General features: G+C 61.4%; 106 protein-coding genes, 2 pseudogenes and 1 riboswitch. Of the genes and pseudogenes, 62 read left to right on the forward strand and 46 right to left on the reverse strand.

Features of this window, described 5'->3' with window-relative positions; genetic code table 11:
- The first annotated feature begins 39 nt into the window (after nt 1–39).
- The 9 genes from QN219_RS21290 to QN219_RS21330 all read left to right on the forward strand — a co-directional run bounded on the left by QN219_RS21290 (nt 40) and on the right by QN219_RS21330 (nt 9477).
- Nucleotides 40–915 carry a dioxygenase gene (locus QN219_RS21290; RefSeq protein ID WP_284001939.1) on the forward strand — a complete coding sequence of 292 codons (876 nt, stop codon included), beginning with the start codon at nt 40–42 and terminating at the stop codon, nt 913–915.
- Complete coding sequence (locus QN219_RS21295; protein WP_284001940.1) at nt 912–1973, forward strand: maleylacetate reductase; 1062 nt, start codon at nt 912–914, stop codon at nt 1971–1973. Before QN219_RS21290 ends, QN219_RS21295 begins: the two co-directional genes overlap by 4 nt.
- A gap of 52 nt (nt 1974–2025) precedes the next feature.
- A complete protein-coding gene (locus QN219_RS21300) occupies nt 2026–3306 on the forward strand; it encodes an ABC transporter substrate-binding protein (protein WP_284001941.1) in 1281 nt (426 codons plus the stop codon).
- 138 nt (nt 3307–3444) lie between these two features.
- A complete protein-coding gene (locus QN219_RS21305; RefSeq protein WP_284001942.1) occupies nt 3445–4164 on the forward strand; it encodes an ABC transporter ATP-binding protein in 720 nt (239 codons plus the stop codon).
- The gene (locus QN219_RS21310) at nt 4164–4883 is read left to right on the forward strand and encodes an ABC transporter ATP-binding protein (RefSeq protein WP_284001943.1); all 720 of its coding nucleotides are present in this window, start codon (nt 4164–4166) and stop codon (nt 4881–4883) included. The genes QN219_RS21305 and QN219_RS21310 overlap by 1 nt, the downstream gene beginning before the upstream one ends.
- Complete coding sequence (locus QN219_RS21315; protein ID WP_284001944.1) at nt 4870–5733, forward strand: branched-chain amino acid ABC transporter permease; 864 nt, start codon at nt 4870–4872, stop codon at nt 5731–5733. Before QN219_RS21310 ends, QN219_RS21315 begins: the two co-directional genes overlap by 14 nt.
- 9 nt (nt 5734–5742) lie before the next feature.
- Nucleotides 5743–6828: a branched-chain amino acid ABC transporter permease gene (locus QN219_RS21320; RefSeq protein WP_284001946.1), complete on the forward strand. Its 1086-nt coding sequence runs from the start codon at nt 5743–5745 to the stop codon at nt 6826–6828.
- On the forward strand, nt 6821–8575 hold the full coding sequence (locus tag QN219_RS21325) for an FAD-dependent monooxygenase (protein ID WP_284001947.1): 1755 nt from the start codon (nt 6821–6823) through the stop codon (nt 8573–8575). The genes QN219_RS21320 and QN219_RS21325 overlap by 8 nt, the downstream gene beginning before the upstream one ends.
- 8 nt (nt 8576–8583) lie before the next feature.
- On the forward strand, nt 8584–9477 hold the full coding sequence (locus tag QN219_RS21330; RefSeq protein WP_284001948.1) for an intradiol ring-cleavage dioxygenase: 894 nt from the start codon (nt 8584–8586) through the stop codon (nt 9475–9477).
- A 48-nt stretch (nt 9478–9525) separates the two neighbouring features.
- Here QN219_RS21330 and QN219_RS21335 read toward each other — a convergent pair whose 3' ends face one another.
- The 8 genes from QN219_RS21335 to QN219_RS21370 form a co-directional block, all read right to left on the reverse strand.
- The gene (locus QN219_RS21335; protein ID WP_284001950.1) at nt 9526–10599 is read right to left on the reverse strand and encodes a sn-glycerol-3-phosphate ABC transporter ATP-binding protein UgpC; all 1074 of its coding nucleotides are present in this window, start codon (nt 10597–10599) and stop codon (nt 9526–9528) included.
- A 4-nt stretch (nt 10600–10603) separates the two neighbouring features.
- Nucleotides 10604–12532, reverse strand: coding sequence for a glycoside hydrolase family 127 protein (locus QN219_RS21340; protein WP_284001952.1), 1929 nt, complete (start codon nt 12530–12532; stop codon nt 10604–10606).
- Between the two features lie 22 nt (nt 12533–12554).
- Nucleotides 12555–13418, reverse strand: coding sequence for a carbohydrate ABC transporter permease (locus QN219_RS21345; protein ID WP_284002067.1), 864 nt, complete (start codon nt 13416–13418; stop codon nt 12555–12557).
- Nucleotides 13419–13441: 23 nt separating this feature from the next.
- Nucleotides 13442–14359: a sugar ABC transporter permease gene (locus QN219_RS21350; protein WP_284001953.1), complete on the reverse strand. Its 918-nt coding sequence runs from the start codon at nt 14357–14359 to the stop codon at nt 13442–13444.
- A 61-nt stretch (nt 14360–14420) separates the two neighbouring features.
- Entirely contained in the window at nt 14421–15659 is a 1239-nt protein-coding gene (locus QN219_RS21355) for a sugar ABC transporter substrate-binding protein (RefSeq protein WP_284001955.1), read from the reverse strand.
- A 39-nt stretch (nt 15660–15698) separates the two neighbouring features.
- Nucleotides 15699–16676, reverse strand: coding sequence for a LacI family DNA-binding transcriptional regulator (locus tag QN219_RS21360; RefSeq protein WP_309486609.1), 978 nt, complete (start codon nt 16674–16676; stop codon nt 15699–15701).
- A gap of 107 nt (nt 16677–16783) precedes the next feature.
- Nucleotides 16784–17470, reverse strand: coding sequence for a DUF6064 family protein (locus tag QN219_RS21365; protein WP_284001956.1), 687 nt, complete (start codon nt 17468–17470; stop codon nt 16784–16786).
- 50 nt (nt 17471–17520) lie between these two features.
- Complete coding sequence (locus QN219_RS21370) at nt 17521–18438, reverse strand: aldo/keto reductase (protein WP_284001958.1); 918 nt, start codon at nt 18436–18438, stop codon at nt 17521–17523.
- A 663-nt stretch (nt 18439–19101) separates the two neighbouring features.
- Here QN219_RS21370 and QN219_RS34030 point away from each other — a divergent pair.
- From QN219_RS34030 to QN219_RS21405, 7 genes are all read left to right on the forward strand, one after another.
- Nucleotides 19102–19665: a DUF930 domain-containing protein gene (locus QN219_RS34030; RefSeq protein WP_309486606.1), complete on the forward strand. Its 564-nt coding sequence runs from the start codon at nt 19102–19104 to the stop codon at nt 19663–19665.
- A gap of 278 nt (nt 19666–19943) precedes the next feature.
- The gene (locus QN219_RS21380; RefSeq protein WP_284001962.1) at nt 19944–21203 is read left to right on the forward strand and encodes an ABC transporter substrate-binding protein; all 1260 of its coding nucleotides are present in this window, start codon (nt 19944–19946) and stop codon (nt 21201–21203) included.
- 99 nt (nt 21204–21302) lie between these two features.
- Nucleotides 21303–22229 (forward strand): sugar ABC transporter permease, encoded by a 927-nt coding sequence (locus QN219_RS21385; RefSeq protein WP_284001963.1) that lies wholly within the window; start codon nt 21303–21305, stop codon nt 22227–22229.
- Between the two features lie 5 nt (nt 22230–22234).
- A complete protein-coding gene (locus QN219_RS21390; protein ID WP_284001965.1) occupies nt 22235–23101 on the forward strand; it encodes a carbohydrate ABC transporter permease in 867 nt (288 codons plus the stop codon).
- Between the two features lie 3 nt (nt 23102–23104).
- A complete protein-coding gene (locus QN219_RS21395) occupies nt 23105–24166 on the forward strand; it encodes a sn-glycerol-3-phosphate ABC transporter ATP-binding protein UgpC (protein ID WP_284001966.1) in 1062 nt (353 codons plus the stop codon).
- On the forward strand, nt 24159–24923 hold the full coding sequence (locus QN219_RS21400; protein WP_284002071.1) for an SUMF1/EgtB/PvdO family nonheme iron enzyme: 765 nt from the start codon (nt 24159–24161) through the stop codon (nt 24921–24923). The genes QN219_RS21395 and QN219_RS21400 overlap by 8 nt, the downstream gene beginning before the upstream one ends.
- The gene (locus QN219_RS21405) at nt 24902–25909 is read left to right on the forward strand and encodes a ScyD/ScyE family protein (protein WP_284001967.1); all 1008 of its coding nucleotides are present in this window, start codon (nt 24902–24904) and stop codon (nt 25907–25909) included. The genes QN219_RS21400 and QN219_RS21405 overlap by 22 nt, the downstream gene beginning before the upstream one ends.
- A gap of 13 nt (nt 25910–25922) precedes the next feature.
- Here the strand turns inward: QN219_RS21405 and QN219_RS21410 are convergent, their stop codons facing one another.
- From QN219_RS21410 to QN219_RS21435, 6 genes are all read right to left on the reverse strand, one after another.
- Nucleotides 25923–26705 (reverse strand): ATP-binding cassette domain-containing protein, encoded by a 783-nt coding sequence (locus QN219_RS21410; protein WP_284001968.1) that lies wholly within the window; start codon nt 26703–26705, stop codon nt 25923–25925.
- Nucleotides 26698–28950: an ABC transporter permease gene (locus tag QN219_RS21415; protein ID WP_284001969.1), complete on the reverse strand. Its 2253-nt coding sequence runs from the start codon at nt 28948–28950 to the stop codon at nt 26698–26700. The genes QN219_RS21410 and QN219_RS21415 overlap by 8 nt, the downstream gene beginning before the upstream one ends.
- 81 nt (nt 28951–29031) lie before the next feature.
- The gene (locus QN219_RS21420) at nt 29032–30114 is read right to left on the reverse strand and encodes a substrate-binding domain-containing protein (RefSeq protein ID WP_269275282.1); all 1083 of its coding nucleotides are present in this window, start codon (nt 30112–30114) and stop codon (nt 29032–29034) included.
- Nucleotides 30115–30357: 243 nt separating this feature from the next.
- Nucleotides 30358–31374, reverse strand: a complete 1017-nt coding sequence (locus QN219_RS21425) for an amidohydrolase family protein (RefSeq protein ID WP_284001970.1) — start codon at nt 31372–31374, stop codon at nt 30358–30360.
- A gap of 42 nt (nt 31375–31416) precedes the next feature.
- Nucleotides 31417–32205, reverse strand: coding sequence for a class II aldolase/adducin family protein (locus QN219_RS21430; protein ID WP_284001971.1), 789 nt, complete (start codon nt 32203–32205; stop codon nt 31417–31419).
- A complete protein-coding gene (locus QN219_RS21435; protein ID WP_284001972.1) occupies nt 32198–33187 on the reverse strand; it encodes a PhnD/SsuA/transferrin family substrate-binding protein in 990 nt (329 codons plus the stop codon). The genes QN219_RS21430 and QN219_RS21435 overlap by 8 nt, the downstream gene beginning before the upstream one ends.
- A 255-nt stretch (nt 33188–33442) precedes the next feature.
- On the opposite strand from QN219_RS21435, the gene QN219_RS21440 reads away from it, so the two are divergent.
- Nucleotides 33443–35056: an FAD-dependent monooxygenase gene (locus QN219_RS21440; protein ID WP_284001973.1), complete on the forward strand. Its 1614-nt coding sequence runs from the start codon at nt 33443–33445 to the stop codon at nt 35054–35056.
- A gap of 64 nt (nt 35057–35120) precedes the next feature.
- Here QN219_RS21440 and QN219_RS21445 read toward each other — a convergent pair whose 3' ends face one another.
- From QN219_RS21445 to QN219_RS21465, 5 genes are all read right to left on the reverse strand, one after another.
- Complete coding sequence (locus tag QN219_RS21445; protein ID WP_284001974.1) at nt 35121–36629, reverse strand: ethanolamine ammonia-lyase reactivating factor EutA; 1509 nt, start codon at nt 36627–36629, stop codon at nt 35121–35123.
- Nucleotides 36630–36640: 11 nt separating this feature from the next.
- Complete coding sequence (locus QN219_RS21450; RefSeq protein WP_284001975.1) at nt 36641–37879, reverse strand: cupin domain-containing protein; 1239 nt, start codon at nt 37877–37879, stop codon at nt 36641–36643.
- 216 nt (nt 37880–38095) lie between these two features.
- Nucleotides 38096–38845 carry an IclR family transcriptional regulator gene (locus QN219_RS21455; RefSeq protein ID WP_284001976.1) on the reverse strand — a complete coding sequence of 250 codons (750 nt, stop codon included), beginning with the start codon at nt 38843–38845 and terminating at the stop codon, nt 38096–38098.
- Nucleotides 38846–39109: 264 nt separating this feature from the next.
- On the reverse strand, nt 39110–39883 hold the full coding sequence (locus QN219_RS21460) for a class II aldolase/adducin family protein (RefSeq protein WP_284001977.1): 774 nt from the start codon (nt 39881–39883) through the stop codon (nt 39110–39112).
- A gap of 101 nt (nt 39884–39984) precedes the next feature.
- Nucleotides 39985–40302, reverse strand: coding sequence for a non-heme iron oxygenase ferredoxin subunit (locus QN219_RS21465; protein WP_284001978.1), 318 nt, complete (start codon nt 40300–40302; stop codon nt 39985–39987).
- Nucleotides 40303–40524: 222 nt separating this feature from the next.
- Between QN219_RS21465 and QN219_RS21470 the strand changes: the two genes are divergently transcribed.
- The 7 genes from QN219_RS21470 (at nt 40525) to QN219_RS21500 (ending at nt 46905) form a co-directional block, all read left to right on the forward strand.
- Nucleotides 40525–41811, forward strand: a complete 1287-nt coding sequence (locus tag QN219_RS21470; protein WP_284001979.1) for a Rieske 2Fe-2S domain-containing protein — start codon at nt 40525–40527, stop codon at nt 41809–41811.
- Nucleotides 41812–41896: 85 nt separating this feature from the next.
- Entirely contained in the window at nt 41897–42418 is a 522-nt protein-coding gene (locus tag QN219_RS21475) for a hypothetical protein (RefSeq protein WP_284001981.1), read from the forward strand.
- Nucleotides 42419–42501: 83 nt separating this feature from the next.
- Nucleotides 42502–43341 carry an IclR family transcriptional regulator gene (locus QN219_RS21480; RefSeq protein WP_284001982.1) on the forward strand — a complete coding sequence of 280 codons (840 nt, stop codon included), beginning with the start codon at nt 42502–42504 and terminating at the stop codon, nt 43339–43341.
- A 2-nt stretch (nt 43342–43343) separates the two neighbouring features.
- On the forward strand, nt 43344–44348 hold the full coding sequence (locus QN219_RS21485) for an FAD-binding oxidoreductase (RefSeq protein ID WP_284001983.1): 1005 nt from the start codon (nt 43344–43346) through the stop codon (nt 44346–44348).
- Between the two features lie 37 nt (nt 44349–44385).
- Entirely contained in the window at nt 44386–45336 is a 951-nt protein-coding gene (locus tag QN219_RS21490; RefSeq protein ID WP_284001984.1) for a LysR family transcriptional regulator, read from the forward strand.
- A gap of 239 nt (nt 45337–45575) precedes the next feature.
- Nucleotides 45576–46511, forward strand: coding sequence for an ABC transporter substrate-binding protein (locus tag QN219_RS21495; RefSeq protein ID WP_284001986.1), 936 nt, complete (start codon nt 45576–45578; stop codon nt 46509–46511).
- Between the two features lie 190 nt (nt 46512–46701).
- The gene (locus QN219_RS21500) at nt 46702–46905 is read left to right on the forward strand and encodes a hypothetical protein (RefSeq protein ID WP_269275310.1); all 204 of its coding nucleotides are present in this window, start codon (nt 46702–46704) and stop codon (nt 46903–46905) included.
- Between the two features lie 167 nt (nt 46906–47072).
- Here QN219_RS21500 and QN219_RS21505 read toward each other — a convergent pair whose 3' ends face one another.
- Entirely contained in the window at nt 47073–47669 is a 597-nt protein-coding gene (locus QN219_RS21505; RefSeq protein ID WP_284001987.1) for a HupE/UreJ family protein, read from the reverse strand.
- 166 nt (nt 47670–47835) lie between these two features.
- Between QN219_RS21505 and QN219_RS21510 the strand changes: the two genes are divergently transcribed.
- On the forward strand, nt 47836–48771 hold the full coding sequence (locus QN219_RS21510; RefSeq protein WP_284001989.1) for a LysR family transcriptional regulator: 936 nt from the start codon (nt 47836–47838) through the stop codon (nt 48769–48771).
- Between the two features lie 28 nt (nt 48772–48799).
- Here QN219_RS21510 and QN219_RS21515 read toward each other — a convergent pair whose 3' ends face one another.
- From QN219_RS21515 to QN219_RS21525, 3 genes are all read right to left on the reverse strand, one after another.
- A complete protein-coding gene (locus QN219_RS21515) occupies nt 48800–49666 on the reverse strand; it encodes an alpha/beta hydrolase (protein ID WP_284001991.1) in 867 nt (288 codons plus the stop codon).
- Nucleotides 49667–49857: 191 nt separating this feature from the next.
- A complete protein-coding gene (locus tag QN219_RS21520; RefSeq protein WP_284001993.1) occupies nt 49858–50535 on the reverse strand; it encodes an RraA family protein in 678 nt (225 codons plus the stop codon).
- A gap of 27 nt (nt 50536–50562) precedes the next feature.
- Complete coding sequence (locus QN219_RS21525; protein WP_284001995.1) at nt 50563–51672, reverse strand: alcohol dehydrogenase catalytic domain-containing protein; 1110 nt, start codon at nt 51670–51672, stop codon at nt 50563–50565.
- A gap of 83 nt (nt 51673–51755) precedes the next feature.
- On the opposite strand from QN219_RS21525, the gene QN219_RS21530 reads away from it, so the two are divergent.
- Nucleotides 51756–52127: a hypothetical protein gene (locus QN219_RS21530; protein WP_284001997.1), complete on the forward strand. Its 372-nt coding sequence runs from the start codon at nt 51756–51758 to the stop codon at nt 52125–52127.
- A gap of 63 nt (nt 52128–52190) precedes the next feature.
- Here the strand turns inward: QN219_RS21530 and QN219_RS21535 are convergent, their stop codons facing one another.
- The 4 genes from QN219_RS21535 to QN219_RS21550 form a co-directional block, all read right to left on the reverse strand.
- On the reverse strand, nt 52191–53231 hold the full coding sequence (locus QN219_RS21535; RefSeq protein ID WP_284001999.1) for an amidohydrolase family protein: 1041 nt from the start codon (nt 53229–53231) through the stop codon (nt 52191–52193).
- Nucleotides 53232–53286: 55 nt separating this feature from the next.
- Nucleotides 53287–54159: a phosphate ABC transporter substrate-binding protein gene (locus QN219_RS21540; protein ID WP_284002000.1), complete on the reverse strand. Its 873-nt coding sequence runs from the start codon at nt 54157–54159 to the stop codon at nt 53287–53289.
- A 219-nt stretch (nt 54160–54378) separates the two neighbouring features.
- Nucleotides 54379–54918, reverse strand: a complete 540-nt coding sequence (locus tag QN219_RS21545; RefSeq protein WP_284002001.1) for a chromate transporter — start codon at nt 54916–54918, stop codon at nt 54379–54381.
- Nucleotides 54911–55498: a chromate transporter gene (locus QN219_RS21550; RefSeq protein WP_284002002.1), complete on the reverse strand. Its 588-nt coding sequence runs from the start codon at nt 55496–55498 to the stop codon at nt 54911–54913. Before QN219_RS21550 ends, QN219_RS21545 begins: the two co-directional genes overlap by 8 nt.
- A gap of 598 nt (nt 55499–56096) precedes the next feature.
- Here QN219_RS21550 and QN219_RS21555 point away from each other — a divergent pair.
- From QN219_RS21555 to QN219_RS21620, 15 genes are all read left to right on the forward strand, one after another.
- A complete protein-coding gene (locus QN219_RS21555) occupies nt 56097–57608 on the forward strand; it encodes a tripartite tricarboxylate transporter permease (RefSeq protein ID WP_284002004.1) in 1512 nt (503 codons plus the stop codon).
- On the forward strand, nt 57605–58132 hold the full coding sequence (locus QN219_RS21560; protein WP_284002006.1) for a tripartite tricarboxylate transporter TctB family protein: 528 nt from the start codon (nt 57605–57607) through the stop codon (nt 58130–58132). The genes QN219_RS21555 and QN219_RS21560 overlap by 4 nt, the downstream gene beginning before the upstream one ends.
- Before the next feature lie 211 nt (nt 58133–58343).
- Nucleotides 58344–59342 carry a tripartite tricarboxylate transporter substrate binding protein gene (locus QN219_RS21565; protein WP_284002008.1) on the forward strand — a complete coding sequence of 333 codons (999 nt, stop codon included), beginning with the start codon at nt 58344–58346 and terminating at the stop codon, nt 59340–59342.
- 154 nt (nt 59343–59496) lie between these two features.
- The gene (locus tag QN219_RS21570) at nt 59497–60504 is read left to right on the forward strand and encodes a tripartite tricarboxylate transporter substrate binding protein (protein WP_284002009.1); all 1008 of its coding nucleotides are present in this window, start codon (nt 59497–59499) and stop codon (nt 60502–60504) included.
- 261 nt (nt 60505–60765) lie between these two features.
- On the forward strand, nt 60766–60879 hold the full coding sequence (locus tag QN219_RS34200) for a hypothetical protein (protein ID WP_405052185.1): 114 nt from the start codon (nt 60766–60768) through the stop codon (nt 60877–60879).
- Complete coding sequence (locus QN219_RS21575) at nt 60830–61585, forward strand: NAD(P)-dependent oxidoreductase (RefSeq protein ID WP_405052186.1); 756 nt, start codon at nt 60830–60832, stop codon at nt 61583–61585. Before QN219_RS34200 ends, QN219_RS21575 begins: the two co-directional genes overlap by 50 nt.
- Nucleotides 61586–61724: 139 nt before the next feature.
- On the forward strand, nt 61725–62951 hold the full coding sequence (locus QN219_RS21580) for a hypothetical protein (protein WP_284002011.1): 1227 nt from the start codon (nt 61725–61727) through the stop codon (nt 62949–62951).
- 167 nt (nt 62952–63118) lie between these two features.
- Nucleotides 63119–64624 carry an ethanolamine ammonia-lyase reactivating factor EutA gene (locus QN219_RS21585; protein ID WP_284002012.1) on the forward strand — a complete coding sequence of 502 codons (1506 nt, stop codon included), beginning with the start codon at nt 63119–63121 and terminating at the stop codon, nt 64622–64624.
- Nucleotides 64625–64661: 37 nt separating this feature from the next.
- Nucleotides 64662–65624, forward strand: a complete 963-nt coding sequence (locus QN219_RS21590; protein ID WP_284002013.1) for a LysR family transcriptional regulator — start codon at nt 64662–64664, stop codon at nt 65622–65624.
- 28 nt (nt 65625–65652) lie between these two features.
- A complete protein-coding gene (gene gpmI / locus QN219_RS21595; protein ID WP_284002014.1) occupies nt 65653–67179 on the forward strand; it encodes a 2,3-bisphosphoglycerate-independent phosphoglycerate mutase in 1527 nt (508 codons plus the stop codon).
- A 152-nt stretch (nt 67180–67331) separates the two neighbouring features.
- Nucleotides 67332–68081, forward strand: a complete 750-nt coding sequence (locus QN219_RS21600) for a GntR family transcriptional regulator (RefSeq protein WP_284002015.1) — start codon at nt 67332–67334, stop codon at nt 68079–68081.
- A gap of 68 nt (nt 68082–68149) precedes the next feature.
- On the forward strand, nt 68150–69676 hold the full coding sequence (locus QN219_RS21605) for a putative N-acetylmannosamine-6-phosphate 2-epimerase (RefSeq protein ID WP_284002016.1): 1527 nt from the start codon (nt 68150–68152) through the stop codon (nt 69674–69676).
- Between the two features lie 50 nt (nt 69677–69726).
- Nucleotides 69727–71058: an extracellular solute-binding protein gene (locus tag QN219_RS21610; RefSeq protein ID WP_284002018.1), complete on the forward strand. Its 1332-nt coding sequence runs from the start codon at nt 69727–69729 to the stop codon at nt 71056–71058.
- A gap of 55 nt (nt 71059–71113) precedes the next feature.
- A complete protein-coding gene (locus QN219_RS21615) occupies nt 71114–71980 on the forward strand; it encodes a sugar ABC transporter permease (protein ID WP_284002019.1) in 867 nt (288 codons plus the stop codon).
- A gap of 3 nt (nt 71981–71983) precedes the next feature.
- Entirely contained in the window at nt 71984–72805 is an 822-nt protein-coding gene (locus tag QN219_RS21620; RefSeq protein ID WP_284002020.1) for a carbohydrate ABC transporter permease, read from the forward strand.
- A 30-nt stretch (nt 72806–72835) separates the two neighbouring features.
- On the opposite strand, the gene QN219_RS21625 is transcribed toward QN219_RS21620, so the two are convergent.
- A complete protein-coding gene (locus QN219_RS21625) occupies nt 72836–73255 on the reverse strand; it encodes a heme-binding protein (protein ID WP_284002022.1) in 420 nt (139 codons plus the stop codon).
- 250 nt (nt 73256–73505) lie between these two features.
- Between QN219_RS21625 and QN219_RS21630 the strand changes: the two genes are divergently transcribed.
- Entirely contained in the window at nt 73506–74021 is a 516-nt protein-coding gene (locus QN219_RS21630; protein WP_284002023.1) for an acyl-CoA thioesterase, read from the forward strand.
- Between the two features lie 357 nt (nt 74022–74378).
- Here QN219_RS21630 and QN219_RS21635 read toward each other — a convergent pair whose 3' ends face one another.
- Entirely contained in the window at nt 74379–74816 is a 438-nt protein-coding gene (locus QN219_RS21635; protein ID WP_284002025.1) for a hypothetical protein, read from the reverse strand.
- Nucleotides 74817–75065: 249 nt separating this feature from the next.
- Entirely contained in the window at nt 75066–75779 is a 714-nt protein-coding gene (bdcA, locus tag QN219_RS21640; protein WP_284002027.1) for an SDR family oxidoreductase, read from the reverse strand.
- 72 nt (nt 75780–75851) lie between these two features.
- Here bdcA and QN219_RS21645 point away from each other — a divergent pair, with 72 nt between their 5' ends.
- From QN219_RS21645 to QN219_RS21655, 3 genes are all read left to right on the forward strand, one after another.
- The gene (locus QN219_RS21645; protein WP_284002029.1) at nt 75852–76448 is read left to right on the forward strand and encodes a TetR/AcrR family transcriptional regulator; all 597 of its coding nucleotides are present in this window, start codon (nt 75852–75854) and stop codon (nt 76446–76448) included.
- 114 nt (nt 76449–76562) lie between these two features.
- Nucleotides 76563–76665: riboswitch (TPP riboswitch) on the forward strand.
- 110 nt (nt 76666–76775) lie between these two features.
- Nucleotides 76776–77570, forward strand: coding sequence for a bifunctional hydroxymethylpyrimidine kinase/phosphomethylpyrimidine kinase (gene thiD / locus QN219_RS21650; RefSeq protein WP_284002030.1), 795 nt, complete (start codon nt 76776–76778; stop codon nt 77568–77570).
- Nucleotides 77571–77783: 213 nt separating this feature from the next.
- The gene (locus tag QN219_RS21655; protein WP_284002074.1) at nt 77784–78038 is read left to right on the forward strand and encodes a hypothetical protein; all 255 of its coding nucleotides are present in this window, start codon (nt 77784–77786) and stop codon (nt 78036–78038) included.
- On the opposite strand, the gene QN219_RS21660 is transcribed toward QN219_RS21655, so the two are convergent.
- The 12 genes from QN219_RS21660 to QN219_RS21715 form a co-directional block, all read right to left on the reverse strand.
- Nucleotides 78035–80401: a polysaccharide biosynthesis tyrosine autokinase gene (locus QN219_RS21660; protein ID WP_284002031.1), complete on the reverse strand. Its 2367-nt coding sequence runs from the start codon at nt 80399–80401 to the stop codon at nt 78035–78037. The genes QN219_RS21655 and QN219_RS21660 overlap by 4 nt on opposite strands.
- A gap of 158 nt (nt 80402–80559) precedes the next feature.
- Nucleotides 80560–81465 (reverse strand): UTP--glucose-1-phosphate uridylyltransferase, encoded by a 906-nt coding sequence (locus QN219_RS21665; RefSeq protein WP_283978169.1) that lies wholly within the window; start codon nt 81463–81465, stop codon nt 80560–80562.
- A gap of 4 nt (nt 81466–81469) precedes the next feature.
- On the reverse strand, nt 81470–82483 hold the full coding sequence (locus QN219_RS21670) for a glycosyltransferase family 2 protein (RefSeq protein WP_284002032.1): 1014 nt from the start codon (nt 82481–82483) through the stop codon (nt 81470–81472).
- Nucleotides 82480–83421, reverse strand: coding sequence for a glycosyltransferase family 2 protein (locus QN219_RS21675; protein WP_284002033.1), 942 nt, complete (start codon nt 83419–83421; stop codon nt 82480–82482). The genes QN219_RS21670 and QN219_RS21675 overlap by 4 nt, the downstream gene beginning before the upstream one ends.
- A complete protein-coding gene (locus QN219_RS21680; RefSeq protein WP_284002035.1) occupies nt 83421–84413 on the reverse strand; it encodes a glycosyltransferase family 2 protein in 993 nt (330 codons plus the stop codon). The genes QN219_RS21675 and QN219_RS21680 overlap by 1 nt, the downstream gene beginning before the upstream one ends.
- Nucleotides 84410–85618 carry a glycosyl transferase family 1 gene (locus QN219_RS21685; RefSeq protein ID WP_284002037.1) on the reverse strand — a complete coding sequence of 403 codons (1209 nt, stop codon included), beginning with the start codon at nt 85616–85618 and terminating at the stop codon, nt 84410–84412. Before QN219_RS21685 ends, QN219_RS21680 begins: the two co-directional genes overlap by 4 nt.
- A gap of 105 nt (nt 85619–85723) precedes the next feature.
- Entirely contained in the window at nt 85724–86518 is a 795-nt protein-coding gene (locus tag QN219_RS21690; RefSeq protein ID WP_284002038.1) for a glycoside hydrolase family 16 protein, read from the reverse strand.
- 6 nt (nt 86519–86524) lie between these two features.
- The gene (locus QN219_RS33885) at nt 86525–86860 is read right to left on the reverse strand and encodes a hypothetical protein (protein WP_289624218.1); all 336 of its coding nucleotides are present in this window, start codon (nt 86858–86860) and stop codon (nt 86525–86527) included.
- Between the two features lie 688 nt (nt 86861–87548).
- Nucleotides 87549–87806 (reverse strand): hypothetical protein, encoded by a 258-nt coding sequence (locus tag QN219_RS21700; RefSeq protein WP_284002040.1) that lies wholly within the window; start codon nt 87804–87806, stop codon nt 87549–87551.
- The gene (locus QN219_RS21705) at nt 87803–88288 is read right to left on the reverse strand and encodes a thermonuclease family protein (protein WP_284002072.1); all 486 of its coding nucleotides are present in this window, start codon (nt 88286–88288) and stop codon (nt 87803–87805) included. The genes QN219_RS21700 and QN219_RS21705 overlap by 4 nt, the downstream gene beginning before the upstream one ends.
- Before the next feature lie 751 nt (nt 88289–89039).
- Nucleotides 89040–90089 (reverse strand): glycosyltransferase family 2 protein, encoded by a 1050-nt coding sequence (locus QN219_RS21710; RefSeq protein ID WP_284002042.1) that lies wholly within the window; start codon nt 90087–90089, stop codon nt 89040–89042.
- A gap of 190 nt (nt 90090–90279) precedes the next feature.
- Entirely contained in the window at nt 90280–90570 is a 291-nt protein-coding gene (locus QN219_RS21715; RefSeq protein ID WP_284002044.1) for an exopolysaccharide production repressor protein, read from the reverse strand.
- 785 nt (nt 90571–91355) lie between these two features.
- Between QN219_RS21715 and QN219_RS21720 the strand changes: the two genes are divergently transcribed.
- The 4 genes and pseudogenes from QN219_RS21720 (at nt 91356) to QN219_RS21735 (ending at nt 95659) form a co-directional block, all read left to right on the forward strand.
- Complete coding sequence (locus QN219_RS21720) at nt 91356–92036, forward strand: sugar transferase (protein ID WP_284002045.1); 681 nt, start codon at nt 91356–91358, stop codon at nt 92034–92036.
- A 56-nt stretch (nt 92037–92092) separates the two neighbouring features.
- The gene (locus tag QN219_RS21725) at nt 92093–93364 is read left to right on the forward strand and encodes a polysaccharide biosynthesis/export family protein (protein WP_284002046.1); all 1272 of its coding nucleotides are present in this window, start codon (nt 92093–92095) and stop codon (nt 93362–93364) included.
- A 7-nt stretch (nt 93365–93371) separates the two neighbouring features.
- The gene (locus QN219_RS21730; protein WP_284002047.1) at nt 93372–94652 is read left to right on the forward strand and encodes an O-antigen ligase; all 1281 of its coding nucleotides are present in this window, start codon (nt 93372–93374) and stop codon (nt 94650–94652) included.
- Between the two features lie 22 nt (nt 94653–94674).
- Nucleotides 94675–95659: pseudogene (locus tag QN219_RS21735) on the forward strand (acyltransferase family protein).
- A gap of 213 nt (nt 95660–95872) precedes the next feature.
- Here QN219_RS21735 and galE read toward each other — a convergent pair.
- Nucleotides 95873–96859: a UDP-glucose 4-epimerase GalE gene (gene galE / locus QN219_RS21740; protein WP_284002048.1), complete on the reverse strand. Its 987-nt coding sequence runs from the start codon at nt 96857–96859 to the stop codon at nt 95873–95875.
- A 496-nt stretch (nt 96860–97355) separates the two neighbouring features.
- Here galE and QN219_RS21745 point away from each other — a divergent pair, with 496 nt between their 5' ends.
- The gene (locus tag QN219_RS21745) at nt 97356–99170 is read left to right on the forward strand and encodes an ABC transporter ATP-binding protein (RefSeq protein ID WP_284002049.1); all 1815 of its coding nucleotides are present in this window, start codon (nt 97356–97358) and stop codon (nt 99168–99170) included.
- A 226-nt stretch (nt 99171–99396) separates the two neighbouring features.
- On the opposite strand, the gene QN219_RS21750 is transcribed toward QN219_RS21745, so the two are convergent.
- Nucleotides 99397–99774, reverse strand: a complete 378-nt coding sequence (locus tag QN219_RS21750) for an Atu4866 domain-containing protein (RefSeq protein WP_284002051.1) — start codon at nt 99772–99774, stop codon at nt 99397–99399.
- 127 nt (nt 99775–99901) lie between these two features.
- Nucleotides 99902–100861: an aldo/keto reductase gene (locus tag QN219_RS21755; RefSeq protein ID WP_309486607.1), complete on the reverse strand. Its 960-nt coding sequence runs from the start codon at nt 100859–100861 to the stop codon at nt 99902–99904.
- 89 nt (nt 100862–100950) lie between these two features.
- Here QN219_RS21755 and QN219_RS21760 point away from each other — a divergent pair.
- The 4 genes and pseudogenes from QN219_RS21760 (at nt 100951) to queE (ending at nt 103954) form a co-directional block, all read left to right on the forward strand.
- A pseudogene (locus QN219_RS21760) lies at nt 100951–101840 on the forward strand (LysR family transcriptional regulator).
- A gap of 313 nt (nt 101841–102153) precedes the next feature.
- Nucleotides 102154–102864: a 7-cyano-7-deazaguanine synthase QueC gene (gene queC, locus QN219_RS21765; RefSeq protein WP_284002052.1), complete on the forward strand. Its 711-nt coding sequence runs from the start codon at nt 102154–102156 to the stop codon at nt 102862–102864.
- On the forward strand, nt 102864–103220 hold the full coding sequence (gene queD, locus QN219_RS21770; protein WP_284002073.1) for a 6-carboxytetrahydropterin synthase QueD: 357 nt from the start codon (nt 102864–102866) through the stop codon (nt 103218–103220). The genes queC and queD overlap by 1 nt, the downstream gene beginning before the upstream one ends.
- Nucleotides 103217–103954: a 7-carboxy-7-deazaguanine synthase QueE gene (queE, locus tag QN219_RS21775; protein WP_284002054.1), complete on the forward strand. Its 738-nt coding sequence runs from the start codon at nt 103217–103219 to the stop codon at nt 103952–103954. Before queD ends, queE begins: the two co-directional genes overlap by 4 nt.
- A gap of 111 nt (nt 103955–104065) precedes the next feature.
- Here the strand turns inward: queE and QN219_RS21780 are convergent, their stop codons facing one another.
- Nucleotides 104066–105880, reverse strand: a complete 1815-nt coding sequence (locus QN219_RS21780; RefSeq protein WP_284002056.1) for an ABC transporter ATP-binding protein/permease — start codon at nt 105878–105880, stop codon at nt 104066–104068.
- Between the two features lie 625 nt (nt 105881–106505).
- Between QN219_RS21780 and QN219_RS21785 the strand changes: the two genes are divergently transcribed.
- The 8 genes from QN219_RS21785 to QN219_RS21820 all read left to right on the forward strand — a co-directional run.
- Nucleotides 106506–106757 carry a helix-turn-helix transcriptional regulator gene (locus QN219_RS21785; protein WP_284002058.1) on the forward strand — a complete coding sequence of 84 codons (252 nt, stop codon included), beginning with the start codon at nt 106506–106508 and terminating at the stop codon, nt 106755–106757.
- Nucleotides 106758–107062: 305 nt separating this feature from the next.
- Nucleotides 107063–108388: an ABC transporter substrate-binding protein gene (locus QN219_RS21790; RefSeq protein ID WP_284002060.1), complete on the forward strand. Its 1326-nt coding sequence runs from the start codon at nt 107063–107065 to the stop codon at nt 108386–108388.
- Nucleotides 108389–108579: 191 nt separating this feature from the next.
- Nucleotides 108580–109548, forward strand: coding sequence for a carbohydrate ABC transporter permease (locus QN219_RS21795; RefSeq protein WP_284002061.1), 969 nt, complete (start codon nt 108580–108582; stop codon nt 109546–109548).
- Entirely contained in the window at nt 109545–110498 is a 954-nt protein-coding gene (locus tag QN219_RS21800) for a carbohydrate ABC transporter permease (protein ID WP_269275511.1), read from the forward strand. Before QN219_RS21795 ends, QN219_RS21800 begins: the two co-directional genes overlap by 4 nt.
- A complete protein-coding gene (locus QN219_RS21805; protein WP_284002062.1) occupies nt 110495–110707 on the forward strand; it encodes a hypothetical protein in 213 nt (70 codons plus the stop codon). Before QN219_RS21800 ends, QN219_RS21805 begins: the two co-directional genes overlap by 4 nt.
- 3 nt (nt 110708–110710) lie before the next feature.
- Nucleotides 110711–111808 (forward strand): ABC transporter ATP-binding protein, encoded by a 1098-nt coding sequence (locus QN219_RS21810; protein WP_284002063.1) that lies wholly within the window; start codon nt 110711–110713, stop codon nt 111806–111808.
- Entirely contained in the window at nt 111801–112808 is a 1008-nt protein-coding gene (locus QN219_RS21815; RefSeq protein ID WP_284002064.1) for an ABC transporter ATP-binding protein, read from the forward strand. Before QN219_RS21810 ends, QN219_RS21815 begins: the two co-directional genes overlap by 8 nt.
- Nucleotides 112809–112857: 49 nt before the next feature.
- A partial coding sequence (locus QN219_RS21820) for a dihydroxyacetone kinase subunit DhaK (protein WP_284002065.1) occupies nt 112858–113992 on the forward strand: 1135 nt, incomplete at its 3' end.

A 113992-nucleotide genomic window follows, 5' to 3' on the forward strand; every position in this document is an offset into this window, starting at 1 on the left:
TAGCTTCTTCATCAACAGTCGATGTCTTTGGAGGAGAGTATGTCGTCGGGGCCACTGGCGTTGAATTTCAGCGAGGCAAACTCGTCCGAGATTTTCGCGCAACGACTTCCGCAATCAAACGACAAGCGGTTGCCGCAGGCTCTGGCGGCGGTTGTCATGCACCTTCATCAAGTCATCAGGGAATTGCGCCCGACCCCGGCGGACTGGCGTAACGTCATCGCCTTTCTGACGGACGTCGGCCATGCCTCGGACGAACGCCGCCAGGAATGGGTGCTGCTTTCCGATCTGTTCGGTGCCTCGGCGCTTGTCGAGGAAATCAATTCGCGTCGCCCGAAGGGCGCGACGCCGAATACGGTTCGCGGCCCGTTCTTTCGCGCCGATGCGCCCGAACTGCCGTCGGGCAGCGACATATCGCTGGATGGCATCGGCGAAAGGCTCGAGGTTTTTGCCTGCGTGCGGGACCTCGACGGCCATCCGATCGCCGCCGCGGAAGTCATCACCTGGCAGGCCAATGCCGAAGGCTTCTACGAGAACCAGCAGCCCGATCTTCAACCGGAATTCAATCTGCGCGGCATCTTCAGGGCGGACGAGGAAGGCGGTTTTTGCTACCGGACCGTCAAGCCTTCCGGCTATCGCGTTCCCGATGACGGTCCAGTCGGCAAGCTCTTGCGGCAGGCGGGTTATCCGCTATGCCGCCCGGCCCACCTTCACTTCATCGTCAGGGCGCCCGGCTTCGAGACGATCACCACGCATGTCTACGACGCGAGCGATCCCCATCTCGGCGAGGATGCAATCTTCGGGGTCAAGGAGGCGCTTGTTCGCGAGTTCAAGCGGCTGGACGGAAAAGGGGCGCCGGTCTGGCGGCTCGATTTCACCTTCGTGATGGCGCGCGCACGGCAAGGAGCGGATGCATGAACCGCAATTTCGTCTATAGCGGCAGCCCAGCTCATATCGTCTTCGGCGAGGGCAAAAGCGCTCTGGCCGGGGAATGGGTGGAAAAAATCGGCTGCAAGAAAGCGCTCGTGCTCTCTACGCCCCAGCAGCAGACCGATGCCGAAGTGCTGGCGGAACGCCTCGGGCCGCTCGCTGCCGGCGTTTTTGCTGGCGCCGTCATGCACACGCCGGCCGATGTGACCGAGAAGGCGATGGAGATCGTTGCACGAACCGGCGCCGATTGCGTCGTTTCGCTCGGCGGCGGCTCGACTACCGGTCTCGGCAAGGCGATCGCCTATCGAACCGACCTGCTGCAGATCGTCATTCCGACGACTTACGCTGGCTCGGAGGTGACGCCGATCCTTGGGCAGACCGAGGGCGGGCGGAAGACGACCGTGCGTCATCCGATCATCCTGCCGGAGGTCGTGATCTATGACCCAGCGCTGACATTGGGACTGCCGGTCGGCATGAGCATCAACAGCGGCTTGAACGCCATGGCGCATGCGGTCGAGGCGCTTTACGCGCAGGACCGGAATCCGATCTCGACGCTGATGGCGGTCGAGGGGCTTCGCGCCCTCGAGACGAGCCTGCCGAAGATACCCGAGGCTCCGAGCGATATCGAGGTGCGCGCCGACGCCCTTTATGGTGCCTGGCTCTGCGGCACAGTGCTCGGCACGGTCGGCATGGCGCTGCACCACAAGATCTGCCACACGCTTGGCGGCGCCTTCGATACGCCTCATGCCGAAACGCATGCAATCATGCTGCCGCATACGGCCGGCTACAACGCCGCGGCAGTCCCGGAACTGCTGGCTCCGGTCGCCGAAATTTTCGGTGGATCGGTCGGCGGCGGCCTTTGGGATTTCGCCAAGAAAATCGGCGCTCCATTGGCGCTGAAGGACCTCGGCTTGAACGAGCCCGATCTCGACCGTGCGGCGGAGATCGCCACGGAAAATCCCTATGGGAACCCACGGCCGGTCGACCGGCGATCCATTCGTGGCCTGCTGCAGGATGCTTGGGAGGGCAAGCGGCCGGCACGCTGAAAACGCTCGCTGAAACACTCTCTGGGAGGAGAGGGAAATGGGAGGAGGAAGTATGTTTACCAGGCGTGATTTCTTGAAAACCACGGCGGCGACGGGCGCGTTTGCCGTCACGTCCGGACTCTCCATGCCGGCGATCGCGCAGAACGCGCCGGTCAAGCTCGGCTATGTCAGCCCGCAGACCGGACCGCTCGCTGCCTTCGGTGAAGCCGACAAATTCGTCATCGACAGCTTTCTGGCAACGACCGAGGCGATGGGCCTCAATTACGAGGTTGTCGTGAAAGACAGCCAATCGAACCCGAACCGCGCGGCGGAAGTCGCCAAGGAACTGATCGTGACCGACGAGGTCAATCTCGTGCTGGTCGCGTCCACGCCGGAAACGACCAATCCGGTCGCGACGACCTGCGAGGCCGAGGAAATGCCTTGCATTTCAACGGTTGCTCCCTGGCAGCCTTGGTTCATTGGCCAGCAAGGCAATCCGGGCGACCCGAGCTCCTGGAAGCCCTTCGATTATGCCTATCACTTCTTCTGGGGTCTGGAAGACGTCATTGCCGTCTTCACCAATATGTGGGCGCAAATCGAGACCAACAAGCAAGTGGCGGGCCTCTTTCCCAATGATGGCGACGGCAATGCCTGGGGCGACAAGACGGTCGGCTTCCCGCCGGTCCTTGAAAAGATGGGTTATGCGCTCACCGATCCCGGCCGCCATCAGAACATGACGGACGATTTCTCGGCGCAGATCAACGCCTTCAAGTCCGGCCAGTGCGAGATTGTCACAGGCGTCGTCATCCCGCCGGATTTCACGACGTTCTGGAACCAGGCCAAGCAACAGGGCTTCGCGCCGAAGATCGCCTCTATCGGCAAGGCGCTTCTGTTTCCGCAAACGGTGGAGGCGCTCGGCGATGCCGGTCACAATCTCTCGTCGGAAATCTGGTGGACGCCGAGCCACCCGTTCAAGTCATCTCTGACCGGCGAGAGTTCTGCCGAGATTGCCGGAAAATTCACCAAGGCCACGAACCGGCCCTGGACGCAGCCGATCGGGTTCGCGCATGCGCTGTTCGAACTGGCGGTCGACGTCATGAGGCGGGCGGCCGACCCGACCGACGGCGGCGCCGTCGCCGAAGCAATTGCCGCCACAAGACTTGATACCCTCGTCGGGCCCATCGCCTGGGATGGAAAGGACCTGCCTCCTTTCGCTGCAAAGAATGTCGCGAAGACACCGCTCGTCGGCGGCCAATGGCGGCTCAAGGACGGCGGCGGCTACGACCTCGTGATCACCGACAACAAGACGGCGCCGGCCATTCCGGTCGGCGGCAAGATGGAGCCGATCGCCTGAGCTACAGGCGGCTACCCTCTTGGATGGCCATCGGCCGACGAGGGCGTGACACGCCGTATCTGTACCGCGTCAAACAACTATTGGATGCGCGGCACAGGATGAACTGCGGGGCCTTTGGTCGTTTTCGGAGTGAAGTGAATGGCAATTCTAAGACTTGAAGAGGTATCGAAGAAGTTCGGTGCTCTGACGGTCGCCGAGCAGATCTGCTTTGCCGTCGGCGAGGGCGAAGCGCTCGGCATCATCGGGCCGAACGGCGCGGGGAAGTCGACGCTCTTCAACCTCATCAATGGCAATATTGCCCCCGATAGCGGAACGATCCACTTTTGCGGTGCGGACGTCACCCGCGTGCCGCCGATGGCGCGTTGCCTTTCGGGAATGGGGCGGACATTCCAGATACCGCAACCGTTCGAGCGATTGACCGTCTTCGAAAATCTGCTCGTCGCCGGTGCCTTCGGCACGCGACGACAGGAATCGGAAGTCTCCGATCGCTGTGCGGAAATCCTCGTCGATACCGGTCTGATCGATAAGGCGAATGTGCTGGCCGGCGGCCTGACGCTCCTGCAGCGCAAGCGGCTGGAACTCGCCCGCGCGCTCGCCACCGAACCGAAGCTCCTCCTTTTGGACGAGATTGCCGGCGGCCTCACCGAAGGCGAGTGCCGCTCGCTTGTCGCCACCATCCGCGCCATTCATGCCAAGGGCGTCGCCGTGATCTGGATCGAACACGTTCTGCATGCGCTGAACTCGGTCGTCGAGCGCCTGCTGGTGCTGCATTTCGGCAAGGTGATCGGCATCGGCAAGCCGGACGAAATCATGGCCTCGCGCGAAGTGCGCGAAATCTATCTGGGGATCGAGATCTGATGGCGCTGATCGAAACAAAAGGGCTGACCGCCTTCTACCGCGATTTCCAGGCGCTTTTCGGTGTCGATATCGCCGTGGACGCGGGTGAGACGATTGCGATCATTGGCGCGAACGGCGCCGGCAAGACCACATTGATGCGTTCCATTTCCGGCGTTCTCGCTAATGAGCCGGGAGCGATCCTCCATAACAACGAGCCGATCGGCGCCCTTCCGGCGCCCGACGTCCTTGCCCGCGGCATCGCCATGGTGCCCGAGGGGCGCAAGCTCTTTCCGTCTCTGACGGTCGAGGAAAATCTGCTTGTCGGCGGTTACGGCCGCAAGGCTCAGGGGCAATGGACGCTGGAGAGCCTCTACGCGCTCTTTCCCGTTCTCAAGGAGCGTCGGCAGAGCCCGGCAACGGCGCTCTCCGGTGGCCAGCAGCAGATGGTGGCGATCGGCCGGGCGCTGATGTCGAATCCGAGCGTGCTGCTTTGCGACGAGATCAGCCTTGGTCTCGCGCCGGCGGTCGTCCGGACCATCTATGCCGCTTTTCCGCGCATTCGAGCGAGCGGCGCCTCCATCGTCATCGTCGAACAAGATATCGGCCAGGCACTGAAGGTTTCCGACCGCATCTATTGCATGATGGAGGGACGCATCACCCTCTCCGGCCACTCGTCGGAGCTTGGTCACGAAGAGATCCACAAGGCCTATTTCGGAGCGGAGCGCCATGAACTGGCTTGATACCATCGTGCAGGGCGTGTTGCTCGGCGGGCTCTATGCGCTTTTTGCAGCCGGCTTGAGCCTTGTCTTCGGCATAATGCGGCTTGTGAACCTCGCCCATGGCGACCTGATCGTGCTCGCCGCTTTCGTCATCCTCGCGCTTGTCACTACGCTCGGCGTCAGCCCCTTCGTCGGGGCACTCATGGCTGCTCCGCTGATGTTTGCCGCCGGTTGGGCGCTGCAATATTTCCTGCTCAATCGCACGCTTGGCAAGGATATCCTGCCGCCGCTGCTCGTGACCTTCGGTCTGTCGATTGTGATCCAGAACGGACTGCTGGAAGGATTTTCCGCCGATAGCCGCCGGGTCTCCGCAGGCAGCCTTGAATCGGCATCGATTGCGCTTGGCCCCGTCAATGCCGGCATCATGCCGCTGATGACCTTTCTTTCCGCCGTCGCCGTCATCGTCTGCCTCAACCAGCTCATCTACCGTACTGCCGTCGGCCGCGCCTTTCGCGCCACTTCGGACGATCCTGTAACTGCAGGCCTGATGGGCATCCGCCCGCAACGGATATTCGCATTGGCCACCGGCCTGGCGATGGTCGTGGTGACGATTGCCGCACTCTATCTCGGCACTCGGGCCAATTTCGAACCGACCTCGGGACCGGCGAGGCTGATCTACGCTTTCGAGGCGATCATCATCGGCGGGCTCGGCTCACTCTGGGGCACGCTTGCCGGCGGCGTCATCCTGGGGATCGCGCAGACGGTCGGTGCCGCGATCAACCCCGAATGGCAGATCCTCACCGGGCACCTCGCCTTTCTGCTGGTCCTCCTTTTCAAACCGCGCGGTCTTTTCCCGCGCGCCGTGGATTGAGGTGCATCAATGTCGCTCGTCGTTCCATCCTGGCAGGTCGAAACCCGAAACAAGACATCAGTCCCCTTCGGCCTCGCCGCGCTCGCTGCGTTTCTCCTCGCATTTGCGATCCCATTCCTCGTCTCGCGCGGCGTCGTCCAGGATCTGTTCTTCATACTGACGATGCTGGTGCTCGCGCAGAACTGGAATTTGCTTGCAGGTTACGCCGGGTTGATTTCGGTCGGCCAGCAGGCCTTCGTCGGCTTCGGCGCCTATGCGATGTTCGCCTGCGTGATCCTGCTCGGCGTCGACCCAATCGCTGCGGTGCTGATCGCGGGCGTGCTTTCGATGCTGCTGGCGATACCGACCGCGTTCTTCACGTTCCGACTCCAGGGGCCGTATTTCGCGATCGGAACCTGGGTGATCGCCGAAGTCGTCCGTCTGCTGCTGGCGCAGTGGAAGGCACTCGGCGGGGGAACGGGTACGTCTCTTCCGCGCGACGCGACCCGCGACATGATCGGCGTCGGCGTGATGCGCGACGTCTTCGGCATGAAGGCCTCTGAGGCCGGCGATGCGCTCACCTATTGGCTGGCACTGATCCTGCTGGTGTTGACCGTCGGCTTCGTCTACAGGCTGCTGCGCAGCAAGCAGGGTCTCGGCCTGGCGGCGGTGCGCGACAACGAGCAGGCGGCGCGCGCCGTCGGCGTCAATGCGCGGCGAATGAAGGCGCTCGTCTACCTCGCCGCCTCGTTCATCACCGGCGTTGCCGGCGCGCTGATCTACGTGCAGAAGGCACGCATCTCGCCGGACGCGGCCTTCTCGGTGATCGACTGGACGGCCTACGTGATCTTCATCGTCGTGATCGGCGGCATCGGCACGGTCGAGGGGCCGATCGTCGGCGTCATCCTTTTCTTTTTCCTGCAGAATCTCCTTGCCGGGTACGGCTCCTGGTATCTCCTGATGCTGGGCCTGATCGGCATTCTCGTCATGCTTTTCGCGCCGCGCGGTCTCTGGGGCCTCGTCTCGGACCGCACCGGCATCCAGCTTTTTCCGGTTCGCCGCCTCTTGAGGGGCGGATCACTCAATCAAGTGCATAAGGGAGGGCCTCATGGCTGACATCACTACGGACGTACTCATCATCGGCACCGGGCCTGCGGGATCGGCGACCGCCGCGCTGCTTTCGACCTACGGCGTCCAAAACATGGTGATCAACCGCTATCGCTGGCTTGCCAACACGCCGCGTGCGCACATCACCAACCAGCGCACGATGGAGGTCCTGCGTGATCTCGGCCGTGACGTCGAGAACGAGGCCTACATGTTCGCCGCCGAGCAGGACCTGATGGGCGAGAACGTGTTCTGCACGTCGCTTGCCGGCGAAGAGATCGGTCGCATGAAGAGCTGGGGCAAACACCCGCTGAGCCGGGCCGAGCACCAGCTGTCCTCGCCAAGCCACATGAACGACCTGCCGCAGACCTTCATGGAGCCGCTCTTGTTCAAGACCGCGTGCTCACGCGGCACGCAGGCGCGGATGTCGACGGAATATATAAGCCACGTGCCGGATGCCGAAGGCGTCACGACCACGTGCGTCGACCGGTTGACCGGCAAAGAGTTCACGGTCCGCTCGAAATATCTGATCGGCGCCGACGGGGGCAATTCGAAGGTAGCGGAGCATGCTGGCCTCACATTCGAGGGCAAGATGGGCGTCGCCGGGTCGATGAATATCCTGTTCGAAGCCGATCTCTCGCGCTATGTCGCGCATCGTCCGTCGGTGCTTTATTGGGTGCTTCAGCCGGGCGCCGACGTCGGTGGCATCGGCATGGGCCTCGTGCGCATGGTGCGGCCCTGGCACGAATGGCTGATCGTCTGGGGCTACGACATCAACGAGCCGGCACCGCAGGTAGACGAGGCGCACGCCAAGAAGGTGGTGCGCGATCTTGTCGGCGCGCCGGATCTGGAGCCACGGATCAAGCAGGTCTCCACTTGGACCGTCAACAACATGTATGCGACGACCATGTTCAACGGCCGCGTGTTCTGCATGGGCGACGCGACGCACCGCCACCCGCCCTCGAACGGCCTCGGCTCCAATACGTCTATTCAGGATGCATTCAATCTCGCCTGGAAGCTTGCCTTCGTGCTCAAGGGCAAGGCCGGCTCGAAGCTGCTCGACAGCTACGGCACAGAGCGGGCACCGATCGCCAAGCAGATCGTCACGCGGGCCAACAAGTCGATCGAGGAGTTCGGCCCGATCTTCAAGGCACTCGGCCTGCTCGATTCGATCGACCCGGTGAAGATGCAGGAGAACATGGATGCGCGCTGCAACAACACGCCGTCCGCGGAAGAACAGCGCGCGGCGATCCGCAAGTCCATTGCCGACAAGGTCTATGAATTCGATGCCCACGGTGTCGAGATGAACCAGCGTTATCGCTCCGGTGCGATCGTGACCGACGGACAGGCAGAGCCGGCCTTCACGAAGGATGCGGAACTGCACTTTCAGCCGACGACATGGCCCGGTGCGCGGTTGCCGCATGCCTGGGTATTCTCCGGCGATGGGACCAAGGTCTCGACTCTGGACCTGACCGGCCACGGCAAATTCACGGTACTGACCGGCATCGGTGGCGAAGGCTGGGTCGAGGCCGCCCATGCGGTCGGCAGCGAGCTCGGCATCGAGATTGCTGCCCACGTGATTGGCCCGCGCCAGCATTGGCAGGATTTCACCGGCGACTGGGCGAACGCGCGCGAGGTGCGTGACAGCGGCATCGTGATGGTGCGCCCGGATCATCACGTCTGCTGGCGAAGCAACGTGATCGCCGCCGACCCGGTGGCTGAACTCTATCGCGTCATGACGACGATTCTGGGCAAGTGAGGACCACTATGGAAGCGCATGAAAGAGGCTTTTTCACCGAAGAGACCTCCATCGAAGTCGTGACCGGCCGCAACAAGAACGCCAAGGATGCGCGGCTGAAGCAAGTGATGGAGGTCGTCATCCGCAAGCTGCACGAGGCCGTGAAAGAAATCGAGCCGACGCAGGAGGAGTGGCTGCAAGCGATCCTGTTCCTGACCAGAACGGGACAGATGTGCAACGAGTGGCGGCAGGAGTTCATCCTGCTGTCGGACACGCTCGGGGTTTCGATGCTGGTGGATGCCATCAACAACCGCAAACCTTCCGGCGCCTCCGAAAGCACCGTGCTCGGCCCCTTCCACGTCAAAGGGGCGCCGGAACTGGAGATGGGCGCGAATATCTGCCTCGACCACAAGGGAGAGGACCTGTTCATCCAGGGCCGGATTCTCGACACGAGCGGCAAGCCGATCGCCGGTGCGGTGCTCGATGTCTGGCAGGCCAACGACGAAGGCTTTTACGACGTCCAGCAACAGGGTATTCAGCCGGACTTCAATTTGCGCGGCGTGTTCCGCACCGGGCCCGACGGACGTTACTGGTTCCGGGCGGTGAAGCCGAAATACTATCCGATCCCGAACGACGGGCCGGTGGGCCAGATGCTCGACCACCTCGGCCGCCATCCCAACCGTCCTGCGCATCTGCACTACATCATCAAGGCCGATGGCTTCGAGACGCTGATCACACACATCTTCGATCCGGACGACCCCTTCATCAATTCGGATGCGGTCTTCGGCGTGAAGGAGAGCCTGCTTGCCGAATTCAAACGGACGCACGACCCGGTGCGCGCACAGGAATATGGCTTCGAAGAGGACTTCTGGGCGGTGGAGCACGATTTCGTACTGGCGCGCGCCGGCGAAGCGCGCAGTTGAAGCAGAGGGTGGCAAGCCTTGCGGAACGGCTTGCCGCCTCACTCTGCGTCAGGTCAAGCGCCGTCCGTCCGCAGCGAAAAGCCGCCGCTTATTGTCGTCGATCGAAAGCATTATCGTGCTGCCGGCATTGACCGCCGGCCCCGAGCGATACTCGGCAATGAGCGGCTGGCCGTCGGCAAGCTGGCAATAGAGGTACTGGGTGCCGCCGAGATATTCGGCAAAATCGACCTTTGCAGGAATGGATCCGGCTCCCCCGTCGGTGACGAAAAGATGTTCCGGCCTTGCTCCGAAGGAAACCTTGTCTCCGATCTGCAAGTCCTCCCCTGCAATCGGCACGGACATATCGCTCCCCGCAACGCGAACGCGTCCATTGCCTAGCCATGTGCCACCGAGCAGGTTCATGCGTGGCGAGCCGATGAAGCCTGCAACGAAGATGTTCGCCGGGTTCTCATAGACCTCGCGCGGCGTTCCCTCCTGTTCAACGCGCCCGTCCCGCAGCACGACGATCCTGTCGGCAAGCGTCATCGCCTCGGTCTGGTCATGGGTCACGTAGATCATCGTATTGCCGAGCTCGCGATGGAGTCTCGCGATCTCGATGCGCATCGATACCCGCAGTTCCGCATCGAGGTTGGAAAGCGGCTCGTCGAAAAGAAAGACGTCGGGCTTGCGCACGATCGCCCGGCCGATGGCGACACGCTGGCGCTGGCCGCCGGAAAGCTGCCCCGGGCGACGGTCGAGCAGATGGTCGATCTTCAGGATCGCGGAGGCGGCTTTCACGCGCGCCTCTATCTCCGCCGTTTCGGTGCGCGCCATCTTAAGGCCGAAGGCGAGATTCTCGCGCACGCTCATATGCGGATAGAGGGCATAGGATTGAAAGACCATTGCAATGCCGCGGTCGGATGGATCGAGATCGGTGACGTTGCGGCCCTTGATCTCGATCTCGCCGTCGGTGACCTCCTCGAGGCCCGCAATCATGCGCAGCAACGTCGACTTTCCGCAGCCGGATGGGCCGACAAAAACGACGAACGAGCCTTCCGCAATCCTGAGGTCGATGCCATGGATGACCTCCAGGCTGCCGAAGCTCTTGCGAATGTCCGTCAATACAACTCCGGTTTCATGCATGCCGTCACCGCCCGACTTCACCGGCGCGGACCCAGACGAGCATCTCGCCGGGCGTGCGGTTGTCCCATAGATGATAGGGAACGAAACGCGCGGTCGTCTTGCTCACCTTCGGCGGTGTCGTGCGATAGAGCGTTGGCCCCCAGCCATCCGCGTCATCGCGGGTGACGGGAATGTCGAGCGCGACTGCCCCTTGCAGCTCAGCGAGTTCTGCAGTCTTCGCCTTCGAAACATCGGAACCAAGCACGATCCCGTTCAGGCCCGCGCCGTTGTCGGTTGCCTCTGCGCAATAGACAAGCGGCCCGCGCATGAGCGCGACGCGGCCGGTATCCTGCCGTACCTGCGGATTTGCCCAGAGCGCGCGCGGCGTCAGCGGAATATCGAGTTCGACACGGTCGCCGCTCCGCCATTCACGCTCGATCCGCGCGTAGCCGTCGATTGTCACCTCCGAAAGATCGATCGCCTCGCCGTTCAGTTTCAACGCTGTGCCTTCCGCCCATTCGGGAATGCGCAGCGACAGGGAGAACCGGACCGGATCCTGCGTCGTGACGTCGAAGCGGATGGCCCCCTCCCAGGGATAACGGGTCTTCTGCGCCAGCTCGACCTTCTTTCCGCCGATTTCGAAACGGCCCTTGCTCTCGCCGTAAAGGTGGACGGCGATTTCGTCGTCCGCGACGGCGTACATGTAGGAGCCGATGGAGGCGAGCAGGCGCGAGATGTTCGGCGGGCAGCAGGGGCAATGATGCCAGACCCAACGATGATGCTTACCGGCGCTTTCAAGCGGGTTCTCGTAGAAGAATGTCTTCCCATCGAGCGAAAGGCCGGCCATGGCGCCGTTGTAAAGCGCTTGCTCCATGATGTCCGCATAGCGCCGGTTCGGACCGCGCCCGAGCATGCGGCTTGCCCAGAAGACGAGACCGACAGAGGCGCAGGTCTCCGCATAGGCGCTCTCGTTCGGCAGGTCATAATAGTCCGTAAAGCCTTCGTTCGATGCCGCCGGTCCGATGCCGCCGGTCACATACATCTGCTTGGTCGTCAGGTCGTCCCAAAGGATTTCGAGTGCCGAGGTGAGAGTGTCGTCGTTGTACTCGGTCGCGATGTCCGCCATACCGGAGTAGAGATACATGGCGCGAACGGCATGGCCGACGACCTTCGTCTGCTCTCGCACCGGCAGATGCGCCTGATTGTATTCGTAGGTCTTCTGGATGAACTGCTTTGGATCGCGGCCGTCGCGGATCGCTTCCTCAGTGAAGAAATGAGGCTCTCTGCCGCGCTCGTCGATGAAGAACTTGGCGAGATCGAGATATTTCTTCTCGCCGGTGACGCGGGCAAGCTTTACCAGCGCCAGCTCGATTTCTTCATGGCCGCAGTAGCCCGGCAACTGCCCCTCGCCATGACCGAAGACTTTGATCATATAGTCGGCAAAGCGGCACATGACATCGAGCAGCTTGCGCTTTCCCGTCGCCTGGTAATAGGCGACGGCGCCCTCGATCAGGTGGCCGGCACAGTAGAGCTCGTGATGATCGCGAAGATTGGTCCAGCGCCGGCCGGGCTGTACCCGCTGGAACCAGGCGTTCAGGTAGCCGTCTTTGTCCTGCAACTTTTCATACACGTCGACGATCGCATCGACCCGCGCCTCGAGCCTGGGGTTGGGTTTGCGGTAGAGCGAATAGGCGATGGTCTCGATCGATTTTCCGAGATCGCTGTCCCAGAACATCTGCGTCGAGCCTGACCAGGCCTGCAACGGAATGACGATGCCGGGGCTCGGCTGGTCGACGTCGATCGCCCTGAGCATGCCGGCGTCGACGCAGCGGCCGAGCAGGACTTCGGCGGTGGATTCGCAGATCGCGTCCTGCCGGTCGCCGAAAAGCCCGTGCACTTCGACACTCGGAACGGGAAGGGGGCGGAACTGACGATCGTGTCGGGGTTTGTTCATGACTTCATCCGTTTCTTGGAGTTCATTTCACCGCGCCGGCCATCAGCCCGCGCATGTAGTAGCGTTGCAGAAGCAGGAAGACGACGAGGCAGGGCAAGGTCATGACGGCGACACCGGCCTGAACCGCGCCCCAGTTGACCGCGCCGAGGCGGCCGGCACGCACTGCCATCATCAGGACGGGGAGCGTGTATTTCTCGTTGCTGGACAAAAGCACGAGCGCCGCCAGGAATTCGTTCCACGCATTGAGGAAAGCGAAGATCGCGACGGTCGCGATGCCGGGCAACACCAGCGGCATCAGCACCCGGAAGAGCAACTTCAGGTCGCGGGCGCCGTCGATGCGGGCCGCCTCCTCGATCTCCTTCGGCACCGCATCGAAGGCGTTGCGCATCATGAAGACGGAAAAGGGAAGCTGCAGCGTCACATAGACGAGCGTCAGTCCGAACAGCGAATTGTTGAGCCCGAGCCTGGCGAGAATGATGAAGAGCGGCGTGAGGATCGACTGGAACGGGATCATCAGCGTAGCGATGATCAGCACGAACAGCACGTTTTTCAGCGGGAAGCGGTAGCGCGAGAAGCCGTAACCCGCGAGCACGCTGACGGCAACGGTCAGGGCGACGGTTGCGAGCGACACGAGCAAGGAGTTGAACGTGTGCTGCCAGACACCGGCGCCGAAGGTGTCGAGCGAGCGGTAGGAATCAAGACTGATGCCGTTCACCGGCCATGGCGGCAACGGTGGCAGACGGGCCTCGGTGCCGTGTCGGAACGACGCGAGCAGGGTTATGGCGAAAGGCGCCAGGAAGAAGAGCGCGATCGCCAAGCCTGTTGCGTGATAGGCCGATTCTGCCCGGAATGCCTTGCGTTCCCGGCGCCGGCGGGAGAGGCTCATGGAGGCGTTCATCTTGGAAAGGATCAAGGGCGATCCTCCCCGACGCGAAGCAGCCGTAGTTGCATGACGCTGATAACCACCAGGATGGCGAGGAGCGCGATCGAGAGGGCCGCGCCATAGCCGAGATTGAAGGACACGAAGGACTGGTTGAAGATGTAGTAAACGACGGAGATCATGCGGTTCTGGGGCCCGCCGCTCGTCATGATGTAGAACTGGTCGAAGGCAAGGATCGAGCCTGTCACCGAAATGATCAGCGCAAGCGCGATCGTACGGCGCATCAGCGGCAAGGTCAGGTATCGGAACCGCTGCCACGGGCCAGCGCCGTCGATGCGGGCGGCCTCGGTCAGTTCGGACGGAATTGCCTGCAATCCAGTGAGCAGGATGATCATGGTGAAACCGGCGATCTTCCAGACGACCATGACGATGATCGTGAAGAAGGCACTATCGAAAGTCGCAAGCAGATTGGGGCTCTTCTCGACCAGCCCGAGCGCCCTCAGGGCAGGGCCGATGAAGCCGCTGTCCACATTCGCGAGCCAAACCCAGAGCAGCGACGCCGACGCGAGCCCAACGACGACGGGCAGGAAGATGATGGTCCGGTAGGCGCCGACGAAGCGTCGGTGCTTCTCGACGAAGATCGCCAATGGGAAGGCGACGGCGAAGATCGCGATCGTCACGATCACCGTGTAATAGGTGGTGAAGCGTAGCGCCGATGCGAAGCGCGCGTCGTTCGCCATGCGGAAATAGTTGTTGAAGCCGATCCAGCGGGGCGAACCGAGCAGCGGCCAGTTGTGCAGGCTCATCCACCCGGTGAACAGCACCGGCATGACGAAGAAGACGATGACGAGGGCCATCGCCGGGGCGATGTAAAGAAGGCCGCGCCACTGCGAGTGGCGCCGTCTTCTGCGCACGGGCAATGCTTTTCCTGGGCCAGAGCCGGCCATTGAAATTCTCCGCCTGTTCGGAAAGAGGGGCCGGAGGATTGCCCTCCGGCCGGTCTTGAGATCACTGGCCGGTGTCGATGATCGACTGCATTTCCGACTGGGCGTTCGAGAATGCCCCGTCGACATCATCGCCATAGATTGCCGCATTGGTGAACGTCGCCCACGGGCCGTTGGCGCTGTTGATCAGGTCGTTGAATTGCAGCGTGTAGGGTGTCTTGGCGACTTCGATCGCCTTGATGCCCACCTGCATGCGCGGGTCGAGGCCCTCAAGCACCTTGTCGGCGATATCGCCGCGGGTCGGCAGGCTGCCGTATTTCGCCATCACCTTCTGGCCGTCCATCGAATAAGTGTATTCGAGGAATTCCTTGACCGCGTCGATCTTCTTTGTGCCCTTGGTGATGACGAAGTTGTCGCCGCCGGCAAAGGACGAGGTTCCGCCGTTGACGCCGGGGATCAGCGTCACGCCGAAGTTGATGTCGGGATTTTCGGTGACCAGCGTGCCGATGGCAAAGGCGCCGAGGCTTTGCTGGCCGATCTTGCCGTTCGTAAAGGTCAGGAAGTTTACGCCGTTGTCGCTGGCCGCGCTCGCCGGCACGAGGTCCTTCTTGACCATCGAACGATAGATATCGACCGCCTTGCGCATTTCCGGCGTGTCGAGCGTCGCCGTCTTGCCATCGCTGGAAAGAATGTCGGCGCCCGAACCCCAGACGAGCGGGGTGAACGTGAAGATCATGCAGCCGCCGCAGCCGCCGCCGGAGAAGTAGAAGCCGTAGATATCGTCACCGAGCGCGCGGATCTTCTCGGCATTGGCTTCGATCTCCTCCCAACTGGTCGGCGCCTTTTCCGGATCGAGGCCGGCCTTCTTGTAGAGGTCCTTGTTCCAGGCAAAGATCGACGTCTCGACCGAAAGCGGCAGGCCGTAGATGCGGTCCTGGTAGGTACCGAGCTTGACGTGCGACGGCGAGAGCGAATTGAAGTAGGGCAGGCCCTTGGCCCAATCGGTCAGATCCTCGAGCTGGCCGGCGGCTGCAAAGGCTGGTGTGTAGATGAGGTCGAGCGAAAGCGCGTCCGGGGCCTGCCCGCCCGCGATCGCCGTCGCATATTTCTGCACCAGCTCGGAGAACGGTACTTCGGTCATGGCGACCTGGTTCTCGTGGCTGGCATTGTAGGCCTCGACGACCTTCTTGAAGGATTCGCCGATGCCTGAGCGAACCCACATTTCGATCTTTTCGGCGGCCGACGCACCGGACGCCAAGCACAAGGTAACGATGCTCGTTGCTGCCAACAGACGCTTGATCATGGCACTCCTCCCGTTGTGGCGCCTCCTCGCGCCGTTTCGTTATTCCGTGGGGCTCATGCCCCCGCATGATTGCCGGACAACCAGCCGGCAGGGCAATTTCCTCACGCCCGGCTCGACGGGTCTTCCTTCGGCGAGCGCAAGCACAGTGAGGCCGGCTTCCCGGCCGAGCTCCTTCAATCCCATGTCGATCGACGTCAGCGGCGGCCGCGTTTGTGCCGCCAGGATCTCCCAGTTGTCGAAACCGACCACCGACACATCTTCCGGGACCCGAACGCCGCGCTCGCGCAAGGCATCGACCACGCCGCGGGCGATCTGGTCGTTGCCGCAAAAGACGGCGTCAGGCTTTTCGCCGGGCCGATCCCAGATCGACCCGACCGCCTCGTGGCCCCAGCTTTCCGCCCAGATGCCGTATAGGACCGGCTCGGCATCGCCGGCCACTTCGCGGTAGGCGCTGGCGCGCTCCCGGACCGAGAAGAAATCCTCAGGTCCCGTGATATGCGCGATCCGATGGCGCCCGAGCTTCGCCAGCCACTCAACCGCTAGACGCGCTCCTTGGCCATCGTCCGACCGCAGCGTCACGCTGTTCGGTGTCCCCTCGGTGAAGGCATAGACGACGGGCACCGGCAGGCTCGACAGATCGACCGGCAAACGCCGGTCCAGGCGTTTGCCGGAGGCGATGATGCCATCGACCTGCTTGTCCAGCATGGCATCGACATGGATCTGCCCGAGCGCCGGATCGTCTTCGATGGCGCACAGAAATACCGACACGCCGTGATCGACCAGCGCTTCGGAAATTCCTGCCATGACCGGCAGGGTGAAACGTCCGTAGGTATCGTTCGTCAGAAGGCCGATGGTGAAGCTGCGCTTGCTGAGCAGCCCGCGCGCAAGAGCATTCGGCCGGAAGCCGATTTCCCCGGCGATGCGCTTCACCCTCTCGCGCGTCTCGGCACCCATGCGTCCGGTGTTGTTCAACGCCTTCGAGGCCGTTGAAATGCTGACGCCTGCCGCCGCAGCCACGTCATGAATGGTCACGCGTCTGTTGGCCGGACTATCCAGTGAACCCTCCCATGCTTGAGGAGAGAAAACCTTTTCTCACGCTGCATGTCAACAGAAAAAAGGTTTTCTCATTGTTCTTCGCTGGAGTGGGTGCGGGATCGCCGGCTGGTCAGCAGCAGGACCGCGACAAAGAAGATCGAAGCTATAGGGACGACCGCCCCAAGGTCTTCCATTCCCGTCAGAATAAGGCCGCTGAACGCACACCACAGGAGCGGTATCGGCAGAAGCAGCCAGAGGTGCCTTCCGCGCATCGCCAGCAGCACGCCAAGTGTGGTTATGGCGGTCGGATCCGGCATCATGCCGAAGGCTTCGGCGGCTGCCAGCGAACGCGCCGCGAGCAGCCCGAGGAAGGGGTGAAGCAAGAGCCCGAAGAGGGCAAGAGCCATCCCGCCGTAGCGGCGCCATCGGCTCACGGCCAGGATGTCATGGCTCGCGCGCCAGCTAAGCAGCAGCAAAAGCGCGGTCTGAAGAAAGAACGCCATCGCGGCGTAGGTCGCGCCCCAGGTTATCGGTGCAAAGCGAAGCCAAAGGAACTGCCAAGCGGAGAAAGCCCAGGCCACGGCAAATGCCGGAAGCAGGACGACCTTCGCGAAGCGAACCTGCTTGCTCGCAAGTACCATGATCGCCAGCATGCCGGCCACGAAGACGAGTTGAAGCGGCCAGAAATCCTGATTGTAGCGCTCGACGAGGCGAAAATAGACGCGCGGCGAGAACATCAGGAAATCGGCAGGCGTGTAGGTCCACCAATCCGACATCCGCGGACCTCACCGCGCGTCCGTTCGGTGGCATTGGAGGAGGCCGGCGTTCACAACGCCTCCACGTAGTCGACCATGCGACGCCGCATCGCCTCGTCAGGCAGGATACCGCCGCCCGCTTCAAGATTCTCGCGCATATGGTCGACGCGCGTCGTCGCCGGTATGGCGCAGGTCACCGCCGGATGCGAGACGATGAACTTCAGCAGGAACTGCGCCCAATTCCGCGCGCCAGTCTCGGCAATCCATTCGGGCAACGGTTCGTCGTCGACTTGCCGGATCAGGCTGCCCTGGCGGAATGGGCGGTTGACGATGACCGCGATGCCTTTCTCCTGCGCCAGCGGTAGGATGCGCTCCTCCGCCTCCCGGTCGAGGATGTTGTAGGTAAGCTGAACGAAATCGATCGGCTCGCTCGACATGACGCGCTCGATTTCCCGATGCCTTCGCCCTTCCGAAGTGGTTATGCCGACGTAGCGCAACTGCGCTTTCGCCTTCATGTCGAACAGCATCGGCAGGTGCTCTTCCCACGAAACGAGATTGTGGACCTGCATGAGATCGAACCTCTTTACGCCCCAATAGGCTCGGGAGGCTTCGATCTGCTCCGCCCCGCTTGCCGGGTCTGAAATCCAGACCTTCTCGGCTGAAAACAGGCGATCGGGGTATTTTAGCTTCTGCAAGCCGTAGCCGATGGTCGGCTGCGAGGAGCCGTACATGGGAGAGGAATCGATCATGCGCCCGCCGCCCTCGAAGAAGGCCGCCATCACGGCCGCGCACTCGTCCTGAAGCACCGGATCGTCGCCGACATTGAAGGTGATCCAGGTACCGAGTCCGATCACCGGTATTTCCTCGCCGCTCGAGGGGATCGCCCTGCGGGTGACGCCAGCGAATTGGGCACGGGCCGGTCGCCCTATCAGCGGCAGGGACGCGCTCAATGCAAATCCCTGAAGGACGCATCGTCGTGTGGACCTCATCGAGGCACCTCCTTTCCGCGCTCGGCAAGGGGACAAAAGCACTAAGGTTATACTCGCCAGATCCGGCAAGATCATGGACCGCTGCGGCGGCGGCCAGAAACCACGAAGTCGTGAAGAGAGCGGCAACGGCTGGAAACACGGAAGGCGCTTCGGGACTTTCCGCTTGTTCAGAGCAATTCAAGTCCTTATTTGACGTTGACCGTCATCGGCTGGAGCGTCATGGGGCAGAAACTGCTTCGTCATGCGATCTGGCTTCCGCCCGTGCAGCCCGCTGTCTTTTGAGCAATGCAACAGTTCGTCAAGGCGCCGAAGAGAGAGATCGGATGGGGCATGCCGACGTCGGTTGCCCTGCATCTGGCGCTTGCGTTCTTGTTGCTTTTTCGGTTGCCCGAGGCACCGGCGGAGCCCGAGAAAGAGCAGAGCGTCAATGTAGAGCTTGTTTCGCCACCGCGCCCGAAAGCGCAAGAAAAGCCGCCCGCCCCGGCCAAATCAGGCGCCAAACCATCAGCCTCACGGCCGCAGGCGTTCGAATCCGCTTCAGCGCGCGCTGATGTAAACGAAGCACGGCAACCGCCGCCGAAACAGGGCGAGACGCAAGACGCTCCGAAAGCCGTCGAACAGCCGAAGCCGGGGCCATCCAAACCAGAGACTGCCGCGCGCGAAATGCCCGAAGACAAACCGGCGCCGCCGGTGTTGGAAACGCCGCAGCCGGACTCGGCAACCGGGCAAAGCGAGATTGAAGCAGCCGCCCTTGAAAGCGTGCCGGTTCCCGCGCAAAGGCCGCTACAGGAAAAAGGCGAGAAGCAAGAGGCCGCGGATCCGGCGGGCGCCAAGACCGACCAGAAATCCGGCGAACTCGTTTCGGCGAAGGAACTCTTCTCGCCAAACGCGCTTTCAAACCCGCGCGTCAAGCAGGCACTCGGGAAGCTCCCCGTCAAGAAACGCATAGTGCAGATCTGCAGCATCGAGGCGCTGGAGCAGGTGCGCAGCCAAAGACCGGGCGCGTTTCCGGACATGCTCGTTCCCTATGGTCCGACAGGTGGGATTATTTCGCCTTCGGCGCTGACCGCCCGGGGCGGCGCCTACCGCAGCAAGGCGAACTGGTACAACGTCGACTTCAAATGCGAGGTCGACGCCGATGCGACGGCGGTGGTTTCCTTCAGCTTCGCAATCGGCGGCGCGGTGCCGAAAAGCGAATGGGACGCGCGCCAGTTGCCGCTGAATTGAAGTGGCGCGAAGAGACCCTGCCGCCTGAACTCCGAAACAAGCCCGTTCGCTGGTGAACGCCAGGAGATCATCTAAGCTATCCCTAATGAAGCGCTTATGAGGAAAGCGCGCAGTATGATAGGATTGATCTTTGGGAGTAATTCCGGCTCGGGGAGACGCCGGATCAGTTTCAGTTGCCATAACCCGCGTCGAGTCAGCGTCTCCGCCATGCCGGATAGGGTGAGGTCCTCCTGTGAAAAAGCGGCCTCTGAATAACAACTCGGAATGGGAGGTGTATGATGGTTCGTAAACTGTTTCTCACCTTGGCTGCCGCGGCGTCCGCGCTCGCGATCAGCGGCGCCGCATGGGCCGATATCACGATCCTTGTGCCGTCGGGCAGTGAAGGCGACGGCCTCAGAGCTGCGGCCGCGGATTACGCGAAGATGAAGGGCACGAAGGTCGAGACCGTCCAGGCGCCCTATGCCAACGTCTTTGAGCAAGGTGCTAATGCCGGCGCCACCAAGTCCGGCATCTTCGACATCGTCCTGATGGACGATCCATGGATTCCGTTCTTTGCCGAAAACGGGCATCTGGAGGACTTGACGCCCTTCTTCAAGAACGCCGGAATGGAAGGACCCGACAACGATTTCCTGTCGAAGTCGCTGGCGATCTGCCGCAACCCGTACAATTCCGGGCCTTATGTCTGCCTGCCCTATGTGGGAAATGCGCAGATGTTCTTCTATGATGCCGCCAAGTACAAGGAAGCCGGCGTCGATGCCCCGAAAACCTGGGACGACGTACTGAAGGCGAGCAAGACGCTGACGGAAGGCGGGGGCGGCCGCTATTTCGGCTATGTCTTCCGCGGCGGTCAGGGCAATCCCGTCGTTGCCGATTTCATGCCGATCTTCTGGTCCTATGGGGCCGATCTTTTCAATGCCGATCGCACCAAGGTCACGATCGACACGCCGGAAGGTGCTGCCGCCATGAAGATGTTCATGGCGCTGCGCGATGTCTCGCCGAAAGGAGTGGAGAGCTACAACGCGAACGAGGTCGGCACGGCACTCGCCGCGGGCACGTCCGCTTCATCCATCAACTGGCCAAACTGGGTCGCGACCTTCGAGGATCCGAGCCAGTCGAAAATGGTCGGCAAGATTTCCTATGGGCCCATTCCGGCTGGAACAAAGCCGGGCAGCTCGGAAATTGGCCACTGGACCATGGGCATCATGTCGGCGTCGAAGAACAAGCAGGAGGCCTTCGACTTCATGCTCTGGGCGACGTCGCCTGAGCAGATCAAGATTTCCGCCGAGCGCGGCAATCCCCCCGTCCGGGCCTCGGTCTTCACCGATCCGGAACTGACCAAACAGGAGAAATTCCGGCATTATCCGGTGCTGATGGAGGCGATCCAGGCTTCGACCCCGCGTCCGCGCCATCCGAAATGGCCGGAGATAGAAAATGCCTTCGGCATAGAGCTTTCCAAGGCCGTTGCCGGCACGATCACGCCGGAGGAGGCGCTGAAGAACGCGCAGGCGGCGGTCGAGCAGATCACCGGCCTCAAATAACCGGCAATCCTGTGTGGACGGGGCGTTTAAGCCCCGTTCTCATCAGGGGATGACGACCGCCTTGATCAAGAGGTGAGACGAGGTCTGCGAGAGAGACCGATGTTGAAATCCGCAAACGACGGCACGTTGACTGCGCAGTCTCCGCCGGGGGGGCCCCTGGAGCGGTGGGCGGAGCGCCATCTGCGCTACCTGATGCTCGCGCCGACCGTCCTGATATTGCTGGCGCTGACGATCTTTCCGAGCCTCTACATGTTCTACGCAGCGGTTCACAAGATCAGCCCGAACCCTGATCTGCCGTGGGAGTTCGTCGGTCCGGGCAATTTTGCGCGCCTTCTGTCAGACGCACAGTTTCACGTCGCGCTCCGCAACACGGTCGTCTTTACCGTCGTGGCGGTGGCGGTCGAGTTTCTCCTCGGTCTCGGCCTGGCCTTGCTCCTCGACAAATTCATTCGCCGGCTGACGTTTCTGAAAACGGTGCTGATGATCCCGATGATGCTGCCGCCGATCGCGGTCGCCATCACCTGGAAACTGATCTACGAGCCTCAATTCGGCGTGCTAAATGAAATCATGTACCGCCTCGGTCTTCCCTTGCAGGCGTGGGCGGGCGACGTGAACCTCGCGATGTTTTCGATCATCGTTGCGGACGTCTGGCAGTGGACACCCTTCATATTCCTGCTGATGCTGGCGGGCCTCGCAAGTCTGCCGGTGGAACCTTACGAGGCGGCAGCACTCGACGGTGCCTCGTCCTGGCGGCAATTCTGGGATCTGACGCTGCCATTCCTGAAGCCGGTGATCGCCATTGCGCTGCTGCTGCGGGTCATGGATGCGCTGCGTCTCTTCGATCTGGTTTTCATCCTGACCGGCGGCGGCCCGGCCGATCGCACCAAGGTCTTGAGTCTTTACATTTATCAGGTCGCTTACCGTTTCGCCGACCCTGGCTATGCGGCGGCGATATCGCTGTTCGTCCTGTTCGTGACGATCATTCTCAGCACCTGGTTCATGAAACGCATGCGGCTGGCGGATTGACGACGATGACCCCCAGAACCCTCCATAGACGCAGCCGCACCAGGGAAGTGCTCACCCGCCTGGCGGCCTACCTGGCGATCCTCGTTGCACTGATCCTCACGCTTTTTCCGATCTACTGGATCGCGGCCAATTCGTTCAAGTTCGATATCGACATTTTCGCCGTGCCACCGGAATGGCTGCCGCGGAACCCGACATTGAAACACTATGACGAAGCGTTCATCCAGCGTCCTTTCCTCCGCTACGCACTGAACAGCTTCCTCGTCGCAGTCGGGACGACGACCGTTTCCGTGGTTTTCGGCACCATGGCGGGCTATGCCCTCGCGCGCTTCAACTATCCGTGGCAGTGGCGCAAGCAGATTTCGTTCTGGATCCTGTCGACACGCATGATGCCGCCGATCGTCAGCATCATTCCGCTGTATCTGTTCTTCAACTATTTCGACATGCTGAACACGAAGTCGGCGCTCGTCATCGCCTACACCGCCTTCAACCTGCCGTTCGCGACCTGGATGATGAAGAGCTATTTCCAGGACCTTCCGGTCGAACTGGAGGAAGCCGCGGTCGTCGACGGGGACACGCGCTGGGGCGCCTTCCTGCATGTAGCCTTGCCGCTCGCCCGGCCGGGGCTCGCCGCAACGGCCATCTTCTGTCTGATCATCTCGTGGAACGAGTTCCTGCTGTCCCTCATCATCACGCTGACCGAGCAGTCGCAGACGCTGCCGATCGGCATTGCCGGGCGGGTGACGCAGTACAACACCTATTGGGGCGAGATCAGCGCTGCCGGCTTTATGGCCTGTGTTCCGATCGTCATCTTCGCTTTCATCGTCCAGAAGCATCTTGTCCGGGGGCTCTCCCTTGGGGCTGTCAAGGGTTGAGCCATGGCGTCGGTTACGTTCAAAAACGTCTCGAAGAAGTTCGGCGAATTCGTCGCCATCACGGATTTCAACCTCGAGATCAAGGACCAGGAATTCCTCGTCCTGCTCGGACCCTCCGGCTGCGGCAAGACGACGACCATGCGCATGGTCGCGGGGCTCGAGGAAGCGACGTCGGGCGACATCTACATCGACGCGGACCGCATCAATGGCGTACTGCCCAAATATCGCGACGTGGCGATGGTCTTTCAGTCCTATGCGCTCTATCCGCACCTGACCGTCGAGCAGAATATCGGCTATCCGCTGAAAATCCGCAAAGTGCCGTCGGCCGAAAGCAAACGGCGGATTGTCGAGGTGGCGCGTCGCGTGGAGCTCGACAGCCTGTTGGGCCGTCTGCCGAGAGAGCTTTCCGGCGGACAACGTCAGCGCGTGGCGCTTGCGCGCGCGATCGTGCGCACGCCGCGCGTCTTCCTGATGGACGAGCCGCTTTCCAACCTCGATGCCAAGCTCCGCACCCAGATGCGCGCGGAACTGAAGCATCTTCAGCATGAACTCAAAGTCACGACGATCTACGTCACCCACGACCAGATCGAGGCGATGACGCTCGCCGACCGCGTCGCGGTGATGAACAAGGGCGTGATCGAGCAACTCGGAACGCCGCGGGAAATCTATAATGATCCGCGCACGCTCTTCGTTGCCGGCTTCATCGGTTCGCCATCGATGAACCTCATTCCCGGCGAGGTGAGGGATGGCGTGTTTGCGAGTGCCGGTCTTAGGGTCGGCGGGCTCAGCCGGGTGAGCCTTGCCCGCGCCGTTCTCGGCGTGCGTCCGGAAGACGTCCATGCAGCTCGCGTCGACGATCCCGACGTCAATCTGGTTGCGCCGATCTATTCGGTCGAACTCACCGGCGACAGTACACTCGTCAGCCTGCGGCTCGCTGCTCGACTTATGACGCTTAGGGCCGACAAGAATTTCAGCGGTCAGATCGACCAGCGGATCGGCGTCAAGGTTGCGACGGATCGCGTATTTCTGTTCGACGGGGAGACACAATCCCGTGTCGATGTCTAACCTTTGCGCCGCGACCATCATCATTGCCATGACGTCCCCCGCGGCTGCGGCCGATAGAGGGCCGATTAATGGCAATCCGTTGATGGAGATCCCCGCCGGCCCGTTTGTCTTCGGTCGCGACGACGGTCCCGAAAACGAGCGCCCACGCCGGGTGATCGCGGGAATGGCATTCTCCATTAACCGCACCGAGATCACGAACCGGCAATACCGCCGCTTCGTCGAGGCGACCGGGCATCGCGCGGCCTTCTATGCAAATCACCCGATTCTCGGCCTGGACGACAGGCCGGTGGTCGGCGTCAGTTGGGAAGACGCCGTGGCCTTTTGCCGTCACTACGGCCTCTCGCTGCCGTCGGAGCAGCAATACGAAAGGGCTGCGCGGGGAAAGAAGGGTCCGCCATTTCCCTGGAACGCGCGCGCCGGCAAGGCGGTGCCGGCCAATTTTGGCACGGATAGCTGCTGTTCCGGCGATGCACGCGACGGCTATCCTATGACCGCTCCGGCGGACGCTTTTGCCGACGGTGCGAGCGGGGAGGGCGTCCTCAATCTCGTCGGCAATGTCTGGGAATGGACCAGCGATGTCTATGCACCCTATGAGGGCGGGACGGAGGCGGTGAACTTCGGGCCGTATCGCGTGCTTCGCGGCGGCGCCTGGAATAGCGATCCAGCCCATCTTACCACGACCTATCGCCTCGCCTATGATCCGGAATTCCGTTTTGCAGCCAATGGCGGCTTCCGATGCGTTCGCTCCAAGCCCTGATCATCGCCACCGGTCTTCTGTTCCTGGCAGCCGGCGCCGCTGCCGAACCGATAGCCGCGCGGGGCTATAGACTGGAAACTGTCAGCAAACCAGGTGCTGCTTTCTCTGGCCTATCCCGCGACGGTGAGGCGCTGCTCGCGACCGATCTCGCCAGCGGCCGGCTCTACCGGCGTGAGCCAGGTGGTGAACTTGTCGCCTTCGGTCCGGCCCTTCCGCACGGCCTCGATGTGATCGGCGACCACACCGGCCCCTATCGCGTCGTGCACGTCGGGAATGCTTTGATCGTGGCTCAAGGGTGGACGCCGGTCGATGCCGGCGAAGGGCCGCTTGACCATGCTCTCGTGGCGATCGGCGAGGGCGGCGAGCTTCGCGTAATCAGCAGCGATTTCTGGAATCCGTTCGACTTCGCCGTTACCAATGGAACGTACTACGTCATCGACTCGGCACGAAACAGTGTCGAACGCATGCAGGCGGACGGTCGGAAACAAACGATCATGACCTTTCGCCGCATGAAGCAGGCAACGACGGCATTGCGGCAGCTTTCTCCGACGGAGTTTACCGAAGAGAATGGGTACGAAGTCGATGCGGTGCCGACCGGCATCGCCCTTCGCGACGGGCGCATCCATGTCGCGCTGTTCGGCGGATTTCCTTTCCTCGACGGCGCGGGAAAGATCGTTTCAGCTCCAGAGACGGGCGGCGCTGCGCAGCCGCAGGTCGATGTCGGGGGCCTGAACGCGCCAGTGGCAATCGCCTTCGACGCGGATGGCGGGATGCTTGTCCTCGAGCATGGTCGTTACGGCCAGAAGGAAGGTTTTCTGAAGGGGAGCGGCCGATTGCTCAAACTCGATAAGACGACGGGCGCCCGGCAGACCATTCTCGCTGGGCTGACACGACCGGTCTCCGTCCTCGTCTGGGACGAGCGGCGGCTCGTCGTTTCCGAACTCGCCGGGAATCTCCATTTCCTGACTCGGGAACCGACGCCATGACGTTGACGAGCATTCATCCTAGTCTTGCCTGATCGGCCGTAAGCGCCTGCTCGCGCGTTCCCGAAACGATGATCTCCAGCACCTCGTGCTCATCGGTGTTCTCGATGTAGCGGTCGCCGACATATTCGCCGCGCTTCAGCACCATGACGCGGTCACCGACGGCGAAAATGTCGACGAGGCGGTGGGAGATGATGATCTGGGCGACGCCCTGTCTCTTCAGTTCCAGCATGGTCTCGAGCAGCCGCTCGGTCGCCATCACCGAGAGGTTGGCCGTCGGCTCGTCGAGGATCACCACGCGCGGCTCGAACGAGATCGCCCGGGCGATCGCCACCGATTGCTGGCGGCCGCCCGATAGGCTCTCGACCTTCTGGTAGACCGAATTCACATCCACCTTGAGGCGCTTCAACACGCTGTCGGCTTCGGCATACATCCGCCGTCGATCGACGAAGAAGCCCCGACGCGGCCAACGGCCTAGAAAGATGTTCTGGCCGACATCCATGTTTCCGCAAAGGGCGAAGTCCTGGTAGATCATCTCGATGCCCGCCGCGCGGCTTTCGTGCGGGCTCTTGAAGTGGACCGGCTTTCCGGCCACGAAGATCTCGCCGGCGTCGCGCTGGTAGGCGCCGGTCAGAATCTTCATCAGGGTGGATTTACCGGCCGAGTTGTCGCCGACGAGGCCGAGGATCTCGCCCGGGTAGAGCACGAGGTCGACGCTTCTGAGCGCCTGCACCGCTCCGAAGGCCTTTTCGATACCGCGCATCTCCACGATCGGAGCATTTCGGGGGCTGTCAGGCATGGCCGGTCTCCGGGGCTCGCTGGCGCGCAAGACGCTCGCGCAGGCGGCCGAACAGGTTGGCCTGGCGAACCCAGATGTCGACCAACACCGCAACGATGAGGATGCCGCCAATGAAGACGTTGATCCAATGCTGCGGCATGCTGAAACCCTGGACATTGAGCTGCAGCAGTGCCCGGACGAGCGTGATCACGGCCGCGCCGGCGAGCGCGCCGATCATCGTGCCGTAGCCGCCGAAGATCGAACCGCCGCCGATGATGACTGCAGCGATCGCATCGAGTTCACGGAACTGGCCGGCCACCGGGTTGAAGCTGCGGAAATAGGCGACGTTGATGATCCCGGCCATGGTCGCGCAGAGGGCGGCCAACAGCAGCGAAAGAAACCGCACGCGATTGGTGTTGATCCCGGCATAGGCGGCGGCCCGGATGTTCCCACCGGTGGCGTAGACCTGCTGACCGAACGGCGTGTAGGCAAGGACGACACCGGCGACGAGCGCCACCAGGAGCATCCAGATCGTCTGCACGCTTACGACCAGGGCGACTGCGCGCAGAAGCCCGTCCGGCAGCATGATCTGCATGTGCAGGAGGATGTCATTCACCTTGCGGCCGATGAGGTTGTAGCCCTCAGGCCAACCGGTCAACTGCTGGCCGGCGACGAACCAGGCAGCGAGGCCGCGGGCGATGTAGAACATGCCGAGCGTCGCGATGAAGGCCGGCAGCTTGAAGCCGACGGTCACGACGGCATTGACGAGGCCGGCGGCCATCCCCGCCAGCAGGCCCATCGTCACGGCGGTGACCGGGTCGGCGCCCAGCACCTTCAGGAAATAGGCCGCGGTGCTCCCGGCAAGGGCGAGCACGGCGCCGACGGAGAGATCGATATCGCCGGCGGCGATGACATAGGTGAGACCGACGGTGATCAGCGCCAGCTCGGTATAGTTGAGCATGATCGCGAAGGTGTTGGAGAGGTTCCACCAATAATCGGGCCTGAGCGCAAAGCCGGTCAGCCACAGGACGGCAGTCAGGATGATCGCGAGCGCATCCCGGCGGCCGAGAAACCGACCGAGCGCGGTGGTTGACGGCGTCACGTCCGTCGCGATCGCCCCCTTTGTCTGCACGCCCTCGAGCGCCACACCCTCCATCTCGTAGGCGGGCGGCGGTGGCTGGCCGCGTAGCCACGCCCAGAACCGCGCCGCAAGCTGGCGGCGAATGAGGTGCGGCTCGATAAGCACCGCAATGACGAGGAGCAGCCCGAGAAACACCAGCACGGCACCTGCGGGCAGGGTGTATCGGGCGTTGACGGCGATGCTCTCGCCGTCGATCACGATGGTGCGCGTGATCGGCCAGCCTTCACGCAGCACCTTGTCGATCAGCACGACGACGGCGGTGCCGAGACAGGAACCGATGACACGGCCGCGGCCGCCAAGGATCGACGCCCCACCGATGATGACGGATGCGATGACGGTAAGCTCCCAGGTGACGCCGTAGAGAGGGGTTACGCCCTTGTCCTGAGCCGCGGACAGGAGCGCCGCAAGGGTCGCCGAGAGCGATGAGATCAGATAGGCCCGGATGCGCACCCAGTTCGTCGGGATACCAGCATAAATCGCCGCCTGCTCGTTGCCTCCAGTGGCGAAAGTCTCGTAGCCCCAGCGGGTTTTGGCGAGCACCAAGGCGCCGACCGTGGCGACGATGGCGAAGATGACGATCTGGTTGTTGAAGCCGAAGACGTTGCTCCCGCCGAGGTGGAAGAAGAGCGGGTAATCCCTTGCTTTGCCGGAATAATAGATCGCCTGGCCGTGCGTCAGCGCCAGCACAAAACCGCGCCCGATGAAGAGGATCGTTAACGTGGCGATGAACGCCGGCACCTTCAGGACGGTGACGAGCATGCCGTTGACGAGCCCTATCAACGTACCCAGAAGCACGCAGACGATCACCGACGTCGCGATGTCGAGATTGAGAAAACTCGGCGCGAACAGCCGGGCGAAGATCACGGCGATCAGGCCGTAGGTAGAACCGACCGAAAGGTCGAGGTCCTTGTTGGCGATGACGAAAGTCATGCCGACGGCGATGATCCCGACGCGGGAGGTGTCGCGCAAAAGTGCGTGAAGAGCACCCGTCGATCCGAAGAAGGCCGGATTGACGAGCGCCCCGCCGAGAAAGAGCAGGGCGAGGAAGATCAGGAGGCCGGCTTCCCAGCCGCCGACAAGCTGCGGTGGTGCACGGCCGAGCGATGCCGTCGTGGTGAGCGTCATGGAGTTCCTGCGATTCTTGCTGTCATCACGATGCGGGAGAGCTTGCGCCCTCCTGCATCTGCTCAGATGCATGCGCCGGCATCAGTTCTCGAAACGCTTGCCGACCTTGGCGACCGTTTCCTTGGTTACGAGCTGGGCACGCGTATCAAGATTGGCGGCCGAAATGCCACGGTCGATCTGCAAGTAAAGCTGCATCACCGGCCAGAAGCCCTGCAGGAACGGCTGCTGCCCGAGCGAGCCGGTGAGGTTGCCGGCAGCAATGCCTTCCTGCTGGGCCGGGCCGAGGTCGAAGCCATAGGCGCAGAACTTGTTCGTCCACCCCATCTGTTCGACGGCCTTGACCAGCGGCGGCGTGAAGACGTTGTTGGCGGTAAAGGCGCCGACGACGTCACCGCGGGACTCGAACAGCGACACGAGCGCATTGACCGGGTCGTTCGGGTTCGTGTCGATGCCGACGTTTTCCGGACCGGCGTCGACCTTGAAGGCGTCGAGCTTGCCGGCATCCTTCAGCGTCTTGACGATTGCGTTGAAGGCGGCAGTAACACGGTTGTTAACCTCGATGTTGCCCATCGCGGTCGATGACGGCAGCAGGATCGAACCTGACGTAGCGCCGCTATCGAGCACGCATTTGGCGAGCGCCTCACCGCCAATCGCAGCGGCCGAAGCGTCCTGCCCGGTATGGCTGATGCTGCTACGGTTTAGGATCGTGCCGTCGAAGGAATTGGTCGTGGCGACCGGAATGCCAGCGGCCTCGGCGGCCTTGACGATATCGTTGTATGCCCCGGCCTGCGGCGTCGTCATGATGATGCCGTCGATCGTCGGGTCCTGCACGATCTGGTTCAGGATTTCGATCTCGCGGGCGGGATCGTCCACCGGCGATTCCGAACCGAGCAGCAGGATGGTCGCGCCAATCATGTTGCCGGCGACCTTGGCTCCGACATAGACCGGATCGAAGAAGCCGTTGCCGGCGGTGTGGGTCACGATGGCGAAGGTGAGATGGCCATCGGCCGAATGGAAGTTCTTCGTTTCCGGAGCTTCCTTGGCGGCTTCATCGAAGCTGTAGCCGCCGACTGCCTTTTCGACGCTGCCGGACTGGGCAAAGGTGTTCTGGGCGCAAAGCGATAGCGCCGCGACCGATGCCGCGCACAATAAAACTCGCCTCATGTTGGTCCTCCCTTGCAATCACGGGAGGAAGCCGTTCGGGCGCGCGTGACTGAGAGGGTCCGAAAAGCTTCCTCCCATTTGCCAAGATGCCAATATTCTGCGCATTCCGGTCGAAGTAAATGGTGAACTCACCAAATTGTCGTATTTATTAGCCCGGTAGATCGGTATCGGGTGATAATCTCCCTGGCACTGTCGACGCCGGCGGGGCGCACCCCATCGCCGGCGTCGACTGCCCCTCGAACCTCAATGTGCTGAAAGCCCGAAGAGCGCCTCAGCATTGCGGAAGCAGATCTTTTCGAGGTCCGCCTTGGGCAGGTCGAGCGTGTTCAGGATTTTCAGCGTGTCGCGGATATAGCCCGGTCCTTTTTCCGGATCGAACGGCGAGTCGGACGCAAAGAGGATGCGGTCGCTGCCGTAAAATTCCAGGCCGCAGAGCGTCGCGGCGCGCGAACCGAAAACGGCGGTGTCGGCATAGAAATCCTTGAAATAGTCGAGCGGACGCTTCTTCAGCCGCTTGAGCACGAGAGAAAGATCCTCGTCCGAGGTCCGCTTGCCGAGCTGGTCCCAGCCGGGGCCGACACGTCCTTCGAAATAGGGAACCATCGCTCCCATGTGGTGGGCCAGCACCTTGAGGCCTGGAAGCCGGTCCATGAAGCCGGAGAAGACGAGCCGTGCCATGGCGGCGCTGGTCTCGTAGGGCCAGCCGAAGGTCCACCAGATCTCGTATTTCGATTTGTCCTCCGTCGCATAGTCCGGCATGGACGAGTTCCGTGACGGGTGGAGCAGTACCGGCTTGCCATGGCGGGCAGCGGCTTCGAAGATCGGGAAGAAACGCTCCTCGTCGAGCGGCGCGCCGTTGACGTTGGTGTGGATCTGCAGGCCGTTCGCGCCGAGTTCGGTGAAAGCCCGCTTGGCTTCCCTGACGGCTGCCTCCGGAGCGTTCATCGGCAGCGCGGCAACGAAGCCGGCGAAACGGTCCGGGTGCTTCTGGACGAGCTCGGCCAAGCCATCATTGCCGAGTTCGGCAAACTCCGTCGACAGCTCCGGGCCACCCATGGCTTCGAGCGGCGGCATGCCGAGCGAAAGGATCTGCGTATAGTCCTTGAACTCGTCCATGACACGGAAGCGGGCTTCGAGGTCATGTATGCAGGGAATGCCCTGCATCCGGCGGCCGATATCCTTGCCGGCCCCATCGAGCTGCTGAATCCTTTGCCAGAGCGCTTTCGGGAAAAAGTGATTGAACGCATCGATATAGTGCATCGTGTTCCTCTTGCTGCGATTTTGCTTGCTCGCGCCGAATGGTCAGCCGCGCTTCAGGCGCCGGACGAGATAGGCGAAAGTGGCTTTGAACATTTCATCGCGGAACATGTGCCGGCGCTTAGCCTTGACGTCCTCAGGCTTGCCGAGCGCCTTGGCGCCGCCCGCTGCCTCGACCCAAAGTTGCATCATGCAGGCGGTTTCGAGCGAAAGCGCCAGATAGATTGCCTGCTCGATGCTTGCCGCAGCGGTGACGATGCCGTGGTTCTGCAGCAGCATGGCGCCATGGCCGCCTAGCGTCGCGGCCACCGCGCGGCCGCGTTCCGCCGTGGTGATGAGTTCGGTCGTTTCGGAAAAGACCGGCAGCCCTTCGGAGAAGATCGATCCGGCGTGGCCGATCGCCTGCAGCGGTTTACCAAGAGCGGAGAAGCTGACCGCGTACGGCGCATGTGTGTGCACCACGGCGTTGACGTCGGGCCGCGCCTTCAGCACCTCGGAGTGGATATAGACCTCGTTGTGGCGGCCGAGATCGCCGGCGACCTTCTCGCCATCGAGGGCGACGGTGATGAGGTTGTCGGGCGTGATTTCCTCAAGGCCGATCTTCGAGGCCTTCATGTAGAAACGATCGGGCGCATCCGGAACGCGCACGGAAATATGGCCGCGCGTCCAGTCGCCCTGTCCGGCCTGTTCGAAGATTTTGCCGGCCTCGACCATTCTCTGTTTCACGTCCTCATGCATCGTCTTCTGCTCCCATGGCTCATTGCGCAGGAAAGGATTGCCGCCGGCGAGGAGGGTTCCGCCGCTTCGGTCTTGCAGGTCGCAGGCGCTACACACGGTGCTTGTCCCCCCGCTTGCGGCCTTGCGACACGTCGAGGAAAAGCTCGGAAAGCGGAACGTTGCGGTCGATCAGGCCTTGTTCGTGGGCGTAGCCGACGACCGTTTCGAGCGTCCTGCGGTTCTGGCCGTCGAGGCCGTAGGCCCACGGGTCGTCGCCGAGAATTTCCTGCTGTTCCTCCCAGGCCTCGCGGTACCAGGCGAGCGGCACGATGCGCGGATTCTCCATGCGCTGCATCGCGATGCGCTTTGCCTCGTTGAAGGCCTGAAAGAGATTGATCGGCACCCAGGGATGGCGCTCGACGATCTCCGGGCGGATGCCGAGAACATGCATGATGGGGAAAATGCCGGTTCGCTTGTAATAGGCGATCTCCTCGCGCTTGTAGTCGGGAAAGAGCCGGCCGACGCGTGGATCACGCCGGATGATGGGCTCGATCAGGTCGGGATGGAAAAGGGCGTCGATCTCGCCGTCGAGCAGCATCTGCTCGACCGACTTGTCGTCGGGAAGGCGATGAAGCCGGAGCCCTTCCGGGGGCGTGAAATCGATATCCTCGTCCAGTTCGGCATACCAATCGATCGACTTCTGCGGCACGCCGTACTCGCTTTGGAGAAGCCCACGCAGCCAGAGCGTCGCGGTGACGAGATAGCTCTTCACGCCGACCTTGCGGCCGATCAGATCCTTCGGTTCGCGGATTCCGCTCGCGGTGTTGGTGAAGATGAAGCCGTGGCGAAAGCGGCGGTGCAGAAAGACCGGGATGGCCGCGAAGGGCAGCCCCCGCGTTTTCGCGGCGATGTAGGATGACAGCGAGACTTCGGCGACGTCGAACTCGCCGTTTCTCAGAAAGCGCCAGTGACGAGTCGTGGAGTCCATCTCGGTCAGGATCGTGAGTTCGATCCCGTCCGGTCGCACGTCTCCCTCCTTCAGCGCCCGGACGATCTCGTAATCGCCGCAGGCGAGCGTCAGCTCAATCTTTTTCGTCACCCGTTCCTCCCACCTCACGCGAGCTGCCCTGCGGCATCACCAAATGCACCATGCGGCAAACATCACTGTAATGTCCAGCAGAAGCCAACATTTTCTCGTAATGTGAGATTTGGTAATTTTCAGTTTGACGGATGAAACAATCTGACAGTACAAGTTTGTCATCCCTGCACGTCGGTGCTCTCTGCGTCGCAACTGTGAGCGATGTCGGTTTTCCGGGACTGGTTGTGTCGCTAACAAACTTGATGGAATCTTATCATGCGCGAAACGGACGTCCTTATTGTCGGAGCCGGACCTGTCGGGCTGACGCTTGCGATCGATCTCGGCCAAAGGGGCGTGCGTTGCACATTGATCGAGAAGAAGGCGGCACCGGAGTTTCTGCCGAAGATGGAGCGCTGCAACGCGCGAACGATGGAAATATTCCGGCGCATGGGGCTTGCCGAGCGGATCAGGGCGGCCGGCCTCGATGCGTCGGTTCCGATGGACGTCTATGTCGTGCTGGCGATGAACGAACCACCGCTGTTGCGGCTCCCTTACCCATCCGTCGCCGAGTCGCTTGCGGAGATCGCGCTGAGTACCGATGCCTCGCAACCGCTCGAAGCCTATCAGCTCATTTCGCAATATACCTTGGAACCGCTGCTGAAATCCGTCGCCGAAAGCCTGCCGAGCGTCACCGTGCGCTACGGTTGCGAGTTCCTGTCGCTGGAGCAGGACGAAGGTGGCGCGACGGCCCGGACGGCGGATGCGAAGGGTGCGATCGAACACATCCGCGCCAAGTATCTGGTTGGCTGCGACGGCGGCGCGAGCCCCGTACGCAAGCAGCTCGGCATCAAACTGCGCGGCGAGGGGAACCTTCTGCATCTGCGCCAGGCGCTCTACTACAGCGAGACGCTTTATGACCGCATTCCGATCGGGGAAGGCCCCGGGCGCGGGCGGCACTATCATGTCGCCGACGGGCAGGCGACGTTCCTTATTATGCAGGATTCGACCAAACACTGGACGCTCCATGCCGTCGTCGAACGTGACGAGGACATGGCCGAGCAGTTCGAAAAGGCCGTCGGCACGCCGATCGACTATACGATGCTCTATATCGGCCAATGGAAGCAGAACCTGCTTCTGGCGGATCACTACGGCGCCGGACGGGTCTTCCTCGCGGGAGACGCGGCGCACCTCGTGATCCCGACGGGTGGCCTTGGCATGAACACCGGTGTCGGTGACGCCGTCGATCTCGGCTGGAAACTTGCGGCGGTGCTGCAGGACTGGGGCGGACCCAACCTCCTGCGCTCCTACGAGGTCGAGCGGCGACAGGTCGGCGATCGGAACGTCGGCGCGTCGCGCTATGCGTCTCTCGGGCGACGCAAGTGGCGCTCTGAGTACCGGCCGGACATCCGTGACGCAACGCCGGCCGGCCAGACGACACGCGACAATCTCGCGCGTGTGGCAGACGTCGAGCAGCGCAAGACCAACGAGATGATCGGCGCCGAGCTCGGTTATCGCTACGTGGGCTCTCCTGTCATCACCGACGAACCGGGAGGACCGGAGCATCTCTTTCGCGAGTACCATCCGACCACCTGGCCCGGTGCCCGGCTGCCGCATCTCTGGCTCGACAACGGCGAGCCGGTGCAGGACCGCATCGGCCAAGGCTATACGCTGCTGCGGCTCGGTGGCACCGGCGCCGACGACGGCGCTCTCGGCAAGGCTTTTCGCGCTCGCGACGTGCCGTTCGCGACACTCGATATCGCCGAACAGAGGGCGCGCGATATCTACGGCTACAATCTCATCCTCGTGCGTCCCGATATGCATGTGGTATGGCGTGGGAACCAGGCGCCGGAAGATGCGGCCGCACTCGCGGCCATGGTGACAGGCCACTGAACGGCAAATGCCGCGACGCCTCCGAGGCTTCGCGGCAGGCGTAAACAGCAGTCGATTGCTGCGCTCAATCGTGGTCGAAAGCTTCATGGCCGAGACCGAAGCTCGGGAAGACCAGCGACTTGATCACCACCGGCACGGCGCCGGACGCCTCGAGCATAACGCCGATGTCGATGAAATCGAACTCGTCGAGTTTGATGCCGTCGATGGAGACGAGTTTCGCGATTCCGGCTTCCTGCTTGCAGTGCATCCCGACGAGACCGCCGATGTCGCCGTCGCCGACAAGGATCAGCGGATGACCGTTGCGGAGAATCGGTGCTAGCCCTTCGACGATGCCGCGACAGAAACCGTCGAGGCGTCGGTAGCTTGCCGATCCCTCCCATTCGTAGCAGACGGCCACCGCGCTCTCGCCGTCTGTGAGATCGAGCCGTGCCAAGGCCTCCCGCACAGCTTCGGCAATGGCGTCCGCGTCGATCTCCTCGCCGAAGAAGAGCGCCGGCTTGATGACCGGCACGTTGCGCACCGGCAGCATGTCGAGCGGGTCGACGAAGATCGTGCTGCCGCTCACTTGCACCGTATATTGCGACGCGCCGACGACGGTTGCGCGGATACCCTGTTGGGGGCGCTCAAGCCGAGGAGACCAGTTCGCCAGGCGCTGTCGAAGTTCCACGGCAAGAAGCGGGCCGAGATCGCTGAAATCCTGTTCCGCATCCGCGTAGAGAAATTCGGAAACACCGCCCGAGATCATCACGACGTCGGGCGTTGGACCGGCCGGCAACGGAGGCAACCGGTGCAGATCGGCGGTTTCCCGCCGCATCTCGCCGCCCTGCATGGCCTCGAACAGCACATCGATCATTGAGGCGGCGATGCTTTGAGCATCCTCAGCCGTCAACAACGCGCCGAGTTCGACCGCGACCGCTGCGCGACGCGCAAAATAATAACCTGCCTCCTCGATCCGGGTGATGCGCCGGGTGGCATCGAAGGCGATCACGCGTGCGCCGATATCGATGGCGCTGATATTGCGGATTGCGCCGTCCTCGCATAGGGCGAGCTTGGACGTGCCACCGCCGATATCTACGTTCAGCACCCGTTCGCCTTTGCCGGAGCATGCGACCGCGCCCGAGCCGAAGGCGGCAAGCGTCGTTTCCAGCCCGTCTCCGGCGCTGACAACAACGAACTTTCCGGTCTGCGCAGAAAAAATCTCGCCGATCGCCCGCGCATTGCGGCGGCGGACTGCGACGCCGGTCAGAATGAGCGCGCCAGTGTCGATCGCCCCCGGCTTGAGGCCGGCTGCCGCATATTGCTCGGCTATGAACACTCCTAGCGCCTCGGCATCAATCTCGTTGTCGCCCGCGTAAGGCGTCAGCAAGACCTCGGACTGATGCAGCAGCGTGCGCTCGACCACCATGTAGCGGGTGTCGAGCCGCTCGAGCACGATGCGCGAGAAGGCGAGGTGAGATGTCGACGAACCGATGTCGATACCGACGCTGGTCAGCCGGATCTCATCCTCGAGTTCCATGCTGCGGCCGACATTGGAAAAGAATATCCGGCCGCCCTGTTGTTCTTCCTCCAACATCGCTCCGCCAATCAGACGACCGTCGACATCTTTTTGGTCGTATCAGTCGGCTTCTCGTACCACTCGGGCTTCATGCGGATCTCCACGCCGTTCCGCTTGAGATGCGCCTCGTATTCGTTGCGGATAAAGGGGTCTTCCATCCAATAGGGGATGGCCGTGCCGCCTTCATTGACGTCGATCGCCGTGTAATCCGTATGCTTTTCGCCAGGCGCGCCCGGATCGCGGCCGGGATTGTGCGGGCCGAACCAGGCCATCAGGCGGAATGGTTCCTTGGAGACGCTGAAGTGCTGGTGATACCAGCGGGCGCCGCCGGGCGCCGCCGTCACCATGCCGAACGGACCGTAGTCGAGGCGACGCACCTTGTCGGCGTGGCCGTCCTTCCAGGGGTTGACGCCGTATTGCTCGGGCCAGGTGTAGGTATAGCCTTCGCCCTTCAGGCAGATCAGGATCGCCGCCGAGGTGTGGGCATGCGCCTTGGAATAGCGGCCGTTCTCGTGCTGGCCGATCCAGTAATAGAAGGTGTTGTTAGTCATGAAGGGCTCGACGCGGCGATAGCCGGGCGAACGCCGGTTGTCGAGCGGCAGTTCGCAGTTGACGGCGTCCGGCAGGAAGTTCGTGCGCCGCATGGCGAGACCGCGCACCGGATCGGGCTCGATCTCTTCGCGATATTTGTAGAAGTCGTCGGCGCCCGAAAAACGATCGCGGAAGACGTAAGGGTTGTTGAATACGGCGTCGGCGTTCTGGATCTGGTTGAGCACGTTTGGCGCCGTGGTGCCGCCGAGCAGTAGCGCAGGACTGTTGGTCGCATTGACGATGCGGTGCCATGCATTCATCGGGATGGAGAACATGGAGCCCTCCTGCCACTCAAAGACGTGCTTGCGGCCTTCGCCCTCGAGCCAGACCTCGGTGGAGCCGCGCCCCTCGACCACGATGTAGATCTCCTCATACATGTGCTTCTCGGCGTTGAGTGCGCCGGCGGCGGGGACCTCGACGAGGTGGCAGCCCCATTTGGTTTCGGTGCCGTAGAGCTGGATATAGGTGCCGTTGCCGCCGGTCCGCTTCCATGGTTTCAACGGCAGATTCTTCACGCTCGAAACACCGAGCTCGCGAAAGACCGGAATGCCTTCCTCTTCCATGAACTGATCATAGGGCGTCGGCTGTTTCTTGAACTCGCCGAAACCAGCCTTCTTGGTGCCGGCGGGCTCATGCCAATGCGTACCGGTGCCGCCGCCAAGTGGGTCCTGATGCATTCCTGTCTCCTCTCGGTTGTCGCAGTCGGGCAGGGCGAGCCGCGCTCGCGCCGGGGGAGCGTGTCTGCTCCGGATTGCCCGTTTCAGCCAGACGCTAACAGACGGAGGGAATGACGGTAGTGCGTTTTCGGAAAGGCCTCCTTTCCGATCCGATCGAAAGTCTGCGTCGCAGTAGGCGAGTAGGCGAGCTAGCGGGGCCGCGAACTGCGTCGCTTCTCAGCTGCGGGCGACGGTCTTGGAGATGATGCCGGCACAGAACACGACGCGCTCGGCGACATTCTCGATCATTTTCGAATTGGTGCGGGAATCCCTGAGTGTCAGGCTCAGGCTGCCGAGAATTTCAGAGCGGCTGTCGAAGACGGGGGCCGCCACGCCGGTCACGCCGGGCGTCACATCGCCTGTCGTGCTCACCCAGCCCCGCTGCCTGTGCTCCCTCAGCGCAGCCTTGACTTCCTTCAGCGTCGTCCCGAGGCCGGCGGCCGCGAACTGTTCAGGTACCAGGCCGTAGAACTTGCGCAACTGATGATCGGGCAGATAGGCGAGGATGCCGAGCGATGCGGCTCCGTGAAGGAGCGAGCGTCTGCGTCCGCGCTCGTAGTTGCTGTGGATCGTATCCGTGCCGCTTTCCTGGTGGACGCACAGCACGTCGAACCGGTATCGGCGGCAGAGGAGGGCGATGCCACGGAACTGGCTGGCGAGCTCTTCCATCACCGGGCGCGCCGCCCGGATGAGCACGTCGCCCGTCCGGATCTTGTAGTCCAGTTCGACGATCCGCGGACCGAGCATGTAGCCGACAGAGGGCAGCGACGTGAGAAGACCCGCATCCGTCAGCGTCTTCAGATAACGATAGAGTGTCGAGCGAGTGTAGCCGAGCCGTTCATGCATCTCCTCGAACGTGACGGCAACGGCGTCCTCGCCGCTGTCGAAAAGATCGAGAATGCCGAGCATCTTTTCGTGGCTGTTCAAGCGGCGGTCCCCCGCAGGTCAGCAGGAAAGAAGCCGAAAAGAAGGGAAAGACGCGAAGTCAGACCGATCACGGATGGCGACATCGATACTCGTACTCGAAGCTCAGGAGCCGGCGAGGCGGCCCGTTTTGCGCGGCGGAGCGGCGTTCACCGGTCCGCCAATGTGGGATTCGCGCACATCTTGTGCCAGCCACATGCTTCCTTCAAGCAGCAAATTTCAGAGGCCGGTCGCCCGACCTCATCGTCGTTTCTCAGCAGAGCTTGGTCACGCGTTCCACGCTTCGGGGAAGATGCCGTCCCGGATGGCGCCGCGGGCGTAGTAATTCCAGAGCTTGCGGATGTGATGCCCGCGCCTGAAGCCATGGGAGAAGGACTCGATTTCGGCTTCTGTCAGCGGCTTCAGCTTGCCGATCGCGGCGGCACGATAGGCGGCCTCGGCGTTCTCGACGAGGTGCAGCGAATCGATGAAGACGCCGCGCACCGTTTCGGCGGTAACGATCTGCCCATGTGCGCGAATTTGCATGGCGTGGTGCGGTCCGAGCGTTGCAACGATACCCCGACCCTTTTCGGCATCGTCCACGTGGGCGGGATCCGGATGGACCGGAATACCGCTCTTCCAGCGGACCGCGTGGTTCTTGAAGGGCAGCAGCGGTACGTCCTCGACCAGCGTGAAGACGTTCGTCACGTCGTGATGGAAGTGTGCGATCGAATTAACGTCCATCCTTGCGCGAAAAATCTCACAATGAAGGAATACCTCAGAAGGAGGTTTGACGCCTTCGGGGCCGGACACGACCTTGCCGTCGAGGTCGCAGACCAGGAGATCGTCGGGAGACACTTCCGCACGACTCTTCTCCTGCGGCTGGATCAGGAAGGTGACGCCTCCCGGCAGCCGGGCACTGACATGGCCGCTATACTCCAGTATTTTCAAGCTGTTGAGCAGCCGCGTGCTCATTGCCACATCAAGGCGCAAGGACGCTTCGGACGGTGCGTCCGCCGTCTCCGCGGCCGCCGCACTGTCGCTTTTCTTATGAACCTGCATGAGTTCCTCCGTGAGATAGAATAAATCTCACATTATACGACTTCTTTGCTTTCGCAAGCGCGCCGGAGCGTCGGTCATCGGCCGCACACGAAGGAGTGGCGTTAAACCTCTATCGTGACGTTCTCGTCCTCGATCACCACCTTGTAGGTCTTGATCGGGATCATGCAGGGCGGTGTGACCACTTCGCCCGTGCGTACGTCGAACGCGCCGTTGTGGAAGTCACACTCGATCGTGTGGCCGTCGAGATAGCCCTCGGAAAGCGAACCTGGGCCGTGCGTGCACAGGTCGTCGGTAACGTAAAACACGCCGTTGACGTTGAAGACGGCGAGGGTGAGGTCGCCTTCCTCAACGCGTATCGCGCTGTCCCAGTCGACGTCGCTCGTGGAACACAGCCTAATTCTGGTGCTTGCCTCGGCCATTCCTGGCTCCTCCTTCGTTGCGTTGCAGGCCCGCTTGACGGGACGGTCATCAGATTGTACGTTGCTTAAAAAGAAACAGCGTTCCGTATATAGGAACACCAAGAAAATACCTGATCGATCGAGAACGTCAACCCGAAATTCGGGAATGCCCGCGAGACGGTCGGAAGAAGGCGACGCAATTCGGCGCACCGCTCAACCGGTCCGCAACATGGAGGAAGTGAAATGCTCAGGAAGGAACAGAACGATCTTCTAACGCAGACAGGCCCCGGCACGCCGATGGGCGACATGTTTCGCTGTTATTGGATCCCGGCGCTGCTTGCGGAGGAGTTGCCCGACAACGATTGCGCGCCCGTCCGTGTGAAGCTTCTGAGCGAGCGCCTGCTCGCCTTCCGTGACAGCGAAGGCCGCTACGGGCTGATCGACGAATTCTGCGCCCATCGCGGCGTCTCGCTCTGGTTCGGGCGCAACGAGCAGGGCGGTCTGCGCTGCCCCTATCACGGCTGGAAATACGACCACACCGGCCAGTGCACCGAAGTGCCTTCGGAACTGAAGGAAAGCGGCTACTGCGGCAAGATCAAGCTGAAATCCTATCCGCTGATCAAGATCGGTGACATCCTCTGGACCTACATGGGGCCGGCGGAAAAGCAACCGCCGCATCCCGAATGGGAGTTCGCGCTCGTTCCTTCAGAACAAACCTTCACATCGAAGCGCTGGCAGGAGTGCAACTGGCTGCAGGCGATGGAGGGTGGCATCGATTCCAGCCACGTCTCCTGGTTGCACAGCGGCAATCTCAACAGCGACCCGCTGTTCAAGGGCGCACGCGGCAACAAATACAACATGTCGGATGCGAGGCCCTTCTTCGAGGTGACCGACAGCGAGGGTGGTCTGTTCATCGGCGCCCGACGGAATGCCGAAGAAGGCCATTACTATTGGCGCGTCACACCCTGGGTCATGCCCTCCTTCACAATGGTTCCGCCACGCGGCGACCATCCCGTTCATGGTCACTTCTGGATTCCGATCGACGACGAGAACTGCTGGGCCTGGAGCTTCGACTATCACCCCGTTCGCGCGCTGGCGAAAGAGGAACGTCAGGCGATGATCGACGGCAAGGGCATCCATGTCGCCTATGTGCCTGGAACCTACCGGCCGCTTGCCAACAAGGACAATGATTACCTCATGGACCGCGAGGCCCAGCGCAAGGGCATCACCTATTCTGGCGTCGAAGGCATCGCGATGCAGGACGCCTCGCTGCAGGAAAGCATGGGGCCGATCGTCGATCGCAGCAAGGAAAACCTGGTTTCGACCGACAACGGCATCATCATGGCACGACACCGCCTGCTGAAGGCCGCTCGCGCATTGCGTGACAAAGGCGTCGTTCCTCCGGGCGTCGATCCGGTTCATCACCGCGTCCGTTCGGCTGCGATCGTGCTGCCGGTCGATAAATCCTATGTCGATGTTGCTGACGAGGCGTTGACCGTGATCGAGGGCAAGGCGCCGACCAGCGTTTGAGGTGGGGGCCGGGACACGGATCCCGGCGGCTCAGTCGTCGGGATCCGTGGTTTGCCCACAGCTGGTTTTAATGAGGAGAAATGTCATGCAGCTCGGACTGAGCGAAAGTGCGCGCTTCGCCACCGCGGAGGAAGCACGTTTCCGTATCGCATACCCGAATTCGAGGCCACGCAAGTCCCGTGTCATCGCTTTGGATGAACCGAGTCTGGCGATGCTGCGCACGCTTGCCGACATGCCCTGGAGCGGCGCGCATTTCCTGCGTTACGTCAACGCAAAAGGAGCAACTGATTCCCTGCACATGCTGCCGGTCGACGCGTTCTTGGAGGACCTTGAAGGGAAGAGGTTCAGCCTCGCCGACGAGCTCGCCGATGCCGACATCATCGTCATGGTGACGACAGCCGGTACCGCGGCTGAAGCCGCAGAAGTGATCGGCAATGCCTGTTTCGTCCGCAACAAGCTGGCGACCGGACTTGTGCGCAACGCCGAGGGTATCTCCGCCGAGGATCTGGCACGCACGCTGACGACCATGCGTCCGTTCGCGGCGATGCTGGTGGTCTCCAACGGCGACGAATATGTCGGCGAAATGCTGAGCGCGCTCAGGGTTTGAGATCGGCAGGGTGGTGATGTGAGACCATGGCAACTGTGTTATGGACGAGCCGTAACTCTCGCGATGAAACGGACAATCACGCCATGAACGCACCCACCAAACCACCCGCGCGCGGAGGAAAAGGCCCCGCCGGCAAGCGCAACCGCCTCTCGTCAGTAACGACGGCGATCCGTCTCCTAAAGGCTTTTTCCGAGGACGAGGCCGAGATCGGCGTCAGCGCCCTGGCGCAAAGGCTGAAGGTCGCAAAGAGCACGGTCCATCGTTTGGCGGTGACGCTCGTAACCGAAGGGTTGCTCGAGCAGAACCCGCAAACCGAACGCTATCGGCTTGGCGTCGGCCTTTTCGCCCTCGGTACGCTTGTCCGCCGGCGCATGGATCTCTCCAACGAGGCGAGACCCTATCTGTTCGATCTGCGCAAGCTGACGGGCGAAACGATCATTCTGGGCATCCCCTCCGACGGCGAGGTGATGCACGTCTATGACCTTGAGAGCCCGCAGGCCCTGGCGATGAAATCCGATCTCGGCGCGCGCAAGCCCGCCCATTGCAGTGCCGTCGGGCGCGCGATCTTCGCCTTCGCCCCGGAACCGGCCATCGAGCGGATGCTTGCCGGGCCGCTGCAGCGCCGAACGGCGAAGACGATTACCGATCCGGCACGCCTGAGGGAGATGCTGGCCGAGGTTCGGGAACGCGGCTACGCCATCGAGGACGAGGAAAGCGAACCCGGAATCCGCGGCATTGCCGCTCCGGTGCGCGATTCGACTGGCGCTGTCGTCGGCGCGGTCGGTATCGCTGGCCCATTGCAGCGGCTGTCTCTCGAGGCGCTTGAAGGCTTTTCGCCGGCGCTTCTCGAAGCGGTCGCGGCCATTTCATCCCGCCTCGGTTACACGGCGGCCTTTCGAGAGAGATACGACTTAGGGAGTTGAACATGCCGGCAATTGCACTCAAGGGAAGCGACGTCGAATGGAATTGTGCCGATGGCGACACGATCATGCGCTCGGCGCTGCGCGCCGGGCTCGGCTTTCCCTATGAATGCAATGTCGGTGCCTGCGGCAATTGCCGTTTCGATCTTCTCGAGGGTGAGATCGAGGAACTGCGCTCCGATGCGCCGGGTCTCAGCGACCGCGATCGGGAGCGCGGCCGGCGCCTCGGTTGCCAGGCCCGGCCGCTGACGGACTGCGTCGTAAAGCTCCGGCTGATGGCGCAATATGAAAGCCGCTTCCCGCCGGTTCGGCAGGAGGCGGAACTGACCGAAGTGCGCGACATCACGCACGACATCCGCGAGTTTCGTTTCCGGCTGGATAAGCCGGCCCGCTTTCTCCCCGGCCAATATGCCTTGCTGGACCTTCCGGGGGTCGAAGGCAGCCGTGCCTATTCCATGGCCAATACGGAGAACGAGGCGGGCGAGTGGCACTTCCAGATCCGCCGCGTTCCGAACGGCGCGGCGACGGGCAAGCTGTTCGACGGTGTCGCCATCGGCGACCGCATCGGCATCGATGGTCCCTACGGCATGGCCTATCTGCGGACCGAGTCGGACCGCGACATCGTCTGTCTTGCCGGCGGTTCTGGCCTTTCGCCGATGATCTCGGTTACCCGCGCCGCGGCTGTGTCGCCGCTCCTTGCCGGGCGTCGGGTCGACTTCGTTTATGGAGGGCGAACGGCGCGCGATATCTGCGGCAGGGACATGCTGGCCGAACTTCCCGGCTTCGGCTCGAATATCCACTATCATCCGGTCGTCTCGGGCGCGGACGACGATGACTGGGACGGTCATCGCGGCTTCGTGCACGAGCTTGCGGCAAAGCTTTTCTCCGATCGCCTTCCCGAATGCGAGGTCTATTTTGCCGGTCCTCCGCTGATGGGGCAGGCGATCCAGAAGATGCTGATTGACCTCGGCGTGCCGCCCGCCCAGGTTCATTTCGACCAGTTCTATTGACCGGTGAAAGGCTCGCATCAGAATGCTTGGACATGCAATGAAGCTCCGCCAGCTTGCCTACTTCGTCAAAGTCGTCGAGGTGGGCAACATCACCCGGGCAGCCGAGCAGCTCAATCTCGCACAGACCGCGCTTGGTATCCAGATACGCAATCTCGAGAACGCTCTGCAGATCCAGTTGCTCGATCGCCACTCGCGCGGCGTCAGCGCAACGCCCGCCGGCATGCTGCTTTACGAGCGCGCCATCGAAATTCTGCAACGGCTCGAGGAGACGCGCCGGGACCTGATCGCACTTGGCGGTGAGCGGCTGCGCATCAGATTCGGCGCGACGCCGAGCATTCTGAAGTTGATCGGGACTGAACTGCTCGTTGCCGCCAATGCGCAGCTGCCCGGCATCGCGCTCCATGTCGTGGAGGAGCTGAGCTTCGTGCTTGCCGACGCGCTTGAGCGCGGCGAACTCGATTATGTGCTTGCTTACGACATCGAGGAGAACGCGGGTATCCGGCGCGTCGCGCTGATGGAGGAGGATCTCCTCCATGTGTCGGCGCCGAACGGCGGGGAGCAGGGCAGCGATATTTCCTTCCGGCAGGCAGTCGCCGGCGATCTCGCCCTGGTCTCGAACCGCGACATCATCTGGCGGCGGGTGCATGAGACAGCGTCGCGTCTCTCCGTCGACGTCAAGATCACCTATCAGGTCCAATCCAACGAGGCGATCAAGGCGCTCGTTCTGCACGGCGTGGCGCAAAGCATCATGCCTTACGGGATCGTCGCGGAGGAGATCAAGACGGGCCAGATCATCGGGCGGCGCGTGGACCGGCCCGCTGTCAAGCGGACGCTGTTTCTCGCTCATCCTGCGCATCGAGGGGTTGCTGACGAAAAGCCTTTCCTCGCGTTCATCGACAAGATGGTCGACCGCCTGGTCGCCGAGGTCGGGCTTTACGCGCACCCGATCGATCGGCTGGTTCCCGCCGAGCAAGCGTATTCTCTTTGAGCAAGCCAATAGGTTTTATCTTGGACATTTGACGGCGCGCATTCGATGATCGGCGCAAATTGGATGTGAAAAGGGCGGGAAACGGTGGAGGAGCCGTCCGGGATTTTCGCTTGTAAATCGCGGGCTTGCGCTCGGCCAACCCAAGCTTTCCTGTCCCCGGTATTGCTAGGGAGACTATTCTGACTTCGTCGCTTCGTTTGTCGTTCGGTTGCTGGAACTACGACCGGACACGTCCCCTCATGGACAGAACGGTCGCGCCCGATGGGATCGATCTCGTCTATCTCAACATGCCCGTGGAAGAGACTTTCTTTCGCATGCTGCGGCATCGGGAATTCGACATCGCCGAGATGTCGCTTTCGTCCTACGTCATGTCCTGCTTTGCCGAGACACGTCCTTTCGTGGCGATTCCAGTCTTTCCGTCCCGCTATTTCAGACATTCGTCGATCTACGTGAATGCCGCGGCCGGCATTCGGGAGCCGAAGGACCTGATCGGCAAACGCGTCGGGACGCCCGAGTATCAGATGACGGCCCCCGTCTGGATACGCGGCATCCTTTCCGACGAGTACGGCGTCAAGGTCGACGACGTCACCTACTATGCCGGCGGCGAGGAACAGCCGAACCGGCCGGAAAAGCTGCCGCTCGATCTGCCGAGCCACATCCGCGTCAACCGCATCGGCCCGACGCAGACGCTATCGGCCAGGCTGCGCGACGGCGAGATCGACGCGCTCTACACGGCTCGAAAACCTTCTTCCTACGAGGAATCGGCCGGCCGTGTCCGACGTCTGTTCGAGAACTTCGTCGAGATCGAGCGGAGCTATTTCAAGCGGACCGGCATCTTTCCGATCATGCACACGATCGTCATTCGGCGGGAGGTCTACGAGGCGCATCGCTGGATCGCACAATCGCTCTACAAGGCCTTTGCCGAAGCGCAGTCGCGCGTCTACCGCGAACTCGAAGAGACGGCGGCATTGAAGGTCATGTTGCCTTGGTTGAACGCCCACGTCGAGGAAGCGCGTCGACTGATGGGCGACGATTACTGGAGCTACGGTTTCAAGCAGAATCGGGAGACACTCGAAACATTCCTCCGCTACTCCTACGAGCAGGGACTGTCGAAGAGGAAGCTTTGCGCGGAGGAAATCTTCGCGCCGGAGACGATGGAGAGCTTCGTCATCTAGGAGCGAACCGACGCCTGTTTGGCAGAGCGGATCATATTGGATTAATTCAACCCGCATAAGCTGTTAGCAGAGGTTCTGAGAGGCACGCCCTGCCATGCGATCGCTGCATGGCAGGGCTGTTTGCGTTGGTCTTTTTGTTGTTGCGTTGCGGTATTATATGCAACCGGTATGCAACGGAGAGATGATTGAAATGACAACGCTCGCAGCACGCCGGCCCGCTAACGCAGAATGGGTTCGCAGCATGTTCGGCGGGTTCATGGAGGGCATGAGCCTGGTCAGTGCCGCGCACGAGTGCGCAATGGCGACCAGAGAGCGACGCCGCCCGTCAGCCGCTGCCCTGCAGACGCTCGGCATCGACGAAGTCGCCTTCGGCCGCACTCTCAGGCGCCGCTAACGCGATCAGCAGCGAAGCGCACAGCCCCGCACAGTGGCCCGCTCGGTGGGAAGTGATCTCCTGCGACAGCCGCATTGTTTCTAAGACAGCATGAACGGGCCGCTCGCTGGAGCCGCCCGTTTTTTGTTTCTTGCGTGGATAGCTTCGCTGCCTCGCAGGAGCCGTGCTTACAGAACGCCGGTCATGATGCCCAGGCCGGCGAGTGCCATGGCACCTCCGCCGAGTTGCGTCGCGACATGGGACTTGGCGCCAAAACGTCCAAGGGCAAGGCCCAATCCGATGCCGACGAGATGCAGCAATGCCGTTGCAGCCATGAAGCCGAATGCATACTGAACGCCCGATGCATCCATCGGCATCTCGGCGCCGTGGGCGTAGCCGTGGAAGACGGCGAAGAGGCTGACGACACCCATTGCCGCGGCAGTCGACGGGCTCCAGCGAAGCGCGACTGCCAGACCGAGCACGATCACCGATGCCGCGATGCCGGTCTCGACAAACGGCACGGCAATGCCCTCAGTCCCCAGAGTACCGCCCGCGGCCATCATCAGCACGAAGCTCGCCGGAACGAGCCAGAGGGCGCGTCCACCGAGAGTGGAGGCGAATGTGCCGACGGCGACCATGGCGAGGAGATGGTCCAGGCCGCCGACCGGGTGCATGAAGCCGTGCGCCAGGCCGCCTGCCGGGCCGACGCCGGTATGGGCATGCGCGATGGCCGGGAGGGTTGCAGCGGCCAATGCCAGCAGACCACTTTTGATTGCTGCTCTCATCTTTCAGTTCCCTTGATGTTGCGAACGATTCTGCAGATGCCAACCGCTCGGTACCTGTGCGGATCTCATTGGGGGGCGAACCTGCTATGTTGAAAATCAACCATCTCACCACGAAAGTAAATTTTAATCTCTTTACGTGCGCATTAAGTTTTTTTATGCTTCGCGAATGAAAAATATCACGTTTCGGCAGTTGAAGTCGATACGCGCGATCGAGGCACACGGTAAGGTCGTCGGCGCCGCGAAAGCACTCGGATTAACCGCGCCGGCCGTTACCTTGCAGTTGAAGCAGATCGAGGCTGAAGCCGGCGTCCAGCTCTTCGAGCGCATGGCCCACGGAATGTTTCCGACGGAAGCCGGACACGCGGTCCTGGCTGCCGCGCGCGATATCGAGGAGCGCCTTTCACTGCTGGAAACCGAGCTCAACGCCTTCAAGGGCGTGAAGCGCGGGCACATTGCCGTTGGCGCGGTTTCGACGGTCAAGTACTTCGCAAAACCGATGGTCGCGGCCTTTTCGAGTGCATATCCCGACATCGACCTCGAACTTTTTGTCGACCGCCGCGCCGAAACGGTGGAGCGTTTGAAGAACAGAACGATCGACATCGCGCTGCTTGGGCGCCCGCCGCGAGAATTCTCGGTGCGCGCGGCGATATTCGGAGAGCATTCGCTGGTCGTCGTCAGCGCGCCCAATCATCCGCTTGCCGGGCGGCAGGGCATTTCCAAGGCGGAAATCGCGCGCGAGCATTTTTTCCTTCGCAGCCCCGACTCCGGGACGCGCATCTTCTTCGACCGTTTCATGAGCGAGATTCCGGGAAGGGTCGATGGCCCTAATACGGAAATGGAATCGATCGAGGACATCAAGCGCGCGGTGATGGCAGATACCAGCGTCGCCTTTCTCGCCGCCCACAGCGTCGCCGCGGAGGTCCAGGCGGGCGAACTGACGATCCTCGATGTCGTCGGCCTGCCGATCCGCCGGCAATGGTTTGCCGTCAGCCGGACAGATCGCGCGATGACCCCGGTCATTGCCGCCTTCGAGGACTTCCTCGCGACCCAGGGGAAGGAATTCCTGCCAGACCTCGTGGCCGCAGAGGATGCGGCCCCCTGATTCTCGGGAGCCGCTTTGTCACTTCTTGTCAGCCGTTACGCGACGCTTCCGCCTGGCGGAGGAAGTCGATCACACGCGCGTTGGTGGCGGCGGATGTTTGCTCCGAGACGGGAACGTCCCAATACTGCGATCCGGGGATGCATTCCTGGAGGTATCGCGCGGCCGATGTCGCGTGGGAGGCGTCGGCCCCCGGAATGATCAGCGTCGGGATGTTCAGGCGCAACAGGTCCTCCGGTTCGGCGCCGGGCGAGGTATCCCTGTCGAGCAACGTTCTCGGCATGCCCGCGAGGATCGCCTTGTAGTGATCGACGTTCTGCCGGACATAGCGCTCCGCGAACTCCGGATCGTGCCTGAGAACCGAGATCCACGGGCCGCCGCGGGGATCGGCACCAAAAGCCTTGTTGCTCTCTTTCGCCAGTGCGACGACCGCCTCCAGGCCATTCTGATGGACGAAAGCCAGATGCTCGGCGAAGCGCTGGTGGCCCGCGATGCGGTAGCGCGCGCCGCCGACCGGCCAGAAAAGCACCATGCCGAGGACGGATTCGGGCAGCTCGGCCGCAAAGGCGGCGACGACGCTGCAGCCCATGCAGCCGCCCATCAGATAGGCCTTGTCGATGCCGAGATGGTCGAGAAGACCCTTGCCCTGCCTGATGTAATCCGACCAGGTGACCCGCTCGACGCGGCCGCCGGACTTGCCAGTCTCGCGCCGGTCGAAGGTGATGCAGGTAAAGTGCTCAGGCAATTGTTCCAGGAACCGGATCTCGGCATAGATGCCCTGCGTCCGCCATTTCTCGATGGTCGCATCGAAGCCGCCGGGCGAGTACATGAGCAGCGGCGGTCCCGAACCAAGTACCTCGTAGCGTGTCGCGATGCCGTCGATCGTTGTTAGTGCCATATTCAATCCTCCTCGAAACGGCGCATCATTCTTTACAAAGCCGCTTGGCATATGCGCGCCTCCGGAACGTGTCGCGCCCGGCAGGGCGCACCTGGTCACTGATTTGGATCGGATCGACCCAAATCAGTGATCGTTTCTGACAGGTCAGAGCGAGATGCGACGGGAAAACCGCTCACAGCTATCCCCCCGCTCTAGACCCCGCCGCAGCCGAGTTTCTTCAGGCTTTCGTCCACCCAGAGCTTCGGGTCGAGCTTGCCGACGAGCGTGTTGGCAAGCGTCTTCGCCTCTGCCTCGTTCTTGGCCTTCGCCGTGGCGTAGACGTCCTCGACCTGGTCGAACGGTACGCAGACGAGGCCGTCTTCATCGCCGAGCATGAGATCGCCCGGCTCGATGATCATTCCGCCAAGGGAAATTGGAACGTTGATCTCGCCTGGTCCGTCCTTGTAAGGGCCACGATGGGTGATGCCGGCGGCGAAGACCGGGAAGGTATTGGCCTTGATCCAGCCGTAGTCCCTGACGGCACCATTGAGCACGACGCCGGTGACGCCGATCGCCCTTGCATGAGAGAGCATGAGCTCGCCGACGAGGGCGTTGGTTAGATCCCCGCCAGCGTCGACCACGATGACGTCGCCGGGGCCGGCCATCAGCAGCGCCTTGTGGATCATCAGATTGTCGCCAGGCCGCGTCTTCACCGTGAAGGCCGCGCCGGCGAGCACGCCGGAAGCGTGAAGCGGCCTGAGGGCTGCCCCGCCAGCCGTCATGCGGGACATGACGTCGCTGACGTTCGCGACCGGCAGGTCACGAAATTTTTCGATCATCGCCGTGCCGACGCGCTGCCGCCGGTCGAGGACCCTGAATCCAAGTGTCATCTGCCTGTTCCTCTTGATCGCTACGGCTCACATCCACGGCATCAATGATGCGTGGATGACATCCGGTACGCCCTGGCCACCGACCGACTTGATCGCCAGGTCTGCGTCCTTGAGGCCGAAGCGGTGCGTGGTGATCTTTTCGAGCGGGAAGCGGTTCGATGCGATCTGTTCAAGCGCCAGCTCGCAGGCGAGATAGCTGTGACCGCGCGCACTCTTGATGGTGATCGCCTTCGTCGTCACCTTCTCGAGCGGGAAGTTCGGGAACTCCTTCATCTCGCCCTGAACGAGTATCGTCCCGGCCTTTCGCTTCAGCGCCTCGACGCCGAGCAGGATCGGAATCGTGCCGGCGCCAGCCGTGCAGTCGAGAGAGATGTCGACACCCCTGCCGCCGGTAATCTCCATGATGCGTGCAAGCGGATCCTCCTGCTGCACGTCGATGACGTAGTCGGCGCCAAGGGTCTTCGCGACCTCGAGGCGGGCCGCGTCCTTCGAGGTTCCGGTGACAATGATCAGCGATGCGCCCGCCTGCTTGCAGACGACCGTCTGCGACAGGCCCTGCTGGCCCGGCCCCTGGATAAGTACTGTGGAGTTATAGCCGACGCCGGCATCGAAGAGCGACCATTCAACCCCATTCGCCATTGGCGTGACAAGGCCCGCGAGTTCCGGCGTTACGCCCTTGGGCACCCGGTGGACGACGGCGTTCCAGGGGAGATAGACATATTGCGCGAAACCGCCCCAAAGGTGCGGCGCGCGTTCGGCCGAGGTGTAGCCGTAACGAATGCCATCTGGATTGTTGCGCCAGTCGGTGTTCTCGCAATGGCGATATTGTCCCTGATGACACCATTGGCACTTACCGCACATGACATAGTGCTCGACGAAGACGAGGTCGCCTTCCTTGAAGCCCTTGCGACGCGTGAATTCGCGGCCCGCTTTGGCGATGTACCCGATGTTCTCGTGCCCCATGATCGTCGGCGCGTTCGTCGGCGGGCTCTTGAAGAGTTTGACGTCCGTGCCGCAGATGCCGGCGACCTCCATCTTGAGGAGGGCTGCATCCTCCGGAACGTCCGGCATAGGGAATTCGCGGATTTCCATCTTGCTCGGACCGGTGCGGACCGCCGCGAGGACCTGTTCTGGCATGTTCACTTTCCTTTCGAATGCCGCGTGGCCGTTCGCATGCGCGGCATGCGAATATGGTCAGGCTTGTTTTTCCGGATTCGTTTTTGACAGGTGCGGCCACGCCGCCCTATGTAACGGGTGACCGCTTCCGGCTCAGGTGCCGGCGCGACTGGTTCAAAATCATGCTCAAGACCGCCGCTTCGAAACCCGAACATCTCGCCGCCGTCCGCCAGGTGAAGGTCTGGACGCGCGAGCGTTTCGCGCTTGCCGACGATGTCGCGATCATGGTGTCGGAAATTGCTTGCGGCCTGCCGGGATGTCCGCCGCTCGAAACGGTTGTCGCCTTCTGGACGGCACCGGACCGGCGTCACCAGTTCAAGGTATTCAAACGCGCCGTCGAGGTTCGGGAGGACGATCTGCCGCCGTCCTGGATGAAGAACGCAATCATCTCGGACGACGACGCGTCCTGCTGCTGAAGCCGCCCAACAGAGGGCCGGCGGGCAGCGGTGGATGATGGGTGAAACGCCTCGCATGGCGCGTCACGCTGCCCGCGCCGGCCGCCCGCGCTTTGCGAGCTGGGCATCGAGCCTCGGATAGACGCGGCGGGCGTTACCTTCGAAAATCTTGTAGCGGCTTTCCTCGTCGAGCGTTTCAAGCTGATCGATGTAGCGCTTCGTGTCGTCGTAGTGGTGGCCCGTTTCCGGATCGATGCCCTTGACGGCTCCGAGCATTTCCGAGGCGAAGAGGATGTTGTCCACCGGGATGACCTTGGCCATCAGTTCGATGCCCGGATAGTGATAGACGCAGGTGTCGAAGAAGACGTTGTTCAGTAGGTGCTCCGAGAGCAACGGCTTTTTCATCTCCTGAGCAAGCCCGCGATAGCGCCCCCAATGGAACGGCACCGCGCCGCCGCCATGCGGGATGACGAATTTCAACGTCGGGAAGTCCCGAAAGAGATCGCCCTGAATCAGTTGCATGAAGGCGGTGGTGTCGCCGTTGATGTAGTGAGCGCCGGTATGGTGGAAACACGGATTGCACGAAGACGTCACGTGGATCATCGCCGGCACCTCCAGTTCGCAGAGCTTCTCATAGAGCGGGTACCACTGCCGGTCCGTGAGCGGAGGATCGGTCCAGTAGCCGCCTGATGGATCGGGATTGAGATTGACGCCGACGAAACCCAATTCGTTGACGATGCGCTCAAGCTCGGGAATGCAGTTCTTCGGCGGTGCGCCAGGATGTTGCGGCAATTGTCCGACCGCGGCGAAATTATCGGGCAGCAGGCTGCAGATTCGATAGATCAGGTCGTTCGACATCGCCGACCACTGCATGCTGATGGCTTCGGTTCCGACGTGATGAGCCATGCCGGCCGCTCGCGGCGAAAAGATCGTCAGATCGCTTCCGCGTTCCTTCTGGAATTTGAGCTGCGGTTCGACCGATTTCAGCAGCATCTCGTCGGTGATACCGAGGTCGAACGACAGCGGCCGTCGCATCGGATCTGCGAGACCGGCGAGCTGCTTATCCCTGAACTGGTGGAGCGCCTGCGGCTCCGTTGTGTAGTGTCCGTGAATGTCGATGATCATGGCGGCATCCTCGTGCTGCAGCGGGCGAGGGCGGCTCCGTCCGCTTCCTCGCACCTCAAATTGAATGGAATAGTTCGTCCACGTCGTAGACGCGCGGTGTGATCTGCTGCTCTGCCGAATAGGCAAAGGCGAGCTGCAGTGATCGGCGGTTTTCTTCCAGCCCGTAAGGCGGAGGCGGTGCGGCGGCGTCGGCCTCGGCCACGGCCACGCGCCGCGCCTCGTCGAACAGTTCCATCAGCTCGCCGCCGAGCCACGGATATTCGTCCGTCAGGGCAGTCTTCACCGTCAGCACGTGGTTGATCGGAACGATGCCGGTTGCGGCGATCCAGTCTTTCGCGGCCTTCTCGGCAGCGGGGACGACGCTGCGGATCCCCGCCGGATCCACCTCGCGCTCACCCATGATCGCCGACAGCTCGCCTGCGAGCATCAGTGGTCGCAGGGCCATCTCCGATTGATTGCGTACGGCGATGGCCGGGTCGTCGTATTCGCTGAGATGCGCATCCTCCATGGTGACCCAGGTGATGCTGTTGAGGTCGACGCCGTATTCATGCTGAAGGACCCCCCGGACCCAGACGCCGGACGTCTGGGCATAGGCGCGCACGCCGACCTTCGTGTTTTCCAGGTCACGCGGTCCATCGATCGTCGATTCGACGGGGCAGACGAGGTTGGTATGGGGCAACCGGCTCCAGAGCGGTACGGCGAGGCCGGTGATCGGCTTTCCATAATGGTGCGCCAGCAGATGGGTGACGATCGCCATTTCCGAAAGATCGAGGTCTCCGCCGCGCACCATCGTACGGAACGCCTTTGGCAGCGGATCGAATTCCTGGAACTCGAGCGTCACACGGCTCGATCGGACCCTGCCATCCTTCAGGGGCTTTACGTGATCGTGCTTCCCGACCGCGGTCCGTAAAACCAATAGTTCGACCATCTGCGTGTACCCTCCCTTCGACGTGTTCCTTTATACGGAACGATGTTCTGATTTAAGTATCATACCGTGAATCACCTTGCGGTCAATCGCGGCAGGACGATTTTTATCTTTCGTCAGGTTCCAAGGGGGACGTCGGGCAGCAATGGCGACTGCCGACGTCCTCGGCCGCGGTCGGCTGCGCCCGCGAGACTTGAACACGCATGGAAATCGCGTGAGGTTTCAGGCCATTCCGGCGAGGCTCAGCAGAAAATAACCGACACCGACCACGGCAAGGACGGGATAGGCCCCGGTTTTCGTCGTCAACAGGACGGCGCCCGCGCCGAGGGATGTTGCCAATTCGAGCGGCGTGAACCTGGCCGATTGCGCGACGGTGAAGACGCCGGCGAAAATCAGGCCGACGGCGACGGGGGCGAGACCCTTCTCCGCCGCCATCGCCCAAGCGGAGCGGCGATGGCGTTGCCAATAGCTGCCTAAAATGCAGAGCAGGACGGACGAGGGAATGAATATCGCGAGCGTTGCGAGAATCGCTCCCCAAAGGCCGCTGACCTCCCATCCGATCAGCGCTACGATCAAGGTGCCCGGCCCGGGAGCCGCGCGCGAAATAGCGTAGAGATCGGTGAACTGCGGACCGCTCAGGAGTTGCAGGACATCGACAGTCTGATGCTGGAGGCTCGCCACGATCGTCTGGCCGCCGCCGAAGGAAACCAGCGACAGGGGGATACAGAGCAGAACCAGACCGAGCAGCTTGTCATCAACCACGCGATTTCTCCCGTTCGATCCAGAATGTTGCGGCAACGCTGACGGGAATGGTGGCCGCAACGACGGCGACCAGGGACCAGTGCAGGACGCCAACCATCAGGAAGACGGACAGCGCGATCAGAATGGGCAGCGCATGCGCGTTGAGCCGGCGGGCGGTTTTGATTCCCATCGTCAACGAAGAGGCGATGCCGACGCAGGCAAGTCCCCGCAGCACTGCCTGTGCCTCCGGGTGGGACCTGAGCTGCTGGTAAGTGACGCTCATCACCAGGATCACCGCGAAGGCGGGCAACACCATGCCGAAGAGGGCAATGCAGGCGCCGGCTATCCCGCGCAGTTTAAGGCCGATATATACGGCGAGGTTGACCGGATTGGCGCCCGGCATGATCTGGGCGACCGTCAGCGTCTTCAGGAATTCCTCGTCGGTCAACCAGGCGCGGCGCTCGACGATCTCACGGTGGGTCCAGCCCGCCATGCCGCCTCCAAAGGAGGAGGCGCCGAGCCGCAGAAAGGAAGCGAGCAGGGCAAGAGAGGTCACCGTCTGCTCCTTCTCCATGCCGATGTCGCCGACGGGTTTGTCCATTGGTGCTCCGATAGCGCAATCTCCCGCCCGGCAGTCCGGAAGTGCGGGGAGAGCAAATGATAGGCGTGCGATTGGCGCGACACGCTTGCCCTGCGCTTGCGTGAGACCGTCGGATGCTAGTGGCGCAAACTCCGGAAAGTCCATGCCATTTCGCCTTAGCGTCGCTTTAAGAAAAACTTATCGACCCCGTCCGTCCACGTGACACGTGTCTGGCGAGAGGGCCAGTTGAGGCCTGTCTCGCCCGACCAAGTCACAACCAGAAAGGTGGCGGAGATAGCAGTTCAATGAAGATTATTACGTTCTAAAGAACAGAAATAACGGGAATATCAATTGGATAAATGTGTGGTTGCGGGTCGCGGCAACAGCGTCCTCAATCATGGTGCCGATTTCTGTCCGCGCGAAAACTGTTGGACTAAGCATAATTTTTTGCTTTGGACAAAGGTCACAGCGGTGGCACTAATGAAAACCACGCGACAGCAGGGGCCAGCACCGATGGTGGCAATCGCCCTGTCTGCAGGAGGAGTTCGCAAGTGATTGCCCGATGGAGCCGCGATCTGATCGGCGGGAACTCCATTCCACGGGAGGATTGGAACCAGAAATGATCGAGACTATGTTCGGGGCGCTCTTCAATCTTGTGAGCACCCCCCATACCATGGGTCTCATGCTGATCGCAGTCGTCTTCGGACTGCTCGTCGGCGTGACGCCCGGCATCGGAGGCAAGCTCTCCATCGCCATGGCGATTCCGTTCGTCTATGGCATGGACATGGTAGCAGGCGCCGTTTTCCTGCTGACCATGCACGCCGTCAACGGCACCAGCGGCCAGATATCGAGCATCATGTTCGGCATCCCCGGCGATGGGGATGATGCGGCAACCACGCTTGACGGTTATCCGCTCGCCAAGCAGGGCCAGGCGGCGCGTGCGCTCGGCGCCAGCATTACCGCGTCCGGTGTCGGCGGCATCATCGGCGCCGTCGTTTTCGCCGTGATGATCCCTGTGCTGGAGCCGGTCATCCTGATGTTCAGCCCGGCCGAGTTCTTCCTGATCGCCCTTCTCGGCATCAGTTTCATCGCGTTTCTCGCGAGCGGCAGCAAGATCGTCAAAGGCGTGATTGTCGGCTTCTACGGCCTCATGCTGTCGACGATCGGCATGGATCCGATCACCGGCACGCCGCGCTATGCAGGGGACATGCTTTTCCTGTGGGACGGCGTTAGCTTGGTGACCGCGGTGCTTGCGATGTTCGCCGTGCCGGAAATGCTGGCGCTTGCCACCAAGGGCGGTGCGATCTCGGCTGCACCGATGGACAAGGCCTTCTCGTACCGGCAAATGTTTTCCGGCGTCATGGAAGTTCCGCGCCACTGGTGGCTCGTGCTCCGCACCTCAGTCATCGGCTCGGTCATCGGCATGATCCCCGGCCTTGGCGGCTCGACCGCGGCATGGCTCTGCTATGGCCACGCGGTGCAAAGCTCGAAGACGCCGGAGCGGTTCGGCAAGGGCGCGATCGAAGGCGTCATCGCACCGGAAACGGCCAGCAATGGCAAGGAAGGCGGCTCTCTGCTTCCGACCCTCTTCTTCGGCATTCCCGGCAGCTCGGGCATGGCCGTGCTGCTCGGCGCCTTCCTCATCCTCGGCATCCAGCCGGGCGCGATGATGGTTACCAAGCACCTTGATCTTGTCTGGACGCTGATCTGGGCACTGGTTGTGGGCAACCTCATTGCCGTCGCCATGCTGCTCGTCGTCTGTCGCTGGATCGCGGTTCTGACCTTCGTCAACGGCCGCATGCTGGCGCCCTTCATTCTCGTCTTCGTGACGATCGGCTGCTTCGTCAGCGATGTGCAGTGGCAGAACCTCGTGGTCCTCGTGCTGTTCAGCGCGATCGGCTACGGCTTCCAGCGGGCCGGCTGGCCGCGCTCGCCCTTCGTCATCGGCCTCGTTCTCGGCGGCCAGGCGGAAGCCTCGCTGCACCAGGCGCTGCAGTTGTGGGGTTACTCCTTCTTCCTGCGCCCGATGTCGCTGGTCCTCATCGGCATGATCGTCGCGCTGATGATCTACGCCTTCTATCGCAACTTCCGGTCCGGCAATGGCCAGCCCAGCGTGGAGGTCAACACGTGAAGCACCTTTCCTTCAGCACATGGCTCACCATCGTCATGCTCGCCTTCTTCATTGTCATGGTGGGCCTCTCGATGGAGTTTCCAGCCAAGGCGCGCTTCATGCCGCTGATCGTCGGTCTGCCGGCCATTGCGCTCTGCCTCGTCCAGCTCGGCATCGACTTGATGCCGTCGTCGAGGAGCGCATTCCACAGTGCGCCGCGTGCCGGTGTGGCACATCCGGCCGGTCCGGATCCGGAACTGCCGGAATTCGGAGTGCACACGGTCTCGCAGGAACTCCTAATGTGGACTTATTTCGTCGCCTTTGTCGCCGGAATCCTGGTCTTCGGTTTCTACGCGAGCGTGCCAGTGCTGCTGGTAACGTTCCTCCGTCGGGAGGCCGAGGCGTCGTGGCGGTTCGCCTTGTCGCTGGCGGCAGTTGCCACACTGGTGCTCTACCTGATGTTCGGTGCGCTACTGCACATCCAGCTCCACCCCGGTTTCCTGACGCCCTGGTTGGTGCAGGCAATCGGGATAGGGGCAGCCTGACCGAGATCGGCGAGGAGGCGGTTCGAAACAACGCGGGCGCCCTTCGGAGCGCGCGCCAAAACGAAACACCAAACGAATAACAAGGATGGTTTCACGTTGGCAGCGCCACCGTGAGCGGGACCGGTTTGCCGCTCGCAGACGCTGTCGGGAAACGGGGACCTCCGAAATCGGGCGGCTTATGCCCGGAAGGTAACGGGAGGAAACAATGGGAATGCAAACACTTCGCATAGCGGCATCGGGCGCGGCCATCATGTCAACATTCTGGCCAGGGCTTGCCTTGGCCGAGGACGGGGTCGAATTCTTCAACGGCAAGACCATCAACTACATCGTCGCGACGGCGCCGGGCGGCGTCTATGACACCAACGGCCGCCTCGTCGCGCAGTACATGCAGAAATATCTGCCGGGCTCGACCTTCGTCGTGCAGAACATGCCGGGCGCCGGCCATCTGCTGGGCACGAACTATATCTATGCCTCCGAACCGGACGGTGTTACCTTCGGCACCTTCAATACCGGTCTGCTCTACGGTCAGCTCAGCGGCGACCCGAACATCAAGTTCGATCTGACGAAAATGTCTTGGATCGGGAAGGTCGCATCTGACCCGCGGATCATTCTCGTCACCAAGGAATCGGGGATCGAAAGCTACGAACAGCTCAAGACCCTGAAGGAGCCGGTCAAATTCGCGACCGCCGGCAAGGGAAGCGCCTCGATGATCGAGGCGACCATGTTCGTCAACGCGCTCAAGCTGCCGATCCAGGTGGTTTCGGGCTATAACGGCAACGAGGACCAACTCGCGATGATGCGGGGCGAGGTCCAGGGTGTCATCGGATCGCGGTCGGAATTTCAGCAGTTCGTCGATGAGGGCAAAGGCCGCTTCATCGCGCAGGTCGGCGGCACGGAAACGGACGTGCCGCAACTCTCCACGATGGTCGATGACGCGACGGCGAAGCAGGTCGTCGGCCTGATCGAGTCGCAGAGCGGGATCTCGCGCCTTTCCGCCGGCCCCGCCGGAATTCCGGAGGATCGCCTGAAGGCTCTCCGGGATGCGTATAAGGCCGCTACGTCCGATCCGGAATTCATTGAGAAGGCGCGTGCACTCGGTCTTCCGGTCGATCCCGCGGTCGGGGACGAGGTCAGGACGCGAGTCGAGAAGGCTTTGGACCAGGCGCCGGAGGTCATCAACGTGCTGAAAGAGGCGCTGAGCGAAGGCTGATGCGCGCTAGATCACGATGACTTTGGGTCGAATCGACCCAAAGTCATAAACGTGACCGATTCTAATAAGTTAGAGCGGGATGCGGGCGGAAAACCGCGCGCACCTTACCTCATCCCCTCTGCCGAAATTCAAGCTTCAACTGGGAGGAAAAACAATGAAATGGCATTCAATTCGCATGGCGGCTTGCGCGACTGCGGCTTTGCTCACGATCTCGACTACCGGCGCTTCAGCGCAGGAGGGCAAGGAGTTCTTCAACGGCAAGACGGTAAATTATATCGTCGCGACCGGACCGGGCGGCGGCTACGACACCAATGGCCGTCTCGTGGCGCAGTTCATGCAGAAATATCTGCCGGGTTCGACCTTCGTCGTCCAGAACATGCCCGGCGCCGGCCACCTCATCGGAGCGAACTATATTTACGCTTCCGAGCCGGATGGCCTGACATTCGGTACGTTCAACACCGGCCTCATCTACGGGCAGCTCGGCGGTGACCCCGGCATCAAGTTCGACTTGGCGGACATGTCCTGGATCGGGAAGGTCGCCTCCGATCCGCGCGTCATCGTCGTGAGCAAGGATTCCGGCATCGAGAGCTACGAGCAGCTCAAGGCTCTGAAGGAGCCGATCCGCTTTGCTTCCGCCGGTGTCGGCAGCGCCTCCACGATCGAGACCACGATGTTGGTCAACGCGCTCGACCTGCCGATCCAGATTGTTTCCGGCTACAACGGCAGCGACGACCAACTCGCCTTGCGCCGGGGCGAGGTGCAGGGGATCATCGCCTCGCGCTCCTCCTTCCAGCAGTTCGTGGATGAGGGCAATGGCCGCTTCATCGCCCAGATCGGCGGTTCGGAGACGGACGTGCCGCAGCTCTCCTCGCTGGTCGACGATGAAGAAGCCAAGAAGGTCGTTGCTCTGGTGGCCTCGCAAAGCAACATTTCACGGCTTACGGCAGGTCCAGCCGGCATCCCGGAAGACCGGCTGAAGGCTCTGCGCGATGCCTACAAAGCAGCCACGTCCGATCCGGAATTCCTGGCGAAGGCACAGTCTCTCAGTCTGCCGGTGGACCCGAAGGTAGGTGAAGAAGTCGCGACAACGGTCAAGGCGGCTATGGATCAGACGCCGGAAATCGTCGAGTTCCTGAAACAGACCCTTCTGTCGCGTAACTGAGCCTTGCGGCGCTGCGGGCGGTGGTCATGCCGCCGCCCGTTTGGTTGGCCTGCCACCACCGACGCGGCCGTCATCGCCGGCACGAGGGGCCGCCGCCAATTCCTTAAATCGGAGCCGATTTAAGAAGAAATACGCAACTAATCAAAGCGTTACACATGTTTTTGCACGTCTGAAAGGACGCGTGGCGCCGTAGCGCGGCAAGCAGATCCTGAGGTGGAAATGAAAATCGGTGTCGTTGGAACGGGAGAAATGGGCCTCGCGATGGCGGGTCACCTGCTGGAAAGAGGCTTCGAGGTTTCGGCCTTCGACGTCAGCGAACGAGCGACTGGCGGCGGCCGAGGCACGCGGCATCGCATCGAAGCGAAGCCTCGATGAACTGGCTCGTTCGGCTGATGTCTTTGTTCTCGTCGTTGCAACCGATCAACAGGTTATCGATGTTTGCGAGGAGCTTGCGGTCAAGGCAGCCGACGATACGCTGATCGTCGTTGCAGCGACGATCAGCCCGGAGACGATGCGCGACCTTGGTCCGCATCTGAAGGCAAAAGGCAAGCGTCTCGTCGATGCGCCGGTCGTCTACGGCGCCGCCGGAGCGCGGTCAGGCACGCTGCTTTCGCTCTGCGGCGGGACGGAGGAGGACGTCGAGCGCGTTCGCGCGGCGCTGATGAGCTACAGCCGCGATGTCGTGCATGTCGGACCGCTCGGGGCGGGGCAGATTGCGAAATCCTGCAACAACCTGCTGCACTGGATTCATTGCGTCGCCAATTTCGAAACCCTCCTGATCGCGAAGCGTTACGGCATCGACGCGCAGCGCATGCGCGAGATTCTGCTGGCCTGTCCCGGCACGAATGGCACGCTGGCGCGCTGGGATTCCACGCGCTTCACCTGGCAGGAGAAGGACATGGACGTCACCCTCGAGCTTGCGCAGAAGGCCGGGCTGATGCTGCCGCTCGCCGGCCAGGTGGACCAGATCATCAAGACATTGAAGGCCGACGACGTGAAAGCCCTGCTCTATGGACCCGAGGCGACCTATCTTGGGCGGACGGTGAGACCGCTCGCGCCCTCGGAAGGCGGTCTCGCCTGACGGATTTCGCCCTTTGGTGTCGCCGGCGAGCGCAGTATCGGGAAAACGCCTTTTCCGAAAACACACTACCGACGCCGGTTCAAAAGACTCATAGTTCGCGCCGAATGCGGAACGATAAAGCCAAATGAAAGTGAACCAGATGGCCAGTACTGTTGATACAAAGCCGCTCAGTGGTGAACCGGTTGCGGTTTCCGATCCCGGCAATACCAAGTTCCTCGTCGATCCTTATAAGGATTGGTCGAAGGGGGAGGGCATCCCGATCCATTTCGATCTCGGGCACGATCTCCTTGCGCTCGAAACCGGACCATGGGATCGCTACGACGCGCGCGGCTGCTTTGCGCACACTCACGGCATGGGCGACTTCATGGCGAACTACGTCATCGAGGTCCTGCCCGGCCGCAAGACACGCCCGGTGAAACACCTCTATGAAGCGTTCTTCTATGTCCTGTCGGGCTATGGCTCGACGACCGTCTGGCTTCCGAACGGTGAAGTCCGCACGTTCGAATGGGGGCCGAAGGCGCTCTTCGCCATCCCGTTGAACTGCCTCTACCAGTTCAACAACGGTTCGGGTGTCGATACCGTGCGCCTCTCCTGCACGAACAACGCGCCGCTGACCATCAACCTTTACCACAACCTCGATTTCGTCTTCGACAACGACTTCGCTTTCAAGGACCGCATCGGCCAGGCCAAGCATTTCGAAGGCGAGGGCGCGCTTTATTCCTACGGCTTGGAATCGGCGCGAAAGGTGCAGAACATCTGGGAAACCAATTTCGTCCACGACCTGACGAGCTTCAAGCTCTATGAGTTCGAGGGACGCGGCAAGGGATCGCTCAACGTCAATTTCGTGCTGGCGGACGGAACGATGCATTCCCACGTTTCGCAGATGCCGGTCGGCCGATACAAGAAGGCGCATCGCCATGCCGCAGGAACGCACGTCCATGCCGTCGACGGCGAGGGATACTCGCTGATGTGGTATGAGGGAGACTCCGAATTCAAGGAGATCCCGTGGCGCCACGGCTTCATGTATACGCCGCCGTTTTGGATGTACCACCAGCATTTCAACACCTGCGACCAGCCGGCGCGTTATGTCGCTTGCAGTCTCGGCAGCCGGCGCTACCCGTTCATCTCGCTGCGGCGCAAGAGTGCGGAAGGCGGCGGGGCGACCTCGGTCAAGGACGGCGGACGGCAGATCGAATACGAGGATCAGGATCCGCGCGTGCATCGCAAGTTCCTTGAGGAGTTGCAGAAGACTGGCGTTCCGTCTGCCATGGGCGACATCTTCGACGAGGCGGCTATCATGGCCCTGCCGAAGGAAAGCCTGACGGGTGTCATCCAGACGCCCATCCTTGCCGGTCCCGCGACGTAAGGCACGGCGCGGATCAGGCGGCCGGGTGGGTGAGGCCCGGCATCACCGCATGATCTCCTAGATCGGAGCCGATTGAGGACAAATTCTTGCGGCAATTCAAAGTGCTACAGCGATCTTTTGCGCCTCTCGAAGAGGCGCGGCGGCGCTGTAGGAAAGAGGAGTTGCGGGTGCACGATCTCGATTTCGACCACGAGCATGACGATCTGTCCGACAGCGAACGTCAGCAGATCGCGGATTGGCTGTGGAAGCAGGAAACCGTCGATCTGTTGACGGTCGGCATCGATATCGGCAGTTCCACGTCTCACCTGCTGTTTGCAAATGTCGTCTTGCGGCGGGAGACGGACGATCTTTCCAGCCGATTTGTCGTTGTCGATCGGCGGGTGCTCTGGCGCTCGCCCATCCTCCTGACGCCGTTTCTGCCGGACGGGACGATCGACGCGCACGAATTGAGGCACTTCTTTCAGCACTGCTATCATGACGCCGGCTACAAGCGCAGCCACATAGACACCGGCGCCGTCATTCTGACCGGCGAAGCGATCAAGCGAAAGAACGCGCGGGCGATCGACGAAATCTTTGCAAATGAATCAGGCCGTTTCGTCTGTGCAACTGCCGGCCACAAGCTTGAATGCATGCTCGCAGCCCATGGTTCGGGCGCGACCGCACTCTCGAAGAAAAGGGATGCCTGCGGCCTGCACGTCGACATCGGCGGCGGCACAACCAAGCTTGCCTTGATCGACAAGGGAGAAATTGTCAGCGGCGCGGCCTTTGCGGTCGGCGGGCGGCTGCTAGCTCAGGACAACCAAGGTGCATGGTCCCGTGTCGATGATTCCGCTCGGATCGTTGCGGAGGAACTTGGGCTCGACACCGACCCCGGCACGATCGCTGACGCTGGGAACCGCCGCGCCATTGTGAAGCGCCTGGCTGCCGCCGCGGTTGATGAGATTCTCGGTGACCCACTCGACCCGCTTGGCGAGCGCCTTCTCCTCACCGAGCCTCTCGAACGGCCAGTCCAGCCGACCTACATCACCTTTTCCGGTGGCGTCTCGGAATACATTTTCGATTACGAGCGGAATGACCATGGCGACGTAGCGCGGGATCTCGCCGACGAGATCGTGGCGCAGCTCAAGCCGCGCATCGAGATACCGATGGTCGATGCCGGGCAACGCATCCGCGCGACCGTCATCGGCGCCTCGCAATTCACCGTGCAGGTCAGCGGCAAGACGCTCTACATGAATGGCGCCGACGCCCTGCCCAGGCACAACATCCCGGTGGTCCATCTCGGAAAGACGCTCCCCGAAGAGATCGACCCGGAGGAAATCGCTGCGGCTTTCCGCGAGAGCGCCGACAGGCAGGATCACGACGTCTCCGCGATGACTGCGCTTGCTTTTTCGTGGACTGGGCTACCGGACTACGAGCGCCTGCTCGCCATGGCCAAGGCGATCAAGATGGTTGCCGCGCCAGAGGGTAAGCGCAAGGCACTCCTGGTCCTGATGATCGATGGCGATGTCGGTCAGACAATCGGCCGTATCCTCGACAGGGAGCTCGGAATCCAGTCGCACCTGATCTCCATCGACGGCGTGCGGCTCAAGAATCTGGATTTCGTCGATCTCGGCGAGTTTCTTAACCCGCCGGGGGTCATTCCCGTTGTTATCAAGTCGCTGCTCTTTTCTTGAATTGTCCCCGGCGCAGAGTTGTGCCAAGACGCCGGAGATGATCAAGTCTTCTGACATGCCGAGATCGAGCTTTGACGGGCTCGATCTCAACGACATCGTGATCTTCACGCGCGTGGTGCAGCATGGCAGCTTCACTACTGCGGCAAAGATCTTTGGGAAGTCGCCGTCCTATATGAGCAAGCACGTCTCCCAGCTCGAGGAGGCGTTAAAGCTGACCCTGCTCAACCGCTCGACGCATGCTGTCTTTCTGACCGATGCGGGTAGCGTCTTCTTCGATCATTGCACGCGGATCCTCACCGAGATCGACGCCGCGAAGGCGGATGCGAGCGGGCTCAGCAGCGAACTGATAGGCACCCTGCGGGTCCACAGCACCCCCGGCGTTGGTCAGGCGCTCGTCGCGCCGGCAATCGTCGATTTCAACGCGCGATATCCTTCGATCAAGGTCGAGCTCACCGTCAGCGCCTACTCGGTGAACCTGATGGAACGCGGCGTGGATGTTGTTATCGGCAGCCGCGATTTCGATGACGACGAGTCGTTTCACACCGGTCTCTTCGAACGCAAGCTCGGACCAGCACCCTACGTGATTTGCGCCGCGCCAGCCTATTTCGCCGAGCGGCCGAGACCGATGAAGCCGGCCGACCTTCGTGAGCACAACTGCCTGATCCACACGACGCAGAAACCGGATCCGCGGATCTGGGGTGCACGCTTCGACGACGAGGAGATCACCGTGCAGGTGGACGGCACATTTCATTCGAATTTCGAGAGCGCCATCCTTCTTGCGGCCCTTCAGGGCGCCGGTATCGCCCGTCTTCCCCTTTATAGTGTCGTCGAAGAAATCCGTGCCGGAAGGCTGCTTTCCGTCTTTGATGGCGAGATCGTCTCGCATCGTGTGATCAAGGCGTTCTATCCGCGCAGCCGCTTTGTGCCGAAGAAGCTTCGGGCTTTCCTGGCGATATTGGAAGCACGGCTCAAGGATGCAATGCGGCCTGGCGCGGAATGATTTCGGGACTGGATCGGAGGGAATTGCCTTGGATAATAAGAAGCCGACTGTCTTGATGATCATGGACGGATGGGGCTGGCGCGAAGAAGCGGAGGGCAACGCCGTCCTGCTTGCGAAGACGCCGAACTTCGACCGCTTGTGGTCGACGTGCCCGCACGCGTTCTTAACAACGCATGGTCCGGCGGTAGGTTTGCCCGAGGGGCAGATGGGCAATTCCGAAGTGGGGCATCTGAATATCGGCGCGGGGCGTATCGTTATGCAGGAACTGCCTCGCATCGATGCCGCGATCGTCGATGGAACCCTGCGCAATCTGCTCGCGGAAAGCCGGCTGCCGGGTACGCTCAAGCGGACGGGGGGCGTGTGCCATATCCTCGGACTCGTTTCTCCAGGGGGCGTGCATTCGCACATGGACCATGTCGCGGCGGTCGCCCGGGAGCTTGCGAGCCTTGGCGTGCGGCCGATCGTTCACGCGTTCACAGACGGCCGCGATACGCAACCGGGGCAGGCGGCGTCGTATCTTCGCCAACTCACTGAGAAGCTTCCGGACGGTGCTGTTGTCGCCACCGTCAGCGGCCGGTTCTTTGCGATGGACAGGGACAGCCGCTGGGATCGGGTCAGGCTCGCCTACGAGGCGATCGCCCTGGGCAAAGGGGGGCGTTTCGCTACGGCGGAGGAAGCAATCGAAGCAGCGGCCACGCAGGGCAAGACGGATGAATTCATCCCGCCGAGCCTCATCGGCGACTATGCAGGTATTCGGGACGGCGACGCGATTCTTTGTGCAAACTTCCGGTCGGATCGGGTGCGCGAGATCCTGGCGGCCCTGACGCTTCCGGACTTTGCTGGCTTCGAGTGCGGGCGGAGGCCCGAACTGTCGATCGCCGTTGGAATGGTCTCCTATGGATCAGAGCTCGACCCAACGATGCGCACCTTGTTTCCACCTCAGCGTCTCGACGACGGATTGAGCGAGACGGTCGCAAAGGCAGGGAAGACGCAAATCCATCTCGCAGAAACGGAAAAATACCCGCATGTGACGTATTTTCTGAACGGCGGGCGCGAGGCCGCATACGAACACGAGGATCGCATCCTCGTGCCCTCGCCTAAGGTGGCCACCTACGATCTGCAACCGGCGATGTCGGCCCCGGAATTGACGACGAAGGTCGTTGCCGCGATCGAGAGCGGAAGATACGACTTGGTGGTCGTCAATTTCGCCAATCCGGACATGGTTGGTCATACCGGCAAGCTGGAGGCGGCCATTGTTGCAGTCGAGACCGTTGATGGGGCGCTCGGCGAAATCGACGCTGCCGTCGCCCGGGCGGGCGGGGCCATGCTAGTCATAGCCGACCACGGCAACTGCGAGATGATGATCGATCCTGAGAACGGAGAACCGCACACGGCCCATACCACCAATCCGGTGCCGGTCTTGCTATCTGGTTCGTCACGTGACGTGCGCCTACGCGATGGTATTCTCGCCGATGTCGCGCCCACTATTCTGGCCCTCATGGGGATCCGGCAGCCGGAGGCGATGACGGGCCGTGCACTTTTCGCGGATCAATGATCTCGCCTGCAGAAAAGACGTGGCGGCGCGGTGGCCAAGTGAACTCCGCGCCGGTGCATCGGCCAGTTTGCGTTGAGCGGATAATACCAGTATAGCTCCAGCTGGTGCCTGTGAAAGAATTCCACAGGCGGCAGAACTGGCATGGAGCGGCAATGGTAACCGATGTCTTCGTCGAACTGATAGGCAAGGAACTCGCCGATGCGGCGCCCGGGTCGCCGCTGTACAAGCGATTGAAGGCGGCGATCGAGGCCGCGATCCGCTCCAATGCCTTGAAGGCCGGTGCAGTCCTGCCGGGCGAACGCGTCATTGCAGACGCATTTTCCCTGTCCCGCGTGACCGTGCGAAAAGCGCTCGCGCTGCTTGAGGAGGAGGGGCTCCTCAATCGCCGCCATGGCTTCCGGACAGAAGTCGGATCGCGTGTCGAAAAATCGCTGTCGACGCTGACGAGCTTTTCCGAGGACATACGCGCACGCGGGCTGACGCCCGGATGCATATGGCTTTCCAGGCAGATAAGCCGACCCTCGCCGGCCGAGATGATGGCATTGGGGGTCGCGGGCAACGCCAGTGTCGTTCGCATGAAACGGGTCAGAACCGCCGATTCCGTGCCGATCGCGGTCGAGATTTCCGCAGTGCCGGTTCGCTTCCTGCCGTCGCCGGATCTGGTCGGCGATTCCCTCTACGAGGCATTGGAGGCGCGGGGTTTTCTGCCTCAACGCGCGATCCAGAGAATGCGCTCGCGAGCAGCAAGCGAGGAGGACGCGCAGCACCTCAATTGCGGCCCCGGCGCTCCGTTGTTGATGACCGAGCGACGCTGCTTTCTCGCGGACGGACAAATCGTCGAATATTGCGAGACGCGCTACAAAGGCGACGTCTATGATTTCGTGTTCGAACTGCAGCGGTAATACCAGTCACAAACTGGTTGTAATCTGGTATTTTCCATCTATCGTGATGCCGAAACGGAGTGTCACGATTGCAGCGCGAAGACGTAAGAAGCGGCCTGATCGTCTCTTGCCAGCCGGTTCCGGCAGGGCCGATGGACAATGCCGAATTCGTGACAGGGTTCGCCAAAGCGGCGCTCGATGCGGGCGCTTGCGCGCTGCGGATTGAATCCGCGGCCTACGTCCGGGCCGTGCGTTCCGCAGTCGCAGCTCCGATCATCGGTATCGTCAAACGCGACCTTGCCGACAGTCCGGTACGCATCACGCCCTATATCTCCGACGCCGAGGCACTCGCGGACGCCGGCGCGGACGTCGTTGCCTTCGATGCGACCGACCGAGTGCGCCCGGCCGGGATCAAAGAACTGGTCCGGGCCGTGAAGGCTAAGGGCAAGTTGACCATGGCCGATTGCTCCTCTCTGGACGATGCCGAGCATGCGCTTGCTGCCGGTGTCGACTTCGTCGGCACAACGCTTTCCGGATATGTGGGTGGTCCCGAACCGGTCGACCCGGACATAGAGCTCATTGCGGCCATGCGGAAGCTCACACCCTACGTCATCGCAGAGGGACGCATCCGCTCGCCGGTACAGGCGGCCGCCGCCGTCAAAGCTGGCGCCTATGCCGTCGTCGTAGGTTCGGCCATTACCCGCACGGAGCACGTAACTTCGTGGTTCCACGAGACTTTGGCAAAAGCTTATGCCAAGGCGGAGGGGAGGGCGGCGGAAACCGTGCTTGCGGTCGACATAGGCGGCACCAAGACAATGGCGGCACTGGTCAACGGCGGCGCGATTGTCGACGAGCTTCTCATCCCTACCGCCCGCGAGGCGGGGCCCGATGCTTGGCTCGAAGCCATCGCCGAGAGTACGGCCCAATGGCGCGACCGCTACGCCCGCACCGGCTTTGCGGTGACCGGTCTCGTTCAGGACGGGCATTGGTCGGCGCTCAATCCTGCGACGCTCGGCATTCCCGATGGCTATCCGCTGGTCGACCGGGCAACACGCCTCTTCGGCAAGCCGGTTTTCGCCATGAACGATGCGCAGGCCGCGGCGTGGGGGGAACATAAGTTCGGTGCCGGGACCGGCGGAAACCTTGTCTTTCTGACCATCTCGACCGGAATTGGAGGCGGAATCGTCATCAGCGGACGACCGCTTTCGGGATTGGCAGGTCATTTCGGTCTCATTCGCGGCCCCTCGCAGGGGCGGTCGCCGCTTGAGGACGAGACGTCCGGCCGTTGGATTGCCGCCGAGGCACTGAAGGCCGGGCATGAAGTGGAGGCCGCCAAGGTATTCAAAAGAGCGAAGCAGGGCGAGCCGTGGGCGCGAGCGATCGTTTCGCAATCGGCACTGCGTGCGGCAACCCTCTGCCGCGATATCCAGCTGATGCTTGATCCGGACCAGATCGTCATCGGCGGCGGCATCGGTCTTGCCGCCGGCTACATCGATGAGATGCGCGATCACCTGAAAGACATTGCGCCGCGTCTCGCTCCGTGTCTCCTGGCGGCCAAGCTCGGCAGCCGCGCGGGCATTATCGGCGTCGCCGATCTCGCGGGAGAGGGCGGGTAGCGACGCCTCGCATGCATTCGAACTGTCAAAAGATAAGAAAGGGAACAACGATGAAACTGAACAGGACGTCTTTTTCGGCTGTGGCCGTACTTCTCGCAAGCGTTGCCCTGCCGGGCATGTCCCATGCAACGGTCACAGTTCTCGGTTGGCCGGGCGGTTCGGAGGAGACCGCCCTGCGCGCGACCGTCGAAGCCTATAACGGCCAGTCCGGCGTCACCGACGCCGACAAGGTCGAACTGCTCTTTTTCAACCGAGACGGCTTCTTCGACAAGTTGCAGGCGGACATGGCAGCCGGCTCGGATGCCTTCGATGTCAATCTTGTCGCGACCTATTCGATCGGCCGTTATGCGCCCTACATGGAGCCCGTCGATCTCGGCGCCGATGCCGGCAAGGTATTCGGCGAGTCCGTGCTGAAGACGATGCAGTTCGACGGCAAGCAATATGGCGTGCCGACCGACCTGTCTTTGCACTTCATGTACTACCGCAAGGACCTGGTGGATGCGCTCATGCAGGACGATGCGGCCAAGAAGAAATATGCGGAAATCGCCAAGGAGCATCTCGGCAAGGACCTCCAGCCGAAGGATCCGGACAGCTGGACCTGGGACGATTGGGCGGCGACCACGCTCTATTTCAGCAAGCAAGTGAATTCCGAGAGCCCGGTCCGCTACGGTACAGTGCTGCAAATGAAGAACCTGCTTTTCAACATGATGGTCTTCCAGTCGCTGCCGCGTTCCTACGGTGCGGATTGGATGGACAAGGAGGGCAACGTCACTGTCGACTCCGACGCCTACAAGACCGGGCTGGAACTTTACAAGAAGCTCTATGATGCAGGCGCTTCACCGAAGGATTCGCTGAGCTACGAATATGCGGAGACGAACGCGGCTTATGGTTCCGGCCAGGCGGCGACCGCGCTGCAATGGAATGCCGCAGCCGCTGATTTGACCAATGCGGAGAAGACGCCGGCGGTTGCTTCTGTCACCGGGATTGTCGCACCGCCTGCAGGTCCGGATGGCCGCGCCGACCACATCCATGGACTGGGCCTCGGCCTTAACAAGAACGCCAAGAACAAGGAAGGTGCCGTCAAGTTCCTGAAATGGCTGGCGACAGAGGATGCGGCACTGCTTTACGCCCGCAACGGCGGTTCGCCGGCGCTTGCCCCTGATGTGGTTGCCAAGGTTTCAAAGGAGCGGCCAGACCTCGTCAAGCTAGGCGAATTCGCCAGCAAATACGGCTACGTCATGAACGGCGCCACCTCGGCAAAGGCGCTTTCGGTCTACGAACTGCAGGCGAAGGAATTCACCGGTTATTGGGCCGGCCAGCAAAATCTCGAAGATGCGCTGGCGCACACCAAGGCCGGTATGCAGGATCTGTTGAAGAAGTAATTCCCAGTCGGGCGCCGGGCGACAGCCTGGCGTCCGGCGCACTCGATGGATGGAAATGGCTATCGTAAAACGCGCCGAAGGCAGGGCGTATCTCACGCCGCTCGTGGGCTTCCTGCTGTTTTTCCTGGGGTTTCCGGCGGCGGTCAACCTTGTCTATTCGATCTCGACCGTTTCCTTCGAAACATTGCGTAGCCCAACGCTCAGCGGGTTCGGCAACTATGCGGCGGTCCTCGCCGATCGCGAGTTCTGGGGCGCTGTCTCGTTCTCGATGCGCTTCGGCACTCTGACGGCTCTCGCGGAATGCCTGATCGGGCTTTTCCTGGCCGTCTTCCTCACGCCGCTTCTGGCGAAGCGCTCTTATCTGATGGCGCCCCTGATGCTGCCGCTGATGGTCGCGCCGGCGATGATCGGCCTCATGTATCGGCTTGTTTTGCACGAGTTCGCCGGCCCGGTGCCCTATTATCTGTTCGAATGGTTCGGTGATAGCCCGGCATTTCTCGACGTCGACAACGCCTTCCGCACGCTGCTCGTCGTCGAAATCCTGCAGTGGACGCCGTTCGCCTTCCTGCTCTTTTACATGGCCTACGCCGCGATACCGCTCGAGGTCCGCGAAGCCGCCTCGCTCGATGGTGCGTCGGCTCTGAAGGCGCTCTGGTGGATCGAGTTGCCGCTGATGCTGCCGACGCTGGTGATTGCCTTCTTCATCCGCTTCATCGACGGCTTTCGTGTCTTCGACAACGTCTATGCGCTAACCGGCAGTGGGGCAGGCGGATCGGCGACCTCGCTCTCGATCTACATCTACCAGGCCTTCTTCAAGGGCGGCGCGATCGGCAAGGCCGTCGCGGCATCCGTCGTCCTTTTTCTGGCGTCGCTTGCGGTGCTTTATGGCCTCAACTGGATAACGGGTCGCAGGAGGCGCTGACCGATGCTCAATCTGCTGCGCTGGCTCGTTTTTTCGATCGCCGTGCTCGCGATGAACTTTCCTGTCATCGTGACAGTGATCACATCATTCAAGAGCGCGCGCGAACTGTCGTTCAACCCCGGGTTCTGGATCGGCGAACCGACGCTTGAAAACTACACGCGAGTGCTGGGCGAGACCGATCGGTTCAACATCTACGGCTATCTCTTCAACAGTACCGTTGCCTCGCTGATCGGGACGGGGCTGGCGATTGCGCTCGCCTTTCCGGCCGCCTATGCGATCGCCCGCAGCGAAGCTGGAAAGCGCACGCTGCTGCCGCTGATTATCAACCTGCGTGCCGTACCGCTCATCATTTTCGCGATCCCGCTCTATATGATGTACCAGTGGTTGGGGCTGCTCGATACGCAGCTCGGCCTCGGTCTGATCCTAACGATCGTCAACACGCCGCTGGCGCTCGTCATCCTCGTCAACGCGATTTCCGACGTGCCGGCGGAGCTGGACGAGGCGGCGAAGATGGACGGCGCCAGTTCCCGGCAGGTCATGCTCATGATTATCCGTCCGGTGGTGCGTCCGGCCCTGGTCACAACGTTCATCTTCGGGTTCATCACGGCCTGGAACGAATTTCTCTTCGGCCTGATGTTGACGACGAACCGAGCGGTCCCGATGACGGTCGGAGCGTCGTTCTTCTTCGCCGCGAGCGGGGGCGGCGTGCAATGGGGCACCGCCTCCGCCGTCATGGTGCTCGGCGCGTTGCCCCCCGCATTGCTGGGCCTGTTGATGTACCGGCAGATCTCGGCGTCTTTGACTGCCGGTGCCGTGAAGGGCTAGGCACGCGCTTGCGCGCGCCCACTCGACTGCTCAAACCGGATCGGCGCCGATTGCCTTCAGCGCTGCGCGGGCTACTTCGAAGTCCTGCTCGCCCGTGCCGGAGCCGACGCCTATGGCGGCGGCGAGTTTGCCCCCGAAGCGAATGGGCAGACCGCCCGGAAGATGGGTCACCCCGCCCTGCGATGCAATTCCCGCCGCAACCCCAAACTCGACCGGCATCGCGCCAGTCGGCCCGTTGATCGAGGCCGCGGTGCGGGCCTTGGAACGGGCAGTATGCATGCTCAAATATTTGGCGCCGTCCATGCGGATGCTGGCGATCGTCTCGCCGCTCGCGTCGACGATGAAGACGCACTGCGGAACGCCGATGCTTTCCGCGTGACGCACCGCCGCCGCAAGGGCAGTCATTGCGCCTTCGTGGGCAAGGCTGATCGTCTCTTTGTAATTTGCCATCGTTCTCTCCCTGTTTTCGTCACGACACTACAACGGGGCGGGAAAGTGAGAATGCTCATGTTCGGCGAAGCACTTTCCCTGTCGGGGAACAAGTCGGAGTGCCATGTTGCGCCGGAAGGTTGAGGTCATCACGTCATGGCGCTGTCGGCCGGGGCCGTCTGCAGCGCCGCACAACGAACCAGACAGGCGTCACCGTTGCGCGTTATGATGTTTTTGACCAGGATGGCAAACACGAAAAGGATAGGGACCGATGACGCCGATGGAGCAGGATGCGCGACGGCTTGAAATGACCGTTCTGATGACGCCGGACATGGCCAATTTCAGTGGCAAGGTCCACGGCGGTGCGCTGCTGAATCTGCTCGATCGCGTGGCCTTTTCCTGTGCTTCGCGCTTTTCCAAGCAATATGCGGTGACCTTGTCCGTCGACCAGGTGATCTTCAAGGAGCCGATCCAGGTGGGCGAACTGGTCACCTTCCGAGCATCGATCAACTTTGCCGGCCGGACCTCGATGGAGGTCGGCATTCGCGTGGAGGCGGAAGACATCCGTGCCGGTACCCGGCGGCATACGAACTCCTGCTACTTCACCATGGTCGCCGTCGATAGCGCAGGCCGCCCGGTGGAAGTACCGCAATGGCATCCCGAGACGGCGACCGACCAGCGCCGGCATCGCGCGGCTGAGTTGCGCCGGACGCTGCGGCGCGAGTTCGCCAACCGTCTGGAGGCGGTGGCGCAAACCGGTCGCGACATGGAAGGGGCGCCAGGTTGAGGCGGGGCACAGGGCTATTCTTGCGATGATCGGTCAATTCCGCCGTACGAGCGATCTCTGTCGTGAAGTGATATTGGGCTCGCACGGACCGAGGCGCGAAGCTGACCTATGATGCGATCATCTGTGTGATCATCTGGTAGCGGGAAATAGTTCGACAGGCAGCGAGTGTATGATGACAAAATCCCACGCGCGTGAAGAGGCGGGGCCACACGCGGGCCCCGACAAACAGCCCTGGAGACCAAAACACTTTCGTCCCGGCCGAACGGTCGGGCTGATCGAATAATCCGGCGACATCCGCTCTGCGGCAGGTCGAGCTGGCCGCTTCAACCATGAGCCGCAGAGCGTTGCCGGCTCGCTTCAACCGACGAAGATCGCGCGCAAACGCGCGAACAGGCCTGTCTGTTTTCCCGAGATCGCTGCACGGATGTGACGGGCTGCCGTGGCAGCACTCACCGTGGCACCGAAGTGGCAATAGCAGATAACCCTGTGCAATTGCTCGTCGCTCAGTTCGAAGAACCGCTTTGCTTCGCCGTAAGTGTCATTTTCCATTCCGGCTGCGCGCAGGACAGGATCCTTGAATGCGACCGAGATCGGCGAGTCGTCGCCGCGCATGGTCGCACGCACTCTGGCCGGCTGATACTCGGTCTCGTGCAGCGTCGAGAGGTGGCGATGGGGGATTTGTTCCAGGAGTTCCGCCCAGCGTTCCAGGCGCTCAGCGCGCGTTGTCAGCCGGCGTGGGAAATCCTGTTTGACCTCGGCGACGATCTGCAGTTGGTCGAGTGCATGGTGCTTCATTTTGGCCTCCATTCAGACGATAGTTGCTCCGCCCCAGTTCCGAATTTAGCCCGCTATAAAGGTGACTCTTACGGGTGCCGAAGTCCAATCACGATGTGCTCTGGGGAGCCGCTTTCACCAAAATGTGCAGCCTTCACAACGATGTGGCCGTGGTGCGAGACCGTTTTGCGCGTGTCCGGTGATATTGCCGAGCAGCTACAACCGCGCGCCGGTTGCGACCGGCGTGCGGGATTTGATCGCGGCGGCGTGCTACGCGCCGAACCCGCCGTCGATGGTGTGGAGCGCGCCGGTCGTGAACCCGGCTTCGGGACCGGCGAGATAGGCGGCCAAACCGGCGACTTCCTCCGGGCGGCCGTGGCGCTTGATCGCCATGAAGCTGTGCATGAATTCGCTCATCGGACCATCCTCCGGGTTCATGTCCGTGGACGTCGGGCCGGGCTGGATGACATTGACCGTTATGCCCTTGTCTCCGAAGTCGCGCGCGAGGCCGCGGGCCATGCCCTGCACCGCCGACTTTGTCAGCGCATAGGCGGCTCCGCCGGCAAAGGGCATGCGGTCGCCGTTGACCGAACCGACGATGATGATGCGGCCCCCATCGGGCATCTGCCGCGCCGCCTCGACCGCCGCGTGATAAGGCGCGCGCACATTGACGTCGATCATACGGTCGACGGCATCCGCATCGACTTCAAGCGGATCGCCGAGGATGAGCGATCCAGCATTCACGACGAGCACGTCGAGCGCGCCTTGATCCCTGACGACTTTGGTGACCGCATCACGGTTCGCGGCATCGGATTGAATTGCGGTCGAGCCCGTTTCCAAAGCGAGTGCCTTTGCTGCTTCGGTTGAGCCCGCATAGGTGAAAGCGACGGTCGCGCCTTCACCGGTAAAACGCCGGACAATGGCCGCGCCGATACCGCGACTACCACCTATGACGAAGATTTTCTTGCCGCTGAAATTTGCCATGGTTCGCTCCTTGAGAAAAAATGTAGTAAACGCTACATAATGAGAATTCCAGGTTGGTGCAAGGATTTTGTAGTGACCAATACAAAAAAAGTGAACTCGCGCGGGCGGCCCCGTACTTTCGACGTCGACGAAGCAGTCGGCAAAGCGCAGGCGCTGTTCCATCAACGGGGATATGACGCCGTCAGCCTTGCCGATCTGACGGGAGCGTTGGCGATCAATCCGCCGAGCTTCTATGCCGCATTTGGCAGCAAGGCCGATCTCTATGGGCGTGCGCTGGAGCGTTATGCGAAGACGGAGGGGCTGGACTTCGATCGTCTGCTCGCGCCGGAAAGGCCGCTGAACGAAGCGCTGGCGGCCCTGTTCGATGCTGCGGCCGTTGCCTACACGGCACATCCCGAGGCGACAGGTTGCCTGGTTATCGAAGGCGCGCGCGGCGGCACGGATGCGGTCGCTTGCGACAAGGCAAAGACGCTGTGGCGTCGGAGCCGGCAGGTGGTGCGCGATGCGATTGCTGACCGAGCGGCAGACCGCGCGGACGAGATCACGGACTATGTGATGGCGATCCTGGCGGGCCTCTCGGCAAGCGCCCGCGACGGTCTCGGTGCCGCCCGACTGCGCGCAATCGGGCGCACGGCATCGCTGGCGTTCATGTCCGACAAGGCGCGATAAGTCTCGCGGCACTCAATCGTGCTCTGCCTGCGTCGCGGCGATGAAGGCTCGGCTACTCTGCCGTGCGACGGCCAGGCGACGTTGACAGACCGGTTCAGCTGTCCGATACAATGCGGGCATTCCGAGGGGAGCACCGAACGGTGCTGAGATGGCGGTGAGCTGAACCCTTGAACCTGATCCGGGTCATGCCGGCGTAGGAACGGGAACAGGGCCTTTGATGGCCTCCAGCCACGTCTTCGCGATTTCCTGGATCTCCGTGATATTCCGATCAGGAGACCGACCGATGATGCACTCTCCTTTCTTACCCCTTGTCGCGGTGAAAATCCGATGACGGCGATCGCACTGACGATGGCCGGGTCCGACTCCGGCGGCGGCGCCGGCATTCAGGCGGACCTCAAGACCTTTTCCGCCCTCGGTGTCTATGGCGCCAGCGTCATAACGGCGGTCACGGCTCAAAACACGAGGGGCGTCACCGCCGTCGCCGACCTTTCACCGGAAATCGTCACGGCACAGATCAATGCGGTATTTTCCGATCTCGACGTCGCCGCCGTGAAAATCGGCATGGTCTCGCGCCGGGAAACAATCGCCGCCATTGCCGACGGGCTGCGCCGTTTCGGCAAGCGCGCCGTTGTGGATCCGGTCATGGTGGCGACTTCCGGCGACCGGTTGCTGCGGCCGGATGCGGTCGCGGCTCTGGCAGAGGAACTCTTGCCACTGGCGCTTGTCGCCACTCCAAACCTGCCGGAAGCCGCATTGCTGACTGGCCGTTCCGTCGCGGAGGATGAAAAGGAGATGGCACGGCAGGCCGAAGCCATTCTCAAAAGCGGCGCCCGCTCGGTTCTGGTCAAGGGCGGGCACCTGCAGAACGGCGAGGCAACCGACCTCTTTTTCGACGGCAACATGATTACCCGCCTCCCGGCTGCGCGGGTGGACACGATCAACGATCACGGCACGGGCTGCACGCTTTCGGCAGCGGTCGCGGCCGGCCTCGCGCTCGGGCAGCCACTAACGGATGCCGTGCGCGCCGCCAAGGCCTATCTGCACGCTGCGATTTCCGCAGCGGATGCCTTGGCCGTGGGCAAAGGACGCGGTCCCGTGCACCACTTCCACGGCTGGTGGTAGTGGCCGCGAGCTCCAGGCGACTCGGTGTCGCCCCGGTTGCGACGCAACATGATTTCGTCCATTGTTAATGGGCTCTACAGCGCCGCGCGTCCTATCAGACGCGCAAAACATGCTGTCGTCGGTTCCACGAAGGCAGGGATATATGCAGTTCCTTGCTCGTCGTTTGGAAGCTTTCAACCGAGACGAACTGCCGGTTGGCGCCGGTCGCCGACCGTGTTGGGTCGCGCCCTGCGGCCCGTTCCGAGCCTTGCGGAGTTTTTCCTGTTTTATGCGCTGGCACTCGCTGTGCTGGCGGTCGTGGTGGTACGTGGTACTGACGGCGCTGGCCTGGATCGTCGGGGTCGATCGAAAGCCGTCATGATGGCTTTCGCCGCTGCGGAAATCCAAAGTCAGGTCGTTCCCGGTTTCGATGAAACCGACGGCAGTCCGCACCTGCTTTCGCAGATGCGGACGCGATCCATGGGCTAAGCTGCGGGGCGGTTCCCGTCGATCGTATGCTCGACATAGTATTTGCCGTAACGATGCCGATATTTTTCCACGCCGCCGAAGTCGCTGTACTTCGAAAGCTCATCCATGTCGGTCTTGTTGAGGATAACCCCAAGCACCTTTGAATTGATCTGCGGCTCGGAGTGCAGGACATCGCGCACCAATCGGGACGGCGTTCTTCCCCATTCGACAACAAAGATGAAACCGTCGGCGAGCGGAGCAAAGGCCTTCGCATCCACGACGGGTGCCAGCGGCGCGAGGTCGACGACCACGTAGTCGAACGAGCTGCGCGCGTTCTCGATCAGGTTTGCCATGGCAGCCGAGGCGAGCAGTTCGTGGCTTTGATGCGGTTGATGGTGGGACGCCTCGCCGCCGACCGGGAAGATGGCAAGCTTGGTCCGCTGGTCGACCTTGATGCCGGCGGGCCAGGTGGCCTCTCCCATCAGCGTCTCGACGAGCCCCGTGCGCGGAGCGGGCGTGATCATCTGGGTGAGGCCGGGCTTGCGGATATCGCCGTCGATCAAGAGCGTTCGTTTGCCGCTTGCGGCCAACAGCGCCGCGAAGTTTGCGGCGACGACGGATTTCCCCTCGTCGGGAACCGCCGAAACGATCCCGATCACGCGGCTTTCGTTACCGTGCAGCATGTGATCGCAGGCGAGCTTGGCGTTCCTGAAGGTTTCCGCAAAAGAGGATTGCGGCGCATCGAGGACCATGCGCGACAGGCGCTGGAATTCCACTGTTCCTTCGGGGATCGCTTCTGGTTGCCTGTCGGACGCAAAGCGCGTGCGCACGAGTTCCGCAGACTTTTTCGTTCGTATGCCGACCAGCGGAACATAACCGAGCGACTTGTGGCCGAGGATGGTGCGCACGTCGTCTTCAAGACGGAAGGTTCTCTCGCGGAACTCCTGGAACGCGGCGAAGGCGCCGCCGGCCATCAAGCCGAGCACGGCGGAAAGTGCAAGCGTCAAGGTCTTCTTCGGGCTCGACGGGGCCGTGGGAACCCCGGCTTCGGAGATGACCCGGGCCTTGGCGATCGGGAAGGAGCGTTGCTGCGCCGCCTGCTCGTAGCGGCCGAGGTAGGACTCGTAGAGCGTCTTGAGCGCCGCGGCCTTCTGCTCGAGCTCCCTCAAATGAACAAGCGACTCGCTGGCGTTCGTGTTCCGGCCCACGACCCCTTCGATGCTCTCGCGCAACGACGACTCGCGTGAGCGGGCGACTTCGTATTCATTCTTGTAGCTTGCCGTCAGTTGTTGCAGTTCCTGGTAGATCTGCCGCGCGATGTCGGCCTGCTCGGTCCTGAGCGATACAGCCTGCGGGTGGTCCTCGCCAAAGTTCTGGGCGACCTCCTGCTCGCGTTTGCCAACGGTGAGATAGCGTGCCCTGAGATCGCGGATAACCATGTTGTCTCCCTCCTTGGGAGAGATGGTCGCGTTGTTTACGGCGGTCTCGGGCCCCTTGTCGATAATCGACTTGAACTGGTTGTAGCGCGCGGAGGCGCTGGCCGTGTCGGCCTGGGCGACGATGAGCTGGCTGTTGAGGTCCGACAGTTGTTGTTCTGACATCAGTTCACCGCGCGCGGCGGTCAGACCATTTTCGCTCCTGAACCGCTCAACTTCGAGTGCTGCCGCGAGCGAACGCTGCCGCAGATCCGCGAGGCGTTCCTGCAGCCAGACCGAAGCCCGTTCCGTCGCTTCGAAATTGGCGTTCAACTGATCGGTGAGATAGGCTTCCGCATAGCCACGCACGACGGTAGCGGCAAGCAGGGGATCGCTCGACTTGTAGGCCAGTGCGACTACGGAGCTTCGCGATACGCGCTCGACCGTCAGGGCCTGCTGAATCAACGCTGCTGCCTTCAATCGCCGGCCGTTGCGTGCCGCCTCCTCCGAAACTACGGGACCCGACGAAAAGAGGCCGGTCGCTGTCCTCAGCCAATCCTTGACGATGGCAACCGGCGAACGCGGCGGATTGATGATCGTCTCGTTCTCGGAAAGGTTCAGCTTGTCGACAACCCGCAGGGCAAGCTCGCCGGACTTCAGGATCTCCACGGCGCTTGCGATCTGCGTGTCCAGCATCTGGCTGTTTGCGGGCGTTGGCTCTTCCTCGGCAAATTTGGACAGATTCTCGTCGAGCAGAATCTGCGTCATGGAAGTGTAGATCGATGTCGCAAACAGCAGGTAGACGACACCCAGCATGATGAAGAGGACAACAAAGGCCGCAACCAGCTTGGCCCTGCGAACGACAATCGCCAGAAGTCGATCAAGATCGATAAAACCGTCGGCTTCTTCCTCGCGGGGCACGATGCTCAAGGGGACACTTCTCTGTTTCATGGGGGCCGCTCTGTTCATTTTTTCTCCGGTCCGTGCGCCGGCGGCTCCTGCTGCGTGTTTCCTTACATCGTAGCCGATTTAAGGATTAAAAACATGCAGCAACTCAAACTGCTACAGCGACCTTTGTGCGTCTGAAAAGACGCACGGCGCTGTAGGAGCCGCCGGGAAACATTTGCTTATGCCGCTCGGATGCGGCTTTCGTGAGACAGGACAATCTCGCGAACGGATTCGAGAACCATCTCGCCGATATCCGCGCGGTTAAGCGCGAAAGCGACATTTGCCTCGATGAAGCCTTGCTTCGAACCGCAGTCGAAGGTTCTGCCCTCGTAGGGATGGGCGTGGAAGGGCTGTGTCGTCGAAAGCTTCAGCATGCCGTCGGTCAACTGGATTTCGTTGCCCGCGCCGCGCTGCTGGTGCGCGAGAATGGAAAAGATCTCCGGCTGGAGGATATAGCGCCCGTTGAGATAGTAGTTCGACGGTGCCTCTTCTGGGGTAGGCTTTTCGACCATCTGCGTTACCGCGAACCCGTGCCGAACCGTTCCGCCCTTGCCGACGATGCCGTATTTGGACGCGTCCTCGGGGGCGCATTGCTCGACGGCGACGACATTGCCTCCGACTTCCCGATAGAGATCCATCAGTCCGGCCATGCAGCCGCGTGCGCCGAAGGAGAGCATGTCGGGAAGCAGAAGCGCGAAAGGCTCGTCGCCGATAAGATCGCGTGCGCACCACACCGCGTGGCCGAGACCAAGCGGAGCCTGCTGGCGTGTGAAGCTCACGGACCCGGCGGTCGGCAGCATGCTTTCGAGCTCGGAAATCTGTGCTTTCTTCCCCGAGCGCGACAGCGACGAGATGAGCTCCGGCGTATCGTCGAAGTGGTCCTCGATCGCCTGCTTGTTGCGGCTGGTGACGAAGACGATGTGTTCGATACCGGCCTGACGCGCTTCGTCCACGGCGTATTGAACTACGGGCCGATCGACGATCGTCAACATTTCCTTCGGCACGGCTTTCGTTGCGGGAAGGAACCGGGTTCCGTTTCCGGCAACCGGAATTACTGCTTTTCTGACGGTCCTGATACGGTCCATTGTATCATCCTTTGCTTGTGTGAGGGCTCTCGCCGCCCAGCGGGGATCGTTCAGCCGCCACCGTCATGGGGGCGGTCTCTGCGGATCGCGCCGCAAGGCGGCGCAGTCGTACGGCGATCGGCATGTGCAAATGCCGAAGCGCAAGGGGGTCGGCGAGCGCGGCCTTCAGCGCGCCGGCCAACGATCTTTTTTTCAACTGCTCGACCAGCAGGAGAAACGAACGCGCCTGGTGGAAGCCGCGGGTACGCTTGCGCTGCATTCTTTCCGACAGGACATCGAGCGGATAGCGGCGCAGGAACGCTTCATCTGCGGACATCATGGCGTCGATATGGTCCAGCTTGAGCACGCGTGAGATGGAACCCTCGCGGATATGATAGATGTAGCCGGCCGAGGGTTCGATGGCGCAGCGGCCTCCGGAGGCAAGGGCGGAGGCAAGCAGAATATAGTCCTCGCCGATCCGGAGCGCCTCGTCGAAACGAAGGTCATGCTCCTCGAGGAAGCGCCGCTCGAAGACCGGCTTCATGTAGCCGAAGTTGTGCTGCGAGCGAAAAATCACGTTCGACCCGATGAAGGCGGCGAGTGTCAACAGTGGTTGTCGAACGAGCTCAGCCTCCGAGAACATTCTAACGCTGCGCCCATCAAGCGAAACGACGTCGAGATTGTCGACGACGACCTGAGCTCCGGATTTCTCGGCGCGCTCGATCATTCGCGCCAGCCGATCCGGCCTTACGGTGTCGTCCGAATCGAGAACCGCGATCCATTTGCCGCGCGCCGCTGCCAAGCCCACGTTGCGGGCCCCGCCGGGACCGCGATTGTGCTCGAGCGCAAACAGCCGCACCCTCGGGTCGCCGATTGTCGAAACAATGCCCACCGTCCCGTCCGATGAACGGTCATCGACGACAACCACCTCGACGGCAACGCCTTCCTGGCGAAGCGCGCTCTCGACGGCGCGGACGATCGTGTCCGCGGCATTGTAGGCAGCCACAACAAAGGTGACGTCCGGAACGAACTCACTCATGCCGACGTCACTCCCGTTGCTCCGTATTGTTCGAGCTGCTTGTGACCGAGAAGCCCGCTCACGACGCCGGCATGCATGATCGCGCGCAACGCAAAACGATAGCGATGCACCGGAGAAGGCAGAAAAAGCAGGGTCGCCAACGAGCAGTAGACCGACTTGGCGGACGCCAGAGCCAGGTTCCACGGCTGCCGCGAACCGTTCGATTTCTCCGCCAGCAGGCGGCCGTGCGTCTGGCCGGAACGAAAGCGACGCTTCGAAAGCCATAAGAGCGAGGCGCGTTTTTCCGGAACCGGCTCATCGACCCAGGCCTCCGAAGCGAAAGCGATGGTTCCCCCGGCGTCATGCATCGCGGCGAAGAAGTCCGTATCCTCGCCGCCGCTCTTGCCGAGTGCGAGCTTGAAACGACGGCCATTAAGCGCAGGCGCTCCGATGTTCAGCAGGACGTTGCAGGTATAGCCGGTGCGGATTTCACCGCCGACCCAAACGGGCCGGGTCGAATGAAAGTCGCCGCGACGCATCCAGGCAGGTGCCGACGTGCCATAGGTGGCACGGACAGGCCCCAGAACCGCATCGGAGCGGGTCGTGCGCGCCGCTTCCAGCAGGTTTACGAGCCACTCTTTCGAAGCGGTCTCATCGTCATCGATGAAGGCGAGAAAATCGCCTGTGCTGCTGTCGAGGCAGGCGTTGCGCGCGAGCGAGATGTTCGACGCCGGGCAATGGACATAGGTCATGTCGAAGGGCATCTCCGCTCGAAGAGCCTCCACGAGAGGTTTTGCGCTGGGTTCGATGTCGTTGTCCGCGACAATGATGCGGATCGCGGCCCCGGCAGGCACCGCGATTGCGGCGAGCGAACGAAGCGTCTGGACGAGTTCCGGCCGCCGAAAGGTGCAGACGGCAATATCGATCCGCGCCGGCGAGGCTTTGTCGGTCGCTGCCATCATGGGATCACCCGAAACCGTCGCAAGTCGAGAAGCTCGCGCCAGAAGCCGGCCGACCAGGCGAGATGCATGACCATGGCCGAGATCGCGGCCAGCGGCCCATAGGGATTTCGCTCACCGAGTACCATCCATGCTCCATAGCCAAGGCACGCGAAGGCCCAGACGCCGAACGGGATGACGGCGATCCAGTTGACGACCGCGAGTAGCGCCCCGACTGCCACGGGTGCTACCGCCAGCGGCAACAACTGCCGCAAGCCGGGCATGGCGCGATGTTTCAGGAAGTTCTTCGCCCGGCCCCGGCCATAACCGAAATATTGCCGGAAGAGCGGACCGACTTTCGCGCGCGGATAGTAGACCATGTTCGTCTTGTCGGTCATCCAGATGCGATAACCGGCTTTTCCCAGGCGATAATCCAATTCGGCGTCTTCGTTGTGGCTGAAGGTCTCGTCATAACCTCCGACCGCCTCGAAAGCGGCGATGCGCATAAGCGCATGGTGTCCGTGGTCGGCCCAATGGCCGGTGGCGCCGGCCCGATGCTTGGAGCCACCGTTGCCAAGCTTCGAGTTCTGCGCGAAGGCAGTCGCCTTCTGAAAGGTGCTGACGCCGACCGTCTCCATTGCCACGACCACGGAGTCGGCGCCGGTCGCCAAGGCCTCTTCGACGAGGCGCTGGCAATAGTCGTCCGGGTAGCTTCCATGCGCGTCGATGCGGATCAGGTAGTCGAAGGAGGCCCCAAGTTCCGAAACGGCGCGGTTGATCGCGGCGCTTTGTATGCGCTTCGGGTTATCGAGGAAAAGCACACGCTCGTCCTCGGCTGCAAGACGGCTCGCAATCTTGCGCGTGCCGTCGGTGCTGCCGCCGTCGACAATCGCAATCGTTGCGTTCAGCGGCCCCAGCCACGGCCGCAGCTTCGTGACCAGTCCCTCGATGTGCTGCGCCTCATTGAGGCAAGGAATTACGATCAGGCTGGATGTCAAACAGTCGGTGTTCATAGCAATCCACCCTCGTTGTGGCGGGGCTCCGGCACGGCCGGCGTCGGTATCGCCTCAGGCGTTTCGGCTGCGAGCGCCGTGAGGCGCCGCACCAGTGCCTCGCAGTCCGTACGATCGAACACCCAGGTTCCCGGGTTGCATTGGGCGACGCCCTCAGTCGCTTCGATGTATCGATCCGGCGTCATCGGGCCGAGCAGAGCGGCCAGGCTCTCCGCGTTGGGCTCCTCCAGCACCAGTCCGATGCCCCGCACCGAGAGAAAGCGCGCCGTCTCCGTGCCTTTCATGGCTATCGGAACCCGTCCGTAACGGCATCCCTCATAGAGGCGGTTCGGCAGCAGCCATGCGGAGTTCTGGCCTTCCTCGAAGAAATCGATCGCCCACGTGAAATGGACGCCACCATAGATGTCGGCGAGGTCTTCGGGATTGCGATAGGCGCCCTCGAAGCTCATGAAGGGCTCATTTCGGACGAACGCGTCAAAATCCTCGAATTCGGAGTAGGCGGGCCGGCCGCGGAGAACGATTTCGAAGCGGCCCTCCATCTTTCGCGAGAAGTCGGCGAGTAGCGCAAGCGACTTACTGCAGCGCAATGCCCCGAACCAGCCGATCTTCCACGGCGGACCGGGCACAGGGCATTGCGCCGAGTCGGCGATCCGATCGGCGGGACCGTCGATTTCGAGGACCTTGTTTTCGAGAAGCAGTGCTGGTGCGTCGAGCCCCGAGAGCGGGCGAAAGTAGTGCTCGATGAAGGCCGGCGAACTGGTGATCAGCCAACGTGCGTCGCGTCCGAGGTGGGCTTCGGTGGCACGAAGCGCGCGCCCGACGACGTCCTTGCGCAAGAGCAACCGGTGTATGTCAAGGCATTCATAGACAATCGGGACCCCGCCGCCGAAAAGCGCCACGGCACGCTTGGCAACGGCCAGCATCTCGAGGTTACGGGCGATGATGAGGTCGGGCTTTCCGACATTCGCCAGCTTGCTCTTGAGCGAAAGGCAGGCGGAGGCAACCGCTCCGATCCGCTGCGCGAAGCGTCCGTCGGCTGTCACGCCGAGTTCGATCGGCTCGATGCCATGCGTCGCGGCGAGCGAATTGACGTCGCGGCGAAAGCCGGCAAGCGTCACCTTCGCGCCACCCGCGACAAGCGTCAGAATTCGACGACGCACCGCAGGATCGGCAAGGTCCTGTGCCAAATAAAGTATCTGCAGCATGAAAACATCCGTTTCCGTGCTCAGCCCCGGCCGAGCTTAATTCAGTTTCTTGTGCATCGCAACATGTTGCTGCATATGCTCAATACTTGGTCAAATGCTCAGAAATCACTCACTCAAGCGGCATGCGACCGACTCGGCGAACTGGCATTCGTCGCCGGGGGCCGTGAAAGCGACGCGGTCGACTTGGAGCCTTGTCGGCTCCATGTAGGAAAATGTGCCCATCCAATCCCGGAGGGTGTCCGTGCCCCAGAGACTGAAGAATATCTTCTGCGCGTTGGTCGGGATCTTTTTTGGATCCGTGACCTCATGGACCAACTCGCCGTTGACGTAATAACGGATCCGCTCCTTCTCCCAGACAAAGGCATAGTCGTTAAAGCCCTGGTTGGCGCCACCGGGAACATCGGCAAGATGTTCGTTGCCACCCTTGGCCGAGACATATTGATTGAGCTGGACCTTTGCCGGGTTCTTGCCGAGCACTTCGAAATCGATTTCGTCGTGCGGCTTCTTGTCAGTCGGGCCGATATAGGTGAAGAAAGCCGAATTCAGCCCGGAACCGTCCGCTGTCTTGATCCGTGCTTCATAAGTGCCATAGCCGAAGCGCTTGCGGGTCTGAATTTCACCGCAGACGAAATTGCGTTCGCCTTTCTTGCCCTCTTGAAAGACCAGCTCCAGTATGCCGTTGGCTATTTTTACCTGCTTCTTGGACCAGGTGCAATTCTGGTGAGGACCATTGTTCCATCCGTCCGAGACAAACCAGAAGCCGGTGTTCAGTGTGTCGAAGTCGTCCATGAAGGACGCGCCATTGGCGCCCGTCTGGGCGGTCGCGGTTCCGGCGAGGCTCGCAAGCGGGAGTATGACGAGTGTGAGGCGGCGCAGACGCGCATAACGGTCGGGTGTCATTGTCATTTACCTTTGTTGCGGCGAATAGCTTGCCTGCCCGCCATCTTGTGCCGGAAGCGCCATTCGCCCGGAATCTGCTCGGCTTCCGGCCGTGCCGCCGAGCAGATCGGTTGCCAGTCGCTTCACTAGATCGTGGCAAGCGCCCAGGACTGCGATCACCAGGATCGGCATCGTGAAGTCGGAGAGGGGGTAGTCTGCAAACCTCATGCCACTCCAGAACAGACCTTCGCCGGGATGGAAGCGGAGCCAGTCCAGAAAACCGTAAGCGCCCGGGAATGCGCTCGTTTGCCGATCAAACGGGACGTGCACGAACACGATGCCGGAAACCAGCACAATGCGCATCAGATCGACTCGCGACGAAACATTCGCGTTCATACCCACGATGTCAGTCACTCCCTATCTGGCAGCGCCTCGGCGGCAGCCGTTTCAACAGAGCAGTCTTGAGCTCGTAGGAGACAAACTAGGGCACGGGCGAAGAAAAAATATGGCAGTGCAACAGAAAAATGAAACGAATCATGTTGCACTGCACCTAAGGAGTGAATCCTTGAAAACCTGCGGCTACCGCCCCGTGCCGTCCTTCTTCGAAAAACCTCGGTTTCGCCGCATGTTGCAGAAATTGTGCCCTGCAAAATTCTGGGGCAATCAAGGGTTGAGTCTCGGAAATATGATTTTTTTAAATTGAATGTTTTTTTGGAGAATAATCTGGCCCTGGAGCAAGGACGCGACGAATTGCGGCAAGGTTTGGGCAGCTTTGTAGCTTCTCGATCGAAGTGAGCCGGCAAGACGACAAAACCGTTGAACATGCTCGGATATTTATGCCGGCCCTGTTTGGCAAGCTCGCCTCGCCTTGTGGCGGTTACGCGAACTCGGAGCATGGTTGGGCGCTGTGCAAATTGCAGTGCCGCGGAGCTGCCTTTCGCGATCTACATCGCCTTTTTGACTTGATGCAGGTTTTTAACCTTAAATAGGCTACGGAAACATGCAATGGCGCGGCGCGTATGTCGGACGCGCGAAGGGGCAATCGGTCGCGTCAATCATCGCCCTGCTTTGCGGAAACGGTGTGCGCCTCGTCCTCCAGCAGCGGTCTGGCATCGTTCTCCGCATTGTCGTTCTGCTCGGCTGCCGCAGCCCTGTCCTCCGATTTCAACGAAGGCATCAGAAGCGCGACAATGATGCCCACGGGGCCGAGAACGCAACCAATCAGCAGCCAGCGAAGACTATGGCCGCCCCTGAGCGCGGCCACGACCGCGGTCACGATGCTGCATAAGATCCAGATTTCAACGATCATTGATTTCGCTTGCTACCTTCACAGGTCGGCTTTCGGTTCACGCGTCCGGCCGGCGCCGGACATGACCGGCCGAACTGACTGCGCCAAATTCCGGCGCCGGCCGAGCGGGCGGTCGCCTGCGCTTCAGCATAGACGCCCTTGCTGTGTTCTTCCCGGTCAATGGCATTGCCGGTCTCCACGAGCCAGCGGTTCACGTCTTTGCCGTCGGCGCGAAAGCAGGTGCCGACAAAACGGCCATAACGATCGCGCTTGACGAGGTCGCAGCGCGTAGGGCGGGACGCCGCCAGAAACGCGTCCAAAGCAGACGCCGCATCCTTGCCACATCGGAAGTCTGAGCCTTTCTCATCCGAGCAGACTTGCCAGCCTTCCGGTGCGTCGACGCCACTGAACTGGATGCGCTCGCCGGCGATTTCAATGGTATCGCCATCGATAACCGACGCCTGGCCGACGATCGGCTCTGCTCCTTGCGCGCTGTTGGCCATGACCAACAGAACCAGGAAAAAATTAACTTTTCGCTTCGTTACTGGACACCGGGCGGCGTTCCAATCCGATTTCGGTCGGCGCTGAAAAGCAGGAAGTCTGCCGTGGAAGGCCGTTGCCGCCGTTACAAAGCCGATCATGCGCCATTCCCATCCAGCCTCATTGGCTGTCAGACTAACTCAGGTGGCTCGTCGTGCGCATCCTACAAAACTTTGGGTGATTGGTAGCATAAAACGCCTTACCGCTGATTGAACAGTTCTGTCCGACGCGGCGGAGCGCAAACGCTTCGCCGCGCCCAGAGCAATTCTCAAGAGTCGGATCATTTCACGGTTTCGACGAACCAATGAAATGATCTAGAAGACAAACATATAAAGCAGGACGATGACGATCAGGGGAACACCCATCAGCCACAGAATGATGCCCTTCATGCCGCTCACCTCGATGTTGTTACTGTTGAAGCGGTAACGCGAAGGCTGAAAAAGCGTTCCTTTTCCGGCGCAAGGGCAACAAAAAAGGCCGGGGCAACCCGACCTTTTCCTCTTCGCTGCTCTACCCTGCCAGTACATCCGTGGTCAGCGGCACAAGCGCGAAGCCTGCCTGCAGGTCAGGCGATCTCGCCGACATCTGCACAGGCAACTTGTTAAACGAGATGTGGGAGTTCCAATGGACAATTGCAAGGCCTGTCGCGTCCAATCTTTTGCGAGGCCACTCTATGTAGGCCGCGATCCTGTGCGCTGCCTCGCGAGCGCGGCGTTACGGACTCTGTTGAGCTTTGCCGCTATCCCCCGGCTCGACCATGGGCGTCTCAAGCAGATAGCGGACGGCGCCTGAGCCGCCGAGAGCGACCGGCGCCGACGATTGACGCGGCCGAAAGCGCTCGGTCTTGTCGGCAAGGATTCCGCCGACGATCGCCGGAAGCGCACCGGGATTTTTGAAACCATAGCCTATCGCGCTCAAGTAGCCCGCCTGGTTCTTGAGGTCGAGAAAGTGGCGCAGTTCGTAGCGGTCCCGGATGTGGCGCTCATGGCGACGGATGGCGGTCGCGGCATCGGTGCTCAATGGACTTTCGGTGAGGATCGCCCGGTCCGCCTCGTAGAGTCGCTTCAAGTCGTCCGTGCGGTGACTACCGCTCAACGAATTGCCCCGCACGACGGCGGCATAGCCGCAGCTATGGATGATCTTGTAGCGAGCGCCCTTGGTCAGCGCTCTGGCATAAAGGTCGTAGTCTTCGCCGAGGCGCAGGTCTTCCTTGTAGCGGAGCCGATGTTCATCGAGGAACGAGCGTCGCATCAACGGCTTAAGGAAGCCGATCTCGCCGCGACGAACGCCGCGCCGGGAGATGTTGCCCTCTACGAAGCCGATAAGATCGAGCAGGCGGGGCTGGGGCGTGAAACGGCCGATCCTGCCGTGCGCAGTGTCGGCTTGGCTTGCGTCGATGAAGGCGATGTTGTCTGCAATGAAGTCCCAATCATCCTCTAAGAGAAGCTGACGAAGTCGACCAGGGAAAAAGAAGTCGTCGGCATCAAGCACGCCAAGAAGCGGCGATTGCGAGATTGAGATCGCATGATTGCGTGCGGCAGCCGGACCGCGGTTTTCTTCGAAGCGGACCACCTTCAGTCGGCCGCTTCCGTCGTCCGCGGCGCGTGCAGTGCGGGCAGTGTCATCGGTCGAACCGTCGTCGATGATTACGACTTCGGCGGCTTCCGGTTCGGCAAGCGCGGAGGCGATCGCCCTGGTGATCGTGTCGGCGGCGTTCTTTGCGGCAATGATAATGCAGACGTTTGTCGGCGCGGCTGCGGTCATACTGGCCTCCAGCAGGTGATCGAGATGCGTCGGTGTAATGCAATTTTCCACCGGACCTGTAAAACATGTCCGGCGATCATGTCGCAAACGCGTCAAGCTTGAAATTTTTTGCAGTGCGGCAAAACGCAGCGGCCGATGCCGCTCCCACATTGCTGCCTTGATCAGAGGCGATCGACGGAAGATCGGGAACCTAGCGGTTGGAGTGGCCCGCGCGGTTCAGACGACGCATGGAAACCTTGCCTGGTTGCTTGTCATCGGAAGAATGTTCGACCGGTATCTTGCTGGGGGATAAATTGCGCCGGGCTCGGGCCTCCTTCCAGACCAGGAAGACGACGGCAATAAAATATCCGACTTGCATCAGCACGGCGCAGATCAGTGTCTGTATCGCCGTTGATATCAGTGAGCCGTTCAGGATGTAGGTTGCGATGGCAAATGCCACCAATGCGCCGATCATGCTGGCAAAGACGCGCGGTGCGAACATCCCGCTACCCCGCCTTCGGATTCTTTATGCGAATGTTCATCGGACTCTTACGCCTCTCCTCCCACTCTTTTCACTATATTAGTGGTCTCTTTTCTCTTCAACATGCAAAGCAGAACTTTGTCGCTACTATTTTTTATCGCGAAAATCTTTCCGTCACGTTCACTGCACGCGAGGGGCACATCACGTTGGAGTGATCATTGTCGGAATACAACTGATGGTGTTGCTATTGAACGAAATGCAACAAAACCTACGAAGATTGGATACGAACTGGTTCGTTTGCGAGCCCCCTAAATTGAGAGGGGTAAATGCGAACTCATTCTGTTTGCTGCATCTTTCGGCGCTGCCAAAGGAGTTTTCCTGATCAACTTTTGTTACAAGTAGTGTTCGTAAAGATCGACAAAAATGTGCACTGCAAAACTATGGTGCAATGCAAAAAAGCGAACCGGATCGATCGTTTGTCAATTTCGTGTCCGCGCCGCTCCCGCCCGTCCGAGTGAAACAACGATAGGATCGCTGTAATACTTCGCGATCCGCAAGACTTACGCCCGGCCAATGTTTCAAAGTGGCAACCTTGCGACAAATTATCATGATTATAAATTGCGGATGTTTGTAATTAAATTTTAGTAATAGTGCGTGCACCCAAAGGGTCAAAACGCTCTGGCGAGGATGCCCGCGGAGGCGGCCTTGTTTTTGCCTTCAAAAAACAAATTCTCACCATACACTCGCGCTAGATGACCCGCGTCCTGCGGGACCGACAATCGCAAAACGTAAATGGAGTCACCTCTATGAAGTCCGCGACTCGCTCGGCTACTTCGCCGTTTTTCATCGCACAAGAGACCGGGGTCTTCCGGCCGATAGGTGGCATATCAAAACGAAGTTTTGACGTTGCCGCGGCATCCTTGGCTCTTATCTTCTTCAGCCCGCTCTTCCTGCTCATCATGGCGCTCGTTAAGCTCTCTGATGGCGGGAGCGTTTTCTATGGACACCGCCGCATCGGCCACAACGGTCAGGCCTTCAAGTGCCTGAAATTCCGGACGATGATGGAAAACGGCGATTGTGTGCTGAAGGACTATTTCAAGCAGAATCCAGCCGCCTACGAGGAATGGCGCACGACCCGCAAACTCCAGCACGACCCGCGGGTTACCGCTGTAGGAAGCGTGTTGCGCAAGCTCAGCCTCGATGAATTGCCGCAACTTCTCAACATCATTCGCGGCGAAATGAGCGTGGTCGGCCCGCGCCCGGTCGTCGAGGACGAACTTGAGCTTTATGATTCGGCTGCCGTCTACTATCTGCGTTCCCGGCCTGGTCTGACCGGCCTTTGGCAGATCAGCGGCCGCAATGACGTATCTTACGAGGCCAGAGTGGCCTTCGATACGCAATACGTCCAGAACTGGTCGCTCCTTGCCGACCTTGCCATCGTCGTCAAGACGATCCCTGCCGTCTGCTTCTCACGCGGCAGCTATTGAAATCTTGGCACTGACCGCATGGTCGAGACAGTGTCAAGCATCAGGAAATCACGAAAATGCAACCTATCAGAATTTCGGGGACATTCGCCGTCTCCCAAAAGCTTTCCTGCTTCGCGCGTGTCGCGCTGATCGCGGTCATGGCCGTGGTAGGGGGCGCGGCGGCTCAGGCCGACGAATACCGGCTCGGCGTGATGGACAAGCTGCGCGTCCGCGTCGCCGAGTGGCAGACTGCCGAGGGCGCCGTCCGCGACTGGTCGGCCGTTAGCGGCGACTATACGATCGGTGCATCGGGGAATCTCTCTCTGCCCTTTATCGGCGACCTGCCAGCCTCCGGGAAGACGACAACGGAAGTCGCTGCCGAGATCGGCATCCAGATGCAGAAGCTCTTCGGCCTGCGCGACCGGCCTTCGGCGTCGGTCGAAATGGCGCAATACCGCCCGGTCTATCTTACCGGCGAGGTGGAGACTCCGGGCGAATACCCCTATGTGCCGAAGATGACCGTACTCAAGGCCGTCAGCCTCAGCGGGGGATTGCGTCGCGCGCCCAGCGGCCAGCGATTCGTTCGGGACTACATCACCGCGAGCGGCGAATCCGCCGTGCAGGTTTCGGAGCGCAACAGGCTGCTCATTCGCCGCGCCCGGCTTCAGGCTGAAATCGGCAAGCGCGACAAGATCGAATTGCCCGACGAACTCAAGAACGCCGAGGGGGTTGAAAAGCTGCTCGCCAATGAGACGGCTTTGATGCAGTCGCGCGACAAGCGGCAGGAGCGGCAACTGGCAGCCCTTGCCGATCTTAAATCCCTTCTTCAAAGCGAGATCGAGTCGCTTGCGAAGAAATCCGAGACCCAGGCGCGCCAACTCGAACTCGTCATGGAAGACCGCGAGAAGGTCGACAGCCTCGCCGAAAAGGGGCTGGCGTTGAGCCAGCGCAAACTCGCGCTCGAACAAAGGGTCGCGGACGTGCAGTCGTCGCTGCTCGACATCGACACCAATTCGCTCAAGGCAAAGCAGGATTACAACAAGGCGACGCAGGACGAGACCAATCTGCGTAACGATTGGGACGAGCAACTCGCCCAGGAACTGCAGAACACAGAGGCCGAGCTCGAAACGCTCTCGCTGAAGGTTGGCACCAGCCGCGACCTGATGGCCGAGGCACTGCTGCAATCGGCCGAGGCGGCACAAATGGAAGAGCAAAACTCCGAGGCGAACATCACCTATTCGATCATCCGTGAGAAGGATGGCACGCCGACGGAGATCGCGGCGAGCGAGAATACCGAGGTGCTGCCCGGGGACGTCATCAAAGTAAGCGCCGCGCTGGCGATGCGGTGAGTTCACCATGCGGATTTCGAAGGCGAGCCTCGTCAGCCCTGGGGTGAATCAGCTTTACGGCGCTGTGGCCGTGGCGCTGTCGTTGTTCGCCTTCGCCTATTCGCCCCGCTTCGGGCAGGTTTCGATCCTGCTCTACTACGCTTTGTGGCTGCCGCTGGTCCTCGTCGACTACCGCAAGGTTCTTGGCAACTACGGCAAGTATCTCTGGATCTACGCCTTCACCATATTTGCCTGTCTTTCCTTCTTCTGGTCGGCGGCGCCGGCGATGACGATGCGCACCGGAGTGCAATATCTCAGCCATGTCGTCTGCGCGCTGATCGCCATGCGCACGATCGATATCCAAACACTGACGCGGGGAGGGATCGCCGGCGTCGCCATTGTCCTGCTCTATTCGCTGCTTTTCGGCGTCTATCATTACGATCCGCTGGACGGCACGTACAGCTTCGTTGGCGCTTTTGCATCGAAGAACCAATTGGGCTTCTACGCTTCACTAGGTATCTATTTCGCCTTCGTTGCCGTTTTCACACTTGGCGAACGGGGTGTCTGGATGGCGGCGGCGGGCTTCGCCGGGCTGATCTCTGCCTATTCTCTGCTGGCTTCCCAGTCGGCAACTTCGGTCCTGACGGCTGCGGCAATCATCAGCCTCTGCCTCGGAATGCGGGTGATATCCGCGCTGCGGCCCTCAAGCCGCAAGGGGCTCTTCGTCGCCGCGGCAGTGTTCGGCATCGTTGCCGCCGTGGCCGTGGTCTATGGCGGCGGGTTCGACCTGGTGCTCGGCGCCTTCGGCAAGGATTCGACCCTCACCGGCCGAACCTATCTGTGGCAGCAGGGCATCGAGGCGGCCGCGGCTGCGCCGATCGTCGGGATCGGCTACCAGGCCTATTGGATCCAGGGATTTTCGGAGGCGGAACGGCTCTGGGAGGAATTTTACATCACCGCGCGTTCCGGCTTTCATTTTCACAATACCTATATCGAGGCGATCGTGGAAACGGGGGCGATCGGCCTTTTGTTGCTGACCACGATCCTGCTCACAACCGTGTTTGGCCATCTGAAGCGGCTGCTTTCAGAAGACCGCGATCCGGATTCGCTGGTCCTCTTCGGCATTGCAATGCTGCTTCTCATCAGATCCTTCGTCGAGGTCGACATTCTCAACCCGTATCACGTCGGGTCGTTCTTACTGTATTTTTCGGCGGGCAAGCTGACGATCCCGCGCACGCGACCGACCACTAACTGGCTCTGGCCGGAAGATGGGCGTTCCACAGCCTACAGGGTTCGGTTCAGCGCATAATACTGCGTCATGGGGGCGCTCAATGAAAACGATCCACGGGATCCAATACCTGCGCGCGGTGGCAGCGCTCGCGGTGGTGATATTCCACGCGGCTGAAAAGACCGGCCATCATTTCACGATCGGCGCGGCCGGCGTTGATGTCTTCTTCGTCATCAGCGGCTTCATCATGTGGGTCATCAGCGATCGCCGGCCCGTCACCCCCGCAAGGTTCGTGGTCGATCGCATCCGGCGAATCGTGCCCGTCTACTGGCTGGCGACGATGGTCATGGTCGCCGGGGGCGTCGCGGGGCTTTTCCCGAATATGGTTCTATCCGTGAAGCATGTGCTCGCTTCATTGTTCTTCGTGCCAATGCGCTCTCCGAGCAATGGCGAGATATGGCCGGTCCTGGTGCAGGGCTGGACGCTCAATTTCGAGATGTTTTTTTACGCTGTGTTCGCGGTCTCGCTGTTGCTGCCGCGAAACTGGCGCCTGCCTTCGATCGCCGGTCTGTTCTTGCTCCTGGTCGTGGCCGGAATGGTGACCAGCTTCGACAATACTTTGATACTAACGTACACGCGGCCCGTCATCCTTGAATTCGTGGCAGGCATGGTGATCGGTGAGTTGTGGCTGAAGGGCAGGGTGCCGTCGCTCGTGGCCGGCGTGGCGCTGATCGCCTGCTCGCGCGCTTGTCGGCCTTCTCCGCCTGTCATTCGACGAATTCACAATCGGGCCGCTTGCGGTGATGCTCGTCGTCGGCGTCCTCTCGGTCGAGGCTCGCGGACATATCCGTTCGCTGCAGTTGCCGAACCTTCTCGGCAATGCTTCCTACTCGATCTACATCTGGCACACCTTCGCGATTTCCGTGGTCGCCAAGGCCGCCTCGATGGTCGGGATCGATGCCTGGATATCGATGGTGGTTTCGGTGGTTTGCGGCACGGTGATCGGCATTGCCGGCTATGCGATGCTGGAGCGTCCGCTGCTTTATCGAAAACGCATGCAACCGGCGGCCCAAGGCCTGGCCGGCTAGGCCACCATTGGAGCGCTCGCCTGTGTCGCCGCGGTGACCCTACAGCGCCGCGCGTCTTATCAGACGCGCAAAGGACGCTGTAGCACTTTGAATTTCTGCATGTTTTTATCCTTAAATCGGTTACGATTTTAAGGGAACATGCAGTAGCGCCGCGCGTCTTTCACACGCACGGCGCTTCAGCGCTTTTGAATTGTTCTCGAAGCAGCGCAGAAATCAGACGCCTTGATTTCTGCGTGAATGCCAATTCCAGGCGGACTCGGTGATTGCCGCAAGGTCGTATTGCGGTTGCCAACCAAGCACCGCGCGAGCCTTGTCGTTGTTGGCGACCAGCGTGGTGGAGTCGCCTTCACGTCGCCCGGCATAGCCGATATTGAACGGTCGCTTGGCGACCTTTTCGATCGCGCTCAGAAGCTCCTTGACCGTCGTGCCGGTGCCCGTGCCAAGATTAAGTTCGACGCTCTCGCCGCCATCCAGCAGATAATCCACCGCCCGCACATGCGCATCGGCAAGGTCGAGGACATGGATGTAGTCGCGCACGCAGGTGCCGTCGCGGGTATCGTAGTCGGTTCCGAACACGTTGAAACTTTCCCGCCGACCGAGCGCCGTGTCGATCGCGAGCGGGATCGCGTGGGTTTCCGGTTCGTGCCACTCGCCGATCCGCCCTTCGAAGTCGGCGCCCGCGGCATTGAAGTAGCGCAGGATCACGGAACGCAAGCCCTTGTAAAGACCGTAGTCCTTCATCGCCTGTTCGCAGATCCACTTCGTGCGCCCGTAGGGGTTGATCGGCGCCTGCTTGTGGGTTTCGTCCATCGGCACGCTGTCGGGCAGGCCATAGGTGGCGCAGGTGGACGAGAACACGAAAGCATCGATCCCGGCAGCGAGCGCTGCCGACAGCAAGGTAAGCGTACCGATGACATTGTTGTCGTAGAACGCGGCCGGGTCCTTCACCGACTCGCCGACTTCTATCATGGCCGCAAAATGCAGGATCGCGCGTGGCCGATGTCGTGCGAGAACGTCATCGAGACGCTTGCGGTCGCGAATGTCGCCTTTTTCGAGGACGCCCCATTTGACGAATTCTTCATGGCCGTTCGAGAGGTTGTCGTAGACGATAGGCTGGTAGCCTTTGTTGGCCAGCTGGAGGCACGTATGGGAGCCGATATAACCGGCGCCGCCGACGACGAGAATGTTGTTGTTCTGCACAGGCAACCTCGAGAATCACATCTAGTTTCAATAGGAACCGCTGTACGGTTTGCAACGAATAGCGGCGAAATTCCCAGCACATTGTGAAAGTTCTGCAACGGACGGGCATTTTCAGACAGCGCAGCGACCTTGCGACAAGATGTGGCGAGCGACTGTTGCAAACCGGCTGCACCTTGCCCGCAGCGACACCGAAATACAATATCCGCGCTTGGCGCTGCGGCCGTATTCAACTATAAGGGGTCTTCCGGTGATCAGAATCAGGGAGGCTAAGATGACAGTTTTTTCCTTCTCCCTATCGGGCGATCCAATATTCTCCGTGTGACATGGGGCGTTTGCGCTTCTGATCGCAGTTTAGGGGATTGGCTCCGTCCGATGCTCTCCGCCACCCTTGGAGAGCGCGTTGATTCATTGATGCCGCACCGGTTTCGCTTTCCCTGACGGCATTCCTTTCGTGACCTAGATTTTGAGGCCGGTGCACCGTCACCGGGCAATTCATATGGCTTTTACTCGTTTTGTCGCGCGCGACCGCGCGTTCCGCAGCGTTTTCCGCTTTTGCTGGGCTCATTGGAAGAAACAGCCGGCGCGGCTTTCGGCGATCCTCGGCGCCGTGCTTCTCTCCACGCTTGCCGATGTGTTGACGCCGCTTTATTCCGGCAGGCTCGTCGACGCCGTCGTCTCAGGCGCGCCAACCGATGAAATTGCCTGGAACGCGGCTGTCGCGGCCTTCCTGATGCTGATGGCGCTGTCGCTCGGCGCGATCGTGCTCAGGCATGTGACATTCATGGGCATCGTCAGCCTGACGCTGAAGATGATGTCCGATATCGCGTCGGCCGCCTTTCATCACATTCAGCGGTTTTCCAGCGACTGGCACGCCAACAGCTTCGCCGGCTCGACGGTGCGCAAGGTGACGCGCGGAATGTGGGCGCTGGATCTCTTGAACGATACGCTGCTGGTGGCGCTGTTCCCGTCGGTGATCATGCTGGTGGGGTCGACAGCGCTGATGGCCTGGTACTGGCCGATCATGGGGGTGATCATCGGGCTCGGCTCGTTCGCCTTCATAGTGACGACGGTCGCCCTTTCGCTCGGCTATGTGGCGCCGATGGCGAGCCTTGCCAACAGCTGGGACACAAGGCTCGGCGGCGCGCTTGCTGACGCCGTTAGCTGCAACATCGTCGTCAAGGGGTTCGGCGCCGAAAGTCGCGAGGATCAACGCCTCGCCAGGGTGCTCGGCAAATGGCAGAACCGGACCCGCCGCACGTGGACTCGCGGAACGGTCAACGGCACGACACAGGGCGCCATGCTGCTCATACTGCGCGCGGCGGTGATCGGTTTTGCCCTGGTATTGTGGGCGAGGGGGCAGGCGAGCGCCGGCGATATCACCTTCGTGCTGACCTCGTTCTTCATCCTGCAAGGCTATCTGCGCGAAGTCGGCATGCACATCCGCAACTTGCAGCGCTCGATCAACGACATGGAGGAGCTTGTCGACATCCATGCCCAGCCGCTTGGCATCGAGGACCGGGCCGGCGCGAAGCCGATCCGCATCACCGACGGCAAGATCGAGTTCGAGGATGTGACCTTTCACTACGGCGCGCACCGTGCACCGCTTTATGACCGCTTCTCGGTAAGCATCCGCGCCGGCGAGAGGGTCGGCCTCGTCGGGCATTCCGGTTCGGGCAAGACGACCTTCGTCAAGCTGATCCAGCGCCTCCACGACCTGACGGCAGGCGAGATCACGATCGACGGGCAGGATATCGCCGGCGTGACGCAGGCGTCGCTCCGCCAGCAGATCGCCATCGTGCAGCAGGAGCCGATCCTGTTCCATCGTTCGCTTGCGGAAAACATCGCCTACGGGCGGCCGGGAGCAACGCAGCGCGAGATCGAGGAGGCGGCAAGGCTTGCGAGCGCCCACGACTTCATCGAGGCTCTCCCGAAGGGCTACGGCACGCTCGTCGGGGAGCGCGGCGTCAAGCTCTCCGGCGGCGAACGTCAGCGCGTCGCCATCGCCCGGGCCTTCCTCGCGGATGCTCCGATCCTGATCCTCGACGAAGCGACGTCGAGCCTCGATTCCGAATCCGAGGTGCTTATCCAGCAGGCGATGGAGCGGCTGATGATGGGACGCACGACACTGGTGATCGCGCATCGGCTATCGACGGTGCGCGCGCTCGACCGCTTGCTGGTCTTTAACCGCGGTCGTATTGCGGAAGAGGGCGATCATGACACGCTCATTCGTCTGAAAGGCGGCATTTACCGCGGCCTCTTCGAGCGCCAGGCGTTGGAGCTCACCAAGGGGCTGGTCCTCAACGACGGCTAAGCGGCCCTCATTTGCACGAACGGGCCGGGGGTTCGTCCGCATCGCCTCACGCGGAGGAATCGAGCGAATACCGGGTTTGCAAGAAATAAGCGGTGCCACGGTGCGCCCGTTCCTTGATCAGGCGCGCGTCCGGCCGCGATAGCGCGGCCGGACGAGCGTGGACGGGATCTGTTGCTGTCCACGTCATACCGGTACTGGCATGTCGTTCCTGTCGTAGCAGCCGCATTCACTTGCGCCGCAAAACCATGCCACCGTGATGCAGGGTATTTTTGTCAGCGAAGTCGCCGTCGGCGGTAAAACCCGTATCATCCCAATATTCGATATGGGACCCTGTCACTTCGTAGCGGCCTTCATAGGCCCGTTCGCGTGCACCGCGTGCCTCAACATAGCGCCCGTTCGATAGAAGTTCGTGGCGGATGTAACCGTCTTCTGTGACCCACATGCCTGCGTAAGAGTTCTGTGTCACCTTCTGCTCCTGAGATTGCGATTGGGATGCGGTGGATGCCGGCGCTGCGCTCCGGGTTTGGTCTCGTGTCTGCGCCACGGCCGGGGAGGCAAGTGCAGCCAAGGCTGCCGGGATGATTGAGAGTAAACGGATGCGCATGTTGGCTTCCTTTGCCCGAGGCGTCAGGTGCGGCGAGCCACGGAGGCTCCGCCGAAGATGAGTTGCTGAACCAAGGGGCGCTCGACGAAACGGGCCGGGAATATGGGGTCGGGGGCGCTTACCCGATTCAGTCGATCGAGCTGCTCTGGCGACAGCACCACGTCCAAGGCGCCCAGATTGTCCTCGGCCTGGGCGACGGTGCGGGCGCCCAGGGCGATACGACCGTGCCGTTCGCAAGTGTCCATGCAAGCGATACCCGGGATGCTGTCGAGCCCAGCTCTTCCGCAACGGCGCGAACCTCGTCCGCGATGTCGATCGAGCGCTCGGTGAGATGTCCCGAGGAGGCGATTACGCCCTTGCGGGTGGGGGATACGGCTGCCTCCCGTGAGTCCTGAATGTCCGATCGGGAGTATTTGCCGGCCAGCACGCCGCCTCCCAGCGGCGACCAAGGGAGCACGCCGAGTCCAAGGGCTGCGGCCATCGGCATGAGCTCGTGCTCGACGGTACGCTCCACAAGACTGTACTCGATCTGGAGCGCGACAAAGGGCGACCATCCGCGCAAGCAGGCGAGCGTCTGCATTTCGGCTATCCGCCATGACGGCGTATTACAGATGCCGAGATAAAGAATCTGTCCCGACCGAACGAGATCGTCGAGGCCCCGCATGACCTCTTCAGGCTGGGTCGTAAAGTCCCATCCGTGCAGATAGAAGAGGTCGATGCGATCGGTGCCGAGCTGCCGGAGGCTCTGCTCGACGGATCGCATCATGTTGAGGCGATGGTTGCCGCCCGAATTCGGGTTGCCGGGCTCGCGGGCCATCGTGAACTTCGTCGCAATGACGAGCCGCTCACGCTTCTCGCCGATGAATTCTCCGAGGAAGCATTCGGCGGCGCCGTCGGTGTAATTCACCGAGGTATCGATGAAGTTGCCGCCCCGATCGACGTAGAGATCGAAGATGCGGCGGGCTTCGGCTATACCGGCGCCCCACCCCCAATCCGACCCGAAGGTCATGGTGCCGAGGCTCATGGGCGAAACACGCAAGCCCGAGCGTCCTAACAACCTGTAGTTATCGAGTGTCATTCTGGTCATCTCCAAATTCCAACGAGCCAAACGTAGAGACACTCAAAGGAGCGGACAATTTGCCCAATCATGACCAGGCTGGTAAGCTGGGATAACCAATGGCTGTCGACCTGACCGGTATTTCTGTTTTTCTGGCCGTCGCGGAGGCGCGAAGCTTTCGCGCGGCCGCCGAGCACCTGGGTATCACCCGGTCGGCGGTGAGCCAGACGATCCGACGCCTCGAAGATCGGCTTGGCGTCGCGCTCTTTCGGCGCACAACGCGCAGCGTCAGCCTGACAGAGGCAGGCGACCAGCTTTACCAGCGCGTGGCACCAGCCATTGCGGAGGTCGGCTCCGCTCTGGATGCAGCCGCGGATCGGGATACCGCCCCGAGCGGCCTCTTGCGACTGGCAGTGTCCTCGATTGCGGAGCGTTTCATTTCAGGACCGCTGCTGGCGAGCTTTGCGAACGCCTACCCTGCGGTCCAGATCGACGTGACCGTTACCGACGAGGAATTCGACATCGTGGCCGAAGGATACGATGCAGGGGTGCGGCTCGGCGAAGTGATCGACCAGGACATGATCGCTATCCCGGTATCCGGCGAACAAAGTCAGACCGCAGTTGCCGCACCCTCTTATATCGAGCGCTTCGGCCGGCCGTCGCATCCATCTGAATTGGCGCAGATCGCTGTATCGGCTGGCGTCCTGCACCGCAGACTGCGCCTTACCGCTGGGAATTCAGTGAAAATGGACGCGAGTTCGACGTCGCGGTCAATCCTCAGATTACCACCAATGATATGTGGCTGATGATCCGCACGGCCTGTGCAGGGGGCGGCATAACCTTCGGCATGGAGGACACCTTCAGCCCCTATGTCTTGTCTGGGCAACTGGTGCCTCTCCTCCAGGAGTATTGCCCGCCGTTTGCCGGCTTTTTCCTCTATTTTCCCAACCGACGGAACCTTGCCCCCAAGCTGCGCGCCCTGATCGAGCATGTGAGGCGGCGGCGATAGCCCGGCGATCTGCGGTTCGAGCGGCCGCGCATGCTCGCAGACGGCGTGACCGCTGGCAGCACCGCCAATTCGGTGGATGCGCCAGGCAGCTACACGGGTTGCCATGGTTCTGCAGGTTCGGGATGCGATCCAGCCTCCTGGACTCCCGGACTCGGGGCGACGCTGGAGACGCTCAGGGCGGGGTCGCCTTTGGCCGTGGGACAGACTTCGTGTCTTCCCCCCACGGGTATTCACAAGTCGTGCCGTTTGGCCTAAAAGGCCCGCAGGTAACACTCCGGTCGCAGCCTACCCGGTCAAAACAAGGACACCTGTCATGAAAACCATTGTGATCTGCTCCGGCGGATTGGATTCCGTTTCGCTTGCGTACAAGGTGGCGGCGGAACACGAACTTGTCGGCCTGCTGTCGTTCGACTACGGCCAACGGCATCGAAAGGAACTGGATTTCGCTGCCGCCTGCGCCGAACGTCTCGGCGTCTCTCACCAGATCATCGACATCCGCGAGATCGGCCGCTCCTTGAGCGGTTCGGCATTGACCGACGATGTCGACGTGCCGGACGGGCACTACGCCGAGGAAACGATGAAGGTGACGGTGGTGCCGAACCGCAACGCCATCATGCTCGCCATCGCCTTCGGCGTTGCCGCCGCCCGCAAGGCAGACGCGGTCGCGACTGCCGTGCATGGCGGAGACCACTTCATCTATCCCGATTGTCGGCCGGGATTCATCAGCGCCTTCCAGACCATGCAGAACCACGCGCTGGAGGGCTACGCCGACGTCACCCTCTACGCACCGTATGTCAACGTCTCGAAGGCCGAGATCGTCGCCGACGGGGCGAGGAAGGGAACTCCATTTGCAGAGACCTGGTCCTGCTACAAGGGCGGGGTGCGCCATTGCGGCCGTTGCGGCACCTGCGTCGAACGGCGCGAGGCCTTTCATCTGGCGGGTGTCGAGGATCCGACCGAATACGACGATCCGGATTTCTGGGCAGCCGCCACCGGCGCCTTTTCCGCCGAGGAGGTCAAATGATGTTCCGCATTACCAAGGAGTTCCATTTTTCCGCCTCGCATCAACTGACGAGCCTGCCGGCCGAACATCAGTGTGCCCGATTGCACGGGCACAACTATATCGTCGAGGTCGAGCTTTCGGCTGAAACCTTGAACGAACATGGTTTCGTCCGCGACTATCATGAGCTCGCTCCGTTGAAGCACTACATCGATGAGACCTTCGATCACCGGCATCTCAATGACGTTCTCGGCCACGGCAGGGTGACGGCAGAATGCCTGGCGCAGCACTTCTACGACTGGTGCAAGGCGCGGCTTCCGGAGACGACCGCGGTGCGCGTCAGCGAGACTGCCAAGACCTGGGCGGAATACCGGCCATGACCGCCGACAGATCTGCGGAGATCCGCATCAGCGAGATTTTCGGGCCGACGATACAAGGTGAGGGCGTGCTGATCGGCCTGCCGACCGTCTTTGTCAGGACCGGTGGGTGCGATTATCGCTGCTCCTGGTGCGACAGCCTGCATGCGGTCGACAGCCGCTATCGCGACGAATGGCGGACGATGTCCGCCGAAGATGTCTGGCGGGAGATTACGCGGCTCTCCGGCGGCAAATCGGTGATGGTTTCGCTCTCCGGCGGTAATCCGGCAATCCAGCCGCTTGGGGAACTCATCGCTCGCGGTCATAGCGAAGGCTATCGTTTTGCGCTCGAAACGCAGGGGTCGGTTGCCCGGGACTGGTTCGCCGATCTCGACGTGCTGGTGCTGAGCCCGAAATCACCGTCAAGCTCGATGGAAACGGACTGGCAGGCATTCGACGCCTGTCTCCGCCTGTCTCAGGGCAGGCCGCAAACGGTGCTGAAGATCGTCGTCTTCGACGAGGCGGATTATACCTATGCCAGAGCGACGGCCGAACGTTATCCGCAACTGCCCGTCTATCTGCAACCCGGCAACCACACACCGCCGCCCCCCGATGACGACGACGCGGCGATCGACATTGATGGCGTGATGGAGCGCATGCGCTGGCTGGTCGCCAAGGTCACCGAAGACCGCTGGTTCGAGGCGCGCGTCCTGCCGCAACTGCACGTGCTGCTCTGGGGCAACAAGCGCGGCGTCTAGGCCATTTCACTTGTTCCAGTGAAATGATCGAACTCTTTGAAACCACGCAGTTCCGGACGGAAAACCGATACGCGCGCTTTTCTTGGCTTTGTCTGAACCCGACGGCGTCCGTCAAGGAGCAACGCTCGCCGCCACCTCCTTCTCGTGCGCGCTGCCACCAAAGCGAATAGGCTTGAGAACCGGGCCTTCGGGATCCTTCACGAGATGGATGACGCGGGAGAAGAGGGCGCCGTTCCGCGGTGTGCGGCCTATCTTGACGACGGCGGTCTCACGGAGGTCGTCTTCGAAAATGGACAGGGCCAGCTTCATGGCCTCCCCATCCATCGTCTCGAGCGCTTCGTCGAGGATCACCCATCGCGGCCGATGGAGGATAAGTCGTGCGAAGGCGAGCGAACGTTGTTCGTCATCGCTGAGTTCGCGCTCCCAACGCGCTTCGCGATCGAGCAGCGTGGTCAGCTGGTCGAGTCCAACCTTGGAAAGCGCTGCAACGAGGCTCGCGTCCGAGAAGGCACCGGCTCGCGGATAGGAAAGTGCGTCGCGCAGCTTGCCGCGGGGGAAATACGGCGAGCGCGGGATGAATGCCACCATCTCGCCAGCCGGCATCCCGACGCGCCCGCCTCCCCACGGCCAGAGCCGTGCAAGGGCGCGGAACAGCAGCGTTTTTCCCGCACGGGGATCGCCGCTGATGATCACGCGCTGACCCGCGCCGATCTCGATATGCGGTTCGGCAAGCCTGGTGCTTCCGCTCGATGATGCGACCTCGAGATTGTCGAAGGTCAGCTTGTTTGTGTCATTCTCGACGAACTCGATCCGTTTTTCCGCGTCATGCAGGACGTCGGTCATGATCAGCGCGCGGCGGAAGGCCGCGACGCGCAGAAGCGTCGCCCGCCAGTCGGCGATGGCGCTGATATTGGCGACGAACCATTTGAGCGACGTATGAACCTGGTTGAAGGCGCCGACGGCCATCATCAGGCCGCCGAAGCTGATTTCGCCGGCGAAATAGACAGGCGCGGCGACCAGGATCGGCGCGACGACCGTGACCCAGCCGTAGCCGTCCTGGACCCATGCAAGATTGATCTGGGCACGGTAGATGTTGCGCATGGCGCCGAGCACGGTCGCGAGATCGAGCTCCAGACGCCGCCGCTCGCCGGTTTCGCCTCCGGCAAGCGAGATGGCGTCGATATGTTCGTTGGCATGCATCAGCGAGAAACGCAGTTCCGCTTCGCGCGCGTAGCGGTCGCCGTTCAAGGTGATCAGCGGCCGCCCGACAAGCCAACTCAGCCAAGATGCCGAGCCAGCGTAAAGGATCGCTGCCCAGACCATATAGCCCGGAATCTCGAGCGAGTAGCCGCCGATGTGGAAAACAAAGCCTGCTGAAAGCGCCCAGAGGACGCTCACGAAAGACGTGAGTAGGATGGACGACTGGAGAAGGCCGAAACCGAGGTCCGTGGTGAGATCGGCAAGATGGCCCGCGTCTTCCTGCATTCTCTGGTCCGGATTGATGCCCATTGCGCCGGAGTTGGCAAGCCGGAAGGCGCGCAGCGGCCGCATCCATTCGTTGATCAGGTCGAGCGTCAATCCCTCGCGCAGCTTCAAACGCACCATCTGATTGAGCCATTGCTGCGTGACATTGAGCACCAGCAGGCCACCGGCGATGCCGACGAACAACAAGAGCTGATAGAAAAAGGCGTCGAGATCGCGCCGCTCGATCGCGTCAAAAAAAGGTCGGTTCCAGCGGTTGAGGATGATCTGTCCGATCGCTGTCGCGATGATGATCGCGAAGCTGCCGGCCGTGAGCCACAGGATTGGCTTCAGCAGCGGGGACGCCATGAAGGCGTGGCGCATCATGGCGAACTGGTCTCGGAGGGTCGTGCCCTCCGCTCCCGGGGGCTTGGGCGCTACGTTCGCTCCGGCTTGATTCGTCATCTTCAGTTCCTTCCCTTCAGAAGGGGCAGCCCATCAAAGCCGTTCGGGTATTCCAGGCCGGGCCATTGCCCAGCCTGGATACCGCCATCGTATTGAAGGATCTTGCGGTCGCACTGGATCCGGTGACGGACACAACTCGGTCGGATGCCGTGTCAAACCGGCGTCGCCGGTTTCAGGAGGCGGCGGCTGTCTATTCCGCGGAGCACCGGGAAATTCGGACTCGTTGCCGCCGTCGCGATATCGCGTTTCAGCGTCGAGCAGCAGCCTATGCAATGCAAATATGCCACTGAAGATCTGGACGTGCTGAAATGCAGCGAAACTAAAAACGATCATGCTTGCAGTTTATGGCCAACGGCGCGTGCAGGGAACAGGGTTTTGCTGGGCGGGGAGAGGATCTCTCGCCCTGTGGATAAAGCAAACCCCGTGAGCGTGCCCCAACGAGCTACAAGCGTGATTGCATTCGATTTGAACGAAGCGAGGCGAAGCCGTTGAGGTACGTTTCGCCGTATGGTGGCTTGTCTATGTTACAATGATGACATAAAACGTTACCGCCGTCGCCAAGGCGCCTGTCGCCCCCCTCAACATCGAATTTATAAAAATTCAATGCCAAGAGAAGGAGACATTTATGTCTATTTCACTCTCCAGTTTTGACAGCAAGCAAGCCGCTGCCGTCGCAGCCAACGACGTTGCCGCCCGCGTCAGGGCTGCTCGTGAGGCCGTCGGCTACAGCATCGAAGATCTTGCTGTCACCTGTGGCCTTGCCAACGTCGAAATCAGTGAAATCGAAAGTGGCTTGGATAAGAATCCAGCAAGACTAAAGCGTATCGCATCTGCATTGCAGCTGCCGTTATCTAACTTCCTGACCGTAGAAATTTGACGGACAAGCCGACCGGTTCCCGCCGTGCGGGCCGGTCGGAAAGTCTCGCGTCCTCCCTGCGCAACCTATAGTCGCCCGTCTCCAAACTTCCTTTTTCCTTCACCAGGCTCAGCGGTACGCCGCCGGGGAGCCTCCCTCGCGCGACCATGGTGCGCCGCAGCGACGAATTACGCTTGCCATGTTTAGTAGAATGTATTTCACTCAACATATTGCTCAACATAAGGGAGTGACCGTGCTGGGCATTCATCGAAGGGAGAATTTTCCGAAATCGGCGTTTCGTCGGTTCCTGTATCTGGGAGGAATACATGCGGAAGATGATGAAGGTTCTGATGGGCATGTCGTCGGCACTCGTGCTGTCGGCGGCGCTACCGGCAATGGCGAAGGCGGATGAATTGACGCTTTGCTGGGCGGCCTGGGATCCGGCAAACGCGCTGGTGGAATTATCCAAGGACTTTACCGCCGCAACCGGCACGACGATGAAGTTCGAGTTCGTGCCGTGGCCGAACTTCGCGGACCGGGTGCTTAACGAACTCAACTCCGGCGGCAAACTCTGCGACGTGCTGATCGGAGACAGCCAGTGGATCGGCGGTTCGGCCGAAAACGGCTATTACGTGAAGCTCAACGATTTCTTCGACAAGGAAGGAATCAAGATGAGCGATTTCGCAGAGGCCGCGGTCAATGCCTATTCCACCTGGCCGAAGGGTACGCCGAACTATTGGGCGCTGCCGGCGATGGGCGATGCCAATGGCTGGTTCTATCGCAAGGACTGGTTTGCCAAGCCCGAACTGCAAGCCGAGTTCAAGCAAAAACATGGCCGCGATCTCGGTCCGCCTCAGACCTGGGACGAGTTGAAGCAGGTTGCTGAATTCTTCACCGGCCGGGAGATTGACGGCCAGAAGGTCTATGGCGCGGCGATCTTCACGGAGCGCGCCTCCGAGGGCATTGCCATGGGCGCGACGTCCGCGCTCTACTCCTATGGCTTCAAATACGAAAGCACCGCCGGCAAGTATGACATGGAGGGCGCCGTCAATTCAGCAGATGCCGTCGCAGGTCTCGAAGCCTACAAGGCGCTTTACAAGTGCTGCCAGCCGCCGGGATACACCGACAGCTACATGACCGAGGGCCTCGACGCCTTCAAATCCGGTCAGGTCGCAATGGCCATGAACTGGTTTGCCTTCTTCCCCGGCCTCTACAAGGACGAGAAGGTCGGCGGAGACAAGATCGGCTTCTTCGTCAATCCTAAGCAGAAGGTTGCGGCATCGACTCTCGGCGGTCAGGGAATGTCCGTCGTTGCCAATACCGACAACATGGACGGCGCGCTCGCCTACATCAAATGGTTCGCCCAGCCAGACGTCCAGAAGAAGTGGTGGTCGCTCGGCGGCTATGCCGTTCACAATGCGGTGCTGAACGATCCGTCCTTCAAGGAAAGCCAACCATTTGCTGCCGACTTCCTGCTCGCCATGAATCAGGTGCAGGATTTCTGGCAGGAACCGTCCTACGCCATCCTGCTGCAGGCCATGCAGAAGCGACTGCACGACTATGTAGTCGCAGATCAAGGTACGGCACAGGAGGCCCTGGATGCTTTGGTCAGCGACTGGAAGGAAATCTTCGAGGACGAAGGCAAGCTCTAGATCACCCAGAATCGCAAGACATGCTCGATTCTAGTGAGTTAGAGCGTGGTGCGAGCGGAAAACCGCACACACTTTTCCTCATCCCGCTCTGAGTTTGCGATGAAATGGTTCTCCCAGGAAGGTGGCCCGGACGTCGTCGTTCGGGCCGCCATGACCGGCGCCCGACCCCTTGCTTCATTCAGGTGATTTCTGTGACTGATGCCCCTTCCACCATCGCGGAGCGATCAGCCGAGGTTCTTGTCCGCTCCACACCCACAGTGATCGCAAGGCGCGTTCGCGGCCTCTCGGACCGCGCCATCGCCTGGCTGTTCATAACGCCGACGATTGCACTGCTGCTCGCGATAAACATCTTTCCGCTGATCTGGGCAGTCTACCTGTCCTTCACGAATTTCCGCGCGAACCGGCCCAACGCCGAAATTACAGGCGTGGGCCTGCGCAACTATCAACGCGTGTTGAACGATCCCGATATCTGGATCGCGATGCAGACAACGGCACATTTCGTCTTCTGGACCATTCTGCTGCAGACGGTCATCGGGTTCTCACTTGCCTATCTCATCGACCGCAAGTTCCGCGGCCATGCGTTCTGGACGACGGTGATCCTGATCCCGATGATGCTGTCGCCCGCCGTCGTCGGCAATTTCTGGCGGTTCCTGTACCAGCCGCAGATTGGGCTCTTCAATTATATCGTCTCGTATTTTTCGGGCATTCCGCCGTCATCCTTCGAGATGCTCGGCTCTGTCTCGCTGGCACCATGGGCGATCATCATCGTCGATACGTGGATGTGGACGCCCTACGTCATGCTGATCTGCCTCGCCGGCCTCAGATCGATACCGGACTATATCTACGAGGCGGCGGAGGTCGACCGCGCCTCGGCCTGGCGGCAATTCTGGTCGATCACCGTGCCGATGGCCTTGCCCTTCATCATGCTCGCAGTGCTTTTCCGCGGCATCGAGAATTTCAAGATGTTCGACATGGTTATGCTTCTGACCGGCGGCGGGCCCGGTTCGACCACGGAGGTCGCATCGATCACGCTGAAACGAGAGGCGTTCGAAAGCTGGCTGACCGGACGCTCCTCCGCTTTCGCGATTATCCTTTTCGTCGCAGTGTTCGGCCTTGCCAACATCTATGTCAAAGCCCTGAACAAGGTGAAGCAGAGATGAGTTCCGTCAACGCCGCCCATTCCGTGGTCGAGCCGACACCGACCAGCAAGCGCATCGCCGGCGCGATCGTCATCCTCTATGCGCTGGTGACGATGATCCCGCTCGCCTGGATCTTTCTCACGAGCATAAAGTCGCCGCCGGACTCGATCAGCTATCCGCCGAAGATCGTCTTTAGCCCGACGCTCGAGGGTTATTGCAACCTCTTCACCACGCGCACCCGGCAGACGCCGGACTATATCCAATCGCTTCCGCCGCCGACCGGCACCTGCGACGAGATCACCCGCAGCCGCAACATGGTCATTGCCGGACCTTCGAACTACTGGCCGCGCTTTGGCAATTCGTTGGTCATCGCCTTCGGCTCGACCTTCCTTGCCGTCTTGCTCGGGACATTTGCAGCCTATGGCTTCTCGCGGTTTCGCGTGCCCCTTGCCGACGACCTCCTGTTCTTCATTCTCTCGACCCGGATGATGCCGCCGATCGCGGTCGCGATCCCGATCTACCTGATGTACCGGCAGTTCGGCCTTTCCGACACGGCGCTCGGCATGATCCTTCTCTACACTGCCGTCAACGTCTCGCTCGCCGTCTGGCTTCTCAAGGGGTTCATCGACGAAATCCCCCGCGAATACGAGGAAGCCGCAATGATCGACGGCTACACGCGCCTGCAGGCCTTCTGGAAGGTCGTCCTGCCGCAGGCCACCACCGGAATTGCGGCGACCGCGATTTTCTGCCTGATCTTTGCGTGGAACGAATACGCGTTCGCGGTGCTGCTGACCTCGGGCTCTGCCCAGACGGCTCCGTCCTTCATTCCTACCATTATAGGCGAGGGCGGGCAGGACTGGCCGGCGGTTGCCGCGGGCACGACGATCTTCCTGATGCCGATCCTTGTCTTCACCATCATCCTGCGCAAGCAGTTGCTGCGCGGCATTACTTTCGGAGCGGTCCGCAAATGACGAACCACCGGCTAACCACCTGTCCGCCCCGGCAGAAGCGACCGTTCTTCATACGGCGCGGCCCCATGGAAAATATCGCGACGGTGCTGATCTCCGCGGGGTTTCTGATGCTCTTTCAGCCGTTCCTGCTGGTGCTTTACACCTATTCGCTTGCGGCCCTGCTCGCCGGAACGGTGATGTTCATCATCGTTTCGAAGTTCCCGGAGTGAACGATGTCCGAGATCAGAATTGTAAATCTTCGCAAGCAATTCGGCGAGTTTGCTGCAGTGGAGGATTCGAGCTTCACGGTGGCGGATGGAGAATTTCTGGCGCTGCTCGGCCCTTCGGGTTGCGGGAAGACGACCACGCTCAGAATGATTGCCGGACTCGAGCTTCCAACCAGCGGCAAGATCTTTCTTGATGGCGAGGACGTCACATTCAACCGCGCCAGTGCGCGCGACATCGCCTTCGTGTTCCAGCTCTTCGCCCTCTATCCGCACATGAACGTGCGCAGGAACATCGGCTTTCCGCTCCTTTCCCAAGGCGTGCCCAGGGCAGAAATCCGCGCCCGCGTCGAGGAGACCGCAAGGTTGTTGCGCATCGATCATATTCTTGACCGGTCGGTTTCCGGTCTCGCCGGCGGCGATCGGCAGCGCGTCGCGCTCGGAAGGGCGATCATCCGCCGACCCAAATGCTTCCTGATGGACGAACCTCTCGGGACGCTCGACGCCGAGTTCCGCGAGGTCATGGTCCATGAGTTGCGCGAACTGCACAATCGCATCCATGCAACGACGGTCTATGTCACCCACGATCAGCACGAGGCCATGGCCATGGCCGACAAGATCGCGGTGATGAACCACGGGGTGATCGAGCAGTTCGGCACTCCACAGGAGATCTACAACCGGCCGGCATCCATGTATGTCGCCGATTTCATCGGCTCGCCGCCGATGAATTTCATGCGCTTTACCTCCGGGCTGCATCGGGGCATGCGATCGGTGGTCCTGAACGGCGTCGATGTCGCCGTGCCCGAAGTGGCTGAGGACGTGTCGCCGGGCGAGTTGGCCCTCGGCGTCCGTCCGGAACATATCCGCTTCAGCGACGGCTCTCGTCTTCGCGGCGGGGTCTATGGCAGCGAGTATCTCGGCACGAACCAGATCGTCGCGGTCGAAACCGCCTCAGGCATCGTCAAGGCGCGCGTCTCGGCGGACCGCAGCTTCAGGCTCGGCGAAACCGTGGGGCTGGAATTCAATCCCGCAAAGCTTGCCGTTTTCGACTGCCGATCGGGCAGGGCGATAGCGTCATCCCTCTACGCGGAGGCCCGCAATGGCTGAAGTCATCCTTCACGGCATCGCTAAGACGTTCGGCGATGCGGCGGCTGTCGACGATCTTTCGCTTACCATCAAGGATGGCGAGTTCGTTGTGCTGCTTGGGCCTACGGGTGCGGGCAAGACAACCACGCTACGCCTGATTGCCGGCCTCGAGAGGCCTGACAAGGGGCGGGTGACGATTGCCGGCGCGGATGTCGGCCGGCAATCGCCGGCCGAGCGCGACATCGCCTTCGTCTTCCAGCAATATTCGCTCTATCCGCATTTAAGCGTCTACGACAATCTCGCCTTTCCGCTGCGCTCTCCCGCCCGTCGTCTGAGCAGCGACGAGGTGGACCATCGGGTGCGCGAGGTGGCGCGCATGGTCCGCATCGACCACAAGCTTGAAAACCGCTCGACAAGGCTATCGGGTGGTGAGATGCAGCGCGTCGCCATCGGCCGCGCGCTTGTGCGCCGGCCCGCCATCTACCTGATGGACGAGCCGCTTTCATCGCTCGACGCGAAGCTTCGCGCCGAGCTGCGGCTGGAACTGAAGCGAATCCAGAAGGACTTGAACTCCACGCTTCTCTACGTCACTCACGACCAGGTCGAGGCGATGACGATGGCGGATCGTATCGGCATTCTTTCGGAGGGCCGTCTCATTCAGGTCGGCACGCCCAGGGAGATCTATGCGGACCCCGCCAACCTGCACGTGGCAGCGCGCCTTGGCCAGCCACACATTAACCTCCTGCCCGTCGATCTGCTGCCCGGGGCCTCGGCGCCGACCGGTGCGCGAACGGTCGGCGCCCGGACCGAGCACCTGGAGATCGCAACAGCCGGGGCGGCGAACGCCGAAGTGGACTGGATCGAGCATCTCGGCGATCAGAACCACCTCCATATCCGCGTCGAGGGCCACAAGATCGTGACGCTCGCCGACCCGTATCTGTCGGTCAAACCGGGCGATCGCGTCAGTCTTACGCTGAAGCAGCCGCTTTATTTCGGCACGGACGGCGAACGGCTCCGATGACCTTAAAGAACAACATGAACATTCGAGACGAACAGACGGGAAGAAAACAATGAAGCACTTTTTCAACCGAAGGGAAAACATCGTTACCGAGGCGCTGGATGGTCTTTTGCAGACGGCGCCGGTCGGAAGTCTCGCCCGTCTCGATACCTATCCCGACATCAAGGTCATCCTGCGCGGAGATTGGAATAAGGATCGTGTCGCGGTGATATCGGGCGGCGGCGCCGGTCATGAACCGTCGCATGCCGGATTCGTCGGCCGCGGCATGCTGACGGCAGCCGTGTCGGGCGAAATTTTCGCGTCTCCAAGCGTCGACGCCGTCTTGACGGCGATCCGGGCGGTGACGGGGCCGAAGGGCTGTCTTCTGATCGTCAAGAACTATACCGGTGACCGGCTAAATTTCGGACTGGCGGCCGAGAAGGCGAGCGTCGAAGGCTTCCGCGTCGAAATGGTGATCGTCGCCGACGATATCGCGCTTCCCGATCTTGCCCAGCCGCGCGGAGTCGCCGGAACCCTTTTCGTTCACAAGATCGCGGGATATCTCTCCGAAGGCGGCGCCGACCTCGAGAAGATCGCGGCCGCTGCCCGTTCGGCGGCCGGCAGCATTGTTTCCCTCGGTGTTTCGCTTTCATCCTGCTCCATTCCCGGGCAGGTGCATTCCGAGCGGTTGGGCGCGGACGAGGGCGAACTCGGTCTCGGCATCCACGGCGAGCCGGGCGCCGAGCGCATTGCGCTGCAAGAGGCGCGGAGCATCGTCTCGACAATGTCGGAGCGGCTTTCGGCCGCGCTTCCGGGCGATGGCGACTACGCGCTGCTCATCAACAATCTCGGCTCGGTGCCACCGATCGAAATGGGATTGATAGCCCACACCGTTCTCGCCTCCTCGCTTGCCGAGCGCGTAAAATTGACTATCGGCCCGGCGCCGTTGATGACCGCACTCAACATGAACGGTTTCTCGCTGTCGCTAATCCAGCTCGACGCCGAGCGGGATGCGGCGCTCAGATCCCCGGTCGCACCGCAGGCCTGGGTCCCCGCCGTGGAGCGACATGAAGTGGTCGTCGTGCCGGTGGTCGCCGTGCCAGGCGCGCAGTTGGCGGAGGCGAGCCACGATTCTGCCGCAGACCGACTTATCGCCGCGATCTGCGACCATCTTCTTTCAGCTGAGGCGGAAAGGCACCGTGACCCCG

The sequence above is a fragment of the Sinorhizobium sp. 8-89 genome, from assembly GCF_030124325.1.
In the GTDB taxonomy this organism is placed as follows: Bacteria; Pseudomonadota; Alphaproteobacteria; order Rhizobiales; family Rhizobiaceae; genus Sinorhizobium.

Bases quoted from the DNA above. Each gene is read 5' to 3' on its own strand.
- QN219_RS21725 (WP_284002046.1), top strand. From the start codon at position 92,093: ATGCAACCTATCAGAATTTCGGGGACATTCGCCGTCTCCCAAAAGCTT.
- queD (WP_284002073.1), top strand. From the start codon at position 102,864: ATGTTCCGCATTACCAAGGAGTTCCATTTTTCCGCCTCGCATCAACTG.
- QN219_RS21690 (WP_284002038.1), bottom strand. From the start codon at position 86,518: ATGACACCCGACCGTTATGCGCGTCTGCGCCGCCTCACACTCGTCATA.
- QN219_RS21580 (WP_284002011.1), top strand. From the start codon at position 61,725: ATGGCCAGTACTGTTGATACAAAGCCGCTCAGTGGTGAACCGGTTGCG.
- QN219_RS21745 (WP_284002049.1), top strand. From the start codon at position 97,356: ATGGCTTTTACTCGTTTTGTCGCGCGCGACCGCGCGTTCCGCAGCGTT.
- QN219_RS21380 (WP_284001962.1), top strand. From the start codon at position 19,944: ATGGTTCGTAAACTGTTTCTCACCTTGGCTGCCGCGGCGTCCGCGCTC.
- QN219_RS21445 (WP_284001974.1), bottom strand. From the start codon at position 36,629: ATGTTGGAGGAAGAACAACAGGGCGGCCGGATATTCTTTTCCAATGTC.
- QN219_RS21805 (WP_284002062.1), top strand. From the start codon at position 110,495: ATGACGAACCACCGGCTAACCACCTGTCCGCCCCGGCAGAAGCGACCG.
- QN219_RS21330 (WP_284001948.1), top strand. From the start codon at position 8,584: ATGGAAGCGCATGAAAGAGGCTTTTTCACCGAAGAGACCTCCATCGAA.
- QN219_RS21550 (WP_284002002.1), bottom strand. From the start codon at position 55,498: ATGGACAAACCCGTCGGCGACATCGGCATGGAGAAGGAGCAGACGGTG.
- QN219_RS21370 (WP_284001958.1), bottom strand. From the start codon at position 18,438: ATGAGGTCCACACGACGATGCGTCCTTCAGGGATTTGCATTGAGCGCG.
- QN219_RS21485 (WP_284001983.1), top strand. From the start codon at position 43,344: ATGCCGGCAATTGCACTCAAGGGAAGCGACGTCGAATGGAATTGTGCC.
- QN219_RS21685 (WP_284002037.1), bottom strand. From the start codon at position 85,618: ATGCTGCAGATACTTTATTTGGCACAGGACCTTGCCGATCCTGCGGTG.
- QN219_RS21570 (WP_284002009.1), top strand. From the start codon at position 59,497: ATGAAATGGCATTCAATTCGCATGGCGGCTTGCGCGACTGCGGCTTTG.
- QN219_RS34200 (WP_405052185.1), top strand. From the start codon at position 60,766: ATGGCGGGTCACCTGCTGGAAAGAGGCTTCGAGGTTTCGGCCTTCGAC.
- QN219_RS21480 (WP_284001982.1), top strand. From the start codon at position 42,502: ATGAACGCACCCACCAAACCACCCGCGCGCGGAGGAAAAGGCCCCGCC.
- QN219_RS21460 (WP_284001977.1), bottom strand. From the start codon at position 39,883: ATGCAGGTTCATAAGAAAAGCGACAGTGCGGCGGCCGCGGAGACGGCG.
- QN219_RS21615 (WP_284002019.1), top strand. From the start codon at position 71,114: ATGGCTATCGTAAAACGCGCCGAAGGCAGGGCGTATCTCACGCCGCTC.
- QN219_RS21610 (WP_284002018.1), top strand. From the start codon at position 69,727: ATGAAACTGAACAGGACGTCTTTTTCGGCTGTGGCCGTACTTCTCGCA.
- QN219_RS21335 (WP_284001950.1), bottom strand. From the start codon at position 10,599: ATGCATGAAACCGGAGTTGTATTGACGGACATTCGCAAGAGCTTCGGC.
- QN219_RS21415 (WP_284001969.1), bottom strand. From the start codon at position 28,950: ATGACGCTCACCACGACGGCATCGCTCGGCCGTGCACCACCGCAGCTT.
- QN219_RS21505 (WP_284001987.1), bottom strand. From the start codon at position 47,669: ATGAGAGCAGCAATCAAAAGTGGTCTGCTGGCATTGGCCGCTGCAACC.
- QN219_RS21520 (WP_284001993.1), bottom strand. From the start codon at position 50,535: ATGACACTTGGATTCAGGGTCCTCGACCGGCGGCAGCGCGTCGGCACG.
- QN219_RS21590 (WP_284002013.1), top strand. From the start codon at position 64,662: ATGATCAAGTCTTCTGACATGCCGAGATCGAGCTTTGACGGGCTCGAT.
- QN219_RS21470 (WP_284001979.1), top strand. From the start codon at position 40,525: ATGCTCAGGAAGGAACAGAACGATCTTCTAACGCAGACAGGCCCCGGC.
- QN219_RS21405 (WP_284001967.1), top strand. From the start codon at position 24,902: ATGCGTTCGCTCCAAGCCCTGATCATCGCCACCGGTCTTCTGTTCCTG.
- QN219_RS21390 (WP_284001965.1), top strand. From the start codon at position 22,235: ATGACCCCCAGAACCCTCCATAGACGCAGCCGCACCAGGGAAGTGCTC.
- QN219_RS33885 (WP_289624218.1), bottom strand. From the start codon at position 86,860: ATGCGCATTGTGCTGGTTTCCGGCATCGTGTTCGTGCACGTCCCGTTT.
- QN219_RS21665 (WP_283978169.1), bottom strand. From the start codon at position 81,465: ATGGACCGTATCAGGACCGTCAGAAAAGCAGTAATTCCGGTTGCCGGA.
- QN219_RS21705 (WP_284002072.1), bottom strand. From the start codon at position 88,288: ATGGCCAACAGCGCGCAAGGAGCAGAGCCGATCGTCGGCCAGGCGTCG.
- QN219_RS21340 (WP_284001952.1), bottom strand. From the start codon at position 12,532: ATGAACAAACCCCGACACGATCGTCAGTTCCGCCCCCTTCCCGTTCCG.
- QN219_RS21540 (WP_284002000.1), bottom strand. From the start codon at position 54,159: ATGGTCGAACTATTGGTTTTACGGACCGCGGTCGGGAAGCACGATCAC.
- QN219_RS21320 (WP_284001946.1), top strand. From the start codon at position 5,743: ATGTCGCTCGTCGTTCCATCCTGGCAGGTCGAAACCCGAAACAAGACA.
- QN219_RS21635 (WP_284002025.1), bottom strand. From the start codon at position 74,816: ATGAAGCACCATGCACTCGACCAACTGCAGATCGTCGCCGAGGTCAAA.
- QN219_RS21400 (WP_284002071.1), top strand. From the start codon at position 24,159: ATGTCTAACCTTTGCGCCGCGACCATCATCATTGCCATGACGTCCCCC.
- QN219_RS21525 (WP_284001995.1), bottom strand. From the start codon at position 51,672: ATGCCAGAACAGGTCCTCGCGGCGGTCCGCACCGGTCCGAGCAAGATG.
- QN219_RS21345 (WP_284002067.1), bottom strand. From the start codon at position 13,418: ATGAGCCTCTCCCGCCGGCGCCGGGAACGCAAGGCATTCCGGGCAGAA.
- QN219_RS21730 (WP_284002047.1), top strand. From the start codon at position 93,372: ATGCGGATTTCGAAGGCGAGCCTCGTCAGCCCTGGGGTGAATCAGCTT.
- QN219_RS21315 (WP_284001944.1), top strand. From the start codon at position 4,870: ATGAACTGGCTTGATACCATCGTGCAGGGCGTGTTGCTCGGCGGGCTC.
- QN219_RS21465 (WP_284001978.1), bottom strand. From the start codon at position 40,302: ATGGCCGAGGCAAGCACCAGAATTAGGCTGTGTTCCACGAGCGACGTC.
- QN219_RS21600 (WP_284002015.1), top strand. From the start codon at position 67,332: ATGGTAACCGATGTCTTCGTCGAACTGATAGGCAAGGAACTCGCCGAT.
- QN219_RS21535 (WP_284001999.1), bottom strand. From the start codon at position 53,231: ATGATCATCGACATTCACGGACACTACACAACGGAGCCGCAGGCGCTC.
- QN219_RS21750 (WP_284002051.1), bottom strand. From the start codon at position 99,774: ATGCGCATCCGTTTACTCTCAATCATCCCGGCAGCCTTGGCTGCACTT.
- bdcA (WP_284002027.1), bottom strand. From the start codon at position 75,779: ATGGCAAATTTCAGCGGCAAGAAAATCTTCGTCATAGGTGGTAGTCGC.
- QN219_RS21410 (WP_284001968.1), bottom strand. From the start codon at position 26,705: ATGCCTGACAGCCCCCGAAATGCTCCGATCGTGGAGATGCGCGGTATC.
- QN219_RS34030 (WP_309486606.1), top strand. From the start codon at position 19,102: ATGCCCGAAGACAAACCGGCGCCGCCGGTGTTGGAAACGCCGCAGCCG.
- QN219_RS21555 (WP_284002004.1), top strand. From the start codon at position 56,097: ATGATCGAGACTATGTTCGGGGCGCTCTTCAATCTTGTGAGCACCCCC.
- QN219_RS21785 (WP_284002058.1), top strand. From the start codon at position 106,506: ATGTCTATTTCACTCTCCAGTTTTGACAGCAAGCAAGCCGCTGCCGTC.
- QN219_RS21780 (WP_284002056.1), bottom strand. From the start codon at position 105,880: ATGACGAATCAAGCCGGAGCGAACGTAGCGCCCAAGCCCCCGGGAGCG.
- QN219_RS21425 (WP_284001970.1), bottom strand. From the start codon at position 31,374: ATGCACTATATCGATGCGTTCAATCACTTTTTCCCGAAAGCGCTCTGG.
- queE (WP_284002054.1), top strand. From the start codon at position 103,217: ATGACCGCCGACAGATCTGCGGAGATCCGCATCAGCGAGATTTTCGGG.
- QN219_RS21810 (WP_284002063.1), top strand. From the start codon at position 110,711: ATGTCCGAGATCAGAATTGTAAATCTTCGCAAGCAATTCGGCGAGTTT.
- QN219_RS21625 (WP_284002022.1), bottom strand. From the start codon at position 73,255: ATGGCAAATTACAAAGAGACGATCAGCCTTGCCCACGAAGGCGCAATG.
- QN219_RS21700 (WP_284002040.1), bottom strand. From the start codon at position 87,806: ATGATCGTTGAAATCTGGATCTTATGCAGCATCGTGACCGCGGTCGTG.
- QN219_RS21680 (WP_284002035.1), bottom strand. From the start codon at position 84,413: ATGAACACCGACTGTTTGACATCCAGCCTGATCGTAATTCCTTGCCTC.
- QN219_RS21500 (WP_269275310.1), top strand. From the start codon at position 46,702: ATGACAACGCTCGCAGCACGCCGGCCCGCTAACGCAGAATGGGTTCGC.
- QN219_RS21450 (WP_284001975.1), bottom strand. From the start codon at position 37,879: ATGCATCAGGACCCACTTGGCGGCGGCACCGGTACGCATTGGCATGAG.
- QN219_RS21350 (WP_284001953.1), bottom strand. From the start codon at position 14,359: ATGGCCGGCTCTGGCCCAGGAAAAGCATTGCCCGTGCGCAGAAGACGG.
- QN219_RS21295 (WP_284001940.1), top strand. From the start codon at position 912: ATGAACCGCAATTTCGTCTATAGCGGCAGCCCAGCTCATATCGTCTTC.
- QN219_RS21310 (WP_284001943.1), top strand. From the start codon at position 4,164: ATGGCGCTGATCGAAACAAAAGGGCTGACCGCCTTCTACCGCGATTTC.
- QN219_RS21490 (WP_284001984.1), top strand. From the start codon at position 44,386: ATGAAGCTCCGCCAGCTTGCCTACTTCGTCAAAGTCGTCGAGGTGGGC.
- QN219_RS21515 (WP_284001991.1), bottom strand. From the start codon at position 49,666: ATGGCACTAACAACGATCGACGGCATCGCGACACGCTACGAGGTACTT.
- thiD (WP_284002030.1), top strand. From the start codon at position 76,776: ATGACGGCGATCGCACTGACGATGGCCGGGTCCGACTCCGGCGGCGGC.
- QN219_RS21620 (WP_284002020.1), top strand. From the start codon at position 71,984: ATGCTCAATCTGCTGCGCTGGCTCGTTTTTTCGATCGCCGTGCTCGCG.
- QN219_RS21305 (WP_284001942.1), top strand. From the start codon at position 3,445: ATGGCAATTCTAAGACTTGAAGAGGTATCGAAGAAGTTCGGTGCTCTG.
- QN219_RS21565 (WP_284002008.1), top strand. From the start codon at position 58,344: ATGCAAACACTTCGCATAGCGGCATCGGGCGCGGCCATCATGTCAACA.
- QN219_RS21365 (WP_284001956.1), bottom strand. From the start codon at position 17,470: ATGTCGGATTGGTGGACCTACACGCCTGCCGATTTCCTGATGTTCTCG.
- QN219_RS21325 (WP_284001947.1), top strand. From the start codon at position 6,821: ATGGCTGACATCACTACGGACGTACTCATCATCGGCACCGGGCCTGCG.
- QN219_RS21290 (WP_284001939.1), top strand. From the start codon at position 40: ATGTCGTCGGGGCCACTGGCGTTGAATTTCAGCGAGGCAAACTCGTCC.
- QN219_RS21660 (WP_284002031.1), bottom strand. From the start codon at position 80,401: ATGAACAGAGCGGCCCCCATGAAACAGAGAAGTGTCCCCTTGAGCATC.
- QN219_RS21720 (WP_284002045.1), top strand. From the start codon at position 91,356: ATGAAGTCCGCGACTCGCTCGGCTACTTCGCCGTTTTTCATCGCACAA.
- QN219_RS21670 (WP_284002032.1), bottom strand. From the start codon at position 82,483: ATGAGTGAGTTCGTTCCGGACGTCACCTTTGTTGTGGCTGCCTACAAT.
- QN219_RS21420 (WP_269275282.1), bottom strand. From the start codon at position 30,114: ATGAGGCGAGTTTTATTGTGCGCGGCATCGGTCGCGGCGCTATCGCTT.
- QN219_RS21630 (WP_284002023.1), top strand. From the start codon at position 73,506: ATGACGCCGATGGAGCAGGATGCGCGACGGCTTGAAATGACCGTTCTG.
- QN219_RS21495 (WP_284001986.1), top strand. From the start codon at position 45,576: ATGGACAGAACGGTCGCGCCCGATGGGATCGATCTCGTCTATCTCAAC.
- QN219_RS21790 (WP_284002060.1), top strand. From the start codon at position 107,063: ATGCGGAAGATGATGAAGGTTCTGATGGGCATGTCGTCGGCACTCGTG.
- QN219_RS21815 (WP_284002064.1), top strand. From the start codon at position 111,801: ATGGCTGAAGTCATCCTTCACGGCATCGCTAAGACGTTCGGCGATGCG.
- QN219_RS21300 (WP_284001941.1), top strand. From the start codon at position 2,026: ATGTTTACCAGGCGTGATTTCTTGAAAACCACGGCGGCGACGGGCGCG.
- QN219_RS21710 (WP_284002042.1), bottom strand. From the start codon at position 90,089: ATGACCGCAGCCGCGCCGACAAACGTCTGCATTATCATTGCCGCAAAG.
- QN219_RS21510 (WP_284001989.1), top strand. From the start codon at position 47,836: ATGAAAAATATCACGTTTCGGCAGTTGAAGTCGATACGCGCGATCGAG.
- QN219_RS21385 (WP_284001963.1), top strand. From the start codon at position 21,303: ATGTTGAAATCCGCAAACGACGGCACGTTGACTGCGCAGTCTCCGCCG.
- QN219_RS21440 (WP_284001973.1), top strand. From the start codon at position 33,443: ATGCGCGAAACGGACGTCCTTATTGTCGGAGCCGGACCTGTCGGGCTG.
- QN219_RS21395 (WP_284001966.1), top strand. From the start codon at position 23,105: ATGGCGTCGGTTACGTTCAAAAACGTCTCGAAGAAGTTCGGCGAATTC.
- QN219_RS21715 (WP_284002044.1), bottom strand. From the start codon at position 90,570: ATGTTCGCACCGCGCGTCTTTGCCAGCATGATCGGCGCATTGGTGGCA.
- QN219_RS21475 (WP_284001981.1), top strand. From the start codon at position 41,897: ATGCAGCTCGGACTGAGCGAAAGTGCGCGCTTCGCCACCGCGGAGGAA.
- QN219_RS21675 (WP_284002033.1), bottom strand. From the start codon at position 83,421: ATGGCAGCGACCGACAAAGCCTCGCCGGCGCGGATCGATATTGCCGTC.
- QN219_RS21755 (WP_309486607.1), bottom strand. From the start codon at position 100,861: ATGACCAGAATGACACTCGATAACTACAGGTTGTTAGGACGCTCGGGC.
- queC (WP_284002052.1), top strand. From the start codon at position 102,154: ATGAAAACCATTGTGATCTGCTCCGGCGGATTGGATTCCGTTTCGCTT.
- QN219_RS21800 (WP_269275511.1), top strand. From the start codon at position 109,545: ATGAGTTCCGTCAACGCCGCCCATTCCGTGGTCGAGCCGACACCGACC.
- QN219_RS21355 (WP_284001955.1), bottom strand. From the start codon at position 15,659: ATGATCAAGCGTCTGTTGGCAGCAACGAGCATCGTTACCTTGTGCTTG.